Genomic DNA, 115,343 nt, shown 5'->3' with positions numbered 1-115,343 from the left:
CTGCACGCAGCGCTCGAAGCTCGCGCCGGTACGGTCGAGCTTGTTGACATAGCACATGCGGGGCACGCGATACTTGTCAGCCTGACGCCACACGGTTTCCGACTGCGGCTCCACGCCGGCAACGCCGTCGAACGCGGTGATCGCGCCGTCGAGCACGCGCAGCGAACGCTCCACCTCGATGGTGAAATCGACGTGGCCCGGGGTGTCGATGATGTTGATGCGGTGATCGTTCCAGAAGCACGTGGTCGCAGCCGACGTGATCGTGATCCCGCGCTCCTGCTCCTGCTCCATCCAGTCCATCGTCGCCGTGCCTTCATGCACTTCGCCGATCTTGTACGACTTGCCGGTGTAATAAAGGATGCGCTCGGTGGTCGTCGTCTTGCCGGCATCGATGTGCGCCATGATGCCGATATTGCGATATTTCTCGAGCGGATGGCTGCGGGCCATTGTCGTGCTTCCTCAACGATGTGGGGAGCCGGACGATTCCGGCTCCCCACGATATGGTTAGTTTTGCGGCGTTCGCTAGGTTACCAGCGATAATGGCTGAAGGCGCGGTTCGCCTCCGCCATGCGGTGCGTGTCTTCGCGCTTCTTCACCGCGTTGCCGCGGTTGTTCGAAGCGTCGAGCAGCTCGCCGGACAGACGGGCCGCCATGGTGTTCTCGCTGCGCCCGCGCGCCGCCGAGATCAACCAGCGGATCGCCAGCGCCTGCGCGCGCTCGGGACGAACCTCGACCGGCACCTGATAGGTCGCACCACCAACGCGGCGGCTGCGGACTTCGATGCCCGGCTTCACGTTGTTGAGCGCCTCGTGGAACACACCGAGCGGCTCCTTCTTCGCGCGGGTCTCGACGGTTTCGAGCGCACCATAAACAATGCCTTCGGCGACGGACTTCTTGCCGTCCAGCATCACCGAATTCATGAACTTCGACAGAACCTCATCACCAAACTTGGGATCAGGCAGGATTTCCCGCTTTTCGGGACGACGACGACGCGCCATGGCAAAAACCTTTCAAACAGATGGGAAGAGCGACGGGGAACGGCTTACTTCGGCCGCTTCGCGCCGTACTTCGACCGCGACTGCCTGCGGTCCTTGACGCCCTGGGTGTCGAGCACGCCGCGCAGGATGTGATAACGCACACCCGGAAGATCGCGCACACGGCCGCCACGGATCAGCACCACGGAGTGCTCCTGAAGGTTGTGGCCTTCACCCGGGATGTAGCTGATGACTTCGCGCTGGTTGGTCAGGCGAACCTTGGCCACCTTGCGCAATGCCGAGTTCGGCTTCTTCGGGGTCGTGGTGTAGACGCGCGTGCAAACGCCACGCTTCTGCGGGTTCTGTTCCATCGCAGGGACCTTGCTCGCGGCCTTCTGCGGATCGCGGCCCTTGCGGACCAACTGGTTAATCGTCGGCATTGAAGCCTTCACCTTTCATTAGGTTACTTTGCTGGAGCCTTCACAAGCTTACGGAATACGAAAAGGACCATTGGGCGGTCGCGTGCGACCTCCCGGGCCCTTTATGCACCCAGCAATGTTCAAGCGTGTTCGAAGGGCATAAAACCCCACGAACGGGCGCGCCTATACGCTCGGGTCACGTTCCGGTCAATGGCTGGAGGGCGCCGGGCGAGTCCGTCGAAGGAGCGATCCGGGCGCCGTCACCAAATCAGCGCATCGCGACCGGGACGCCGCCTTTCAACACCGCGACGGGATGCTCAAGCGTGCGCACATCGGCGAGCGGATCGCCCTTCACCGCTACGATATCGCCATATCGACCGATCGCGAGCGCGCCCACATCCTCGCTCCGCCCCAATGCCTGCGCGGCGCTGGTCGTGGCGGCGCGAATCGCCTGGATCGGGGTCATCCCCCATTCGACCATCTTGGCAAATTGTTTGGCGTTGTCGCCGTGCGGATAGACGCCCGCGTCGGTGCCGAACAGCAGTGGCACCCCCGCCTTCACCGCGCGCTGGAAGGTCTGGCGCTGTTTCAGGCCGATCGCCTTTTCCTTGTCGAGGCTTTCCTGCTCGGTGCCGTTGGCGGTGCCCGTCGCCAGGATATAATCGTCGTTATAAATATCCATGTCGAACCAGGTCTTGTGCTGGATCGCCAGTTTCATCGCCTCGTCCGAGGCAAGACTGCAATGTTCGATCGTGTCGATCCCCGCGAGGATCGCCGCCTTGATCCCCTCATCGCCATGGGCATGCGCGGCGACACGCATATGGAGCATGTGCGCCTCGTCGGCGATCGCCTTCATCTCCTCATAGGAAAGCTGCTGCCCGCCGACCGAGTCGCCGAGCGAGAAGACGCCGCCGGTTGCGCAGATCTTGATCACCTCCGCGCCATATTTGTGCAGCCAGCGCACCTTGGCGCGCGCCTCTTCCGGTGAGTTGACGACCGATGGTTCCTTGCGGTCATAACTCGGCGGCAGAGCGTTGTTATCGCAATGGCCTCCGGTCGCGCCGAGCGCGTAGCCCGCCGGGGTGATGCGCGGGCCGGGCACCCAGCCGCCATCGATCGCCTCCTTCAGCCCGACGTCCTGAAAATTATCCGCACCGACATTGCGGATCGAAGTGAAACCCGCGCGCAGCGTCTTGAGCGCATTGCCCACGCTCACCGCGCCCCAGAAGCTGTCGGTATATTTCAGCGACTGATAGCCGCCGATTTCGGCCAGTCCGGTGAGGTGAACGTGCATATCGATCAGGCCCGGCAGGATCGTCACGTCGCCGAGATCGACCTTCTTCGCGTCCGCCGGCACCGTCGCGGGCGCCGCACCGCGAATCGCGATCGCGGAGATACGGCCATCGGTCACCACGATCGTCGGGCGATCGACCATAGCCCCCTTTTCCACATCGAGCATCCGCGCGGCGGTGATCACCGTCGTCTCGGCGGCGGCCTGCCCGGCGGCGGCCATCGCCAGCACCGACACGAGCGACGCGCGCAGGATTCCCGATATCGTCATGACATTCCCCCGGTTTGTTATCGGCTCTATCATGGAGCGACCATCACGCGGAGGAAAGCCATGTCGTTGCCCGAACTGCCGATCGAGGGCGGCTGCCGCTGCGGACGGGTGCGCTTTCGCATCAGCGCCCCACCATTGCTGGCGATGGCGTGCCACTGCATCGGCTGCCAGCAAATGACTGGGAGCGCCTTTTCCACCTCGCTCGCGGTGCCGGAGCCAGGCTTCGCGGTGATCGCGGGCGAGCCGGTGATCGGCGGCCTGCACGGCTATCCGCATCATCATCATTGCGACTGGTGCAAGAGCTGGGTCTTCACCCGGCTCGATCCCGCGATGGGCTTCGTCAACGTGCGCGCGACGATGCTGGATGATCCCCGCTGGTTCGCACCGTTCATCGAAAGCTATACGAGCGAGGCGCTGCCCTGGGCGCAGACCGGCGCGCGCCACAGCTTCTCGCGCTTTCCGGAAGCGGGTGAATATCCCGCGCTGATCGCGGAATATCAGGCGCTGATCGCTTAACCGAGCATCCCGGCATAGGTCAGCGGCGGCGCGGGCAGCATGACTCGCGCCGCAATCGCGGGGACGCAGAGCAGCCCAACCAGCGCGACCCCGATCCGCAACCGCCGACGATCGAACGCCGGCCAGCCGATCACCACGCCGATCGCCGCCGCGATCATCATCCACAGATGATAGCGCAGATCGGACGCGATGCTCACCACCGCGAAGCTCGCCTCGCCCACCAGCGCGGAGGCGAACAGCGCGCGCGCCACCTCCGCCTCGCGACTTTGGGTACAGCCGAGCGCGACCAGCCCGGCCAGCGCCAGCCCGAACCATGCGAAGGGCCAGCCGAGCGGCGTTTCGACCGCATATCCGGCGAAGCGTTGCCACGCGCTCGCCACGCGCCCCGGCGAAGCGAGGCCGAGATCGTTGCGTTCGCTCATGATCGTCGGCGCGGCGCCGGGCCAGCGATACGGCACCAGCCAGCGCGCGGTGGAATTGAGGTGTGCGAGCCGATGGGCGGCATAAGCGATCGGATGCGTGATGATCGCCTCGACCCATAACAGTTCGAGCTTTCCCGGCGGCATCTTCGCCAGCGGCGCGATATCGGCGCCGCACGGGCCGGAATCGCTCAGCGGATCCCAGAAATACGGCTTGCTGCAACCGCGCGCGCGTATCTCTGCGGCCGCGGTCGGTGTCAGCCCGGTAGCGGCAATCGGCGCGCGCACCGCGATCGCGGCGAGATCGAAGATCGGCTGGGTCCGCACCACCCCGCTATCCTTCGCCCCGAGAAGGTGGTGGTTGACCAGCGGCGACAGTGCGATCGTCGCCGCGATCCCGCCGAGCGCCACCGCCATTCGCCCACGCCAGCCGAGCGGCAACAGCATCGCCAGCAACGGCGCGACCGCGAACACGGCGTTGGCGCGGACCAGCACGGCATAAAGCAGCAGCAACGCCGCGCCAGTCCAGCCGGCAATGCCGAGTCGCGCACCGCTTAGCCGCGCCGCGCCGATCATGCCCGTCGCCGCAAGCAGCGCGCCGGTCATCTGCGCGTCCTTCAGCACCACCATTTGCCAGCCGAGGAACGGCGGCAGCAGCGCGACCACCCCCAGCGCGATCGCCGCGCGCGTCCGGCCGGCGCGCGCCAACACCCCCACCAGCAATGCGAAGCCAAGCCAATAAAGCGTGACCTGCACCACGAACAGCGGCGCCTGCCCCGGCCCGAACGGCGCGAGCGCCTGCCACGCTCTCGTCATCACGGGCGGATGCCAGTCGTCGAAATGCCCGGAGAGCAACTGGCGGTATTGCACCAGCGTGTCGTACATCGCGAAGCCGGGATGAAAGACGGCCAGCGTCAGCGCCCAGCACGCGAGCATCCCCCCGCCGACCGCGCGCGTGGCGCGATCGCGGGGAGACAAGATAGTCATGAGTGGATCAGATGTGCAGCGCCCGGCCGTAAGCGGCCAGCACGCTTTCGTGCATCATTTCCGACAGCGTGGGATGCGGGAAGACGGTCTCGATCAGTTCCGCCTCCGTCGTCTCCAGCGTCTTGCCCACGGTATAGCCCTGGATCAGCTCGGTGACTTCCGCGCCGATCATGTGCGCACCGAGCAATTCGCCGGTCTTGGCGTCGAACACCGTCTTCACAAAGCCTTCGGCCTCGCCCAGCGCGATCGCCTTGCCGTTGCCGATGAACGGGAAAGTACCGACCTTCACCGCATAGCCCGCTTCCTTCGCCTTGGCTTCCGTCAGCCCGACGCTGGCGATCTGCGGGTGGCAATAAGTGCAGGCGGGGATGTTGAGCGGGTCCATCGCGTGCGGATGCTTGCCCGCGATCGCTTCCGCCGCAATCACGCCCTCATGGCTCGCCTTGTGCGCGAGCCATGGCGGCGCGGTGATGTCGCCGATCGCCCAGATGCCATCGACATTGGTACGGCACGACGCATCGGTCTTGAGGAAACCGCGATCGTCCACCGCGACGCCCAGTTCCTTCAGCCCGATATTCTCGGTGTTCGGCACGATGCCTACCGCGACCATGACATGGCTGAACTCGCTGACAATTTCCTTGCCGGCCTTATCCTTCAGCGTCGCCTTCACGGCGGTCGCGCTCGTCTCGATCTTGCTCACGCCCGCGCCGGTCATGATCTTCATGCCCTGCTTGGTCAGCGCCTTTTCGAGGAAGGCGGACACATCGGCATCCTCGACCGGCACGATGCGATCCAGCATCTCCACCACCGTCACCTCGGCGCCGAGATCGTTGTAGAAGCTCGCGAACTCGATCCCGATCGCGCCGGAACCGATCACCAGCAGCTTCTTCGGCATTTCGGCCGGCGTCATCGCATGACGATAGGTCCAGATGCGTTTGCCGTCCGCCTTGGCAAAAGGCAGGTCGCGCGCGCGCGCGCCGGTGGCGACGATGATGTTCTTCGCGGTCAGCTCGGTCTTCTTGCCGTCCTTGTCGGTGACGGTCAGCCTGCCTTTGCCGGTCAGCTTCCCGTCGCCCATGTGCACGGCGATCTTGTTCTTCTTCATCAGGTGCGTGACGCCCTGATTGAGCTGCTTCGCCACGCCGCGCGAACGCTTCACGACCGCATCGAGATCGGCCGAAATCTTCTCCGCGACCAGCCCGTAATCCTTGGCGTGGCTCATATAATGGAACACCTCGGCCGAGCGCAGCAGCGCCTTGGTCGGGATGCAGCCCCAGTTGAGGCAGATGCCACCGAGCAATTCGCGCTCAACGATCGCGGTCTTCAGGCCGAGCTGCGCGGCGCGGATCGCCGCGACATAGCCGCCGGGCCCCGAACCGAGCACGATAAGGTCGTATGTGTCAGCCATCAATTGTCTCGCATTTCGCCGCGACGCATCCACGTCCGGCGTATTTCATAGAGGCCCATCGTCAGGACGGCGGCCATCGTCGCATAACCGATCGGCCAGATCGTCGCCCCGCCCTGCGGATAGGACCAGGCGCCCGCCCAGAAGATCAGCGCGGTGATCGTCAGCGCGGCGACAAGCCACAGCAACTCGAAGACGAGCGTGCGGCTCATCTCAGGCGAGCATCCCCAGCGGGTTTTCGATCAGCGCCTTGAACGCCTGCATCAGCTCCGCGCCATCGGCGCCGTCGATCGCGCGGTGATCGAAGCTGCCGGTCGCCGACATGACATTGGCGATGCCGAGCGCGTCGTCGATCACATAGGGCCGCTTCTCGCCCGCGCCGATCGCCATGATCATGCCCTGCGGCGGATTGATCACCGCCTCGAACTGCTTGATGCCATACATGCCCATGTTGCTGAGCGAGGCGGTGCCGCCGGTGAATTCCTCCGGCTTCAGCTTCTTGTCCCGCGCGCGTGCGGCGAGATCCTTCATCCGGGTCGAGATTGCGGAGAGCGTTGCCGTATCCGCCTCGGTAATAACCGGGGTGATCAGCCCTTCCGGCGTCGACACCGCGACCGAGATATCCGCGCGGTGGAAGCTGATGAGTTGATCCGGCGTGTACATCACGTTGCACTTGGGCACCTGCACCAGCGCAACGGCCAGCGCCTTGATCATCAGATCGTTGACCGACAGCTTGACGCCACGCGGCTCCAGGCTGGCGTTCAGCTCGCTGCGCAGCTTGAGCAGCTTGTCGAGGCGCACGTCCACCGTGAGGTAGATATGCGGCACCTGCTGCTTCGATTCGGTCAGGCGGCGCGCGATCGTCTTGCGCATGTTGCTGAGCTTGGTCGTATCGTGCGGGATATCCGGCACCTGCGCGGGAGCGAGCGGCGCGATCGCGGCGGGTGCGGCGGCACCGGCGGCAGGCGCCGCGCCGGTCTTCGCGCCATCGAGATCCGCTTTCACGATCCGCCCGTTCGGGCCGGAGCCGGTGATTCCCGCCAGATCGACGCCCTTCTGCGCGGCGATTCGACGCGCGAGCGGGCTGGCCTTCACGCGATCGCCATCGGCTTGCGCAGGAGCGGGAGCGGGCTTGGCCACTTCGGCCTTGGCGGCTGGAGCCGCTACTGGCGCGGCTTCCTTCTTTGGCGCATCCTGCTTCGCGGCGGGCTTCGGCGACGAAACCTCGCCCTCGCCGGACAGGAGCATGATGACCGTGCCTACCTTCACGCCGTCGGCACCCTCGGCGACGAGGATCTTCTCCACCGTGCCTTCGTCCACGGCTTCGAATTCCATGGTGGCCTTGTCGGTCTCGATCTCTGCCATCAGATCGCCGGCCTTGACCGTATCGCCCTCCTTCACCAGCCATTTGGCGAGCGTGCCCTCTTCCATGGTTGGTGAGAGCGCGGGCATCTTGATCTCGATCGGCATTCAATTCCCCGGGGAGCGGTGGGTAGTCCCGACCGTCTCTCGCGCCGCACCCTTGCGCGGTCAAGCCCACAGGCCGATAACCGATCGCATTGGGGGGCATTGGTCATGCGCATTTATCTGACCGTGATCGACGACACACCGGAGGCGGAAATCGCCTTGCGGTTCGCTGCGCGTCGCGCGGTTAAGACCGGCGGCGGCGTTGAGATACTCGCGCTGGTGCCGAAGCAGGAGTTCATCGCCTTCGGCGGCGTGCAGGCGACGATCGAGGAAGAGGCGCGCCTCCACGCGGAGGGGCTGGTGGCGAAGGCCGCCGGGACATTGATCGAGGAATCCGGCCTGCGCCCGTCGATTACGGTGCGGCAGGGTGATGGGCGCAAGATCATCCGTGAGGTGATCGCCGCCAATCCCGATATCTCCGCGCTGGTGCTGGGTGCTGCGAACAACGGCACCCCCGGGCCGCTTGTCGCGCATTTCGCGGCCGATCTCAGCCTGTTGTCCGTCCCGCTGATGATCATTCCCGGGAATCTCGATCAGGCCGCGATCGACCGGCTGAGCTGATCCGCGATGATGCGGCTTGCCTGAAAGCGCACGGCGCGCCACCGTTGGCGGATGCGCATTTTCCTGCCCCTCTCCGCCGCCCTGCTGATCGCCACCCCCGCTGTCGCACGCGACGCGCCGTCGCCGGAGCGGCTGCGCGGTACGGTCGACAGACTGGTCTCGTTCGGAACGCGGCATTCGCTTTCGTCGGCCACCGATCCAAAACGCGGGATCGGCGCGGCGCGCAACTGGGTCGCGGCCGAGTTCGCCGCGCTGTCGAAACAATGCGGGGGATGCATCACGGTCGAGCGGCTGTCGCGGCGATTCGTCGTGCCGCGCGCGCCGAACGGCGTGGTGATCGAGGATGTGCTGGGCATCCAGCGCGGCACCGATCCGAATCGCTTCATCATCGTCGGCGGCCATATCGACAGCCGCGTTACCGATGTGATGAACACCACCGCCGACGCGCCCGGCGCGAACGATGATGCCTCCGGCGTCGCGCTGGTGATGGAGGCGGCGCGCATCCTGTCGAAGGAGAAGTTCGCCGCCAATATCGTCTATGTCGCCTTTTCCGGCGAGGAGCAGGGGCTGTTGGGCGCCACCTTGCTCGCGCAGACCGCGAAGGCCCGCGGCTGGCAGGTCGATGCGATGCTCAACAACGATATCGTCGGCAATTCGATCGGCCAGGGCGGCGTGAAGGTGGCGGATCGGGTCCGCGTCTTCTCCGAAGGCATCCGTTCGAGCGACACCCTCGCCGAGCAGATCGAGCGCCGCGCGATCGGCGGCGAGGATGACGGCCCGAGCCGCGCGCTGGCCAAGGCGATCCGCGGCGTGGCGGGCAATCTGCCGGGCGGCTTCGCCGCATTCCTCGATCGGCGGCCTGACCGCTTCGGGCGCGGCGGCGATCACGAACCGTTCCTGCGCGAAGGCTATCCGGCGGTGCGCTTCACCGTGGGGCTGGAGAATTGGGATCGCCAGCATCAGGATCTGCGCACCGAAAACGGTCGCGTCTATGGCGACACGGTCGAGGGCATGGATTTCGACTATCTCGCGAAAGTGACCGCGATCAACGTCGCCACGCTGGCGCGCCTCGCGGCCGCGCCGGCGGCGCCCGCCAGCGTAGCGATCGCGGGCGCGCTGGGGCTGGACACGACCGTCACCTGGTCGCCGGTGCCGGACGCGCGCGGCTATCGCATCCATTGGCGCCGCGCCGACCAGCAGGACTGGACCGATTCGCGCGACGTGACCGGCGCGACCACCCTCGCGCTGAAGGACGTGCCGGTCGACGATCACTTCATCGGCGTATCGGCAATCGGTGCCGACGGCGCGGAGAGCATCGTCTCCTTCGGCGGCCGCGCGCTGGCCAAGTGATGCCCGCGATCATCCTGAAGCGCACCTGACCAGGCGTTTCAACGATCGTTCAGTTGCGACTCGTCAGAAGGATCGCACGGGAGTGAATGCCTTGTTCGAAAGGAATTCACATGAAGACGTCACGTATCGCCATGATCGCCTGCGCCCTTACCACGGTTGCGGGGCTCAGCACCGCCGCCTCGGCTGAAACGCGCTGGGCGCGCCATCACCCGCGCCAGCATGAGGTGCTGAAGCGCTCGCATCACCAGATCGCCCGCATCAATCGCGAGCGGCGCGAGGGCGAGATCACCGGCGCGCAGGCCCGCGCCGATCGCGCCGCCGATCATGCGATCATGCGGCAGGATCACGCCGATGCGCGCGCCAATGGCGGGTACATCACGCGCGGCGAGCAGCATCAGTTGAATGCCGAGGAAAATGCCCAGAGCCGCACGATCGGTAAATGACGCGATCGCGCCCCGCCCCAAAAATGGGCGGGGCGCGCCTCAGCGCCGGCGCGGCTTGCGCTTGTGCGTCCGCCGATGCGCGGGTTTTGGGGTATAAGTGACTGAATCGCTGGCGATTGCCGCCCCAATTCGTGCCTTCCGGATGGTCACCGTCGTGATCGTGGGGGCCGGATAATAATAGCCATCGGCATAATAGCCCGGCACGGTGCCGGCGGTGCTGGTCGTAACTACGGTGGTTCCATCCGGCGCATGCACCACTCTGGGCGGCGGAAGCGCGCCGGCGCCATAATAGCCCGCGTCCGCGCCCGGATCGTCGAAGCGATCCCAGCTCACGCCCGCGATCGAATCATACACGCGCCCGCGCGTATCGATCAGCACGGCATCATCATAATAGCGCGACCAATTGTAGCCATAAGGCGGCTGCGGCAAGCCATAGCCGCGCCAATCGGCGACATACCAATCCGGCGCGCGCCAATAGGACGGCAGCGCCCGGCCACGTTTCGGCTGGCGATACGCGGCCCAGCCGCCCGGCGCCTCTGCGCCGCCCCACCAGCGGCCATCGACCCGCCGCCCCCACCGATTTTCGCGCGGGGGATGGGTGATTGTCGTCGCCGGCACGTCCTGCCAGTCCCCGGCAGCTCCGCCCGGCCCCGGCACCGCGACGCGCTGCGCGTCCACCGCTCCAGCGGCACCAAGAAGCGCCAGCGCGGCGGCCGACAGAATCAGCGTGCGCATGTCATCTCTCCCTGTTTTCCGGGCCGCGAAGGTCCGCAATTCCTAAACGATTGCTTACCATTGCACCGGGGGAGTCTCCAGCGCGCGCGCTGTCCCGAATCGGATCAGGCGAGACGATTCGCGATCAGCGCCACCAGCGCCTCGCATCCCGCCGCATCCTCGGCATCGAACCGCCCGACATTGGGGCTGTCGAGATCGAGCACCCCGATCAGCCGCCCGTCGACCACGATCGGCACGACCAGCTCGGACGCGCTCGCCGCATCGCACGCGATATGCCCGGCGAAGGCGTGCACATCCTCGACCAATTGCGTCGTCCGCGATTGCGCCGCAGCACCACACACACCCTTGCCGAGTGGAATGCGGATGCACGCGGGTTTGCCCTGAAACGGGCCGAGCACCAGCTCGCCCTCGATCATGCGATAAAAACCCGCCCAGTTGAGATCGGGCAGATATTGCCACAGCAGCGCGGCGGCGTTCGCCATATTGGCGATCGCATCCGGCTCGTTCGCGGTCATCGCATCCAGCGCGCCGGTGAGTTCGCGGTAAAGCTCCGCCTTCGATCCGGCGGCGATATCGAATTGATACATGCGCCTGATCTAGGATCGCGCGGCGATTAGTCCAGCAGTCGCCCGCATCGCCAAGCTGGTATTTATCTCAAACGGCGATATCGGCGGCCCATGCTGCTGCGCGTCAACCAACGACTGGAAATCGAGATCGAGGAATCCACGACTCGCTCCGGCGGGGCTGGCGGCCAGCATGTCAACACGACGGACAGCGCGGTGATCCTGCGGTTCGATCTGGTGGCGGCCCCGCTTCCGGTGAGCGTCAAATACCGGCTCGCGCATCTCGCCGGCTCGCGGATGACGAGTGATGGCGTATTGATCCTGCGCGCGGAAGGGTCTCGATCGCAGCACGAAAATCGCGCGGAGGTGCGCACGCGGCTGATCGAGCTGGTCAATCAGGCGCTGGTCGTCCCCAAGAAACGCCGCCCGACAAAGCCGACCAAGGGCTCGCAAAAACGGCGGGTCGAAGGGAAAAAGGCGCGGGGCGATATCAAGGCCGGACGCGCGAAACCGCGAGAATAAAGCCGCTTCAGGCGGCTGGCGCGTCAAACCCTGCTTTGGCGAAGCGCTCCGGCCAGGGTGCGGTCGCCGCGACATCCGCCTTGCCGGCGCGTGGCACGATCAGTTCGATCGCGTGGAGCATCATCCCGGCCGGGTGGGCGCTACCGTAAAAGGGATCGCCGGTCACGGCATGGCCCAGCCCTTCAAGGGCATGGACGCGAATCTGGTGGGTGCGCCCGGTCGCGGGACGGAATTCGACCAGCGCGCGGCCGTCATGCGTATCGAGCAGCCGCCATGCGGTGCGCGCCGCCTTGCCTTTCGGATCCGCAGTCATCCGCCAGCCATGTTCGCGCGTCGAAACCTTGCCCAGCGGCAGATCGATCTCGCCGCTTTCGCCCTCGGGAATGCCATCGAGCACCGCCAGATAGCGTTTCGTCACCGTGCCCGCCTCGAACGCCTGCTGGAGCCGGGCATGGGCCTTGGGGTTGCGCGAAAGCAACAGGCAGCCGCTGGTATCGCGATCGAGCCGATGCACCGCCTGCGGCCAGCGGCGGAAACCGAAGGTCAAATTGTCGAGATGATTCTCGAGGCTGATCGCCCCGTCGCGCGGTCGATCGACCGGCAAGCCCGCCGGCTTGTCGATTACCAACGCCTCACCGTCGAGGAAGAGCACTCGGTCACCCAGCATGACGCGGCCCTTGCCACCAGTGGGCCGCCGAGGCCAGAGAAAGCAGCATGACGCTACGCTATCTGTTTCTGATCCTGCCGCTCCTCGCCGCACCAGTGGAGGCGCAGGTATGCGGCGGCACGAGCGCCAACGTCGCCGCGGACGGCCGCGCGCTGGGGCATCTGCCCTATGGCGACGTAGCGGATCGCGATCTTGTCGTGGCGCCGCCGGGGGTCGCGATCCTCGGCACCTGCCGCTTGCGGCCGGAAGCGATGGCGGCGCTGCAGCGGCTGCTCGCGGCGGCTGCGGGCGATCCGGCGGTGCAAGGGCAGCTCTACGCGCTCTCCTGCCATCGTTCGATCGAATCGCAGGAGGCCACGTTCTGCAAGCCACGTGCAGAGGCCAATGACGGCGATCGCTCGATCTCAGTCGCCCCGCCGGGGCATAGCGAGCATGGCACCGGCTATGCGCTTGATTTCACGGTGCGCCCTGCCGACGGTTGCCGCGATGCCGAGGCGTGCATGGCGGCCAAGCCCGCCTTCCGCTGGTTGCGGGACAATGCGCCGCGCTTCGGGTTCGAGCTGTCCTTCCCGCCCGGCAACGGCCAGCGCGTGAAATGGGAGCCGTGGCACTGGCGTTGGGTGGGGACGAGCGCGGCCGAGCCCGGCGCGGCGCGCGCGCGCTTCATCTTCGCCCGCGCACGGCGCGAATTTCCGGCCGATCCGGCGCTCGTCGACAAGGTTGCCGCCGCGCCGAATGGCGCCGCGCAGGCTCAGGCGAAGGAATAGGCGTCCATCGCCAGCACGCCATAGGTGTAGCTATGGTGGAGCCGGGTCGCCGTCGCGCCCTCCCCGCCCGCGCCGAGCGCGCCGGGCAGCGGCAGGAAATGATCCGGCGTCGGATGGTTGCGATGCCCGTTCGGGGCAAGCGCGATCGCGTCGAGCACCGCCGGCGTGTCTCCGGCGGCCAGTCGATCGTGCATCCAGTCGGCGAAGTCGCTCACCCATTCGGGCGTCGGCGAATCGACCGTCCGGCGCGCGACGAACACCTCGCGCAGATTGTGCGTCATGCTGCCCGATCCGATCACCAGCACGTTCTCCGCGCGTAGCGGCGCCAGCGCGAGGCCGATGCGATAATGCCAGTCCGCGCTATGGGCGGTGCTGATCGATAGCTGGACGACCGGGATATCCGCCCCCGGCCAGCCGAGCAGCAGCGGCACCCATGCGCCATGATCGAACCCGCGCACCGGATCGGCCCGCACCGGCACGCCCGCGCCCTCCACCAGCGCGGCGACCCGCGCGGCGAGTTCCGGCGCACCGGGCGCGGGATAGCGCAGGCGATAGAGTTCTTCGGGAAAGCCGCCGAAATCGTGGATCGTCCCCGGATGCGCGGCGGTAGTCACCACTGCGCCGGGCATGTCGTAATGCGCGGAGAGGACAAGGATCGCGTCCGGCCGCGCCAGCGTGGCGCCCAGCCCGCTCAGGAAATCACGCGCGGCGCTCGGCTCGGCGACGATCATCGGCGATCCGTGGGAGACGAACAATGCGGGCTGGGCAGTCATGGCGGAATCCTCGAAAATGCGATGCCGGTGCGCTGAACAACGCACCGGCAGACAACATCACCCTTTCAGCTTCGCCGCGGTCTCGGCGATGCGGCGGCCCTGATAGCGCGCGCCATCCAGCTCTTCCGTGCCGGGCTGGCGGCTGCCGTCGCCATTGGCGATCGTCGTCGCGCCATAGGGCGAACCGCCGCGAACCTTGTCCACGCCCATCTGCTCGGTGAAGCCGTAATCGAGCCCGACGATCGTCATCCCCTGATGTAGCAGGTTGGTGATGATCGAGAAGAGCGTCGTCTCCTGCCCGCCATGCTGGCTGGCGGTGGAGGTGAAGGCGCCACCGACCTTGCCGATCAGCCCGCCGCGCATCCAGATGCCGCCGGTCGTATCCCAGAACGCGGCCATCTGGCTGGGCATCCGGCCATAACGAGTGGGCGCGCCGACGACGATCGCATCATAATCGAGCAGCGCATCAGGGCCTTCGATCACGGGATGCGCGGTATCCGTCTTGAAATGAGCGGCTTTCACCACCTCCGGCGGCGCGGTTTCGGGCACGCGGCGGATATGAACCTCCGCACCCGCCGAGCGCGCGCCTTCGGCGACGGCATCGGCCATCTGTTCGATATGGCCGTAGGACGAATAATAGAGAACGAGAACCTTGGTCATCACATTGCTCCCATCAGGAAAGGGGTGCCGCCCGGCGGGGGAAAGACCGGGCGGCGGGGGAAAGAATTATTCGGAATCGACCAGCACCAGCTCCGCATCCTCCTGCGCGGTGATCGCGAAGCTGCGGCCACCAGACAGCGCCGCGCCGTCTCGAGCCTCAAACGCCTCGCCGTTGATCTCGATCCGCCCGGTGGCGGGGACGAGATAGGCATGGCGCCCCTCGCCCAGATCATAGGTGAGCGTTTCGCCCGCCTTCAGCGTCGCGCCCATCACGCGGGCGTCGGCGCGGATCGGCAGCGCGTCCGCATCGTCGGCGAACCCGCTCGCCAGCGTGACGAAGCGGCCCGAACGATCGCCCTTGGGGAAGGGCTTGGCGCCCCAGCTCGGGCTGCCGCCATTGGTGCGCGGCATGATCCAGATCTGGAACAGTGTGGTCGGTTCATTCTCCAGATTATATTCGGCATGGCGAACGCCGGATCCGGCGCTCATCACCTGCACGTCTCCGGCCTCCGTGCGACCGCGATTGCCCATCGAATCCTCGTGGGTGATCGCGCCGGAGCGGACATAGGTGATGATCTCCATGTCGCGATGCGGATGCGGCGGAAAGCCGTTATGCGGCGCGATCAGATCGTCATTCCACACGCGGATCGCGCCCCAGCCCATCCGGGCCGGATCGTAATAATTGGCGAACGAAAAATGGTGGCGGGCGTCGAGCCAGCCGTGGTTGGCGTGGCCCAGGCTTTCGAACGAGCGGCGTTCGATGCCGCTATCGGTCTTGATCAGGGTGTCAGTCATGGCAACCTCCATTGCTTGACTGGAAGATAGGTCGGCGCGATGGTCGCGAAAATGGAAACGTTTGAAACGGATTGTTTCCAAATGTGGAGCGTAAGATGCGGCTACCCGATCTTGAAGGCTGGGCGACCTTCGCCACCGTCGCCGATCACGGCTCGTTCAGCGCGGCTGCGATCGCGATCGGCGTGTCCAAGGCCACCGTCTCCAAAACGGTCGCACGGCTGGAGGCATCGCTCGGCCAGTCGCTGTTTCACCGCACCTCGCGCCGGCTGACGCTGACGGAAGCGGGCAAGCCGCTCGCCGATCGCGCGCGCCAGATGCTGGCGGAGGCGGTGGCGGCAGAGGAAGCGGCGCACGATGCCGCCTCCGCTCCCGCCGGGCGGGTGCGGCTCGCCGCGCCGATGACTTTCGGGGTGACCAATATCGCGCCGTTGATCGCCGAATTTCTCACCGCGCATCCTGCGATCGAGATCGAACTCGCGCTGTCCGATGCGCGAGTCGATATCGTCGCGGAGGGGTTCGACGTCGCGTTGCGCATCGCCGATCTCCCGGACAGTTCGCTCCGCGCGCGGCGGCTATGCTCGATCAGCGCCAGTATCGTCGCCGCGCCCGCTTATCTGGAACGGCACGGCACGCCGCACCATCCGGGCGAACTCGGCGAGCATCGGCTGCTCGGCTATACCAACCTCACCGGCCCGTGGCGCTTTCGCGGGCCGGGCGGCGCGGAGGTGGCGGTGCGCGCGGAAGGGCCGCTTTCCGCCAATAGCGGCGACGCGCTGATGCCCGCATTGGTCGCCGGGCTCGGCATCGCACGGCTGCCGAACTTCATCCTCGGCGATACGCTGGCGCACGGACAGGTGATCGAGATTTTGCCGGATTGGCGCCCGGCCCCGGTCGGCCTGCATCTGCTCACCCCGCCCAGCCCGCTGCGCCCCGCGCGGGTGGAGGCGCTGATCGCCTTCCTTTCGCAGCGGCTGCGCGACTGAGGCGCGCGCAAAGGCGGGTTGATCTGTCATTTTCCGGGAGTATGAGCGCCGCCATCGAGCCAATTTCGACTCGCCACAAGGATCAACGAACCCAATGCCCCGCTCAAGCCCGTTGTCGGGCGACGGAGACAGTAGAAGCACCGCTTCGCTATTCCCGATCGCCCCCGGCCCGGTGGCGGTTCGCAACGGTCAGCGCCAGGCCTGACCGCGCGATCCTCCTCGGGCTCGCTACGAACCCGATGGAAGTCGCAAATGACAAAAATCCCCATTTTCATGGCGGCCGCCGGCTGCCTTGCCGTGCTCGTGCTACCCGCCGCCGCGCAGACAACCGACCAGCCGACGCAGGACTGGGCGATCCACGGACAGGCGACGTTCGTCGTACAGGGCGTGGGCGGCTTCGCCTCGCCCTATTCCGGGGCGAACAGCCTGGCGCCGCGTCAGGTGCGCGAGACCGGCGACGTCACCGCCTTCATTGGCGCGCGGCCGTGGGCGGGCGCGGAAATCTGGGCCAATCCGGAAATGGATCAGGGTTTTGGCCTGTCCGACACGCTCGGCGTCGCCGGTTTCCCAAGCGCGGAGGCATATAAGGTCGGCCGCGCCAACCCGTATTTCCGGCTGCAACGCCTGTTCATTCGCCAGACGATCGGGCTTGGCGGCGGACGCGAGAGCATCGCGCCGACCGCGAACCAGCTCGGCGGGATGCGCGACGCGGACCGCATCGTCATCACCGCCGGCAAGTTCGGCGTCGGCGACGTGTTCGACACCAATGCTTATGCCCATGATCCACGCAGCGATTTCCTCAACTGGGCGGCGGTGGATGCCGGCACGTTCGATTATGCCGCCGACGCCTGGGGCTATTCGACCGGCGCCGCGATCGAACTCTATCGCGCGGCATGGACGGTGCGAATGGGCGCGTTCAACCTGTCCAAAGTGCCCAATGGCGAAACGCTGGAGCGCGATTTCAGCCAATATCAGATCGATGCCGAGATCGAGCATCGCCATTCGATCGCCGGCCACCCCGGCGCGGTGCGTGTCACCCTGTTCCGCAACCACGGGCGCTTCAGCCGCTACGACGACGCGCTGGCGCTCGCCCAGGCGACCGGGGCGGCGATAGATCCGGCGCTGACGCGGCGGCCGATGACGCGGCTGGGCGTGCATTTCAATCTGGAGCAGGAACTGACCAGCGATCTCGGCATGTTCGCGCGCGCCGGCATCGCCGATGGCGCGATCGAGCCGTATGACTTCACCGATATCGACCGCAGCGCGCAGATCGGTGCGGTGCTGCGCGGCGCGCGCTGGCAGCGCAGGGACGATCGCATCGGCCTCGCGCTGATCGTCAACGGCATAGCGGCCGAACATCGCGCTTTCCTGGAAGCCGGCGGGATCGGCGTGCTGGTCGGCGACGGGCGCCTTCCGCATGCCGGGGCGGAGCAGATCGCGGAGTTGTTCTACGCCGCGCGCATAACCCCGGCGCTGGAGGCGACCATCGACGCGCAGCATATCGCCAATCCCGGCTACAATCGCGATCGCGGGCCGGCGAACGTGCTCGCGCTCAGGCTCCACGCCGCGTTCTGACTTGCCATGCGCGCCGCTTTCGGCCGTTATCCGCCGCCATGCGTGAAGATCCCCTGCTCGATCACGAGGAGCCGGTGCCGCCCGGCGTCGCCCACCCCAGCCATCTGATGTTTGGCGCGGGGCTGATCGCGCTCGCCATCATCGTCGCGCTGGTGGCGGGCGCGCTGGTCAGGCGCCATCCCTTCGGCTTCGATCGCACGATCATCCTCGCGCTGCATGAGGCGGGTCCGATGTGGCTGCGCCATGCGGTGATCGACATCACCGCGCTGGGCGGGGTCACCGTGCTGGTGTTCGTCGTCGCCGCGACGACCGGGCTGCTGCTCGTCCGCCGCTTGTGGTTCACCGCCGCGCTGGTGGTGATGGCGACCACGCTCGGCTCGCTGATGGTCGATCTGCTCAAGACGATCTTCAGCCGCCCCCGCCCCGAAATCGTTGATCACGTAGTAGCGGCGAGCGGCTATAGCTTCCCGAGCGGCCATGCCGCGAATAGCGCGATCGTTTATCTCACCATCGCGGCATTGGTGACTCAGGTGACGCGCGGGCACACCACGCGACGCTATATCGCGCTGATTGCGGGCGGGCTGGTTGCCGCGATCGGACTGAGCCGAGTGTATCTCGGCGTCCACTGGCCGTCCGACGTGCTCGCCGGCTGGAGCTTCGGGACATTGTGGGCGCTGGGCTGCTGGACGATCGGCGCGCGGGCGCGGATGAGTTTAGTCCACCAGCGCCAATAGCCGATGGGCCGCCTTCAGGTGCGGCGCGTCGATCATCTTGCCGTCGAGCTGGAGTACCCCCGCCCTCGGATTGGCCGCGAAAGCATCGACCACCGCGCGAGCGTGCGCGACCTCTTCAGGTGCCGGCGTGAAAGCGGCGTTGATCACCGCGATCTGGCTCGGGTGAATCGCCATCATCCCCGTAAAACCGTCGCGCCGCCCGCGCGCGGCATAGGCAGCCAGCCCGTCAAGATCGCGGAAATCGGGATAGACCGTCTCGATCGCCGGTACGCCCGCCGCATGGGCCCCGAACAATGTGAGCGCGCGCACCACCTTGTACGGATCGGTATAACCGCCATCGGCCTCGCGGCTGGTAACCGCGCCGATCGCGGCGGGCAAATCCTCCGCTCCCCAGGTCAAACCCGCGAGCCGATCGCCATCATACGTGCCGAGCGTGAACACCGCGCGCGGCGTTTCGCTCGCGATCGGCAGCACGATATAATCGCCCCGTAAGCGCGCGCGCAGATCATCGACCGACGCGCCGCCCTCCGCCTTGGGCAAGGTGATCCCCGTAACCGGCAGCCCCTCAAGCGCCGCGAGATCGTCCTCGATCAACGCCGAATCGAGCGGGTTGATGCGCACGAACAGCGCCGGCCCACCGGGCGCCCGCCCGACGAACTCCCGCACCGCCGCCCGCGCCGCCGCCTTGTTGGCGAGCGACACCGCATCCTCCAGATCGAGGATCAGTGCATCTGCGCCCAGCCCCAACGCCTTCTCCATCCGCTCCGGCCGGTCGCCGGGGACGAACAACAACGAACGCAACCTCACTTGCCCATCTCCGCCAGCTTGTGTTCCCACGCCAAAGCGTCGCGCACGATACCGTCGAGGTCATCGCGCTTCGGCCGCCATGGCAGGCGCCCGAGGATCGCGCTGTTATCCGCGACCAGCTCGGCCGGATCGCCCGCGCGACGCCCCTCGAAACGGCGCTCGATCGTCACATTGGTTACGCGATCAACCGCGTCGAGCACCTCCAGCACCGAAAAGCCGCGCCCATAACCGCAGTTGAGCGTGTGGCTCTCCGCCGGCCGCTCGATCAGCAGCCCCAGTGCGGCGACATGCGCGTCGGCGAGGTCGGAGACATGGATGTAATCGCGCACGCCCGTGCCATCGCGGGTCGCGAAATCGCTGCCGAACACGCCGACATGGCCCCGCTTGCCTGTGGCCGCCTCGACCGCGATCTTGATGAGATGGGTGGCGCCGATCGTCGATTGCCCGCTGCGGCCGTCCGGGTCGGCACCCGCGACGTTGAAATAACGCAGCGCGCAATAATTGATCGGATGCGCGGCCGCCACGTCGCGCAGCATCGCCTCGGTCATCAGCTTCGACATGCCATAAGGGTTGATCGGCACGGTCGGATCGCCCTCGGCCACCGGCACGCGCTCCGGCGTGCCATAGGTTGCGGCGGTCGAGGAGAAGATGAAATGCGGCACGCCCGCGACCACCGCGCTTTCGATCAGGCTGCGCGAGGCCGCGGTGTTGTTGCGATAATATTTGAGCGGATCGGTCACCGATTCGGGCACCACTACCGATCCGGCGAAATGCATGATCGCGCGGACGCGGTGCTCGCGGATCACGTCGCGGACGCGGGCATCTTCCACCGCCATCTCGACCAGCGTCGCGCGGCGGTCGACCGCCCAGGCGAACCCGGTGACAAGATTGTCGACCACCACCACTTCATAGCCCGCGTCGAGCAGCGCCAACACCGCATGGCTGCCGATATAGCCGGCGCCGCCCGTCACCATCACCTTGCCGTCAAAAGTCATGCGATGCTCCTTTGCGTGGGCGTTAGCGGCTTCCTACATTGGCCGCAAAGGAGACCTCATCCATGACGGAATATGCAACGCTCGCCGGTGGTTGTTTCTGGTGCACCGAAGCGGTGTTCAACGACGTGATCGGGGTGGAATCGGTCGAAAGCGGCTATATCGGCGGCACCGCGCCCAACCCGACCTACAAGCAGGTGTGCAGCGGCGACACCGGCCATGCCGAGGCGATCCGCATCGGCTTCGATCCCGCACAGCTCAACTATGGCGACCTGCTCGACATCTTCTTCGCGACGCATGATCCCACGCAGCTCAATCGGCAGGGCAACGACGTGGGCACGCAATATCGCTCCGCCATCTTCCCCGCGAGCAACATGCAGGAGGAGCAGGCCAACGAGGCGATCGCTCGCGCTCAGGTTGGGCTGGACAAGCCGATCGTCACCACGATCGAATATGCCGACGAATGGTGGCCGGCCGAGGATTATCACCAGAGCTATTGGGAAGGCGAAGGCAAGCGCAATCCATATTGCATCGCCTCCATCCCGCCGAAGCTGCAAAAGCTGCGCAAGAGCTTCGCGGCAAGGGCGAAGGCGGCAGCGACCGCCTGAACCAACCGAACGGGGCCGGCCGGGTTAAACCTCGGCCGCCCCCAATTCCTTGCGCATCCTGACGAGCGGCACGGGCACGCCGCCCACATCGTCGGTCACCGCCTCGATCGGGCGATAGCCGCAGGCGGTATAAAGCGGTTGCCCGCTCATCGTGCCCATCAGCTCAACCGCGCCGAACCCCTCGCCCGCCGCCACGCGCTCGCAATGATCGAGGATCAGCCGCCCGACGCCACGCCGTGCGAAATCGGGGTGGGTGTACATCGCCCTCACCCGCGCCGCGTCACGCGCCGGATCGAGCAATTCAGGCCGGCGCAGCGAGACGCTATGATCCCCGCCATACAGCGTCGCGCGGCGGCTCCATCCACCGCAGCCGGCCAGCGCACCATCCTCCTCGACCACGAAATAGGTGCGGTCGGCGATCAATTGCGTGTCCAGCCCCATCACCGCGCGGCTCGCGATAACCTGTTCGGGCGACAGAAAACCCTGTTGCAACGTGTCGATCGCCAGCGCCATCAACTCGCGCAATGCCGGCAGATCGGCCTCGGTCGCGGTGCGGATCGTGAAACTCATCGACATTCCCTCAGCGATGCGCCGCGCGGCGCAAGCGGTCGTTGATCGCCGCCCCGATCCCGGCAGCAGGCACCGGCGCGATCGCGATTGCCGCGCGGTCGCTCGCATCGGCACGGTGGAGCGCATCGAACAGCCGCGCGGCTGCCTCCACCGGATCGCCCGACGCCGATAGCGTATCATCGCCCGCAACCGCGCCGAAACCGATCAACCACTCCCCATCTCGTGCCGCCGTCGCATCGAGCCGCAACGGCTTGGCCGGCGCATAATGCGTCGCGAGCTGGCCCGGCGCGGTTACCTTTCCCCCGGCTTCAGCCAGCGGCATGCCCAATTCCTCGCTGGAAATCGGGCCGGGCCGCAGGATGCGGCCTTGCATCACGATGGTCGATTCGAGCCCAGCCGCGCACGCACCGTCATCGACGATCAACGGCACACGCGTGCCGAGGCTCGCCGCGACGTGCTCTGCGCGGGTCGGGCTGATCCCGTTGCTGGCGTTGGCGGAGGGCGCCGCGAGCGGCTTGCCCGTCGCCTCCAGCAGCGCACGCATCGCGCGATGTGCCGGCACACGCAGCGCGATCGTGCCCAGCCCCGCGGTGACGAGTGCGGCGATCCCCGCGTCTGGCCGCGCCGGCAGCACCAAAGTCAGCGGCCCAGGCCACCACCGCGCGGCCAGCGCGCGCGCCGCATCGTCGAATATCGCGATCCGCTCCGCCGCCGCGAGATCGGGGACGTGAACGATCAACGGGTTGAAGCTCGGCCGCCCCTTCGCGGCATAGATTTGCGCCACCGCGCGCGAATCCGTCGCATCGGCGGCGAGGCCGTAAACCGTCTCGGTCGGCACCGCGACGATTCCGCCGCGCGCGATCTCCGCCGCCGCTTCCGCGATCGCCGCCTTGCCGTAGCGTCTCAAACCGGGGTGTTGAGCTGTCATCCCGTGGGGCTATAGCGGCGCGCGCAAGGAGATAGAAATGCCCTTCACTGCCCCGACCACCGAACAACGCTTCATCCTCGACCATGTCGTCCGACTTGGTGAGCTTGCCGCGACCGATCGCTTCGCTGCGGCATCCGATGACGTGATCGATGCGGTGCTTGAGGGGATCGGCCAGTTCGCTGCCGGCGAATGGGCGCCGCTCGCCCGCGCCGGCGATACGGTCGGCGCGAAATGGACGCCTGAAGGCGTGGTGATGCCGGCGGGCTATCAGCAAGCGTATCGCGCCTTTGTCGAGGGCGGCTGGGGCACGATCGGCGCACCGGAAGCGTTCGGTGGGCAGGGGCTGCCCTTCACGATCCAGACCGCGGTGCTGGAAACGCTCGGCACCGCCAATATGGGCTTCGCGCTTTGCCCGATCCTGACCGTCGGCGCGATCGAGGCACTGGCGCATCATGGTACGCCCGAGCAGCAAGCCGCCTATCTCCCGCGCCTCACGACGGGCGAGTGGACCGGCACGATGAACCTCACCGAGCCGCAGGCTGGCAGCGACGTGGGCGCGCTCAAGACGATGGCGAAGCCGCGCGGCGACGGCAGCTGGTCGATCAAGGGCACGAAGATCTTCATCTCGTTCGGCGATCACGACATGGCGGAAAATATCGTCCATCTCGTGCTTGCCCGTACCCCGGATGCACCGGCGGGAACGCGTGGCATCTCGCTGTTCCTCGTGCCGAAATACCGGCTCGATGCGGATGGCAATCCGGGCGAGTTCAACGACGTGCGCGTCGTCTCGATCGAGCATAAAATGGGGCTGCACGCCTCGCCCACCTGCGTCCTCTCGTTCGGCGATCACGACGATTGCATCGGCCATCTGATCGGCGCCGAACATGCCGGGATGCGCGCGATGTTCACCATGATGAACAATGCCCGCCTGAACGTGGGCCTGCAGGGTGTGCAGGTGGCCGAAGGCGCGACGCAGAAGGCGGTCGAATATGCCCGCGAACGCATTCAGGGCACGCGGAACGGCCAGCCCACCGCGATCATCGAATTTCCTGACGTGCGCCGCATGCTGATGCGGATGAAGGCGCAGACGCTCGCCGCACGCGCCCTGGTCTATTACGCCGCCGGTCAGGTCGATTACGCCGGTCTCGGCGACGCGGCGGCGAAGGATCGGCTGGAACTGGTGACCCCGCTCGCCAAGGCGCATGCCACCGATATCGGCAACGAAGTCGCGAGCCTCGGCGTGCAGATTCACGGCGGCATGGGCTTCATCGAGGAAACCGGCGCGTCGCAATTCTTTCGCGAGGCGCGGATCACGCCGATCTACGAAGGCACCAACGGCATCCAGGCGGCCGATCTGGTGGGGCGCAAGCTCTCGCTGTCCAACGGTGCCGCCTTCGCGAGCCTGATCGCCGATATCCGTGCCGAAGCGAAGGACGCGGGGCTGATCGCGCTGGTCGATGCGTGCGAACGCGTCGGGCGCCGGCTCCAGACCGCCGATGCCGATGACCGGCTGGCGGCGAGCTATCCGTTCCTCAACATGCTGTCGATCGCCACCGCCAGCTGGCTGGTCGAGCGGCTCGCGCGCGAAAGCGCCGACGATGCGCCGGGGCGCACGCGTCGTGCGATCGCGGCATTCTATCTCGCGCAGATTCTGCCGGAAGCCGCCGGGCAGATCGCCGCCGCCGAGGCCGATGCTAGCGCGCTCTACCAGCTCGACGCGGAGGCCTTCGTCGTCTGACTCACGCGTCGTTCAGCCGATCCGTGCGTTATGGCGCGGTGAACTGGACGATCGCCGCGCCGGAAAACCGCTACCGCCTCGTCGCCGCGCTCGCGGCGGGGGCGGCGCAGATGCTGCTCGTGTGGGTGCTGGTGACCGGGCTGACGGTACGCATCCCGCATGTGATCGAGCGCAGCATGGCGGTGTTCGGCGTCATCCCTGATCCGCCTCCACCGCCGCCCGAACGCATCCCGCCGCCGCCGCGCCATAGCGCCGCCGCCAAGGGCAACCCCTCGCCGCCCAATCTCCGCTCGCAGGCCACCCCGGTCGCCGCGCCCATTCCGGTGATCCCGCTGCCGATCCCTCCGGTGATGGTCACCGCGCCCAAACCCTATATCGGCGCGCAGCCGACAACCGGCGCAAGCGATGTGGCCGGCCCGGGCACCGGCGCGGGCGGCCAGGGCAATGGTTATGGCGGTGGAGGAGACGGCGACGGCGGCACCGGCCCGCGCTGGCGCAGCGGGCGGCTCAAGGATTCCGATTATCCGCCCGACGCGGGGCGCGCTGGCGTCAACGGCACCGTGGCGGTGCGCTATCTGGTCGACACCACCGGGCGGGTAACGGAGTGTGACGTTACCCGCTCCAGCGGCAGCACCGCGCTGGACGACACTACATGCGGCCTGATCCAGAAACGCTTCCGCTTCTCCCCCGCGCGCGATGGCAGCGGGCGCCCGGTGCGGGCATGGATTGTCGAGAACCACACATGGGTGATCGAACACGATCCGACGCCGCCGGATGAGGATGACCGACGGGGAAGGTGAGGCTGGGATTGGCGGGAAGTCGTCGGGCGCTTTCGGGGACAACGATGCATAAAGCCGACATGCCGCAAGGGCCTTTTGCGCCGACCAAACCGCTGATCCTGCAACGGGCCAGCCGACTGCGTGAGTGGTAACCCCCTCACAACATTACACGCTCAGCGCAATTCCGCCTTCACCGAATAAGATATGATCCGATCCGCAATGATGAGGTGCAACGGCGGGGCGAAATCGCATCGCGGCTTGCGTCCGGTGAACTCGATCTGAAGCACGCGCGTCGCTTTGTCATTGGGCAGCGACAGATCCGTTTCCAATTCCGTTCCCGGCCGCGCGGTCAGGATGTGCATGGTCGATGCACGCTCGCCTTCGAAAAAGGCGTTCAGCTCAAACCCGCGAACCCATGCCCCGCTCATCCGCTGCGGCTGGGAGAAAGGCACGCATACCAGCAGCGCGGCCCGCTCCCCTCCGCCCGAATGATTTAGCAGGCATTGCGCGATTTGCCGCTGAGACACTGCGCAGCTTTGCGACGGGCCAACCGAACAGCCCGAAAGAACACTGACGGCCAACACTCCGCCGATCGATTTACCCCATCGCCGCATATGGCGACGTTAGAAGCCGGCACTGACTACGGCAATCAGCTTGCGAAACGGGTGCGTGCGAAAGCAACCCCTTTTGCAACAGCGGCGACGGCTGCTTTCAGGCGCAGTGGGAAGCGGCAATGGACGGCAGTGATTCGGGGCGAACCCCGCGGCTACGCCCGCTCCGCCATCAGATCGGTGAGATCGAGCCCGAGCAGTTCGATATAGCCACGGATGCGGGGCCATTGGTTTTGCACGAATGCCTCGCGCTCTGACTGGCGCAGGCGCTCCGCCGCGCCGGGGAGGACGAACATCCCCACCCCGCGCCGCACCTCGACATAGTCATCGTCCTGAAAGCTTTGATAAGCCTTGGCGACGGTCAGCGGGTTGGCGCCATGTTCGGCAGCGAGCGCGCGAACCGAGGGAAGCTGGTCGCCCGCGCGGAAGTCTCCACGCAATATCCCTGCGGCGATCGTCGCGCGCAGACGGATGTAAACCGGGCTGTCCTCGTTGCTCAAAGCTGTCATGGTGCCTTAATACAGCAAATGAGGCAGAAAGCCAGTCCTAACCACCCCAATGGCTGATTACCGCGGCCGCTTCGGGGCGCGGGCGCTCCTCCAATGGCTTGCCGGGCGTGCCGATGAACACGAAGCCGGCGATACGCTCCGGCGCGGCGCCGAATGCATCGCGCACGCTATCGGAAAAAGCAGCCCAGCCGGTCAGCCAGCCACCCGCGAAGCCCATCGCATGCGCGGCATGAAGCAGGTTCATGCACGCCGCGCCCGCCGACAATTCCTGTTCCCACAAGGGGATCTTGCTGTCGACGCGCGGCGACGACAGCACCACGATCAGCGCAGGCGCCTGCGCGGCGAATTGCTCCAGCGCCTCGATCTCGATCCGTTTCGCCTCGGGCCGCTCGGCGCGATAGGCATCGACGATCACCTGCGCGAGCGCGGCGCGGCGCTCTGCCCCGACGATGACGAAACGCCAGGGCGCGAGCTTGCCGTGATCCGGCGTCCGCGCGGCGAGCGCACACATCTCCTCAAGCTGCGCGGTGCTCGGGCCCGGCCCGGCGAGGTCGCGCGGCTTGCCCGACCGGCGGGTGGCGAGAAGGGATAGCGGCGTGGAGCGATCGTTGAACATCGCGGCCGTCCCTACCCGGCTCGCACACCCATTTACAACGCGCGCGTTAGCGCGGCGCACCACCCTCATCGATCGGCGTGGAAAATGCCAAAGCCAGCGCCGCAATATTTCGTGCAAAAAACGACACGTCGCCAGTGCATTATGATCTCTCTACGGATCGCCCGCGACACAAAAACACGCTCCCCTGCGCACGCGTCCGCCGCGTGATCGCGGCGTTGTGCTGATCGAATTTGCAACGTAGTTTCCGCTGCAACAAAATATTCAGAGAAAGTACCTGCAGATGGTGGACACCCCGACCGCGGACACGCCGCGCGAGCCGGATATCTCCCACATCAATCCGGCTGTCGGAAACACCTGGTTCGGCCATCCCAAGCCGCTGTTCTGGCTGTTCGGCACAGAGATGTGGGAGCGGTTCGGCTATTACGGGATGCGGGCACTCCTGATGCTCTATCTCACCAAGCATTTCGTGCTTGGCGATCGCGCCTCGGCCGGCCTCTATGGCGGCTATACCGCTTTGGTCTATCTGACCCCGCTCGTCGGCGGGCTGCTCGCGGACCAATATCTCGGATCGAAGCGCGCGGTGCGGTTCGGGGCGCTGATGATGGCGATCGGCTATTTCACGCTCGCGTTCGGCGGAACGCCGGCCAAGCCATATCAGGTGATCGACGGCACGCGTTATGAAGTGGTCGTCGAGAATTTCCGCGACGCGCCGACCAGCGACCCGGCGGAAGCGCGCCACCTGCTCTATGACGGGCAGAAACTGGTGATGCACGGCAATGACGACGGCAGCCTGTCTCTGCTCGCCGCCGATGGGCACGTGGTCCGCCGCGTCGCGGCCGGCAGCTTCAGCGAACAGGCCGATCACAACCCGCTGACCATCACGATCCTGCTGCTCGCCTTGTCGCTGGTGTCGGTCGGCAATGGCTTCTTCAAGCCGAACATCTCCACCATGGTCGGCGAGCTTTACACACAGGGCGATCGCCGCCGCGATGCCGGTTTCACGATTTTCTACATGGGGATCAACACCGGCTCGATCCTCGGCCAGTTCCTCTGCGCGATCTTCGCCGACACGATCGGCTGGCCGGCCGGTCTCGGGCTGGCCGGGGTCGCGATGGTGATCTCTTTCCTGATGATAACCTTCCACGGCGGGCGGCTCGAAGCTTATGGCAATCCGCCGCCGCTCAAGGGGCGCGATCCGGCGTTGCTGATCTACCTCCTCGCGATCCTCGCGGTCCCGCTATTCTATCTGCTGTTCATGAATCTGATGACGACCGAAAAGGCGGCGCCCGGCGCGGGCTTCATCGGCTATCTGATGACGCTGCCCCTGATGGGCCAATTGCTGTTCGGCACCTTCCTCGTCTCGGTTCCCGCCATCCTGATCTGGTCGTTCGTCAAGGGCAGCCGGAAAGAGGGCGAGATGATGCTCGCGGCGATGGTGCTGATCGTGTTCAACGTCGTGTTCTGGACATTGTTCGAACAGGCGGGATCGAGCCTCACGCTGTTCGCGGACCGCAACACCGATCGCAGCGTGTTCGGCCTGTTCACGCTTTCCGCGCCTCAGACGCAGAACTTCAACCCAATTTCGATCGTGTTGCTCGCCCCGGTGATGAGCGCGCTGTGGGGCTGGCTCGCCCGGCGCGGGCGTGAGCCTTCCATCCCGATCAAGTTCGCGATCGCGCTGATGGGCGTCGGCGGGGGGTTCCTGTTCCTCGTGTGGGGATCCACCTTCGCTGGGCCGGATTTCAAGGTCGGGCTGTGGTGGCTCGCGGGGCTCTATGTGATCCACTCGCTCGCTGAATTGTGCATCTCGCCGGTGGGCCTGAGCATGATTACCAAATTGTCGATCGCGCGGGTCGTCGGGCTGATGATGGGCGTGTGGTTCCTGTCGATCTCCGTCGCGCAATATGTCGCGGGCGTCGTGGCGCAATTCGCCAGCGTCGAAACGATCGGCGGCCAGGTTACCAACCTGAAGGTGAGCCTGGATACCTATACGCACACCTTCACGATGATCGCCCTGGTGGCGATCGCGCTCGGGGCGCTGCTGTTCGTACTGTCGTGGCCGCTCAAGAAGTGGATGCACGGCGTGCAGTAAAATCAAACCATGAGGGAGAGGGTGCGATGGAAGATGTCGTGGCGGCGGCGGTCGCTTTCGTAGGGACGCATTTCCTGCTGTCGCACCCGTTGCGGGCGCCGATCGCCAATCGGATCGGCGCCCGTGGCTTCCTTGGCCTCTACAGCGTCGTTGCCTTTGCGACGCTGATCTGGCTCGTGATCGCCTATCGCGCCTCGCCGGTGGCGCCATTGCTATGGCCGGTCGGCGGTGCGCTCTGGGCGGTAGCGAGCATCGTCATGCTGGTGGCGAGCGTGCTGCTGATGGGCTCGCTGATCCGCAACCCTGCATTGCCCGAAATGAAGACGGACATAGTGCCCGATGCACGCGGCGTGTTCGCGATCACGCGCCATCCGATGATGTGGGCTTTCGCGCTTTGGGGCGCGGCGCATATTCTGATCTATCCCGAGCCATCGAACATCGTCGTCGCGCTGGCGATCATCCTGCTCGCGCTTGTCGGCGCGGCGCTGCAGGATCGCAAGAAAGAGACGCTCCAGCCAGAATTCTGGCGCGAATGGGAACGACGGACGAGTTACTGGCCGTTCGCCGCCATCGCCGACGGCCGCGCTCGCCTCGGCGGATTCGGCATGCACGCATTGGCCGGTGGACTAATTGTCTGGCTGGTCGCAAGCTGGGCGCATATCCCGCTTTCAGGGTGGCACGCCGGTATCTGGTATTGGTTGAGCTGACGTCGCTGCGCGAATAGACTTCCATAGGAACCTAAGTTTTCCTATGTCGGCAGAAGATAGAGTTGGAGAGGTTACGAATGCTCGGTTTGATGCAGCACGGCGCGCTTACGGTCGACAAGTTCCTCGATCACGCGGCGGCATGGCATAGTGGGCGCGAGATCGTTTCGCGCGATGCAGACGGTATCGTCACCCGCAGCAACTATGGCGCGACCCACACGCTGGCCAAGCAGGTATCGAATGGCCTCGCCCGCGCCGGCATCCGACCCGGCGATCGCGTGGCGACGATGGGGTGGAACTCCGCCCGCCACCTCGCCGTCTGGTATGGCGCGGCGGGCATGGGCGCGGTGCTCCACACGCTCAATCCGCGCCTGTTCCTCGAACAGATCGCCTATATCGCCAATCATGCAGGCGATCGCATCCTGTTCGCCGATCCTGCCTGCGCCGAGCTGGTCGGCCAGTTGCTTCCGCTTGCGCCGACGATCGAGCGCGTGATCTTCCTGTGTGACGCGGCCGCTCTGCCCAAAACCGATTATGCCGCCACCGCGTTCGACGCATGGGCGGCAGGCGAGCCGGCCGAATACACCTGGGGCGGATTCGACGAAAATCTGGCCTGCGGATTGTGCTACACTTCAGGCACGACAGGCAACCCCAAGGGCGTGCTATATGGGCACCGCTCGAACTATATCCATGCGCTGATGACGCTGCAGACGGATGCGCTGGCGCTATCCGGGCGCGATACGGTGTTGGTGGTCGTGCCGATGTATCATGCCAATGCCTGGGGCATGGTCTATTCGGCGCCCGCCGTCGGCGCGAAGATGGTGCTGCCGGGGCAGAAGATGGACGGCGAATCGCTCGTCAATCTGATCGAGGCGGAAGGTGTCACCTTCTCCTCCGCCGTGCCGACGATCTGGCAGGGTGTGCTGCAATATCTGAAGGAGAGTGGGCGCGGGCTTGGCGTATTGCGCCGCGTGGTGGTCGGCGGATCCGCGTTGCCGGAGATGCTGATCCGCACGTTCCGCGACGATTACGGCGTCGACGTGATTCAAGGCTGGGGCATGACGGAAACCTCCCCCCTCGCCACCATCTCGACGCCTTCGGCAGAGGTCGCTGATCTCAGCCCCGACGAGCGATTGCATTACGGCACCAAGCAGGGCCGCCTGCTCTGCGGGCTGGAACTCAAGCTGACTGACGATGAAGGCAATCGCCTGCCGCACGACGGGAAGACGCCAGGCCGGCTGATGATCAAGGGACCAACGATCGTCTCCGGCTATTTCGGTGGCGATGGCGGCAATGTGCTTGACGAGGAAGGCTTCTTTGACACCGGCGACGTTTCGACGATCGACGACAAAGGCTATATGCAGATCACCGATCGCGCCAAGGACGTAGTGAAATCCGGCGGTGAATGGATCAGCTCGATCGAGATCGAGAATATTGCGATCGGGCATCCGGCGGTCGCACTCGCGGCGGTGATCGGCGTCACGCATCCGAAATGGGACGAGCGCCCGATCCTCCTGTGTCAGCTCAAGCCCGGCGCCACGGCCTGCCGCGAGGATCTCACCGCGTTCCTCGACGGCAAGATCGCGCGCTGGTGGATGCCGGATGACGTGCTGTTCGTCGACGAAATCCCGCTAGGTGCGACGGGCAAGATCGACAAGAAGCTGATCCGCCAGCGGATGGTTGGCTATGCATTGCCATTCGAGGTTTCGCGCTGACCGTCGCATTCGGTCGAGGGGTCCATAATTACAGGAGCGAGAGGAAGTTGTTGAACCACTCCACCGGCGATCGTCGCCGGCAGGGCTGGCGGCGCCAGGTCGCCGCCCCGCTTCTCATCGCGCTTTGCGCTACGCTCGTCGCCTCTCCTGCGCTCGCGCAGGATTATGCCGTGCGCGTCGCGCGTATCCTGCGCACGACCCCGCTGATCGACGGGCATAACGACTGGCCGGAGGCCTTGGCCGATCGCGAGGGCGACAAACGCTGGACGATCGACCTGCGTGATCTCTCGCACGTCTCCGGCGAGCCGTATGACACGGACATCGCTCGGCTGCGCAAGGGGATGGTCGGCGGCCAGTTCTGGTCGGTCTATGTCCCCGCCGATCTGCCCGGTAAGGAGCAGGTATTGCTGACGCTGGAACAGATCGATCTCGTGAAGTCGATCGTCGCGCGTTACCCAGAGACGTTCGTGCTGGCGCGCACCGCCGCCGACGTGCGCCGCGCCCATGCCGCCGGCAAGATCGCCTCGATGGTGGGGGTCGAGGGCGGCGGACAGATCGACGGCAACCTCTCCGTGCTGCGCAGCTATGCGGCATTGGGCGCGGGGTATCTTACGCTCACCCATTCCCGCACGATCGATTGGGCGGATTCGGCGACCGACAATCCGAAGCACAACGGGCTCACCGCATTTGGCAAATCGGTGGTGCGCGAGTTGAACCGTCTGGGGATGCTGGTCGATCTGTCGCACGTCAGTGAGGATACGATGCGCGCCGCGCTAGCCGAAACAAAGGCGCCGGTAATCTTTTCCCATTCGGGCGCGCGCGCGGTCAACGATCATCCGCGCAACGTTTCTGATGCTGTGCTGCGGCTGGTGGGCGCAAATGGCGGCGTGGTGATGGTGGATTTTGCACCGGGTTATGTTTCAGACAAGAACCGGCGCTGGTCGGCCGACGCGGCGGCGGAGAAGACCCGGCTGAACTCACCGCCGTTTCGCGGCCTGTATATCGGCCAGCCCGAACGCGCCGCTGCCGCTTATGCCGAATGGCTGAAGGCTCATCCCGAGCCACGAGCCACGCTCGGCGAGGTCGCCGACCATATCGATCATGTCGCGCGCCTCGCGGGCAAGCGCAGCGTCGGCCTAGGATCGGACTTCGACGGGGTCGGTCATCCGTTACCGACCGGGCTGGAGGATGTCTCGACCTATCCCGCGCTGCTCGCCGAGATGATGCGCCGCGGCTGGTCCGACGCGGAGGTGGCAGGGCTGGCCGGGGGCAATGTGTTGCGCGTGATGGAGCGCGCGGAACAGGTCGCCAAAACGATGAGCGCTTCACCCGGCAGCTAGGCCACGCTGAAGACGACGGAACCGTATCCGTCGGCAAGCATTGCCGTATGCCGGGTTAAGCTGGGGCGAGGCAAAGGGGGCTGGGTTGGCGACAAGGGGCGGATTGCGACATATTGCGGGGGCACTGGCGTTCGTCGCGCTTGCCTGCGCCGGGCCGGCCGCCGCACGCGGAGGCGCGGTCGCACTGACCTTCGATGATCTGCCGGCACTCTCCATCCTGCCCGATCAGGCCTATGTCGATGATTTGAACGCAACACTGCTGCGCAAGCTCAAGCAGCACCATTTCCCCGCGATTGGCTTCGTCAACGAAAGCAAGATCAACGATCTCCAGCCCGAGCATCAGATCACCAATCTCAAGCGCTGGCTCGATGCGGGGATGCTGCTCGGCAACCACACTTTCTCGCACGATTCGCCGAATAAGCTGGGTGCCGAGGGCTACATCGCGGACATCGCGCGCGGCGAGCAGATCACGCGGCCGATGATGGAGGAACGCGGGCTGAAGCTTCAGTGGTTCCGCCATCCCTATCTGGAAACCGGCTATCCGGCGGCGGTGCGCAATCAGATCGACGGCTGGCTCGCCACGCACGGCTATCGCATCGCCCCGGTTACAATCGATGCGGAGGACTGGGAGTTCGCCGAACCCTACGACGATGCGATCGCCCGCCATGACGTTGCGCGGCAGCAAAGCATCCGCAAAGCTTATCTCGCTTACACCGCGATCCGCATCCGCTGGTCACAGGCGAGCGCGCGGGTGCTGTTCGGCCGCGATATCGCGCATGTCATGCTGCTCCATTGCACCCGGCTCAACGCGGATACGCTGGACGACCTCGCGAAGCTTCTGCGCGCGGCTCATCTTCGCCCGGTGTCGCTGGAGCAGGCAATGCGCGATCGCGCCTATCGCACGCGGGATGATTATGCCGAAAAGGACGGGATCACCTGGCTCGAACGCTGGGCGATCACTCTGCACAAAACTTTGCCCGAGGAAGGCGACGAAGACCCGCCCGCCGAAATTCAGGCGCAATACGATCGCGTTGACAATGATCGACAAAACAACGCAAATCAGTAATTGTTTCGTAAACGTTCCATTGAACGTTGCCGGTTAGGCTCGAACCTCTTAATCTACACTATAACGACTTATTTCCCGGAGTACACACCTTGACCGAAAAGCGGATCACCCGCCACCCGCCAGAATATTACAAAAACCCCGAGAATAGCATCGGCTATCTCACGCGGATCGTGTTCCGCAATTTTTCGCGATTGCTGGAACGCCATACGTTGCAGCACGAGATCTCCGCTGGACAATGGCGCTTCCTCAGACAGTTGTGGGTCGAGGACGGCATCACCCAACGCGAATTGAGCGAACGCGTCGGCATGCGCGAGCCGACCACCGTTGTCGCGCTCAAAGGGCTGGAGGCGGCGAAGCTTATTCGCCGCGAGAAGAGCAAGATCGATCGGCGCAAGATCTACATCCACCTCACCCCCTTCGCCAAATCGCTGGAGGCCAAGCTCACCCCGCTCAACGCCGAGGTTCATGCGACCGCGACGGCAGGGATGAGCAACGAGGAGGTGGAGACGTTGCGCCTGCTGCTGCGCAAGGTGATCGACAATCTGACGGTGGAAACGCGCGTGGGAGCGCCCCTTCCCGACAGCGACCCCGACGGAAAGGCTTGACCGGAGCGCCATCGCCGTCATTCTTAGGTAGTTAATTTACTAAGGAGTGGGCGATGTCGGTTCGGGTAGCCGTGATTTCAGGAAGCGTGCGCAATGGATCGCACAACAGCGCGCTTGCGGCGCTGGCCACGGCGCGCATCCGGGCGGCAGGTGGCGAGGCCGAGGTGATCGACCTCTCCACCTTCAACCTGCCGGTCTATTCGCAAGACCTCGAACTTCAAGATTGCCCGCCGGACGCGCGACGGCTGAAGGCATTGCTGTCGGCGTGCGATGCCGTGCTGATCGCGACGCCCGAGCATAATGGCTCGATCTCCACCCTGCTCAAGAACGCGATCGATTGGGCATCGCGCCCCAGCGAAGGCGAAACGATGGTCACGCTCTCCGCGTTCCGCGGCAAGACCGCGGGGATCATGGCGGCGTCGATCGGGCCGTTCGGGGGGATGCGCGCGCTCGCCCATCTGCGTCAGATTCTGGGCACGGTGCAGATGGTCGTCGTGCCGGAACAACTCGCGGTGCCGTTCGCCGATCGCGCCTTCACCAGCGAAGGGGCTCTGGCCGAGCCGCTGCCGAACATGATCCTCGATGGCCTGATCGGGCGCGTCCTGGAGGTCGCCGGCCGCCTTCGTCAATAATCCGGACAGGGTTGCGCTAGCCGTCGGTCGAATATACCTTAGCAATCTAAGTTTTGTTGGGGATCGTTGTGGGGCCACTTTCGGACATTCGCGTCGTCGAGCTGGGACAGTTGATCGCCGGGCCGTTCTGCGCCCAGTTGTTCGGCGATCTCGGCGCGAACGTGATCAAGATCGAGCCGCCCAAGGTGGGCGATCCGATGCGTCAATGGGGCGCGGGCGATCCGCCGGTGTGGTGGGAGGTGATCGCGCGCAACAAGCGCTCGGTCGCCGCCGACCTGCGCACCTCGGAGGGGCAGGAGATCGCGCGGCGGCTGATCGCCACCGCCGATGTGCTGATCGAGAATTTCCGCCCCGGCACGCTGGAAAAGTGGAATCTAGCGCCGGCCGATTTGTGTGAGGCCAATCCCCGGCTGATCGTGGTGCGCGTCTCCGGTTACGGGCAGACCGGCCCCTATTCCACCCGCGCCGGCTTCGGCGGGATCGGCGAAGCGATGGGCGGTTGGCGCGCGCTGGTGGGCACGGCCGACCGCCCGCCGTCGCGCCTCGGCGTATCGATCGGCGATAGCCTCGCGGGCACCTATGGCTGCCTTGGCGCGCTCGCCGCGCTGCACGAACGCGAGAAGAGCGGGCGCGGACAAGTCATCGACGTCAGCCTGTTCGAATCGGTGCTGCAGGTGATGGAGGGGCTGGTTCCCGAATATGCCGCCGCCGGCCACGTCCGCGCGCGCTCCGGCTCGATCCTGAAGGGCATCGCCCCGTCGAACGTCTATCCGTGCAGCGATGGCGAATTGCTGATTGCGGGCAATCAGGATGCGATCTTCCGCCGGCTGGCGACCGCCATGGGCCAGCCCGAACTCGGTGACGATCCGCGCTTCGCGACGCATAATGCGCGCGGGTTGAACCAGGATCTGCTCGACGAGATGATCGCCGAGTGGACGCGCGGGCAGACCGTCGCGGCGGTCGAGCAATTGATGGAGGACTATGCGGTCCCGGCTGGCCGGATGTTCGCCGCGCGCGACATGCTGGCCGACCCGCACTTTTCGGCGCGTGAGGCGATCGTCTCGGTCGAGACCGAAAACCACGGCACGCTGCCGATGCAGGGCGTCTTCCCTCGCCTCTCCCGCACCCCCGGCGGCATACGCGCGGCCGCGCCGGTTGCGGTGGGCGCCGATACCGATGCTCTGCTCGGCGAGGTCGGTTACGACGCGGCAACACTGGCGGATCTCAAGCAGCGCGGCATCGTGTGAGCGGCACGCTTTTCGACCGCATCTGGGATCGCCACCGCATCCTGGAGGATGGCGGCGAGACCCTGCTCTACGTCGACCTCCACCTGCTCCACGAAGTCACTTCACCACAAGCCTTCGCGGGTCTTGAGGCGCATGGCCGGGCGGTGCGCCAGCCGGCGCGCGCACTGGCGCTGTTCGATCACAACGTCCCTACCGTCGCGCAGGAGGACGGCATCGACGCCGTCGCGGACCCGCAAGCGCGCGCGCAGCTCGCGCGGCTGGTGGAAAACAGCATCCGCTATGGGATCGAGCGATTCGACATGGGCGATCCGCGCAACGGGATCGTGCATGTCGTGGCGCCGGAGCAGGGCCGCACCCATCCCGGCATGACGATCGTGTGCGGTGACAGCCACACGTCCACCCACGGCGCGTTCGGCGCGCTGGCATTCGGCATCGGCACGACTCAAATCGAGCATGTACTGGCGACGCAGACGCTTCGGCTGCGCAAACCAAAGACGATGCGAGTGAACATCACCGGCGCGCTCCCCGCGCATCTTTCCGCCAAGGATCTCGCGCTCGGCATCCTGCGCGCGATCGGCGTAGATGGCGCGTTGGGGCATGCGATCGAATTCGCCGGACCGGCGGTACGCGCGCTGTCGATGGAAGGCCGGATGACACTGTGCAATCTCGGGGTCGAGATGGGCGGCCGTGCAGCGCTGATCGCGCCGGACGAAACCACCTTTGCCTATCTGCGCGGGCGCCCCGGCGCCTCGCAGGGCGAGGAATGGGAACGGCACGTCACGCATTGGCGCACACTCGCAAGCGCGCCCGACGCGATCTTCGATCGTGAGGTCGAGGTAGCGGCCGCCGGGCTGCGCGCGATGGTCACCTGGGGCACCAATCCTTCGCAGGTGATTGCGGTGGATGAGGCCATTCCCGATCCGAGCGCCACCACCGACCCGCTCGATCGCGCCGCGCAGGAGCGCGCTTTGGCCTATATGGGGCTCGCCCCGGGCCAGCCGATCGCCGGACTGCCGATCGATCGCGTCTTCATCGGATCGTGCACCAACAGCCGGATCGAAGACCTTCGCGCCGTCGCCGAAGTCGTGCACGGCCGCCAGGTTGCGGCGAATGTCGGCGCGATGATCGTGCCCGGATCGGGCCTCGTGCGGCAACAGGCGGAAGAAGAGGGATTGGCGGATATTTTCGCCGCCGCCGGCTTCGACTGGCGCGAGCCGGGTTGTTCGATGTGCGTGGGCATGAACCCGGATCGGCTCGCGCCTGGCCAACGCTGTGCGGCAACCTCGAACCGCAATTTCGAGAACCGGCAGGGCGCCGGCGGCCGCACCCATCTGATGAGCCCCGCCATGGCCGCCGCCGCCGCGATCGCTGGCCGGATCATCGACGTGGCGGCGCTTTAGTTCGAACTCAGGTCGACGCCCGCTCCTCAAAAGCGTCGATCGCATCGGCATGGCGTAGCGTGCGGCCGATATCGTCTAGCCCGGCAAGCAACGCGTCGCGCAGGTCGGGATCGATCGCGAAGGAAATGGTCAGTGGGCCGACGGTGATCGTTCGATCCTGCAGGTTCACCGTGATGGGCGCTTCCGGCGCCCTCGCTAGTTGATCGAGCAGCGCGGCGTAATCATCGGGCGCGGGGGCGACGAGCAACAGCCCGTTAGTCGCGGCATTGCCGCTGAAGATTCCACCGAAGCTCGGCGCGATCACGCAACGGATGCCGTGATCGTCAAGCGCCCACACCGCATGCTCGCGCGACGAACCGGAGCCGAAATTGCGCCCAGCCACCAATATCCGCGCGACGGGATCGATCGCGAAGCGCGGATCGATCTCGCGCATGTCGGTGAACAGATGGCCGCCGAGCCCGCGCCGATCCAATCCCTTCATGAACCGCGCGGGCAGAATTTTGTCCGTGTCGATATCCGCATCCGGCAACAGCGCCGCGCGGGAGGTGACCATGGTCCATGGCTTCATACCGACTTGCCCCAATCCGCCGCCAGCGTTTCGAGCAACATATCGAACCGTTCCTGCCCCACCTTCGCGGTGATCTGCGCGATAAGCTCGCTCATCGCGGCTTGTGCATCACCCCGCATCTGCTCCCCAAACGGGGTGAGCATCAGGCGCTTGTGACGGGCGTCGTCAGGATCGTCCTCGAGCGTGACGACTTCCTTTTCGACCATCTGCGCGATCGTGTTGTGAATCGCCTGTCGCGAAACCCCCATGCGGCGCGCGATCTCCGACGGACGCCTGACACCGCTGACGATGTTGACCATCACCATCGATTGCGCCCGGCTGATATCCGGCCAACCCTTGTCATGAACCCGCGCCTGAAGCCCCTCGTCGAGCCAGCAGAATCGTTGGAACAGATGAATGATCAACTCGATCGACCGCATGAACCCGCTTAAACGGTGTTGCATCGCGCGGCGCAAGCCGTGCCGGCGGCTATGGACCGACTTGCGAACGCGATTTACTTAGCATACTATCTTTTTCGGAAGGAGCAATCGTTGCCTGCTATCGAAATCGTCGAGGTCGCCCCGCGGGACGGATTGCAGAACGAAGCGAGCATCGTTTCGACCGCACAGAAGCTTGAGCTGATCGAGCGCGCGATCATCGCTGGTGCGCGCCGGCTGGAAGTGACCAGCTTCGTCAATCCACGCCGCGTGCCACAGATGGCGGATGCCGACGAGGTGGCGGCGGGCCTGCCGGATCGCGACGATGTGACCTTCATCGCGCTGGTGCTCAATCGGCGCGGCGCAGAACGCGCGCTGGCGACGCGGATCAACGAACTTGGCGCGGTGTGCATCGCCAGCGACAGCTTCGGCATCCGCAACCAGGGACAGACGAGCGCGGAGTCGCTTGAGGTGGCACGTGAGACGGTCGCGCTGGCGCGGGGCGCAGGACGCGGGGCGCAGATCACAATTGCCACCGCTTTCGGCTGCCCGTTCGAGGGCGAAGTGCCGCTCGCGCACGTCGTCGAGATGGCAAAGCGCGCCGCCGACGCCAATCCGCGCGAGGTCGCGCTGGCGGACACGATCGGCGTCGCGGTGCCGGGGCAGGTGAGCGAAGCGGTGGCTCGGGTGGTCGAGGCGATCGCGCCACTCCCGGTGCGGGTCCATTTCCATGATACGCGCAACACCGCGATCGCGAACGTCTGGGCGGCGATCAACGCGGGGGCGACCGTGATCGACGCCGCACTTGGCGGGCTCGGCGGCTGCCCGTTCGCGCCGGGCGCATCGGGCAATGTCGCGACCGAGGATGTGCTATATTTGCTCGATCGTTCCGACATCGCGACCGGCTATGATCGCGCGCTGGCGATCGACGCGGCGAACTGGCTGACCGGCGTAGTTGGACGCGACCTGTCGGGCAAGGTACGCTGCGCCCCCGCTTTTCCGGCCGTTTCCGCATGACCCTGCACGAGGCGATCGCTGCACGGATCGCCGCGGCACGCGCCTCGGGCACGCCGATCGCACCATTTCGCGATACGCACCCGGAGCTGGGCGCGGCCGACGCCTATGCAATTCAGGATATCAACACCGCGCGCCGTCGCGCGGCCGGGGGCTATACGGTCGGTCGCAAGATCGGGCTGACTTCGGCCGCAGTGCAGACACAACTCGGCGTCGATGAGCCGGACAGCGGCTGGTTGTGGGCCGACCGTGCCTTCACCAGCGGCGCGACGATCACCGACACGCGTCTGATGGCGCCACGCGTCGAGGCGGAGATCGCGCTGGTGCTCGCATCCGACCTGAATGACGGCGAGAATCTCGCCGACGCGGTCGCCTATGCCGTGCCAGCGCTTGAGATCGTCGACAGCGCGATCCGCGATTGGGATATCGGGCTGGTCGATACGGTCGGCGACAACGCATCCGGCTGGGGCTTTGTGCTCGGCGGCCCCGAAACCGCGATCACCGGCCTCGCGCTCGCCGAGATGGAGATGACGCTCTCCCGCGATGGCACGATCGAATCGCAGGGACGCGGCAGCGCGACGATGGGCAGCCCGCTCAATGCGCTGGCGTGGCTCGCACGCCATGCCAGCGCGCGAGGTTACCCGCTCAAAGCCGGCGAGGTGATCATGAGCGGCGCGCTCGGCCCGGTCCTCGCTGCCCGGCGCGGCAATCGTTTCGAGGCACGGATCGGCAGCTTCGCGCCGGTCTCGGTAAGTTTTGATACGTCAGACTAGACCTTGCCCGCACACCCCTTTAACCTTCGATATCTAAGCAATTTGAGAGGAGCGGAAATGGACCCGCGCGACACGATCGGACTGGACGTTCAGTTTATCGGCAAGACTTCCCCCACCGCGCCGCGCATTCAGGCGGGCGGCCATCCTTGCCAGGGCATCTATTGGACCCCAGCAGGCAAGAAGCCAAAGACCGCGGTGATCGCGACCCATTACAACGTCGATTTCATGGAACATTACATCGCGCCCTATTTCGCGCGACGCGGAATTGCCTTCCTTGGCTGGAACACGCGCTATCGCGGGTTCGAGGATCAGTTCCTGCTGCATCACGCGGTGCTCGACATCGGCGTGGGCATGCGCTGGCTGAAAGAAGAGGCGGGCGTGGAGCGCATCGTGATCCTCGGCAATTCTGGCGGCGGTTCGCTGATGGGCGCCTATCAGGCGGAAGCGATCAAGCCGACCCTGGGCGCCGAGCTTTCGGGTGCGGGGCTGGATGCGCTCAACAATCTGATCAAGGCCGATCTCTATATCTCGCTCAACGCGCATCAGGGCCGCCCAGAGGTGTTGACCGACTGGCTCGATGCATCGGTGGTGGACGAGAACGATCCGATCGCGACCGATCCATCGCTCGATCCGTTCAGCCCGGACAACGCCCCGCCCTATTCTGAAGAATTCGTCACTCGCTATCGGGCCGCGCAGCGCGCGCGCAACCAGCGCATCACCGATTGGGCAAAGACCGAGCTGAAGCGACTCAACGACGCCGGCACTCCCGACCGCCTGTTCCCGATGTTCCGCGTTTGGGGCGATCTTCGCTGCATGGATCCGTCGCTCGATCCGTCCGATCGCAAGCCCCGCCTGTGCTATCGCGGCGATCCGGCGGTGGCGAACCGCACCCCCTCGATCGGGCGCGTCAACACGATCAAGACCTGGCTCAACATGTGGAGCCTCGAAACCTCGCCGTGCCAGGGCGCGCCGCATCTCGCCAAGTTCGATACGCCTGCGCTGGTGGTGCAGGGCACCGCCGACACCGGCGTGTTCCCGAGCGACGCACGCAAGATCTTCGACAACATCGGCTCGACCGACAAGCAGATCGAGTTGATCCCCGGCGCGCATTACTTCGAGGATTCGGACGCGGAGCGCGATGTGGCGGCCGACCTGATGGTTGCCTGGATCGAAGCCAAGAGCTGAGCGAGGAACGAGCGTGACCGATACAGGCGAAGCCGCCACCATCGATTCCCTGCGCCGCGCCGGCCTAGTCCGCGATGGTCAGTCGGTCACGCTCACCCCGCTTTCCGGCGGCGTATCGTGCGACGTGTGGCTGGCGCGGATCGGCGATGACGCGCCGATCGTCGTCAAGCGCGCGCGGCCGCAATTGCGCGTAGCGGCCGAATGGCTCGCCCCTGTGGAGCGCGCCGAAAATGAGGTGCGCTGGCTGCGGCGCGCGCGCCGGATCGACGCGCGGCTGGCGCCCGAAGTGGTGGCTGCGGTGCCGGACGAGCATTTATTCGCGCTCGCCTATCTGGAGCCGGAATCGCATCCGGTATGGCGCGATGAACTGATCGCCGGCCGGGTCGACGTAGCTTTCGCCGGCGGCTTCGGTCGCGATCTCGCCCGTATCCATGCCGCGACCGCCAACGACGCGGCGATCGCGCGCGACTTCGACAGCATGGACCTGTTCGACGCGCTGCGTATCTCGCCCTTCCTGCGCTATGTCGCAGCGAACCACCCGGAAGTGGCGGCGCGGCTGAACACAATCGCCGACGATCTTCAGGGGCGGCGCATGGCGCTGGTCCATGGCGACGTCAGCCCGAAGAATATCCTATGCGGGCCGGAGGGCGGCTTGTTCCTCGATGCCGAATGCGCCGTCTATGGTGACCCGGCATTCGATCTCGCCTTTTGCACTACGCATCTGTTGCTCAAGACGATCTGGCTCGCCGACTATGCCGCGCCGCTGAAACAATCCGCAAGTGCGTTCGTCACGCACTATCTCGGGGGCGTGACATGGGAGCCGGCCGAGGCGCTCGCCAAGCGAGCCGGTGCGCTGGTGGCGGCGCTGCTGCTCGCGCGGGTCGAGGGCAAATCGCCCGCTCCCTATCTAGACGCGACGGCGCGGGAGGTGGTGCGCGCCCGCGCACTGGCGCTGCTCGCCGCCGACATCCCGACAATCGACCAACTTATCGCCGAATGGCCCATGGAGTTTTGATGACCAACCGTATCGCCAACGTCCTCGCCCGCCAGCTCTGGGATTCACGCGGCCGCCCGACCATCGAGGCCGAAGTGAAGCTGGAAAACGGCGCGATCGGCCGCGCCATCGCGCCGGCCGGCGCTTCGCGCGGTGCGCATGAGGCAGTCGATCTTCGCGACGGCGGCGCGGCGTTTGGCGGGATGGGCGTGGCGAAGGCAGTGGCGAATGTCGCGGCCGAAATCGCCCCGGCGCTGAAGGGAATGGACGCACGCGATCAGGCCGCGATCGACCGGACGCTGGTCACACTCGACGGCACCCCCAATAAGGAGCGGCTCGGCGGTAACGCGCTGGTCGCTGTGTCGATGGCGACGCTCCACGCCGCTGCCGCCGCCGCACGCGCGCCGCTGTGGCGCTATCTCGCCGGCGATCGCAAGGTACGGCTGCCGCTGCCCGAGATCCAGATTTTCGGCGGCGGGGCGCATGCCGGCCGCCGCACCGACATTCAGGATTTCATGGTGATGGCGCCACACGCCGGCAGCTTCCGCCGTGCGCTGGAAATCACCGATGCGGTCTATCGCGCTGCCGGCAAGTTGATGGCGGCGATGGGTCCGCTCTCTGGCGTGGCGGACGAGGGCGGCTGGTGGCCGAACTTCTCCTCCAACGAACAGGCGCTCGACACGCTGACCAAGGCGATCGAGCGCGCCGGGCATCGTCCGGGCGAGGATGTGTTCATCTCGCTCGACATCGCCGCCAACGAACTGGGTGACGGCGATACCTATCGCCTCGCGCTTGACGATCGCCGGATGGACGGCGCGGCGATGGCCGAGGAAGTGATCGGCTGGACGCGACGCTACCCGATCCTGTCGATCGAAGACCCTGCGTCGCAGGACGACTTCGCCACGATGGCGACGGTGATGCACGCGGTGGGCGAGCAGGTGCAGGTGATCGGCGATGACGTGCTCGTCACCAATGCCGCGCGCGTCGCGAAGGCTGCCGAGGCTGGCGCGTGCAACGCCGCACTGATCAAGGTCAATCAGGTCGGCACCGTCACCGAGGCGCATGAGGCGCTGGAGGCGGCGCGCGCGCGGGGTTGGGGCATGATCGTCTCCGCCCGCTCGGGCGAGACCGAGGATGTGACGATCGCCCACCTTGCTACCGGCTGGGACGCGGGGCAGCTCAAGGTCGGTTCGTTCACCCGTTCCGAACGGATGGCGAAGTGGAACGAAGTGCTGCGGATCGAGGAGGAGATGGGCGCGGACGCGTTGTTCGCCGGCCCGTCCGCCTTCGCCGGGCCTGTCGCCGCACGGTTGGGCTGATGCGGCTCGCGATCGACACCATCCCGAGCGCTGGCTTTCAGGCGCAGATCGACGCGACGTTCGGCGTGGGGCAGGTGCGCGCGATCGAACCCGGTTCGCCGCCGGGCGACGCGGAAGTGCTGCTCCATGTCCTCGCCCCCGTTACGGCGGAGGCTATCGCAGCCGCGCCGTCGCTGCGGCTGATCCAGAAGCTCGGCGTGGGCGTGAACACGATCGCGCTCGATGCGGCCAAGGCGCGCTGCATCGCGGTGTGCAACATGCCGGGCGTCAATGCGCAGGCGGTCGCGGAATGCGCGTTGACGCTGTTGCTCGCGGTGCTGCGGCGCACGGTTGCGCTCGACGCCGCGACACGCGCCGGCACATGGGCGGTCCCATCAGATGTGCTCGACAATATGGGTGAGATATCCGGTCGGACAATCGGCCTCGTCGGCATGGGCAATAGCGCGGCGCGTCTGGCGCGCGCGCTGGAGGCGCTGGGCGCCGAGGTGGTGTTCACGGCGCGCAGCCCTCATGCCGACAAACCGTGGCGGCAATTGCCGCTGCCCGAATTGCTCGCAGCGTCGGATGTCGTGTCGCTGCATGTGCCGCTTACCGACGAGACAGCCAATCTGGTCGATCCGCTGGCGATGAAGCGCGGCGCGGTGCTGATCAATGTCGCGCGCGGCGGCCTTGTCGATGAGGCGCGGCTAGCCGAGGCGTTGCATTCAGGCCATTTGCGCGGCGCGGGGCTCGATGTATTCGCGGCAGAGCCGGTCGATCCGGCCGATCCCCTGCTCGCGCTGCCCAATGTCGTCGTCAGCCCGCATGTCGCATGGCAGACACCGGAGACGCTCGCGCGCAGCCTCGCGGCCGCCGCCGAGAACGTCCGTCGGCTGGCGGCGGGCGCCCCCCTTCTCAATCAGGTGATTTGATGACCAGCCTTCCGATCGTCCTCGCGTCAGGCCAATTGCTGACGCAACAGACATGGACACCGCAGATCGCCGCATGGGCGAACCGCGACGTGCGCCATGCCGATCACCAACGTGACGATACGATCGCGGGCATGGCGTCGCGACTGCTCGACGCGGCGCCCGAGCGGTTCGCGCTGGTGGCGCATGCGCTGGGCGGCTTCGTCGCGTTCGAAGTGATGCGTCGCGCGCCTGAGCGTGTAGCGCGGCTCGCGCTGGTCGCTACCCTCGCCTCCGCCGACGGCCCGGCACAGACCGCGCGGCGGCAGGGCTATATCGATCTGGTCGAATCCGGCCGCTTCGATCAGGTGATCGAGGAACGTATCCCGATACTGTTTCCGCCCGAGAAGCGCGACGATGCGGCCCTGCTCGGCCTCGCGCGGCGGATGGCGGCAGATACCGGCGCGGAAACCTTCCTGCGCCAGCAGCGCGCGATCATGGGGCGGATCGACAGCCGTCCAACGCTGGGCGCGATCGCCGCTCCGGTGCTGCTGATCCGTGGCGCTTCGGACGGGATAACCACGGTGGAACAGCAGCAGGAGATGCTCGACGCCATCCCCGGCGCGCGGCTGGAAACGCTGCCCGGTATCGGCCACCTGCCGACGGTGGAGGCGGCGGAACAGACCACCGCGCTCCTTACCGACTGGATCGACCGGGGCTGACGCCCCGCGTTACCGCACCGCGTAAAGCCGATGCCGCGCGCCGAGATCGGTGCGTTCGCCTACGCCGATCGCCAGCGTGCCGTTGAGCCACGCGTAATCGGGGCTGGCAGTCTCGAACACCGGCGCGATGCGCAGATAGTAGCGCGATGGATCGACCTTCGAGGCCAATGCCGGATCGGCGAACTCGCGCCGCACATCGTCCGGGATCACGCTGCGCCCGAAATAATTGACATAGATCAGCGCGCCATCATGCGTGCGCAGCACCGCGCGTGCGTCAAGCGTACCGACCGAGGCATCGGAACCCAGTCGACCGCCGACCGACCAATTGCCGCCTCCCGGAAGCACCTCACCCGACAGGCGGGGGCCTTCGAACTTGCCGCCGGTAATGTAACCGATCCGCCGGTCATTGAACGGCGACACCCCCAGCGGCACGATGCCGCCTCCGACGTGGAAGTCGACCGTGCACAGATAATCACCGAGCACCTGTGTCATTTCTGTCACCATTTTCGCGCACTCCCGCTGGACTAAACCGTAATTACTTCGTACCCTAAGTACGTCAGAAGACAAGGCGCTAGCCCGCGCCACTTGAGGAGAAGGGGGGCCATGTCCCACAATTTCAATCGTTTGTTAGCCGGAATCGCCGTGTCTGCGTTCATCGCCACGCTGGGGGCCGCCTCGCCCGCCGTCGCTCAGTCCGCACCGGCAGCCGATTCAGCACCCGCAGCAGCCCCTGTTGAGAGCGCCGGGACCGATATCGTGGTCACCGCCCAGAAGCGCGAGCAGCGATTGCAGGACGTGCCGATCTCGATGGAGGTCGTTTCCGGGCAGAAGGTCGCCGATTTCTCCGCCGCCGATTTCAAGGCCGTGCAGAATTTCGTGCCGAACATGTTCGTCCAGCAGACCAACGGCAACGACACAATTTACATCCGCGGATTCGGTTCCCCGCCCCAGAACTTCTCGTTCGATCAGGCGGTCAGCGTCTATATGGACGGCGTGTACGCGGGCAAGATGCGCCAGGCGCTCAACCCGTTCTTCGACGTCGCGCGCGTCGAAGTGATGCGCGGGCCGCAGGGCGCGCTCTATGGCAAGAACACGCCAGCAGGCGCGATCAGCGTCGTCTCGGCCGGCCCGACGAAGACGTTCGAGGGCGGGATCACCGGCACCTACAATTTCGATCTCAAGGGCTATGACCTGACGGGTTATGTCTCTGGCCCGGTTACCAACACGCTGTCGCTGCGCGTCGCGACGCGCATTCAGGATCAGGATGGCTACATCAAGAACCTGGCCAATGGTAACGACGAGCCCCGCAACAAGCTGCAATTGTTCCGTGTCAGCGCATTGTGGGAACCGACCGACAATTTCAACATGTCCGCCAAGCTGGAACTGTCGAACTACGAACGCATCGGCGGTTTGGGCGTTTCGACTCCTGAGAACACCGAGCAGCGACCGACGCTGGTCCGCTATGCGGCCAATTATCCGCTCGGTCGGGAAGGCTATACAAACAACTCGGCGCTCGGCTCCGTCACCGCGAACCTGAAGCTGGGCACGCATACACTTACGTCGATCACGGGCTATTCGTGGTTCAACGGCGCCGTGACGAACTATTTCGACCAGCGGGTTCCGGGAACGGGGCAGGTGATCGAAAACTCGGTCGCCAACAAATACCCCGAGGATTTCCATCAATTCTCGCAGGAAGTGCGGCTGTTGTCGCCCACCGGCGGCGTGCTCGAATATGTCGTTGGCGCCTATTACGACAAATCGACGTACAACGTAGATCCGTACCTCTATTACAACATCCTCGCCTTCAATCTGGTCTCGCTCAACCAGACCTATTTCCACCAGAGCGCTCGCACGCTGTCCGGATTCGGGCAGGCAACAGTGCGGCCAGCGGCGGGGCTTCGTGTCATCGGCAGCCTGCGCTATACCAACGTGCAGAAGGATGGGACGTTCAGCGGCAAACTGCTGAGCGGTCAGATTTTCCGGCCGCTGACCAGCGCCAGCGGGTCCATAGACGAGGGCCTCGTCGATCCGTCGGTCACTGTTCAATACGATGTTTCGCGCAATCTGATGGTCTATGCCGTCTATGGCCGCGGTTCGAAATCCGGTGGCTTCGTGTCGAACACGTTGGGCACGACGAACGCGACGTTCATCTACAAGCCCGAGCGCTCGCGCAACTGGGAGGCCGGGTTCAAGTCGACCCTGTGGGATGGCCGGGCAACGCTGAACGTGTCGGCATATGACACCAAGTTCACCGACCTGCAGACATCGTCATACAGCTCGACGCTTCAGACCTATATTACCGGGAACGCGGCCCAAGCGACCTCGCGGGGCGTCGAAGGATCGCTGCGCATCGCGCCAAGCCGTTATTTCGACATCACCGCGTCCGCCGCATATATGGACATTAAATACGACAAGTACCTTGGTGCTCCGTGTCTCGCGACGGCGACGGGCCCGGCGCCAGCCGGCGTCTGCGATCTTTCGGGCCGGCGCCCGCCGTACACGTCGAAGTTCACGGGCAACGTTTCGGTTCACGGACGCGTTGACGTCAGCGACTACAAGCTTGACGGCACGGCGATCCTCGGTGGGCGCTCGGGCTTCTTCAACTCCGACGACCAGAGCCCGAACTACGGCTATCAGAAGGGCTATGCGAAGCTCGATCTGCGCGTCCAGTTCGCGCCGCAGGATGATCGCTGGCACATCGCGCTGATCGGCAAGAACCTGACCAACGAACTGACCTCCGGCAGCGCGTTCCGCCTGCCCGCGCCGATCACCACCGTTTCGCGTGCGATCATGTTCGTGGAACCGCCGCGCAACATCGCGATCGAAGCAGGTGTGAAGTTCTGATCCGCTTCCCCCTCCCCGCACGGGGAGGGGGACGGTTTCACCTTTATAACGGCGTGTCGTGGCCCCATTGGCGGGTCACCACGCCGTTTTCTTTTCTGACCGCGACCCAATCGCCGCCGGCGAGCGTATCATCGCCGATCAGGTCGATCACCGCCGCCGCGATGTCATCGGGCGAGCAGCGCTCGTTGTTCGCCAATACCGGCGCCATCCAGTCCGCGACACGATCGCCACCGGTGGTATGCAGGATCGGCGTGTCGGTCAGCCCCGGCAGCACGCCGGCGACCCGCACCCCCCATTCATCCTTCAGCGACGCGCAGCAGCGGGTGAGCATCATCACCCCCGCCTTTGTCACGGCGTACATCGCATCGCGAAATCCCGGCCCCAATGCCACGGTGGACACAGTGTTGACGATCACGCCCCCGCCCCGCTCCCGCATCCCCTGCGCGATCGTCTGTGTCGCCAGCACGAGCGAGCTGAGATTGACGTCGACGATCCAGCGCAGCCGATCGAGCGGCATTTCGGGGAAAGCCTGCGCGCCCGAAACGACGCCGGCATTGTTGTGGAGGATATCCGGCGCACCTTCAGCGACCACCTGATCAAGCCACGTTGACGTAGCGGTCAGATCGGCAAGATCGAGCCGCACGATCAGCGGCTCAGCACCAGCCCCGCGCACGAGATCGGCCGTTTCGGCCAGCCCGGCCTCATTCACATCGACCAGTGTCACCCGCCCCGCGCCCGCCGCCGCAAGCCTCAGCGCGGTGGCTCGTCCTATTCCCGATGCGCCGCCAGTGATGATCGCGCGTCTGCCCAGAATTTCCACATCGCTCTCCCGTAATTCGCCGCGCCGCCCGTATCGGCGATCGTCAGCCAGTTGACACATATCCTTAAGTATCTAAGCATCGCGTACAAGAGTCGACGCCGATCGATCACAAGGATGGACAAGGACGGGAATGGCAACAGGATCGGCGACAACGATCGGGACGCGCGAAGCTGTCCCCGCGACACGCCGCACGGTCGCTTTGTGGATGCTGTTCGCGATCGGCACGCTCAATTTCGTCGATCGCCAGTTACTGTCTGTGCTGGTCGAGCCGATCCGCGCCGAAATGGCCTTCACCGATACGCAATTCGGGCTGCTCACCGGGCTCAGCTTCGCGCTATTTTACGCGCTGATGGGCATCCCTCTCGCGATGGTTGCGGATCGCTGGCATCGCGTGCGACTGATCGCCGCGGCCTGCGTGGTTTGGAGCTTATTCACCGCCGCCTGTGGGCTGGTGCATAATTTCACCCAGCTTGCGCTCGCCCGTTTCGGGGTGGGCGTTGGCGAGGCAGGCGGCGGCACGCCCTCTTACTCGGTATTGTCGGACTATTATCCGCCGGAGCGTCGCCCTTTGGCGATCGGACTCTATACGCTGTGCGGCCCAATGGGTGTGTTCCTGGGTGCCGGCCTGGGCGGATGGGCGGCCGCCACGATCGGATGGCGAGGCGCGTTCATCGCGATCGGGGTGGTCGGTGCGGTGATCGCTGCCCCGATGCTGCTGCTGCTCGTGCGCGAGCCGCCACGTGGCCAGATGGACACCGGCCGGCCGGCCGATGAAGCCGCACCGTCGATCGGCCAGAGCCTTGCCGCGTTTACCAGCAATCGCTCGCTGCGGATGGTGGCGATCGCCAGCGGGCTGTGTGCTTTCGTCAGTTACGGGATGCTCAATTGGATTCCCGCATTCCTGATGCGCACGCAGGGGATGCCCGTCTCCGCGCTCGCCACCTGGTTTGCGCCGGCCGCCGGCATCACGTTCGGGCTCGGCAATTGGGGCGGCGGAGCGTTGGTCAACCGTTTCGCGCGGCGCTCCGCTGCGGCTTACGGTATGGTACCCTGTGTCGCGATGCTGCTGCTGGTGCCGAGCTTCGCCGCCGCGCTGTTCGTGCAGAGCTGGCAATGGTCGCTGGCGATCATGCTGCTGCCGATGATTGCATGCACCATCTTCGTCGCCCCCGCGATCGCGCTGGTGCAGAACCTCACCCCGCCACGCGCGCGCGCCACCGCGACCGCGGTGCTGATGCTGATGTTCAACCTCGTCGGGCTAGGCTGCGGCCCGCTCGCAGTGGGGATGATCAGCGATGCGCTGGCGCCAGTCCACGGTGCGGCGAGCTTGCGCTTCGCATTGCTGTGTACCTTGCCGATCGCGGCGTTCGCCGCTTACGCGCAATATCGCGTCGGCCGCGTCGTGCAGCGCGATCTCGACGGCCATGGCGGCGGTTATTGAGAAAACAGGAGAGAGCCCATGAATGACACCGAAATGCGCACCTTCGCCAAGGGCTTTTTCGATGCGATCGAACAAGGCGATATTGCCGCTATGCAGGCGTGCTTCACGCCGGATGCGGAAATCTGGCACAACACCGACGAGTTGATCGTCTCGCCGGCGGATACCGCGAAGACGCTCACCGGCATGGTCGCGCGCATCAGCGACCGACGCTACGCCGATCGCCGGGTCGATGTTTTCCCCGGCGGCTTCGTCCAGCAGCATGTGCTTGAGGGCAAACGTGTCCATGATGGGGGCGCGGTGCGCCTGCCCTGCGCGATTATCTGCAAGGTCGAGAATGGGCGGATCACCCGACTCGACGAATATTTCGATTCGGCGCACGTCGCCGAATTCCGCAAATACTCACAAGCTTGAGGAGAGAGACGATGCCGGTTCTGCGCCAGGTTCCACGCAGCGCGGTCAAGGACGAGACCGTGCTCGCATATTATAACCGCTTGTTTGGAGACCGTGACCCGGTCAGCGAACCCGGCACCGCGACCGGCACGCCGGGCGACTGGTGGACGGTCTATGCGCTGGCGCCAGACATCTTCAAGCACGCGGTCGATGGCTTCGCGGTCTATCGTCACCCGAGCCGGCGCATCTCGCCAGTGCTGCGCGAGCTGGGACAGACCCGCGCCGGCTGGGTGAAGGGCAGCCAGTTCGTCTTTTCGCAGCACTGCAAGTCGCTGCGCGGGCTTGGCGTCAGCGAGGAGAAAATCGCTGGCATCCCTTATTGGACCGTCGCCGATTGTTATGACGAGCAGGAACGCGCCGTTCTCGCCTATGCCGATTGCCTGGCGCAGGCCGGTGGACGCGTGCCGGATCAGGTGTTCGACAAGCTCAAGACCTTCTGGGACGATGAGCAGATTTTCGAATTCACCTACATCACCTGCCTTTATGACATGCACGCCGTGATCACCCGCGCGCTACGCATGGAATTCGACAATCGCGAAGACCCGATCGTCGAAGTCGCGGCGCCCGAAGGCTTCGATGCGGCCGACTTCCTCAGCGCGCGCCCGTCGCGATAACCGTCAACTATATTGACGGTTATCGCGATTTGCGTTACACATAGCGTCATAAGGCGGGAACAAGTCGAGTCGCGCCACCCCATGCAGATGGGATCACGCGACAGCTTATTTCCCTTCTGGGCCATGCGCTTGCGTGGCTCGTATCAACTGCGCGGCAGCAAATGCCCGCGATGGATTGTACAAGAGGAGAAGGATGATGCCGGCCCCCAATACTCAGTTCGAATTCAAAGGCGTCAACCACTTGGCGCTGGTCTGCAAGGATATGGCCAAAACGGTCGAATTCTACCGCGACGTGCTCGGCATGCCGCTAGTCAAGACGATCGATCTGCCCGGTAATCGTGGCCAGCATTTCTTCTTCGACATGGGCAATGGCGACAGCCTCGCCTTCTTCTGGTTCAAGGGCGCACCCGAGGCGCATCCCGGCATTTCCGCACCGGAAGCACTGCCGACGCAAGGCAACTTCATGTCCGCGCACGGATCGATGAACCATATCGCGTTCAACGTTCCGGCCGAGAAATTCGACGAATATTATGATCGGCTGCAGTCGAAGGGGATCGCGGTCACCAAAATCCTGAACCACGACAATTCGGATACGCAGACTTCGGATCACATGCACGATGATGTGTTCGTGCGCTCGGTCTATTTCTTCGATCCCGATGGCGTGTGCCTCGAATTCGCAGCGTGGACCAAGGAATTCACCGACGCCGATGTGGCGCATGATCCGGTGACCGCCGACGGCACCAAGGCGGAAGGCATGATCGTCCAGACGGCGCTTGCCCAGAACGACGTCGCGGAAATGGCGCTGGCCAAGTAATCGCGCGGAAAAAGCCGGGGGGTTTCGCGCCTCCCGGCTGCTCCGGCGCTTGCAGTAACTTACATTGCTAAGTATCCTTCGCACTCCTTCCTATTAAGGGGTGACATGGCCAACGATATCCTTCTGCCGACGACGATCGTGGGCAGCTATCCCCAGCCCGACTGGCTGATCGACCGCGAGCGACTGAAGGCGAGCCTGCCGCCGCGCACCCGCGCGCAGGAATTGTGGCGCATTCCCGAACCCTGGCTGGGCGATGCGCAGGAAGCCGCGACGCTCGTTGCTATCCGCGATCAGGAACTGGCCGGCATCGATATCGTCGGCGACGGCGAGATGCGCCGCGAAAGCTATTCCAATCGCCTCGCCAATGCGCTGAGCGGGATCGATATCGACAACCCCGGCGTGGCGATGGACCGCACCGGCAAGCCCAATCCGGCACCGCGCGTCAGCGGCCCGATCCGCCGTGTCGGCGGGATCGAGGTGCAGGACGCCGAATTCCTCAAGCGTCATTCGTCGAAGCCGGTGAAGCTCACCCTCCCCGGCCCGTTCACGATGACCAAGCAGGCGCAGAACGATTATTACAAGACCGACGCCGATCTCGCGATGGATTATGCCGACGCGGTGAATGCGGAGATCAAGGACCTGTTCGCCGCCGGCGTGGACGTCGTGCAGCTCGACGAACCGTATCTCCAGGCGCGCGCCCATGATGCGCGCGATTTCGCGCTCGCCGCGCTCGATCGCGCGCTGGATGGCGTGACCGGCACCACCGCGTTGCACATCTGCTTTGGCTATGCGCTGGTCCACGGCAATCAGGTGACCAAGCCGAAGGCTTATGACTTCCTGACCGAACTCAACCGCTCGCGCATCGACGTGATCTCGGTCGAGGCGGCGCAGCCGGGGCTCGATCCGTCGATCCTCGCCGAGCTTCCCGACAAGATCATCATGTATGGCGTGCTTGATCTGTCGCACAATGAGATCGAGCCGGCCGAGCTGATCGCCGCGCGTATCCGCGAGGCGCTGCGCCATGTGTCGGCGGATCGGCTGTGGATCGCGCCCGATTGCGGCATGAAATATCACTCGCGCGAGGTCGCCTTCGCGAAGCTCGCCGCGATGGTTGAGGGCACGCGGATCGTCCGTAAGGAGCTTGGCGCGGCGTAAGGATCCCCGGCCCGACGCCGCAATGGCGTGGGCCGGCCGCTTTTCCCCGGACCTTGCTTGGTCCGGGGACGGGATTTTAAGGAGAGGCCCATGGCTATTAACGATTTCAGCCGCCGCACTCTGCTGGCGGGTGCCAGCGGCGCGGTTGCTGCCGCTGCGGCGGTTTCGATGACGAAACCGGCCAAAGCAGCCCCCGCACAGATCGAGCGCCCACGCAGCGAGCGTCGGAAGGACGGCCGCTACAATATCCTGCTGATAGTTACTGACCAGCAGCGCGCCTTTGCCGATGTGCCGAAATCACTGCCGATGCCGGGACAGGACATGATCCGCCGCCGTGGCGTCTCCTTCGACAATTACCTGATCAACACCAACCCCTGCGGCCCATCGCGCGCAGTGATGTACACCGGGCAGCATACTCAGCAGAACGGACTGTATCTAAATCCGAACAGCCAGCCCTTCCCGGAATTGCGCAAGGACGTGCCGACGATCGGCCACATGCTGCGCGATGCGGGCTATTACACGGCCTATAAAGGCAAGTGGCATTTGTCCGATATCGAGCTGCCACAGGTTTCCGAGCGCAAGTTGAAATATCCGCGCGGCGACGAATTGCTCGAGCCGTTCGGCTTCTCGGACTATAATTTCGACGGGGAGCGCGTCGGCCTGACCTGGCAGGGGTTCATGGACGACGGAACCACCGCCGCCGAGGCGATCAACATGCTGCGCGACTTCGACGCCGGCAAGGCTGGCGACAAGCCGTGGTTCATGGCGGTGAACTTCGTCAATCCGCACGACATCATGTTCTTCGATGCGCGCGGCGACGGCGAGAAGACCCGCACCATGCCCAATCTGATCGCGCCGCTGTTCCCGGCGCCGGGCGATCCGCTGTACAATGCGGACTGGAAAACACCGCTGCCCAAGAGCTTCTACGCCGACGATCTGTCAACCAAGCCCAGCGCGCACGCGGCGATCCGCGCGGCTTCCTGGGCATTTTATGGCAAGCTCGATCATGCGGACGAGGCGGCATGGCAGCGCTTCCAGAACTATTATTTCAACTGCATCCGCGACGTCGACCGCCATGTCGCGGCGGTGATGACCGCACTGGAGGAAAGCGGCCAGATCGACGACACGATCATCATCTACACCTCCGATCACGGCGAGCGCGGCGGCGCGCACGGGCTGCGGCAGAAGGCGGGCACGGTTTACAAGGAGGATATCGGCGTCCCCTTCGTGATCGCACACCCGAAAGGTGCGAAAGGCCAGCAGAGCGCGGCTCTCGGCACGACGCTGGATATTGCACCGACTTTGCTCAGCATGGCCGGCATCGATGCCGCGAAACGCCCCGCGACGCTCAAGGGGCATGATCTCACCCCCGTCGCCATGCACCCCGAAGCACGCACCGGGCGAGATCAGCAGGGCGCGTTGCTCAATTACGCGGTGGCCTATGGCTGGAACCAGCCAGACGTCGCGCCGGGCGTGGAAAATGTGAAGCCGCTCGCCGCGCCCGATATCGCGCTGCGCCGGCTCTATCGTGGGGTATTCGACGGCCGCTACAAGTTCGCGCGCTACTTCGCGCCGGATCAGCATCATATCCCGACGAGCTGGGAGATGCTGATCAAACTCAACGATCTCGAGCTGTACGACACGCTCCGCGACCCGGACGAGATCGTCAATCTGGCGAGCCCCGCCAACCGCGAGAAGAACCGCGCGCTGCTGCTGCGGCTCAACAAGATGACCAACGCGCTGATCGCGCGCGAAGTCGGCGTGGACGACGGCTCGCTCTACAAGGGCCAGTATCAGGTCACCAACAAGACCGCGTGATGCAAAGCCGCCCGCCCGGGAAATCGGGCGGGCGGCATCGCCGGCAACATGGATAAGAAAAAGGGGCGGCCCGCGCGATGCGAGGGCCGCCCCTTTTGTTTGATCTGCCCGGTCAGAAGTTCTTCGATACCTGCAACGTCACCGTGCGGCCCGGATTGATGAACACCGAGGTCGCGCCCGGAACACCCGAAATGCCGAACCCCTGGCTCCAGCTCACCGCATTGCTGAGATTTCGGCCGACCAGTGCGACCTCCCAGCGTTGCGCCTTGCTGGCGATCGCCAGCCGTGCGTCATAAGTCGTATAGGCCGGCATCATCGTCGCCGGGTTCTGCGTGTCCTGATAATTGGTCAGCCCGGTATAATTGGCGGAGCCTCGCGCGGTGAAGCTCAGATCGTCGCTGATCGGCGCATCGATCTGGGCATAGCCGGTCCATTTCCATTCCGGCGCACGCGTCAGCCGATAACCGGCGAGATTCTGCGACACGCAGGTTGCCGGCGACCCGAACACGCAAGTCGCGCCCGGATAGTCGACGTATTTGGCATCGAGATAGGCGACATTGCCGCCGAAGCTCAGGATCGAAACCGGACGGACATTGCCCTCAAGTTCGATACCGCGTGAACGCACCTTCGCCGCATTGCCCGTGACGAAACTGATGCCATTGAAGGTGGAGACCTGAAGATCATCGAAATTGGTCGTGAAGGCCGCAAGATTGAGATCATAGACGCCGCGCTCGCCGCGCAGCTTGATCCCCGCCTCCCACGAACGCGCGCGTTCCGGGTTGAATTGATATTTGCCGGTGCGGCCGAGCTGGGTGTCGTTCGACACGAAGCCGCCGCCCTTGCTGCCGGTCGCGTAGCTGACATAGATCTGGCCGCGCGAGCTGAATTTGTAGCTGGCCTTGCCCGAATAGTCCCACAGCCCCTCAACCCGCTTGCCGCGGATATCGTAGAGCACGAACGTCGGGGGGCCGCCCGGCAATTGCTGCATCCGCGCCTGTTTGTTCTCATGGCTGTAGCGGAGGCTACCATCGAACGTCAGGCCGGGCAGGATTTCCAGATTCCCCGCGACAAATGGCGAGACGGATTCGCTCGTCTGATCGAACGGGAGGACCGTGGTGCTGGTTGGATAGGCATAGATGGCTACACCGGATGCGTTCCAGAAGACGTTCTGAACGATATGCGATTTCGAATAGTAATATTGCACGCCGCCGAACAGGGATAGCGGGCCGATCGAGCCCGAAAGCCGCGCCTCCTGCGAGATCTGCGTAGTGGTTTCGGTGTGCAGATTGTCGGCAAGGGTCAGGGGGCTATTGTCGATATCGTTTTCGGTGCTCGCCTTCAGGTGCGAATATCCGCCGATCGTCGTCAACTGCACACCGCCGCCGAGATCGGTGTTGGTGGTGAGCGTGACGGAGACATTCTCGGTGCGCGAGAATTCCGGACGAGGCGATGACTGGACGTGAACGAAGCTCGGCGTTTCGGGCGCACCGCCATATTGCGCGTCGGCCTGCCGGATCAGATTGGCGACGGCCGAGCTGCCCAGGCCGTTATAGGCGCGGTTGCCGCCAGTGTAATTGTTCTTGCCATATTCGACCTTCAGCTTCGCCGACATGCCCTTGAAAGGCTCGAACAGAAGCTGCCCGCGCATGCCGAGATAGTTGTTGGCATTGTCTTTCTTGCCGGTCACGCGGTTGTACATATAGCCGCCGGCATGGCCGCCCTGCACGCTGAGACGCGCCGACAGGTTTTCGGTCAGCGGGCCGGAAAGATAGCCGTCGCCATTCCAGCCGTTGTTAGCGAATTCATACCCCGCGCTCACCCGGCCCTCGAAATCTCGGGTCGGCGCGGCGGTAATCACGCTGATCGCGCCCGCATCGGTATTCTTGCCGAACAATGCGCCCTGCGGGCCACGCACGACCTCCACGCGGGCGACGTCCATCATCGCGGTCTGTAACGAGCGCGAGCGCCCGGAATAAACGCCATCGACGAAGAAGCCGACCGACTGCTCGAAGGCCAGATTGCCGCCGCCCGAGCCGAGCCCGCGCATGCTGATGACGAAATTGCCGTTGGTCTGATCGATCTGGAGGTTGGGAACGCCGGACTGGAGATCGTTGAACTGCCGGATCCCCATATTGTCGAGCGCCTCGCCCGAGACCACCGCGACCGACAGCGGCACATCAAGCAGGGTTTGCGGGCGGCGCGTTGCGGTGACGATAACGTCATTCCCCGTGACAGGTGCCGCGCGCTGATCGCCGCTGTTCCCGGCCGCCGCCGATGTTGCATCCTGCGCGAAAGCCGGCGCGCACGGCACCGCGAGAAACGGCAGCGCCGCTCCCACCAACAATGCAACACGGTTGTTTCTGAAACCCTTCATCGCATCCTCCTCCTGCTTTTCGCGGATCGGACGAATCCCGTCCTTATTCCGCCCATTGGTCGGTTCGTTTTCTTCCCGGCTTTTTTGGTTAGTGTTCTAATTAAATCGACGCGTGACCGTCGTCAGAATGTCTGGGCGTTTGGCGGCAAACCGATCAGCGATCGGCCATGGAGCTCTGAGGCGCCGTCCTTGTCGTAAACGATGTGGTTCGACATCACGTTCACGTCGCGCAGATAGCGCTGCATCGGATTGCTCCGCAGATGCGAACTGGCGCCGCTCGCTTCCGCCACCATCATGATCGCGTGGCGGCACAGCTCCATTGCCTGGGCGATCTGCAGCCGCATCCGCGAACGCTGCTCGAAATCGGCGCGCTTCTCCGGCGTGGCGAGCGCGATATTGCTGTTCAGCGCGTCGCGCAGTAGCAACTCCGCCGTCCGCGCCATCACGCTGGCATTGGCGAGGCGCATCTGTGCCGCGGGCTTTTCGGACTGGGTAATATTTGTACCCAGCACCACGCGCTCGGTGAGTTGCTTGCGGAACAGCGATACGGCCGCGCGCGCCGCACCGACACCCGAAATCGCCGCCGTCACGCCAAGCAACGGGAGCATCGGCTGGCGATAAATCGCGTTGTCATACAACCGCGAGCCATGCGCGGTGCCGGCGCGCATCTCCGCCATATCCATCGTGCGATATTCGGGGACGAAGACGTCATCGATCAGCAGATCGTGACTCCCCGTCCCTTCCATGCCGTCGATGTGCCAGGTGTCGAGCACGGTGACCTGTTCGGTCGGCAATGCGCAGAACAGCACGACGTTATCGGGCCCGTCGACGATCATGTTGGTCACCAGCACCCAATCCGAATGCATGACGCCGGTGCCCCATTTCCAGCGTCCGGTGATGCGATAGCCACCGTCGACCTTCACCGCCTTTCCCGGCGGAGCGGTAGCGCCCGGCGCGATGACATAGGGAACGCGATCGCCGTCGAGCGTGCCGAACACCTCGTCCTGAAACCGTTCGGGGAATTGGGTGAGCATCCAATTATGCTCGACACAGAAAGCCGTTACCCAGCCGGTCGACGGGCAACCTTCGCTCAGCGGCAGCATCGCATCGATGAAGCTGTCCGCATCGAATTCCAGACCGCCATATTTCTTCGGGATGAAATGATAGAAGCAGCCGGTCTTGCGGATTTCGTTCCACACCGATTCGATCGGATGGCGAGCGCGTTCGCATTCCGCCGCATGGGCGGCAAGCAGCGGCTTCAGCGCGGTGGTACGGCGGATCAGCTCCTGCGGCGTCAAGCTCGTAAGGTCGTCGCGCGTCAGAAAATCATCATTGGCGGGGATGAAGGGCTGGACCTTCGGAACGGACGCGGCGCTGCTCATCGGGCTCTCCTGACAATATCTCTTTTCGCTCGCCCATTCTTCGGGGCCTAAGGGATATTGTCAGGTTGCCTTCCAAAATACAATTAGCAATCTAAATAATTCGTCGCATCAGGATCACAGCAGCTCGTAAACGTCATATTCCACCGCCCCGCCAACCGAGGCCCCAATGCCCACGGTGACGATATCGTTGAGCCATTGATAATCGGGATGCCCGGTTTCGAAGATCGGCGCGGTGCGGAAATAGACCTCGGCATGATCTTCCGCCGTTTTCGGGCCGCCGCGCCGGATAAGCGCGCGCACCTTGTCCAGCGGGCGCAGCACGCCGCGATAGGAGACATAGATCAACGCACCATCATGCGTTTCGAGCGTGACCCGCGCGTCCAGCCGCAACACGCCGCGATCGTCGATCGTCGCCCAATCCCCACCGCCCGGCACGACCCGGCCGGAAAGGCGATCGCCCTTCACGAGCCCGCCCGTCAGTGCCGCGATCATCCGCGTGCCGAAATGACCGTGGCCAACCATCTGCTGAGGTTCCGAAAACTCCGCGCGATAGGAACAGAGATGCGCAAAACGCGGCTCGAGCATCGGGATGTTACGGGTCACGCACGCCTCTCCTGCCTGTTCGGCTCGGCGGAAGAGCGGCGTTCCCGTTCCGCGACTTTGCGTCGCGTTATGGATACGACCGCAAAAACCATTGGCCGACCGAGTTTGCTTCGAATACTAACTACCTTTGCCGCAACCGATCCGTCAAGCGCGGGCAACCGCGTTGCTACCGTGCGGCCGCTCTCCTACAGGCAGCGGGGCGACGCACGGCGAGGGGGTGACGGACCGATCATGACGGCGGAACAGGATTGTCTCGAAGTACCAGCCGCGCCCGGCGGTGGCGACGGGCCGCCCCCGATGCTGATGATGAATCTAGTGCGCGCGGTCTATTGGTATGATGAAGCCTTGCAGGCCGCGCTGCGCCGCGCCGGCTGGCCGCCCGTTACGCGCATGCAATCCATGTTGTTCGCCAATATCGCCAACGGGGTGACGCGACCGGCGCGGCTCGCCCACAATCTGGGCATGACCCGCCAGTCGATGGGCCAGATGATAGACGAACTGGTGCGGCGCAAGATTCTGCTCGTCACGCCCGATCCGACCGATGGCCGCGCGAGCATCGTGCGGTTCAGTCCCGAAGGGCGCGCACTGACCAGCGCGGCGCGCGCAACGATGCGCGCAATCGAACGCGAACTTGCCGAACGGCTCGGGCCGGCGGCGGCTGAACAACTCGCCACTCTGCTGGCGCGCGACTGGGGGGCGCCGCCGGATGTAACCGCGCCGCCCAATGAACCCACCACGACCGACATTCGCTGACGGCACGCCGTCACCTACTGACAAGGAGAGAATCATATGAGCATCGGAATCGACAAGACGCTGGAGATCGCCGATCGCGTCGAGCATTTTGTGCGCGAGGTGGTCGTGCCCTACGAGCAGGATCCGCGCCGCGATCATCACGATTGCCCGACCGACGAGCTGGTCATGGAAATGCGCGAAAAGGCGCGCGCGGCCGGCGTGCTCACCCCGCACATCCTGTCCGACGGCAGCCATTTGTCTCAGCGCGAAACAGCCATCGTGCTGGAACGCACCGGCCTGTCACCGCTCGGCCCCCTCGCCTGCAACACTGGCGCCCCGGATGAGGGCAATATGTATCTGCTCGGCAAGGTCGGCAGCCCGGAGATCAAGGAACGCTTTCTGAAGCAACTCGTCGAGGGTCGCTCGCGCTCCGCCTTCTTCATGACCGAGCCGGCGGCGGAGGGCGGCGCGGGCTCCGATCCCTCAATGATGCTCACCACCTGCCGCCCCGATGGCAACCATTGGGTGATCGACGGACGCAAGGCGTTCATCACGGGGGCAGCCGGCGCGAAGGTCGGCATCATCATGGCCAAGGCCGACGAGGGCGCGTGCATGTTCCTCGTCGACCTGCCCGATCCCGCGATCACGATCGAGCGCGTGCCCAACACGATCGACAGCTCGATGCCCGGCGGCCATGCGACGATCCGCATCAACCAGCTCCGCGTCCCCGCCGATCAGATGCTCGGGCAAGCCGGCGAGGGCTTCAAATACGCCCAGATCCGCCTTTCGCCGGCGCGCCTGTCGCATTGCATGCGCTGGTATGGCGCGTGCGTCCGCGCGAACGAGATCGCCACCAATTACGCCTGCCGCCGCCAGGCGTTCGGCAAGGCGCTGGTCGATCACGAGGGCGTCGGCTTCATGCTGGCGGAGAATTTGATCGACCTGAAGCAGGCCGAATTGATGATCGACTGGTGCGCCGGCGTCCTCGATACGGGCGCGCTCGGCACGGCGGAAAGCTCGATGGCGAAGGTCGCGGTGTCGGAAGCGCTGATGCGTATCGCCGATCGCTGCGTGCAGGTGATGGGTGGCAGCGGCGTGACCAGCGACACGATCGTCGAGCAGGTGTTCCGCGAAGTCCGCGCCTTCCGCATCTACGACGGCCCGACCGAGGTCCACAAATGGAGCCTCGCCAAGAAGGTGAAGCGCGACTGGAAGGTCGCGCACGGCGGCTGATCCGCGCCGCTTAGCTCAGATCAATTGCAGGTCGCGCGGCTTCGCGTTGGGGAACAGGCTGTTGAGCCGATCCGTCCCCAGCCCGTATTGCCGCGCGACGATCCCGCCGATCAGCGCGCGATAGTCGGTCAGCACGGGCAGATCGCGCGCCTGATTGAGCGTCGCGGGTGATAGCGCGACCTGCTCGCCCGCCAGCCGGCCGCCCGATACGCCGCCGCCGAGCACCCAATAGATGCTGCCATGGCCGTGATCGGTGCCGCGATCGCCATTCTCGCGGAAGGTGCGACCGAATTCGGACACGACCACCACGGTCGTGCTGCGCCATGCATCCGGCCCGATCGCCTCGACGAAGCCGGCCAGCCCGCGCCCCAGTTCACCGATGCGATCGGCGAGATAACCCGTCGCGCCGCCCTGATTGACGTGGGTATCCCACCCGCCGACATCGACGAAGGCGAGGTTGAACTGATCGCGCATCAGCGTGCCGATGCGGCTGGCCGACAGCGCGAAGCCCTTGGCGCTCACCGCCCCCCGGCTCGCCGCCTTCATCTCCTCATCGAGCGTGCGGTACACCGTGTCGCGGACCGCGAATCCCTCCGCCACCGAACGGGAGAGCGCGGCATGCGGGGCATACATGCCCTCGATCAGCTTCGCCTGACGCTGGTCGATCGGCTTGCCGACATTGGCGAGCGCGAGATTGGGCACCGGCGATGCCCCGCCCCGGAAACACAGCGGCAATTGATCGGTGAAGGCGATCGGCTTGTCGCCCCGCCCCAGCATGCCGGCCAGCCGCGCCATGAAGCCCGATCCATAATCGCGATGGCCGCCGATCGGTTGCCCCAGCTCGATCGTATCCTGCGTCTCGAAATGGCTGCGGGTCATATCGTCGGTGCCGGCGAAGGGCACGAAGGCGATCTGACGCTGCTGCCATAGCGGCAGGATGCTGTCTTTGAGCGCGGCGTGCAGGCTCCAATCCGCATCGAGCGGCAGCGGTGCCTTGGGGTCGTTCGGATCAGGCTTGCCCAGCGCGATCGTCGGGCGCGCCTGATGGTAGAAATCGCTGGCCGTTGGCGCGATCACGTTGGTCGCGTCATAAGCGCCGCGCAGGAACACCACGAGCAGCCGGCTCCCAGCCTGCGGCGCGGCGAAGGCGCGCCCGGCGATCACCAGCGGGAGCGTGGCGGCGGCCCCCTTTAACAGATCGCGGCGGTGGACGTGCGGCAACATGGCAGCCTCCTCAGGCGCTAGCGGTGCATGAATTCGGGCGAGGAGAGGAACAGGCCGTTCCATTCCTGCGGCGTATTGGCCTGCGCGAGCGCGGCTCGCGTCGGCTGGGCGAGCGTATCCTGCAGGCCGTTGAAATAGAGCGCGTTCTGTAGCTGCGGGAAGGCGGGCAGATCGGCATTGGCATCGGGCGCGCGGAACAGGCCATAGGCACCACCGCCAATCTGCCGCGCGATATCGAAGCGCGTCGCCATCTGGCCAGGGCCCGACCAGGCGGCCGATTGGAGGTCATAACCGTCCGGTGTCTCGTGATTGTAGAGCCCCTGCCCCATGCGGTTGAGCCAGTTGATCATCGGCTGCGCATTGAGGATCACGCGATCCCCATAAGTGAGCCGCACCGCCGAGATCGCATAATGGATCGGGTCCTTGAAGGTCTTCCCCAGCGACGCGGCGAATTCCGGCGAGCGGATCATCACGCGCATCACCTGCGCGATATCGCCGTGGGTGCGCTGGAATGTCTGCGCCATGCGATCGATCAGCGCGGGCGGCGGGGCATCGCCCATGAAATAGGTCGCGATCCGCGCCGAGACATGATGAGCCGTCGCGGGCGCAGCCGCGATCAGATCAAGTGCCTGCTCCACCTCCGCATAGCCCGAACCACGGATCGTATGGCCGAGGAAATGCTTCTCGCCGAAATCGTGGCGCGCGGGGTTGAACTCGAACAGCCCGGCACGGAGGTAAAGCGGCTGGAGTTGCGGGCGCAGGCGTGGCGCATCCGGCTTCAGATCCACCCCCACGCCGGTCAGAATACGCGCAAGTTCCTGCACATCCTGCTGGCTGTAACCCGCGCCCACGCCCATCGTGTGCAATTCCATGATCTCGCGCGCGTAATTCTCGTTGATCTTGCCCGCCGCGTTCTGATCGTTGTCGAGATAGCGCAGCATCGCGGGATGACGCAGCGTCGCTTCGAGCAGCTCGCGAAAATGCCCGAGCGTGTGGCCACGGATCGTGTCCTCATAATCGCCGACCATCGCGCGGATATCGCGCTTCTGCGCCTGCACGTTGAAATGGTTGAACCAGAACCACGTCATCTGTTCGCGCAACTGATCGGGCGCGTAGAGATCGCGCAGGATCGAGCGCGTGCGTGCTTCGGTCGCCAGCGCGGTCATGCTTTTTTGATAAGCCTCGCGCGCCGCCTTCTTCTGATCGGGATCGGTCAGCGCATTCGCATCACGCTGCATCGCCTGTTGTTCGACGACGATCTGCGCCAGTGGCTCGCTACTGATCCGCATCTGCGCGATCTGCGCGGCGGCCTCGGGCGGGAGTGCTGCGGGCGGGCTATGGAGCTGCGCGTCGAGCCAGCGCTCGCTGCCCGGCCCATCCACGGCCGAGAGGTCGGCGGCGGTCGCGCCCCAGGTCAGCCGGTTGGCCCAGGCGATCCGATCAGCCGCCGGCGCCGCCTGAACCGGCATCGCGGCGCATAATATCGCCACACTCATGATCGAACGGGCAGGCCGCGAGAGTCCGAACCTCATCCCTTGCCTTTCGAGCAGGCGGCGCACGAATCCCGCCACATTGCCCGGCAAGTTGCGCCTGTCGGGCTGAACGCACTCTGACCCGCGCATGAAAAAACCGTCATTGAACCGGCGTTTACCACGATGCGGCGGGACGCCCGCGTTCAGCAGCCGCTCTTGTCGCCCGGTTTGCACTCGTGCCAGCCGCCACCGATCGCCTGCACCAGCGCGATCGCGGCGGTCTGCTGATCGACCACCGCCTGAATCTGCGTCTGCTCCGCGCTCAATGCCGCCGTCTGCGCGACCACGACCGAGGTGAAATCGACAGTGCCGGAACGATATTGATTGTTCGCGATCGCCGCCGCCTTGATCGCCGCCTCGCTCGCCGCCGCCCGGCTGCCCGTGACGTCGGCCAGCACGCGCGTAGCGGCGAGATTGTCCTCGACCTGCTGGAATGCGGTCAACACCGTCTGGCGGTAGGTTGCCACCGCCTGATCATATTGCGCGCGCGCTTGCAGCACCTGCCCGTGCCGCGCGCCGAAATCGAGCAGGGTCATCAATCCATTCAATCCGAACGACCACAGGCTGGTCGCGGCAGAGAACAATTGACCCACTGCACTGCCACTGGTTCCGGCGCTGCCCGATAGCGTGATATCGGGGAAATAGGCCGCGCGCTGAATGCCAATATTGGCGTTGGCCGCCGCCACGCGGCGCTCCGCCGCTGCTACATCCGGGCGTCGTTCCAGCAAGGTCGAGGGCAATACGCCCGGCACGTTGGGCACCGCGGGCTGCCACGCCGCCACCTCGATCGAGAAGGTCGACGGGTTCTCCCCCGCCAGCACCGCGATGGCGTGTTCCAGCAGCGCACGTTGCCGATCGAGATCCTGCCGCGTGGCGATCGCGTTCGATAACGTGGTCTGCGCCTGATAGACATCGGAGCGGGCGACCGTCCCCGCTTTGTACTTGTTGTTCGTGATGGTCAGCGAGCGCTGGTAGTCGGCGATCGTGCGATCGAGCAGCACGCGCTGCGCCTCTATCCCCCGCAACTGAATGTAATTGGTGGCCAGTTCGCCCTGCGCCGAAAGGGTGGCGTTGGCGAGATCGCCGGCGGTCGCCTGTTCGGTGGCCTTCGCCTGCGTCACCGCATTGCCGAGCTTGCCCCACAGATCGGGCTCCCAACTGCCCCCGATGCTGAGTGCGAAGCGCGAGCCCGACGTGGTAACGGTGGTGGTGCCCGTGCTTGCTCCTGTGCCCGTTCCGGTGCCGACACTGGTCGCCGTACCGCCCGCGAACGCACCCGAATGCTGCGCGCTGGCAGAACCGGTGATGGTGGGGAACAGCGCCGATCGCTGCACCATCACCAGCGCGCGCGCCGCCTGATAGGCCGCGCGGGCGGCGGCGACATTCTGGTTTGTGATCACCACCTTGCGCTCCAGCGCGTCGAGCGTGGGATCGTTGAACAGCGCCCACCATTCGCCACGCGCCACCGCGTCGTTCGGATTGGCCACGTCCCAGCCAGGCGCTTCCTTGAACGATGGCGGGATGGCGACCGTCGTCGGCGGACGATAGGCGGGCGCCATGCTGCATCCGGCGAGCAGCAGTGCGGCGGCGACGGACAGGACACGCTTCATGCGACGGCTCCGGGGGAAGAAAGCGGCAGATCGCCGTGACGCGCCAGCGCGCGCTCCTCCGCGCCATGGCGACGGCGGAAGCGATCGAGCGCGAGATAGACGACCGGGGTGGTCAACAGGGTGATGAGCTGGCTGGCGACGAGGCCGCCGAAGATCGCGATGCCGAGCGGCCGACGCAACTCCGCACCATCGCCGAAGCCGATCGCCAGCGGCAATGCGCCGAGCGCGGCGGCCATCGTCGTCATCATGATCGGGCGAAAACGCAGCAACGATGCCTCGCGCACCGCCTCGAGCGGGCTGAGGCCGCCGCCTCGCTCCGCCTCTAGCGCGAAATCGATGATCATGATCGCGTTCTTCTTCACGATCCCGATCAACAGGATGATGCCGATCAGCGCGATGACGTCGAACTGGCCGCCGGTAGCGATCAGCGCGATCATCGCGCCAACACCAGCCGAGGGGATGGTGGATAGCGCGGTCAGCGGGTGGATCGCGCTTTCGTAGAGAATACCCAGCACGATGTAGATCGCGAGAAGCGCGGCGAGGATCAGGATCGGCATCGATCCGGTCGATTGCGCGAACACCTTCGCCGTGCCGCCAAATTCGCCGTGAACGGTCGCGGGCAGCGCCAGGCCGGCCTGTACCTGCGCGATCGTCTGCGACGCCTGCCCGAGCGATACGCCGTTGGGCAGGTTGAACGACACGGTGGCGGAGGGTTCGCCGTCCGAATGGCTGACCGCCGCGTTGGTCGATGCGGTGGACCAGCTCGCGATCGCCGACAGTGGGGTCATGGTCTGCGCGGTCGTGCTGACCGCGCTCCCCGCCGCGACGGCGGAACCGCCCGCTCCCGTTCCGCTGGTGCTGCCGCTCGGCGCATTGTTTCCGGCACCGGTGCTTGCCGTCGTCGTCGCGCTTTTGGTTGGCGCCGTCACGCCGTTCGTAACGGCGTTCGGCGGCGAACTGAGCGGAAGATAGATGTTCGACAGCGACGAGGGGGAGCCGTTGAACTGGCGCGCCGCCTCCATCACCACATGATATTGGTTTAGGCCGGAATAGATGTTCGCCACCTGCCGCTGGCCGAATGCGTCATACAGCGTCGCGTCGATCGCCTGCATCGTCACGCCGAGCCGCGCGGCGGCATCGCGATCGACCTCTACAAAGGCGTTGGCGCCGGCATCCTGTTGATCGATGTCCACGTCCGTCAACGTTTCAGGATGCTTTTTAAGCGCATCGACCAGCTTTTGCCCGGCGGCTTTCAGCACATCCGGATCGTCCGCCTTCAACACATATTGATAGGTGCTGTTGGTCTGCCGCCCACCGACCTGCAGATCCTGCACCGGATTGAGGAACAGGCTCACCCCGCTGACCTTGGCGAGTTTCGGCCGAAGCCGCGCGATCACCTGTTGCACCGGCGGCCGCTGTGATCGCGGCTTCAGCGTCGCGAACATGAAGCCGCCGCCCGCGCGCGATCCGCCGGTGAACGCCACCACCGTCGCCACCGCCGGATCGGCGTCGACGATTTTGGTGATACGGGTGAGCTTTTCCTGCATATCGGTGAACGAGATGCTCTGATCCGCGCGCAGACCGCCGATCAGGCCGCCGGTATCCTGTTGCGGAAAGAAGCCCTTTGGCGCCACCCCGATCAGGAAGATGTTGAGCGCCACCGTTCCCGCAAGCAGCAGCAGCACCGCGCCACGGTTCGCCAGCGCCCAATCCAGCGCGCTTGTGTAGCGCGCCTGCGCCCAATCGAACGCTCGCCCTGCCGCACGCATCACGCGGCCCTCGCTCTCCTCGTTACGCAACACGCGGGAGGCCAGCATCGGCGTGGTGGTGAGCGAAATGACCAGGCTAATCAGCACCGCAATCGACATGGTAAGGGCGAATTCACGGAACAATCGCCCCACGATCCCGCCCATGAAGATCAGCGGCACGAACACAGCGATCAGGCTGAGCGAGATCGACAGCACGGTGAACCCCACCTCACGCGCGCCGTTAAGCGCGGCGTCCAGCGGCTTCATCCCCGCCTCGACATGGCGGCTGATATTTTCCACCACCACGATCGCGTCATCGACGACGAAGCCGGTCGCAACGGTCAGCGCCATCAGCGAGAGGTTGTCGAGGCTGAAACCCGCGAGATACATCACCGCGATCGTGCCGAGCAGCGACGCGATCACCGCCGCCGCCGGGATCAGCGTCGCGCGCCAGCTGCGGAGGAACAGGCTGACCACCAGCACCACGAGCAACGTCGCGATCAGCAACGTCACCTCCACCTCGCGCAATGACGCGCGGATGGTGAGCGTGCGATCGCTTGCGACATCGAGGTGGATATCGGGGGGAACCTCCGCCCGCAATGCGGGTAACTGCGCCTTCAGCGAATCCACCACCTGCACGATATTGGCACCGGGCTGGCGGCTGATGATCACCGGGACCGCGCTTTTTCCGTTGAACAGCCCCATGGTGCGAATGTCTTCCGGACCGTCCACCACATTGGCGATGTCCGACAGGCGTACCGCCGCATTATTGCGCCATGCGATCACCGTGTTGCGATAATCGGCGGCATGCAGCCCAGGCTGATTGGAATAGATCTGCCAGCTGTAGCCGCGCGCATCGAGCACACCGCGCGGCCGGTTCGCGCTTTCGGATTGCAGCGCGGTGCGCACATCCTCCAGCGCAATGCCATATTGCGACAGCGCCAGCGGGTTGACCTCGACCCGCACGGACGGGAGCGCCGCGCCGCCCAGCTCGACATTGCCGACACCCTGCACCTGCAACAATTTCTGCTGCACGACGGTGGAGACTGTATCGTAGATTTCCGACGGGCTGCGTGTCGGCGAGGTGAGCGCGAGGATCAGCACCGGCGCCTCGGCCGGATTGGCCTTGCGGTAACTCGGATTGGTCTTGAGCGTGGCCGGCAGATCGGCGCGCGATGCGTTGATCGCCGCCTGCACGTCGCGCGCGGCACCGTCGATATCGCGCGACAGATCGAATTGCAGCACGATCGACGATGAGCCTACGCCCGAACGCGAGGTCATTTCCGATACGCCCGCGATCGTGCCGAGATGGCGCTCCAGCGGCGCGGCGACGCTCGACGCCATTGTCGACGGGCTGGCACCCGGCAGGTTCGCCTGTACCATGATCGTCGGGAAATCGACCGCTGGCAGCGGCGCCACCGGCAGCATGAAAAACGCGCCCACCCCCGCCAGCATCAAGCCGATCGTCAGCAGGATCGTGCCCACCGGCCGCCGGATGAAGGGCGACGAAATGTTCACGCCGGCGTCGCCTCACCGGACGGATGGCGGCGGCGGCGCACGGACCAGCCGCGCTCGCGCCATTCCTCCAGCCCCAGGAAGATGACCGGCGTGGTGAACAGCGTCAGCACCTGGCTGAAGATCAGGCCGCCCGCGATGGCGATGCCAAGCGGCTGACGCAGTTCATGCCCCATGCCCCCGCCGAAAATCAGCGGCAGCGCGGCGAACAATGCGGCGAAGGTGGTCATCATGATCGGTCGGAAGCGCAACAGCGCCGCCTGCCGGATCGCGTGCGGCGCATCCGCCCCTTCCTCTCGCATCGCGTCCAGCGCGAAGTCGATCATCATGATCGCGTTCTTCTTCACGATGCCGATCAGCAGGACGATGCCGATGATGCCGATCACCCCCAGCCCCGATCCGGTGAGCCACAGACCGAGCAGCGCGCCGATGCCCGCCGACGGCAGCGTGGACAGAATCGTGACCGGATGGACGAAGCTCTCATAGAGAACGCCCAGCACGATATAGACCACGACGATCGCCGCCAGGATCAGCCACAATTCGTTCGCTAGCGACGATTTGAATGCGCTCGCCGCACCGGTGAAATTGGTGGTGAGCGCGGATGGCATCGCGATCTGCTGCTCGGCGCGCTCGATCGCGCTGACCGCGCTGCCCAGCGACACGCCCGGCGCGAGATCGAAGCCGATCGTCGCTGACGGGAATTGCGCCTCCCGCGCGACCACAAGGGGGGCCGCCTCGGTACGGATCGTCGCGACGGCGGAGAGCGGCACGCTGGTCCCGCCGGACAACGGAATCCGCAGATCGCCCAGCGCCTGTGGATCGGTGACGCTACCCGGCATGGCCTCCAGGATCACGCGATTCTGGCTGGATTGGGTATAGATGGTCGAAACGATGCGCTGGCCGAACGCATCATAAAGCGCATTGTCGATCGCCAGCGCGCTCAACCCGAGCCGCCCGGCGGTGTCGCGGTTGATGTCCACCACCACCGATCGCCCGTCCGCCAGCACATCGGTCGTCACGTTGCGCAGATGCCGGTCTTTCTTGAGCACCTCCGTGAGCTTCGCGCCCCATTCCTCCACCTGCGTCTGGTCCGCGCCCTGCAATGAGAAGCGATAGGCGTTCACCCCAGTGGAGGTGTCGATCGTCAGATCCTGTACCGGGCGGAAATAGACCCGCATCCCGGCGATATCGCCTACCGCCTTTTCCAGCCCGGCGAGCACTTCATTGAGGTCTCCGCGCTCGCCATCGGGCTTGAGGTTCACGATCATGCGCCCCTGCGACAGGGTTGCGTTCTGCCCATCGACACCGATCGCCGAACTGAGGCTGGCGACCGCGGGATCCGCAAGCAGCGCCTGCGCCACCTTTTGTTGAAGGCCGGCCATGCGGGCATAGCCGATATCCTGCGCCGCGCTGGTCGTCACGGCGATCTGGCCAGTATCCTGTTCCGGGAATAGGTTCTTGGGGATGACGTAAAACAATATGCCAGTAACGACGAGGGTGGCCGCGAATACCAGCATCGTCAGCGTGCGGCGCAGCATCACCCAGTCCAGCGCGCTGGCATAACGATGCGAGACCCGGTCGAACCAGTCGCGCGTCATTTGCGAAATGCGGTGCTGCCGCTCGTCATGCTCCGCCCGCAGCCAGCGCGCGGACAGCATCGGCACCAATGTCAGCGCCACCACCGCCGAGAGCAGGATCGTCACCGCCAGCGTCACCGCGAATTCGCGGAACAGCCGTCCGACGACATCGCCCATGAACAGCAACGGGATCAGCACCGCAATTAGGCTGACCGTCAGCGAGATGATCGTGAAGCCGATCTCGCTCGCGCCCTTAAGCGCCGCCTCGAACGGGCGCATCCCGGCCTCGATATGGCGGGAGATGTTCTCCAGCACGACGATCGCATCGTCGACCACGAATCCCGACGCGATCGTCAGCGACATCAGGGTTAGGTTGTTGATCGAGAAGCCGAGAAAATACATCGCGGCAAACGCGCCGACCAGCGACAGCGGCACCGAAATGCTGGCGATCACCGTCGCGCGGAGCGAGCCGAGAAACAGGAAGATCACCAGCGTCACCAGCAGCACGGCGAGCACCAGTTCGATCTTCACGTCCGAAACCGATGCGCGAATGCCCGTGGTGCGATCGGTGAGCAGCGTGACATGGACGTCGGCGGGAAGCTGCGCCTCCAGATCGGGCAGCGCGGCCTTGATCGCATCCACCGTGCCGATCACGTTCGCGCCGGGCTGGCGCTGCACGTCGATCACCACGGCGGGCGCGCCGTTCATCCATGAACCGAGCCGCACATTCTCGGTCGCCTCGACGACATTGGCGACATCCGACATGCGCACCGGCGCGCCATTGGCGAAGGCGATGACGAGATTGCGATAGCTGGCGACATCGGCAAGCTGATCGTTGGCGTCGATCGTCCAGCTCTTGGTCGGACCGTCGAAACTGCCCTTGGCGGCGTTGGCGTTGGCGTTGCCGATCGCAGTACGCACCGTTTCCAGCGACAGGCCGCGCGCGGCGAGCGCCGCGACATTGGCCTGAATACGCACCGCCGGACGTTGGCCGCCCGACATGGAGACGAGGCCGACTCCCGAAACCTGCGATATCTTGTTCGAGAATTGCCGCTCGACGATCCCCTGCACCTCGCCCAGCGGGCGAGTGTCGGAGGTGACGCCCAGTGTCAGGATCGGCGCGTCGGCAGGATTGACCTTGGCATAGATCGGCGGCGCGGGAAGATCGGCCGGCAGCAGCGTGTTCGCCGCGTTGATCGCCGCCTGCACCTCCTGCTCCGCCACGTCGAGCGACAGATCGAGCCGGAATTGCAGCGTGATCACCGATGCGCCGGAGGATGAGGCCGAGGTCATCCGCGTCAGCCCCGGCATCTGCCCGAACTGTCGTTCCAGCGGCGACGTGACGGTTAGCGCCATCACATCCGGGCTGGCACCGGGATAGAGCGTGGAAACCTGAATCGTCGGGTAATCGACCTCCGGCAGAGCGGAGAGCGGCAGCGAACGATAAGCAACGAGCCCGGCGAGCAGGATCGCGACCATCAGCAGCGTCGTCGCCACCGGGCGCAGGATGAACGCGCGCGATGGGCCGCCGGGGGTGGACGGCGGCGATGGCGCGTCAGGCGCGGCGGTGTCGGTCATCCGGCCTGATTACCCTGTGCACGGTGATGCTTGCCCTGTCCCTTCTGGCCGCCCTTTCCGCCTGCTCCACCCGCGCCGGGGCCACCCTTGTCACCGGGCAGGCGTACAGTGGATCCGTCCTCCAGCCCGTCGGCGCCCTCGATCACCACCGTTGCGCCGGCCTGCAAGCCGGAAAGGATGGCGACCTGCCCGTTGGTGCTCGGCCCGATCTTCACCGGGGCGAGCTTCACCGTGCGATCCTTTTGCAGGATGAACACGAAATCGCCGGGCGCGCCGTGCCGAACCGCACTGACCGGGACCGTGACGACATTGTGCAGCGTATTCACCAGCATGGAGATGTTGACGAACTGGCTGGGGAACAGCGTGTTGCCGCCGTTATCGAAGCGCGCCTTCGCCTTCACCGTGCCTGTGGTGGTATCGACCTGATTGTCGAAGGTCAGGAAACGTCCTGCCGCGATCTGGCTGTTATCGTCCTGATTGCTCGCCTGCACCGGCAACCCCGCGCCGCTGCCAGCCGCATGGCCGATCGTTGAAAGCTGCGCCTGCGGCAATGAGAAGGCCACATCGATCGGATCGAGCTGCGTCACCACAACGATGCCGTTGGTATCCGAAGGCGTCAGATAATTGCCGATATCGACCTGCCGGATGCCGGCACGCCCAGTGGTGGGGGCCTTGATCGCGGTATAGTTCAGGTTCAATTGTGCGGTGCCGATCGCGGCGCGATCCGCCGCCACGGTGCCGATCAGCTGATTGACGGTAGCGCGCTGGGTATCGACCTGCTGGCTGGCGATCGAATCCTGCTTGAGCAATGTCTGGTAGCGGTTGAGATCCACCTGCGCGGCGGCGAGCTGCGCCTCATCGCGCGCGAGATTGGCTTTCGCCTGCGCCAGCGCGAGTTGATATGGACGGGGATCGATCTGCGCGAGCACCTGCCCCTCGCGCACCATCTGCCCCTCCTTGAAAAACAGTTTGAACAAGGTGCCGGCGAGCTGGGTGCGCACCGTGGCGGTGACGATCGGCTGGACGGTGCCGAGCGCCGTCACGCTAACCGGCATATCAGCCAGCGTAGCCTTGCCGACGGAAACCGCCGCTGGCGGGCGCCGATTGTTGCGATCCCCACCGCTTTTCGAGATGCGGTAGGCGCCGAACGCGATCAGCGCGAGAACCGCGACGATGATGACAACGATCTTCCACGATCGGCGGCGCGGCGGCGTTTCATCGGCCGCTGCGGCAGGAGGGAGGGGCTGATCGTGATCGTCGGTCATGCGCTTCCTTCATCCTATGCTTCGATCGCGATCTAGGTGTCGCACAAACACCTGCGGTCATTCTTTTGTGCCGTCGCCTTTCGTGATCCTTACGACGACCCCGTTCCGTCAAGTCGCAATTCGTCGATCACGTCGCGAAATGCTTGCGCGGTGGGGGAAAGCGCCGTGCCGTGGATCAACCACAGCCGGCTGGCGATCGGAGACATGAAACGGCGATAAATAACATTTTCGAGATGCAGCCGCTCCAGCGAGCGCGCAAGGATCGTAGCACCGAAACCGGCGGCAACAAGGCCCAGCAAGGTCGCGAAACTGCTCGCTTCATGCGCGATATCTGGCTCGAATCCGGCTTCGCGGCACAGGCTGAAGAAATGCTCGTTGAACCCGGCACCGAGCGGCGGTGCGTAAAGCACCAGCGGCACCCCTGCGAGATCGGCGATCGTCGGGTCCGCCGGCTGCTCCGCGAGCCAATGCCCGGCGCGGATCGCCACCACCATATCCTCCTCGATGATGCAGCGCGCGACGATATCCGGCGGCAGGACGGGCGGTTCGGCGCCGCGCACCAGCGCGATATCCAGGCCGCCGCGGCGCAGTTCTTCCATCTGCTCCTCACGCCCCAGTTCCCGCAGCGTCAGCTCAACGTCGCGATGGCTTTCCCGAAAACGATAAAGCGCGGAGGCGATGAGCGGCACGAACGGACCGGAAGAGGTGAAGCCGACTCGCAGCCGGCCCAATTCACCGCGCCGCGCCAGCCGAACGGTTTCGATCGCGCGCTCGGCCTGCAACAGCGTCTGCCGCGCCTCGGGCACGAACAACTCCCCCGCCTCGGTCAACCGCACCCGCCTGCTGGTGCGATCGAACAGGCGCACGCCCAGTTCATCCTCCAGCGCGCGGATCTGCTGGCTGAGCGGCGGCTGCGAGATGCCAAGCCGCTGGGCCGCGCGGCCAAAATGCATTTCCTCCGCCACGCACAGGAAATAGCGCAAATGACGAAGATCCATCGATCAAGTCCTCTAACCTATCAATCGAACCGTATTATATATTAGACGCGACCCGACCAAGGGCGCATTGGCGCGCTCCGGCAGTGGGCGCCGCTTGGCCGCACATTGCCTGAACGAATAGAACGTGCCTCTTGACCGGGCGGGAAGGCACGACGATTCGCCAGAATACCTTGGAGAGGCCTTTCAGCCCGCCGGCATCATGCCGACGCGGCGTAATTGAGGGTAATGGATGATCGGAATCGTCAGGATCGCGCTTACCCGGCCGCTGACCTTCATCGTCATGGCCATCCTGATCGCGATTATCGGCACCATGGCCGCAGTGCGTACTCCGGTGGATATCTTTCCCAATATCCGCATCCCGGTTATCGCAGTCGCGTGGACCTATGCCGGGCTGCCGCCGGAGGACATGTCCAGCCGCGTCATCACCCCCTACGAGCGCGTGCTGACCACCACGGTCAACGATATCGACCACATCGAAAGCCAGTCGTTGCAGGGCATCGGCGTCGTGAAGATCTTCTTCCAGCCGGGCGTCGACATCCGCACCGCGACGGCGCAGGTCACCTCGGTCTCGCAGACGATGCTGCGACAGCTTCCGCCCGGCACCAACCCGCCGCTGATCCTGAACTACAGCGCCTCCACGGTGCCGATCATCCAGCTCGCGCTGTCGGGCAAGGGGCTGTCCGAGCAGCAATCTGTTCGATATCGGCCAGAACCAGATCCGCCCGCAGCTCGTCACCGTGCCGGGCTCGCCATGCCCTATCCGTCGGGCGGCAAGCAGCGCCAGGTGCAGATCGATCTCGATCCGCGTGCGCTGCAGGCCAAGGGGCTTTCGGCGCAGGACGTCGGCAACGCGGTCGCCGCGCAGAACCAGATCAACCCGGCCGGCTTCGTCGAAGATCGGCCCGACGCAATACAGCGTCCGGCTCAACAACGCGCCGAGCTCGATCGAGGCGCTGAACGACCTTCCGGTGAAGGTGGTCAACGGCGCGACAATCTATATGCGCGACGTGGCGCATCGTGCGCGACGGCAACGGCCCGCAGACCAACGTCGTCCACGTCGAGCGGCAATCGCTCGGTGCTGCTCACGTGCTGAAGAACGGCGCCACCTCCACGCTGGCGATCGTCGACGGCGCGAAGAACGCATTGCCGCGCATCGCCGCAACGACTGCCGGACACGCTGAAGATTCTGCCGATCGGCGACCAGTCGCTGTTCGTGACAGCGTCGGTCAAAGGCGTGGTCCATGAAGGCGCGATCGCCGGCGGCGCTGACCAGCGTGATGATCCTGCTGTTCCTCGGCTCATGGCGCTCGACCGTGATCATCGCCATCTCGATCCCGCTGGCGATCCTGGCGGCGATCGCGGCTCTGGCCGCGTTCGGGCAGACGCTCAACGTGATGACGCTCGGCGGGCTCGCGCTCGCGGTGGGCATCCTCGTCGACGATGCGACCGTCACGATCGAGAACATCAATTGGCATCTCGAACAGGGCAAGGGCGTAACGGAGGCGATCCTCGATGGCGCCGCGCAGATCGTGACGCCCGCCTTCGTTTCGCTGCTCTGCATCTGCATCGTGTTCGTGCCGATGTTCTTCCTGCCCGGGATCGCCGGTTTCCTGTTCGTGCCGATGGCATTGTCGGTGGTGTTCGCCATGATCGCGTCGTTCGTCCTGTCGCGCACGCTGGTGCCGACGATGGCGATGTATCCTGCTGAAGCCGCACAGATGGCGAGGACGAGCATCCGCGGGGACCGCGGATCGCGCAACCCGCTGGTCCGCTTCCAGCGCGGTTCGAGCGCGATTCGAGAAACCGCGCGGGCTATGGCGGCATGCTGGAACGTGCGCTGGGCGCGCGCAAGCCGTTCCTGATCGGCTTCCTCGCGGTGGTGCTGCTTTCGTTCGGGCTGGTGCCGTTCCTGGGCAGCAACTTCTTCCCGCAGCGTCGATTCCGGCGCAATCCTGATGCATGTCCGCGCGCCGGTGGGCACCAGGATCGAGGATACCGCCGCACGCTTCGAGCGTATCAGCCGCACGGTGCGCGAAATCGTGCCGGCGAGCGAACTGGCGTCGATCACCGACAATATCGGCCTGCCCGTCAGCTCGATCAACACGATCTACAACAACAGCGGCACGATCGGCCCGCAGGACGGCGACATCATGATCTCGCTGAAGGAGGGGCATCGCCCCACCGACGAGATCGTCGCGACGCTGCGTCGCGAGCTGCCGCGCCGCTTCCCCGGCACGACCTTCTCGTTCCTGCCCGCCGACATCACCAGCCAGATCCTGAATTTCGGCGCGCCGGCCCCGATCGACGTGCAGATTTCCGGGCAAGGATCAGGCCGCCAACCGCGTCTATGCCGCGAAGCTGCTGGCGAAAATGGCGGCGATCCCCGGCCTCGCCGATGCGCGCATCCAGCAGCCCGGCCGCTCGCCGCAGCTCGATGTGGACGTCAACCGCTCGCGCGTCAGCCAATATGGCCTCAACGAGCGCGATGTGACCAACAGCCTGTGGCACTCGCTTGCCGGCACCGCGCAGATCGGCGCCGGTGTTCTTCGTCGAATCCCGTCAACGGCGTTTCCTATCCGGTTATCGCGCAAACCCCGGAATATCGGTCGGCTCGATGAGCGAGTCTGAGCAACGTGCCGATATCGGGCGCGGCGGGCAGCGCGATCCAGCCGCTTGGCGGCCTGGCCGAAATCACGCCGCTCCAATACGTGCCGGTCGTCTCGCATTACAATATCCAGCCGGTCATCGAGTTCTATGCCGACGACCAGGGCCGCGATCTCGGCGCGGTCGGCGGGACGATGCAGCACGCGATCGATTCACTGAAACAAGGATCTGCCGAAGGGCTCCACCGTCACGTCCTGCGCGGCAGTATGCCACCATGAACACCGCCTTCTCGGGCCTACGCTGCGGGCTCGCTGGGGCCGATCGTGCTGATCTACCTGCTGATCGTCGTGAATTTCCAGAGCTGGCTCGATCCGTTCGTGATCATCACCGCGCTCCCCGCCGCGCTCGCCGGGATCGTATGGATGCTGTTCACCACCGGCACCACATTGTCCGTACCCGCGCTGACCGGGGCGATCATGTGCATGGGCGTGGCGACCGCCAATCGATCCGTGCTGGTGATCGCTTCGCGCGCGAGCGCTCGCGGAGCTTGGGGATGCGACAAAGGCGGCGCTGGAAGCCGGCATGGTTCGTTTCCGCCCGGTGCTGATGACCGCGCTGGCCATGATCATCGGCATGGCCCCGATGGCGCTGGGGCTGGGTGACGGCGGCGAACAGAACGCGCCGCTCGGTCGCGCCGTGATCGGCGGCCTGATCTGCGCAACGATCGCCACCTTGTTCTTCGTTCCCACCGTTTTCGCGCTCGCCCATCGCAAGCGCGATTCCGCCGCCGCGCGGCAACCCACCGTCGAGATGCACCCCGCCCATGGCTGACGTATCCGTTATGAACCACCCGAACGCCGATCGTGACGCGCTTGACGATCTCCGGCCGCGAACCCCGGTCGCCGCCGAGGCCCCCGGCCCCAGCCCGCGCACGTTGAAGCGTGTCGGGATCGCCGCCGGGATCGTGGCACTGGCCATCGCCGGCGCAGGGATCGCGACCCGGATCACCGCTACCGGCGATCTGAAACAGGTCGCAACCGAGGCCGCGACGCCGACCGTGGCGGTGGTGCGGCCGACCAGCGCATCGGCCAGCGACGCGCTGGTGCTGCCGGGCAATGTGCAGGCGCTGAACAGCGCTGCGATCTACGCGCGGACCAACGGCTATGTCCGGCGCTGGCTGGCGGACATCGGCGATCATGTGCGTACCGGCCAGCCGCTCGCCATCCTCGACGCGCCGGAGGTGGATCAGCAGCTTGCACAGGCCAGCGCCGATTATCAGACTGCGCTCGCCAACCAGAAGCTCGCCGCCACTACCGCCCAGCGCTGGAGCACGATGCTGGCAAAGGATGCGGTATCGCGGCAGGAAACCGACGAAAAGGCCGGCGATCTCGCCGCCAAGTCAGCACTTGCCAATGCCGCGCTCGCCAATGTGCGGCGGCTGCGCGCGTTGCAGGGCTTCACGCGTCTCTACGCCCCGTTCAACGGCGTGGTGACGAGCCGCTCTGCGCAGATCGGCCAGCTCGTCGTCGCCGGCAATGCCGCGTCGCAACCATTGTTCACCGTATCCGACGCCAGCCGGGTGCGCGTGTTCGTCCGCGTGCCGCAGGGTGCTTCGGCCGACGTCCATCCGGGCATGACCGCGACGCTGTCGCTCCCCGAATATCCGCAACGCACCTTCCCCGCGACGATGACGCGCAGCGCGCAAGCCGTCGATGCGCAATCCGGCGCGGTGCTGGTGGAGCTTCAGGCCGCCAATCCGGATGGCGCGCTGAAACCCGGCGCGTTCGCGCAGGTGACGTTCAAGGTCGGCGCGGGCTCTGGCAATGCCCTGAGCCTCGCCGGCAGCACGATCATCTACGCCAACGATGGCCCGAGCGTGGCGGTGGTGGACGGCAATGGCCGCGTGACGGTCAAGCGCGTCACCATCGCGCGCGATGAAGGCAAGACGGTCACCATCTCACAAGGTGTGGCGATGAACGATCGCGTGATTGACAGCCCACCCGATGCGATCCGCACCGGCGATCACGTGCGCGTACAGAGCGCGTCGAAGAGCGCCGCCAATGCGGAATAAGGCGGCGCGCGCGCGGATGATCGCGCTGTCGCTGCTGCCGCTCGCCGGTTGCTCGATGGCGCCCGCTTACCGGCCACCGGCGATCGCGACGCCAGCGGCGTATAAGGAGATTCCGGGCTGGACGGCGGCGACTCCGCTCGATGCCGCGCCGCGCGGCGATTGGTGGGCCGCCTTCAACGATCCCACGCTCGACGATCTCGAAAAACGCGCGCAACAGGCGAGCCCCACGCTCGCCGCCGCACTGGCGCGTTATGACGCGGCACGCGCAGCCGCACGGGTGAGCCAGGCCGATCTGTTCCCGCAGATCGATGCCGGCGCACAGGCGGGCCGCCAGCGACTATCCGCCAACCGCCCGCTCGGCGGCGGAGTGGCGCAGACCTACAATAATTACGTCGTCGGCGCTTCGCTCGATTATGAGATCGATCTGTGGGGCCGCGTCCGCAACAGCGTGACGGCGGCGCGCGCCGACGCGCAGGCCAGCGCCGGCGACCTGACCTCCGCGCAGCTCAGCCTGCAAGCGGCGGTGGCGGACGCATATGCGCGGCTGCGCGGGCTGGATACCGAGGCAGACCTGCTGCGCCGCTCGGTCGATGCCTTCACCCGCGCATATGATCTCACCGCGACGCGGCATGACGGCGGCATCGCCTCCGGCGTCGACGTCAATCGTGCGCGCACCATATTGGCCAATGCCCGCGCCCAGATTTCCGCCGTCGCCAACCAACGCGCGGCGACCGAGCATGAGATTGCGGCGCTGGTCGGCGCGGTTGCATCCGATTTCGCGATCGCGCCCCGCATCCTTCAGCCGGGAACGCTCGCACTGCCCGGCACCGCGCCATCCACATTGCTCCAGCGCCGCCCCGATATCGCGGCGGCGGAGCGGCGGATGTATGCCACAAACGCACGCATCGGCGTGGCGCGCGCGGCTTTCTTTCCGTCGCTCTCGCTCGGTCTGGCGGGCGGGTGGCAGACGACCGGCGGATCGCTGCTGACCACGCCGAACAGCTTCTGGGGGCTCGGGCCGCTCGCCGCGGCGCTGTCGCTGTTCGATGGCGGGCGGCGCAGCGCTCAGGTCCATGTATCGCGCGCGCAATATGACGAAGCGGCGGCGGACTATCGGGAAACCGTGCTCGGCGCGTTCCGGCAGGTGGAGGATGCGCTCGCCGCCACGCGCCACCTCGCGACACAGGCGGTCGAGCAGCGCGATGCCGCCACTGCGGCGACGCGTACCAGCGATCTGGCGCTCACCCGCTACCATGACGGCGCGGCGGATTATCTGGAAGTGGTTACCGCGCAGACCGAAGCGCTCGATTCCGAACGCGCGCTGATCGCGGTCGAGACCAGCCGGATGCGCGCAAGCATCGCGCTGGTAAAGGCACTAGGCGGCACACCGACCGCCTGATGGGATGGGGAAGGCGCGGCCGCGCCCTCCCCTGATCGCCCGTTCAGCTCAGAGCGGGGCGCCGCCCATCTTATAGGTCAATTGCAGGTAGAAGCTCCGGCCCACCCCGTCGAACCACGAAATGTCGTAATAGGGATAAGAGGCATAGGTCCGGTCGAAGATCGGCGCCTGATCGAACAGATTGTTGATCGCGCCCGTTACGCGGAATCGCTCGGTGATGTCGTATTTGGCGGTCAGATTGAAGATGTAGCTCGCCTTGATATAGCCATCCTGATCGTAATTCGGCAGCTTGCCGAGCCGCTGGCCGGTGAGCGTCGTGGAGAAACGATCCAGGCTCCATGTCAGGCTGGCCGTGCCCTTTTCGCGCGGGATATCGTAATTGCTGTCATAGCGCAGCTTGTTGACGATCGGATCGCCCGGATATTGCCGGATCGTGTGATTGAAGACGTAGGTATAGCCCGCCGACAGGGCGAACTCGCCGATCGCGGCGGTCGGCAACCTCATATGCGCCGCCACGTCGATGCCGTCGGTGGTTTCCTCCGCGACGTTGATCGGATTGATGTGGACGCCTTGAATCTGCCCCTGCAACGCACCGCTGGAATAGCGCTGCACGCGCCCGATCGCGTCGACGCAGGTGGGCGTCGCGGGATCGGCGCCACCACCGGCCCGGCATGCCGATTCGGCGCGGAGCAGGCTGTCGATATTGATATCGAGCACCTGATTTTTCATCTTCACGCGGAAATAATCGACCGACACGTCGAAGCGATGTGACGGCTGCCATACCACGCCACCGTTGAACGAGGTGGAGGTTTCGGGCCGCAACTGCCGGTTGCCGGTCTTGTAGGCGATAATCCCCTCGTCGGCGAAGCTGCAATCGCCGATCGGCGTCCCCGGCTCCTCGGTGCGGCACAGATAGTAATCGGTGCCCGAGGGGTGCGTGTTGCCCGGCCCACGGAAGACATAATTCAGGTCCGGCGCGCGGAACCCGGTGCCATAGGCGCTGCGCAGCAACAGGCGCGACGTCGGCCGCAGCTCACCGCCGACGTTGTAGGTGAACCGGCCGTAGCCGGTGCCGTCCGAGTGATAACGGTCATAGCGGCCGGCAGCGCTGACGTTCAGGAACGACAGAACGGGCACGCGGAATTCAACGCCCGCACCCCAATGGCGGCGCGTCCCCTCTCCGTCAGAATCAACCAGTCCGACGTAATATTGCGTCAGCGCTAACGGATCCGGGTGCAGGTTGAAGCCCTGATTGCCGGCCTCCAGCACCGCCGCGAAGCCAACCGGCCCGGCCGGCAGGTTGAACAGCTGCGTCGTGTTCACCGTAGCGGAGAAATTGTTCACCCCACGATTTCGGCCGATAAACCGCATCGGCAGTGATCGAACGATATTGGGCCGGGGTCAGTGGCGTGTAGAGCTTGGCCGGATCGGCGTTGAAGATCGGATAGCCGCTATCTTCGTCCACCCCCTGTTGCGGGCCGAGATAGAAAGCATTGGCCTTGTCGATCACGACGCGCGGGAACCACATTTTCGAACGATATTCGGCGTGGTTAAACGACACTTCGTAACGCCATTTGTCGTCCGCGCCGAACGTGCCCTTGATCCCCGGCGTGATATTGAAGGCAAGCGAGTTATTGCGCGTGAAGCCGGGGCCAAAGCCGCCCATCTCCTCCGGAGTGAACTGCCGCGTCCAGTTATCGAGCTTCGCGCCGCTATACGTCGCATCCGGCGAGAGATTGGGGTTGAAGAAGGTGCCTTCCTCATTCCCGTCCGGCGCGACATAATACCAGCTCAGCACATCGCGAAACAGCTTGAGCTTGGAATAGCTGAACTGGATGTCCGCGAACAATTCCGTTTTGTCGCCAAGCGAATAGCCGAGCGAGCTATAGGCGTTGAGCGACTTCCGCTCGGAAATCATCGTGCCATAGGCGACCGATTTGTTGCTGCCGCAGAAATAGCCGGGGCCGTCAATCGTATCGTAATTGCGGCGCGACGCGTAATAGGTCGATCCCATGTTGAGCGAAGAAAGCTTGTCGCAGGTCGACTGACCCGGATTGATATAGCCGCCATATTCGTCGGTGCGCAGGAAGGTGCGGCGCGCCAGCGGTGTGGCCGTGGTGGGGTTGTCCGCGGTCGAATCCTGCCGTGACCGCTGATATTGCCAGAGCGGGCGCTGATTGAGCAACTCGACGCCGAGCACGCCATGGAACGCGCCGGTATCCCAGCCGGTCACGCCGGTCAGGCGATAGGAGGCGCCGCCGCCGTGCTGCGTGTCGCCGTAGCGGAAATCGAGCAGGGTGCCGTCGATCTTCTTCTTGAGCTGGAAATTGATGACACCGGCGACCGCATCCGATCCATAGATCGCCGAGGCGCTGCCGCTCAACACTTCGACGCGCTCGATCAGCCCGACCGGAATGTTCGAAATATCGGTGAAGTTGCTGTTGCCCTGAAACGGCAGCGGGAAATCGGCAACGCGGCGGCCGTTGACGAGCACAAGGGTATGGTTCGGCCCAAGACCGCGCAGATCGACCTGCTGCGCACCGGGGGTGAAGGAAGCGCCGGACGCGCTCTGCTGCCCCTGCGTATCGCCACCGTTCTGGGTCAATGAACGCAGCACGTCGGGCACGCTCTGAAAGCCTGCCCTCGCGATGTCATCGGCGGTGACCATCGTAACGGGTGCCGGCCCCTCCTGCTGCACGCGCGGAATGCGCGAACCGAGAACGACGACATCGCCGTCCGGCGCGGAAGCGTCGGCCGATGTTTGTGCCAAAGCCGCGGTGGCGGCGCTCAACAGGCTCGCACCGCCCAACGCGACAGCGGCGAATTTCGACAGACGCATTTTATTCCCCCCGAGCTTTTGCCCATTGACATAGTGAAACGCCTATGTCGCAATTTGGGATATCAAAATTTCATATTGCGACAAATATTAGACATTTTGCGTCGGAGATTAATTCAAAATGGGGAGAATACAACAATTTTTCATGAGCTTGTTCGCGCTTGCCAGTATGATGGCGCCAGTCGCGGCGAATGCAGATCCTTCCGCCGGCTATAAATATTATTCGATCGGCAATACCGCGGCCTCTCTCCACGCGAGAACGAGCCCCGGGCTTATGCTGCTCGGTGGCGGAGACTGGAGCAAGGACGCCTTCCGCTGGTTCTTCGCGAAAGCCGGGCAGCGGGCATATCGTGGTGCTGCGCGCGTCCGGCGCCGGGGACGCCGGAGAGGAAATGTTCCGCGATATCGGCGGCGTGGCGTCGGTCGAAACATTGGTGTTCACCGATCGAAAGGCCGCGAGCGACCGGCGCGTGCTGGCAACAATCGCCCGCGCCGATGGCATCTTCATCGCCGGCGGTGATCAATCGCGCTACGTCCGCTTCTGGAAGGATACCCCGGTCGCCCGCGCGCTCGATGCGCATGTCAGGAAAGGCCGCCCGATCGGCGGCACCAGCGCCGGCCTCGCGATCCTCGGTGGGATTGCCTATGGCGCTCTGGACGGGGGGAGCGTTGATTCAATCACCGCGCTCGGCGATCCCGCCGGCCCGGCGATGACGATGGTGCGGGGCTTCCTGCGCATGCCTCATTTGGCGCACATCGTGACCGACACGCATTTCAACAAGCGCGATCGCCTCGGCCGCTTGATCGCCTTCGTCGCCAACGCGCGGAGCACCGGCGACCGCCAGGCGATCGGGCTGGGCATCGATGAGCGCGGGGCGCTATGCGTGGAAAAGAACGGCAGCGCCCGCTTTTATGGTCCCGACGGGACGTTCGCGTGGCTTGTCGAGCCACGAGGCGTGCCCACATTGATACGCGGCGAAGCGCTCGATTGGGGCGGCGTCCGCGTGACGGGCGTCGCACCGGGCCACACTATCGATCTGCGCACGCTGAAAGTGCCCACCCCCGCCTTCGCCAGTACCGCCGCGGTGAGTAACGGCAAGCTGAGCGGCGTGCCCGTGCTGCCGGATCGGCGCTGGGCGCTCGCGATCCACGGCGGCGCCGGCGTGAATCCACGCGGCACACTGACGCCCGAACAGGAGCGTGACTATCGTGACGGGCTGTCGGCAGCGCTTGCCGCCGGGGCGACCGTGCTGAAGGCCGGCGGCAGCGGGCTCGACGCAGTGGAAGCGGCAGTGAAGGTGCTGGAGGATAATCCGCTGTTCAACGCCGGACGCGGCGCCGTGTTCGATGCCGATGGCAAGAACCAGCTCGACGCCGCGATCATGGATGGCGCGTCGCGACGGGCCGGCGCGGTGGCTGGCGTCAGCGCGACCAAGAACCCGATCACGCTTGCGCGCGCGGTGATGGAACACAGCCGCTATGTATTGCTCGCTGGTCCGGGCGCGGACGAGTTCGCGCGTGAACAGGAGGTCGAACAGGTCGACCCATCCCATTTCCGCACCGACAAGCGTTGGGCGGAGCGGACAGCAAGCGCTGACGGCGCGTCACGACCAGCCGGCGCGGTGGGCGCGATTGCGCTCGATATGCACGGCCATCTTGCGGCGGCCACCTCCACCGGCGGGCTGGCGGGCAAGAAATCGGGGCGGATCGGCGACACGCCGATTATCGGTGCCGGCACCTATGCCTTCGATCGCGACTGCGCGGTCTCCGCCACCGGCATCGGCGAATATTTCATTCGCGAAAGCGCCGGCCGGCAATTGTGCGATCGGATCGCATGGCGCGGGCAGAAGGTTGGCGACGCCGCGCGCGACGTGATCTCGGCGATCGACGAACTGGGCGGCGACGGGGGCTTGATCGCAATGGATGGCGACGGAAAGATCGCCTTCGCGATGAACACTGATGGCATGTATCGTGGCAGCGTGACCTCTCAGGAGGGGCCGCGCGTCGCAATTTACGCCGATGAGGTGATCGATGCCCGATAGCCCCGGTCGGACGGTGCACGCCGCGCTCGACGCTCAATTGCTCGCGCTCCTTCGGCAGGATTCGCGAAAGCCTGTATCCGAGCTGGCCGCGATGCTCGGCGTGTCACGCGCGTTGGTCTATGCCGGGATCGCGCGGCTGGAGCAGGACGGCACCATAGACGGCTACACGGTGCGGATCGGCGCCGCCTACGACCAGCGGATGATTCGGGCTCATGTTATGCTGAAGCTGTATCCAAAGCTGGCGCAGATGGCGGTGGATCAACTGGCCGCGATGCCGGAACTCACCGCGCTCTACGCGATCGCCGGCGCGTTCGACATGATCGCGATGATCGAGGCGGTCAGCCCCAGCCGGCTCAACGACGTGATCGACCGCATCGGCATGATCGAGGGGGTTGAGCGGACCACCTCCTCGATCATCCTCGCGACCAAATTGCTGCGTTAGGGGTTCGCCTTCGCGGGAATCCGTGCGGGCGGGGGCGGCACCACCGAGGTCGCCTCGTCCGCGCCCCAGCCGCCGCCGAGCGCGAGGAACAATTGCGCCTGCGTATCCGCCACCCCGGCCTGCGCGGCGGCAAGCGACACCTCCGCATTGGCGAGCGTCGCCTGCGCGCTCAGCAGATTGAGGAATTCGCCGCGCCCGAAGCGAAACAGCTTCTCCGCCTGCGCGGTGGCCGTGGCCGCGCTGTCGCGCGCGCGGCTGAGCGCCGCCACCTGCTCGCGCCCGCGAGCGTAAGCGGACAACGCCGTCTCCACATCGCGCAGCGCCCCGAGCACGGTGCCATCGAACGCCGCGAGCGCCGCATCGGCATTGGCACCGGCCTGCGTGATCTGCGCGCGCACGACGCGGCGGTTGGGGAAAGTCCAGCTCATCAACGGGCCGAGGCTGAAATTGAAATCGTCGCGCTCGCCCAGCGCCGATACCGGCCCGGTATAACCGATCGACCCACCGAAGCTTACTTGCGGATAAAGGCTCGCGGTCACCACGCCGATCCGCGCCGTCGAGGCCGCCAGCCGGCGTTCGGCGGCGCGGATATCGGGGCGGCGACGCAACAGCGCCGCGCCGTCACCGACCGGGAGCGGCCCCGCGAGCGCGGGCAGCGCGGCACAGCTCGCCACGGCACGCGGATAATCCGCCGGAGGATGCCCCGCGAGCGTCGCGAGCTGGTAAAGCGCCGCCTGGCGCTGCGCGACAAGCGTGGGCACCAGCGCCTCGCTCTGCTGAACGGCGGCACGCGCGCGCGTCGTATCGAACGCGGTGCCGCGCCCGCCCCGCTCCAGCCGCCGCGTTACGTCATAGGTCTGCCGCTCGACGCCGAGCACGCGATCAGCCGCCGCGATGCGCAAATTGGCCGCGCAGGCCGCGAGATAGGCCCGCGTCGTCGTCGCCGCGACCGTCACGCGCACCTCGTCACGCACTGCTTCGACGGCAGCCGCATCGGCCTGCGATGCCTCGATCGCGCGGCGGATGCGCCCCGACAGATCGAGCGGGAGCGCCGCACTCAGCCCCGCACTGTACGACAACTCTCCGGTCCACGGCAGCGGGGTGGCATTCGGGCGCACCGGCCCCGCGCTGGCATCGACCGAGGTCTGTACCGTTCGCCCCGCCTCCGTCTGAAGCACCACCGCCGCCGCCGCGCGCAGGTTCGCATCGGCGGCACGCAGATCGGTGTTGGCCGCCAGCGCCTCCGTCACCAGCCCGTCCAGCAGCGGATCGTGATAAAGCCGCCACCAGCGATCCGGAAGCGGCGCATCGGCGAAGGCGGGATCGTGCGCCGCATCGAACTTGCCCTGCGCGGATGGCGCATTGGCGGCCGCGCGATCAGGCCGTTCGTAATTCGGACCGGCGACGCAGCCCGCGAGCAGCGCGGCGCTCGCCAATACGGCTCGCCTCACTTCTTCGGCTCCGTATCCGGCAGGATTGTCACCGTCGCGGTGCGGCCGGACACCAGCCGCAGATCGGCGGGCACGCGATCGAGCTTGATCCGCACGGGAATGCGCTGCGCGAGGCGGACCCAGTTGAAGGTGGGGTTCACATTGGGAAGCAGATTGCCGGTATTGGTCAATTCGCTGTCGCTGATCCCGGCGGAAATGCTTTCGACATGCCCCGCGATCACGCGATCATCGCCCATCAGCTTGATATGCGCCTTGTCGCCGAGGCGGATGCTGCCGAGCTTGGTTTCCTCGAAATAGGCCTCGACGCGCAGGCTGTCGCGATCGACCAGCGCCATCGCCTGCTGCCCCGCCGCGACATAATCGCCGCGATGCAGATCGAGATTGGTGACCGTGCCCGCGACGGATGCCTTTATATTGGTGCGCGACAGATTGAGCCGCGCGGCATCAGCCTGCGCCTCGGCCTGGGCGAGCGTCGCCTCGGCGGTGGCGACCCGCGCGACATTCTGCTCATGCGATTCCGCTGCGACGAGGTTGCCGAGCGCGAGATCGCGCTTCGCCTCGCGCCGCGCCTGCCCCAGCGTGGCGCGGGCGGACTGGATCGCGGCATTCGCCTGCTCCAGCGCGAGCGCGTAACGCGGTCGATCGACGACGAACAGCAGATCGCCGGGATTTACCTGCTGATTGTCGCGCACGCGCACATCGGTGATCAGCCCGCCGACATCGGGCGTGACGCGCACCACATCGGCGCGCACCCGGCCGTCACGCGTCCATGGATCGACCTCGTAGCGGCGCCACAACCATATCGCGATGAGCACGGCCACCGCGACCAGCAACAAGGTGACGGCGATACGGCCAATCGGGGCGAGATAACGATTCATGGCAGCGTAACGTCCGATACGAAAAGAAGCACCAGCAAGCCGAGCACAATGACGAACAGCGCGACATCGACGAGCGGGCGATAGGTGATGAGGCGATAGGCGCCGACCATGCCGAGCATGCGCGTCAAAACGCCGGTGATGACCAGCGCGACGATCGCCAGCACGAGCAAGCCGGGCATATAGACGCCGGCGATATTGACCTCGCCGTTCACGCGGTCACCGGGACGCCATAGGGCGCCGCCATCGGGAACAGATTACGTCGCAACCCGGTCAGCGCGAGCACCGCGCGCCGCCGCACATCAATATCTTCATCATGCGAAAAGGCCTGCATCGCCTGATCGATTCCTTCCAGCAACGCCGCGTCGTCGGGCGGCGGCCGATCGAGTCGCCGCGCGGCATAATAACGCCCTACCCCACGAAGAACCGGGGTGATCAACTCCTCCGCCGGGGCGCCCGCGTCAACCCGCAGATCGCGCAACTGACCGACCGTCACCCCGACGCGCAAATCCTGAAGCGCGTCGAGCATCGGGCGGCCCGGATCGTCGCCCATCGCCGCCAGCCGCGGCGCGAGCAACCCGATCCGATCGAGCATCTTGCTGACCCAGGCGGTGACATCGGACCGACCGGGCAAGTTGCTGCGCCGCGCGATCTCGCGCCAGCCCGCCCGGATGATCCGCGCCACGCTGCGATCCGCGCCGACCACCTGGAACAGCCCCACCGTCACCGCCGCGAACGCGGTGCCGACGATCTGTGCCAGCGCGCCGTTGAGGAAGGCGGCGAAATCGGCGGAATAATGATCGTTCAGTCCGACGATATTGATGAACCCCATCACCGTGCCCGTCGTGATCAGCGCCGCGCGGGGGAGGGTCAACAGGCTGCCGATCACCAGCAGCACCGGCGCGAGCACGACGACGAGCGTGACGAAATCGGTAACGCGCGGCATGATCGCGAAGGCGTAGATCGCCGCCAGCGTGACACCGATGATCGTGCCCCACAGGAAAGACAGGATCATCGGGCGCGGATCGTCGCTCGCGCCGAACAATGCGCAGGCCACGCCGGAGATCAGCACCGCGCCGGCGCCGTCCGCCCAGCCCGATCCGATCCAGAAGGCGCAACCGAGCAGAATCGTCATGGTCGTGCCAAGCGCGGCGCGCAACGCGGCGGGGCGATCACGGTGGAAGGCGCGGCGGGAGGTCTGCGCCAGCGCCGCGGCGACGACCGGGCTCACCGCGCGCCGGCTCGGCGAGCGCATCTGCTCGCGCAGATCACGCACGGCATGATGCGCCGCGATGAGATCGGCCAGCCGCGCGGCGAGACTGAGCAGCAGCGCGTCGCTCCACGCGAGCGGCGCCGCGGCGGTGGGCTCCAGCGCGCGCGCGTCGGCCAGCAACTCGTCGGTCAGCGCCGCCCGTGCCGCGACATCCTGTGGCGGCATGGCAAGCCAGTCCCGAACCCGCGCGATCAACGCCTCCGCCGGCGGGGGCAGCGCATCGATCGCGCGAAGCTGGGCGATGCGATCCTCAGCCGCGCTCGCCAGCGGCAGGATCAACGACAATTGATCCTGAAAAGCGCGCACCGTGCGCACCCGCGGCAGGAAACGCGCGGTATCGAACGGCAGGTGGATGGAAAGCTGATGCAGCTCGTTGATATCGAGCGCCAGCCGCCGCCGATCGCGATCGAGCATTTCATCGCGCGCTTCGCCCAACGCGTCACGCGTCCAGCGCTCCACGTCGCCCAGGATCGCCTCGATCCGGGTCAGCAACTGGCTGGTCACGGATTGCGGGAGGATCACCGCCTGCACCAAACTGCCGCACAGGATGCCGAGCGAGATCTCCTGCACACGCAACAGCGCGGTGGTGAACACCGCCCCCGGTGCCTCGACGCTCGGGAAACCGATGATGCTCGCGGTATAACCCGCAAGCAGGAAGATGTAGCTGCGCGGGGTGCGGTCCTGCAGCGAGATATAGAGGCACAGCCCGAGCCACAGCCCCAGCCCCAGCGACAACAGTTCGGGCGCGTTGACCAGATTGGGCACCAGCAGCACCGCCGCGGTGGCGCCGAGCGCGGTGCCGATCAGGCGGAAGATCGCCTTGGAAACGGCGGCCCCGGCCAGCGGCTGCGCCACGATATAGGAGGTGGCGACCGCCCAATAAGGCCGCGTCAATCCGATCCGCAACGCGATCCAATAGGCCAGCATCGCGCCGATGAAACACTTCACCGAGAAGAGCGCGGCGTTGACGGCCCAACGCCGCGTCAAGCCCCGTCTCCCCGCAAGCGGGGCGAGACAATGGCGACTGGATCGGGAACGGAGAACAAACGCAACCTCGAACGACTCTGCGTGAATCGTGCCTAGGACTGTGGACGCTCCAGAACAACATAATCCGGAAAATCATATGGCGCATGTCGCACCGACACCGCGCCCCCTTGCGCCGCCTCGCGCAAAGTCTCACCCCTGCCGCCATGCCCCACAGCGGGCGACTCCATCGAAGGAATTGCTTGATGGCATTTCGTTTTCTCATCTCGTCCGCCCTGTTAGCGGGCACCGCGTGCCTGGCCTTGCCCGCAGCGGCGCAATCCGGGCGCGCCAATCCGTTCGCCGCGCCGAGCACGCTGCCGTTCCAGGCGCCGCGCTTCGATCAGATCAACGACAGCGATTATCAGCCGGCGTTCGACACGGCGATGCAGCAACAGCTCGCCGAAGTGGCGAAGATCGCCGATAATCCGGCCGCACCAACCTTCGACAACACGATCGTCGCGCTGGAACGATCGGGCCGGATGCTGGAGCGGGTAAACCTCGCCTTCTTCGGTGTGGTGCAGGCCAACACCAACGACACGCTGGACAAGGTGCAGGAAGCCGTCGCGCCCAAATTGTCGCAGCATCAGGACGCGATCAACCTCAACCCGAAACTGTTCCGCCGCGTGAAGGCCGTGTGGGACAAGCGCGCCGCGCTGAAGCTGACGCCGGAACAGGCGCAGGTGCTGAAGGTCTATTATGACGGCTTCGTCCATGCCGGCGCGGAGCTTTCCGCCGCCGATCAGGTGAAGCTCAAGGAATACAACACCAAGCTCGCCGGGCTGGAAACGAGCTTCCAGCAGAAGCTGCTCGCCGCCGCCAAGGCCGGTGCGCTCGTGGTCGACGACAAGGCGAAGCTCGCCGGGCTGGACGATGGCCAGATCGCCGCCGCCGGGAGCGCGGCGCACGATCGCAAGCTCGACGGCAAATGGGTGATTCCGCTTCAGAACACCACCCAGCAGCCCAGCCTGGAAGACATGACCGATCGCACGACGCGCGAGGCATTGTTCAACAGCGGCTGGACCCGCGCCGAAAAGGGCGATGCCAACGACACGCGCACCGCGATCCAGCAGATCGCGCAACTCCGCGCCGAAAAGGCCAAGCTGCTCGGCTATCCGAACTGGGCAGCCTACACGCTGTACGATCAGATGGCCCGCACGCCGGAAGCCGCTTCCGGCTTCATGCGCCAGCTCGCCGCCGCGACCGCCCCGGCGCAGAAGCAGGAAGCGGCCGAGCTTCAGGCCCAGATCGACGCGACCGGCGGCAAATTCCAGCTCAAGCCATGGGATTGGGATCATTATTCCGCGCAGGTGCGCAAGGCGAAATACGATCTCGATCAAAATGAGATCAAACCGTATTTCGAACTGAAGACGGTGCTGGAGGATGGCGTATTCTATGCCGCCAACCAGCTTTACGGGATCACGTTCAAGAAACGCACCGACATCCCGGTCTATCAACCGGACGTTACGGTCTACACCGTTTACGACAAGGACGGATCAGAACTCGGCCTGATGTATTTCGACTATTTCAAGCGCGACAACAAAAACGGCGGCGCGTGGATGTCGAACTTCGTCAACCAATCCAAACTGCTGGGCACCAAGCCGGTGGTTTACAACGTCGCCAATTTCACCAAGCCCGCCACGGGCCAGCCCGCGCTGATCAGCTCGGATGACGTGACGACGATGTTCCACGAATTCGGCCACGCGCTGCACGGGCTGTTCGCGAGCCAGACCTATCCGGCGGTATCCGGCACGAATGTCGCGCGCGATTTCGTGGAATTCCCGTCGCAGTTCAACGAGCATTGGGCGTGGGATCCGAAGGTGCTGGCGCATTACGCCAAGGATTATCGTACCGGCGCGCCAATGCCCGCCACATTGGTCGACAAGATCAAGAAGGCCGCGAAGTTCAACCAGGGTTATGCGCTGGGCGAGGTCGTCGCGGCCGCGATGCTCGACATGGACTGGCATTCGCTGCCCGCCGGATCGCCGAAACAGGATGTCGACGCGTTCGAGGCGAAGTCGCTCGCCGCGACCGGGCTGGACGTGACGGACGTGCCGCCGCGTTATCGCAGCAGCTATTTCCTGCACATCTGGTCGAACGGCTATTCGGCCGGTTACTACGCCTATCTATGGACGCAGATGCTGGAGCATGACGCTTATCACTGGTTCATGGCCAATGGCGGGATGAACCGCGAGAACGGCCAGCGTTTCCGCGACATGATCCTGAGCAAGGGCCATACCGAGGATTACGCGCCGATGTTCAAGGCGTTCTACGGCAAGGATCCGGATGTCGGCCCGATGCTGGAAGAGCATGGCCTGACGGCGCCGACGAAATAGCGCGACGGAACCGGGCGGCCGCATCACGCGACCGCCCGGCCCGCCCATATCTTACTTTGCGAGGCCGGCCGCACCGATGACGGTGGCGAGGCTCATCGTCATGTAACGCACGGTATCCTCGCGATCGAGCTTCAGCCGCTCGTCGGGGGAGTGCGAACGCTCGGAGGCGAAGCCCGATCCGATCGTGACCGCCGGAATGCCGAGGCTCATCGCCATATTGGCATCGGTCGAGCTGCTCTCCAGCGCGGGCTGGCCACCGCCCAGCGCGATCGCGGCATAAGCGGTCTGCACCAGCGCATTATCGTCGGCGGTATGGCCGACCGGGCGATCGCCGATCAGCTTCGCCTCATAGCTGATCTTGCCGCGCGCCGTGGAGCGGGCGGCGTTCTCGCGATCCACCGCGCCGGGCAGGATCGAATGGAGATAGGCGTCCGCCTTCGCCAGTTCGTCCTTGCTCTCGGAGCGCATGTCCACCGTCATCGCGGTTTCGAACGGGATCGAGTTGACCGAGGTGCCCCCCTCGACCACGCCGACGTTGAACGTGGTGCGCGGCTTCGCCGGCACCTTCATCTTGCCGAATTCGACCATCGCGTCGCCCATCGCGAAGGCCGGGCTGACCAGCCCGAACGCGCCATAGCTGTGCCCGCCCGGCCCCTTGAAGGTGACCTTGTACCGCTTCGACCCGACGCCGCCGTTGGTCACGCGATCGCGGCCCGGCTCGACCGAGATGAACTGCGCGATGCGGTCCTTGTATTTGCCCTTGGTGAACAGGTGCCGCATCCCGCGCAGGTCGCCCGGCCCTTCCTCGCCGACATCGCCCATGAACAGGATGTCGCTCTTGGTGCGGATGCCCGCCTTGTCGAGCGCGCGGATGAAGGCCAGCAGCACCGGCAGGCTGCTGGTATCGTCGCCGATGCCCGGCGCGAGGAGGTAATCGCCCTCGCGGCGCACCTTGATCGGCGTGCCTTCGGGGAAAACCGTATCGAGGTGCGCCGCGACGACCAGCAGCGGGCCGCCGCCGGTGCCCTTGCGCAGCCCCATCACATTGCCCTCGGCATCCATCTCCACGTCCTGAAGACCGGCGGCGCGCAGCATCTCCAGATAAGCGGCGGCGCGCGTCGCTTCCTTGAACGGCGGTGCGGGGATTTCGGTCAGCGTGGTGATCTCGCTGACCATGCGATCATAATCCGCCGCGAGCGACTTGCGCGCGACATCGAACGGACGGCTGGCATAAAGCGCGCGCATCGCGCTTTCGGCGCCCGCCGCGGGCTTGGCGGCCACGGGCGTCGCGCCGAGCATGGCGAAAACCGGCAGGCACGTGGAAAAGGCAAGCTGGAAACGATTCATCTGGTCCCCCAATTATCTCTGCGAGCTTACCTAGCTCATTTTCCCGCGCTGGAAACGCGAATGACGCCGATGCCCTTTTCGATAGCGATCTTCGTGCCGAACGGCGCGGAAAGCCGCGCAAGACGGGCGAGAATGCGCGCGCCGACGGTCGCGTCCGCCAGATGCGGCACGCCACGCTCCGCGCCCGTCGCGCTCACCCCGAGATCGACCGGATAGAGGCGGATCTCCGCGATCTGCCCATCGACGTAACGGCTTTCGGCGATCACCGATTCATAGAGATTGGGATCGCCGAAGATCGCCGAGCCGCGCGCCTGAAGGAATTCCGGCGCGGTCACGTCGGACGGATTGACGCCGAACTGCTCGTACATGTCGGCCGGCAGGTGATCGAGCGAGTTGTTCATCATCGCGAAGTTGCCGAGCGAATAGAAGATCGGCTTGCCCTTGTAGATCTCGATCCCGCGCAGCTGGTGCGGGCCATGGGCGATGAACGAATCCGCGCCCTCTTCGATCGCGCGATGCGCGAAATCGACGGTGAAAGCGGGCGGCTCCTGCGTCGCTTCATTGGGCTCGTGATTGTGGAACGAGAAGACGACGAAATTTCCGTTCTGCTTCGCCTGACGGATCGAGCGCAGATTGCCCGCCTCGTCCTTCTTGTTCGGCTCATATTCGATCGTCACCGGCGCCTGCGGCGACGGCGTGGCGCGATAAATGCGTTCGCCGAGCTTCACCGCCGCATCCAGCTTCGTGCCCGCGATGCGCGCCAGCACGGCGAGATCGGCATCGGAAACCAACCCGATCTCCGTCGTGCGGATCACATTGGCGCCCGGCCGCCCCGGCACCATGCCGAGCGGATCCGCCGCCGGCGTCATCGGCGTAAAGGTGGACGTGGCGGAGACCAGCCCGATGCGACCATGCGGCGCATCGAGGAATTTCGGCGCGCGCGCTTCGGCCATGGTGCGCCCGGTGCCGGCGTGGACCAGCTTCGCCGCGTCGAGCCGCTTGTTCGTCTCGATCAGCCCTTCCGCGCCCCAATCGGTCGCATGGTTGTTCGCGGTGCTGACGATATCGAAGCCCATCGACACGAGATCGTCGACCACCTTCGGATCGCCGAGCATCCAGGTGCCGCCGGATTCCGCCTGCGGCGCGCCCTTGAAGGTGGGCAGATCGAAGACGACTTCCTCGAAATTGCCGAAAGTCACGTCCGCGCGACGCAGGATGCGGAGCATTTCCGGCGACTTCTTCTCGATCGTCGCGAGCATCGGGCGAAGATAGATCAGATCACCGACGGCGGTGAGCGTGAACTGGCCCGCGATCGGCGTGCTCGGCACCGGCGTGATCGTCAGCGCGTCGCGCTCCTTCGCCATCGCCGGCGTGACGATCGTGGTCATCGCCACCGCCGCCGCCGCGAGCGCGACACGCGAAGCCGCCATCCATCCCAAACGCCCAGCCGCCATCTGCCATTCTCCCGTTTTTCGATGCGACGCAGGAAATCCTGCGCAAACTACGAAGCCGGTCTAGGCGGAATCACTGTCATCAACCTGTCACGCCAATGAGGCGGTTCGGCTATCGCGCCGCGCGAAAATCCACGACGACGCGCAGACCCGTGCCGTTTTCGGGCGACGCGAGCACGACGCTGGCCCCCATCCGTTCCGCCAGCGCGCGAACGATCGGCAGGCCCAGCCCGCTGCCGGGCGGGGCATCCTCCCGCGCGACGCGATAGAAGCGTTCCCACACCTTTTCCCGCTCGCTTTCGGGAATGCCGGGGCCGTCATCCTCCACGACGAGGCGCGCGCTGCCGGGCTGCCGCTCGATCGCGACCCGCACCGTCCCGCCGGGTCGATTATAGCGGATCGCATTGTCGATCAGATTGCCGGCAAGCTCTGCCGCAAGGCCAGGATCTCCCAGCGCCTGAACCGGCCCATCGGCGGCGAACAGGATGTCGATCCCGTCATCCTCCCCTTGCGCGGCGCGATCCGTGGTTACCCGCCCGGCAAGCGCGGTGAGATCGAACCGCTGGTGCGGCGCGATCGACTGCTCCTCGGTACGCGCCAGCGCGATCAGCTGGAGCAGCAGCCGTTCGAGCGATTCCACAGCATAGGTGATGTCGCAGATCGCGGCACTTGCCGTCGGCGCATGTGGCCCCGCGCGGCGCAGCACATCGAGATGCACGCGCGCCACCGCCAGCGGCGTGCGCATCTGGTGCGAGGCGCTGGAGGTGAATTGCCGCAGCGACTCATTCACTTTCTCCAGCCGCGTCATCAGCCCGTTGAAGGATTCGACGAAGGGCACCGTCTCGCGCGGCATGTCCGGCTGAAGCGTCAGGCGAAACTGCGGCGCGGGATCGGTCTGCGCGGCACGCACCTGCCGCGTCAGCGCAGCGAACGGACGCAGCCCCCAGCCGATCGCCAGCCACACCAGCAGCCCCGCGACGAACAGCACCAGCACGCCTTCCGCCGCGATCTGCGCGAAATAGCCGTAATTGTAGATGCGCTGATCATCGACATAATCGGCGATCTGAATCACGACGAGTTCGCCATTATCCTGCAACCGGCGTGTTTCGGTGGCAATCCGCGCCGGGCGGCCGTGCAACATGCCATCGCGCAGATAGGCGGCCTGCCGCACATTATCGGCATCCTCGGCATCGATATAGCCGCGCACCATCGGCGTATCGCGCGCCTGTTTCGCGAATTCGGCGGGCGGATGGCGATCGACCACGCCGTCGTCCGTCACGTGATAATCCGCCGGCGGGCGCAGCGCGGGATCGCCCATCAGCACCTGTTGCCCGTGATAGACGCTGAAATTCACCACCGGCCGCGCGCGTCGCTTGAGCAGGTGGATGATCAGCGGGGCGATCTTCTGCCGCACTTCCGGCGGCTGGTCATATGCGAGGCTGAGCGTGCGGACCGAGCCCACGAGCACGCGATCGAGCGTATCCAGATCGGTGTTCCGCACCGCCCAGCCGGTGATCCCGGTAAGCAGCGTGACGAGCAGGGTCAGCGGCAGCATCACCGCGACGATCAGCCGCCCCTGCAAGGATTTGTAACGGCGCTGCATCCCGTTCACGCCGCCTCGATCATATAGCCGAGGCCGCGCACGGTGCGGATCGCGGGGCCCTTGTCGCCGAGCTTGCGCCGCAGCCGGCCGACATAAACCTCCAGCGCGTTGATCCCGACATTATCGTCGAAGCTGAACACCTCGGCGGAAAGCTGTTCCTTGCCGACCAGCCGGCCGGGGCGCGTCATCAGCGTTTCGAGCACCGCCAGCTCGCGCGGACGCAGCGGCACCGCCACCCCCTCCAGCAATACGCTACGGCTCGAACGATCGAACTCCAGCGCGCCCAGACGCAGCACGGGCGCCGGCGTGCCGTGCGCGCGGCGCATCAGCGCACGGACGCGGGAATGCAGCTCGCGCGGATCGAACGGCTTGACCATGTAATCATCCGCGCCACGGTCGAGCCCGAGGATACGATCGTCGATCCGATCGCGCGCCGTCAGGATCAGGATCGGTGTCGCCACCCCGATCTGACGCAGCCGATGCAACAGGTCGATTCCGTCCATTCCCGGCAGCCCCAGATCGAGCACGATCGCGGCATAAGGCTCGCTCGGCGCGATCATCAGCGCATCCTCGCCCGTGCCGAAGATGTCGACCGACAGCCCCTCGGACTCCAGCGACGATGCGATGCCGCGCGCCAGCGCGGCGTCATCCTCGACCAGCATGATGCGCATTTCCGCCTCCATCGGGCGCAATCGCCCGGCCATTGTCCCGCCCCTTTGTGTGGATTTTCTGATTCCGGCCCGCACATGGCGGCGCCTCCAGCCTTGCGTTCTCATCCCCGCTCGGCCCCGTCAACCCACGGGCCCACTCACCTCGTCGCCATATGCGAAAAGGGGCGACCGCATCGCGACCGCCCCTTTTCTTCATTCAGTCATCGGCATGTGGCTCAGAAATGAACCTTCGCACCGACGTTCAGATAACGACCGATCGAATCGTAGAAGACCGAGCCGTAGGTGGTGAGCGGCGGCTTGCGATCGAACACGTTGTTCACGCTCGCGAACAGCGTGAAGCCACCGATCGTCGTCTGGCCGCCCAGATCGAAATAGGTGCGGCTGGTGATCTTGTTGTTCGCCAGATCGAGCGTGTGATCATAATCGCCACCGCCGACATAGCGCACGCGCGCGTCGATCGAGAAGTCGCTGTTCGCATAGCTGATCGAGCCATTGCCGCGCCACTTCGGCGTGCCGAAGTTGACGCCATCGCCCACATCGCCGGCGCGCTGGATCACCGCCACGCCATTGTTGATCTCCACCTTCGGCACATAAGTCGCCAGCACCCGGAAGCGCAGCGCGCCCGGCAGGTTGCTGACGCGGCTCATCGGCAGCGTGTACGACGCTTCCATGTCGAGCCCGCGCGTCTTGTATTCGGCGAGGTTGATGTAGGTCGAACGGATCGTGGTCGGCGCGCCGTTCGCGTCACGCGTGATCTGCGCGCAGGCATTGGCGTTGCCCAGGCCGCAGCTCGTGATGATGTCCTGCGCGCTGAGCGAAACGATCGCGTCCTTGATGTCGATCTGATAATAATCGACCGACAGGTTGAGGCCCGGCACCATGGTCGGCGTGAACACCGCGCCGAGCGTCAGCGTGCTGCCGATTTCCGGGCGCAGGTTCGGGTTGCCGCCGGTAAAGCGGGCGACGTTGTTGTAGGTGTTGCCGTTCTCCGCGACCGAGAAGAAGCTCGTCGCCTGCGTGGTGAACAGCTCCGTCAGGCTGCCCGAGCGGATGTCACGCGAACGCGATGCGCGCAACAGCAGGTTGTTGAAGATGCGATCGGTGACGCCGAGCTTCCACGACCAGATGCCGCCGGACGTGCTATAATGGCTGTAGCGCGCCGCGCCGTTGATATCGAGCTTGCTGAACGACTGATCGAGCAGCGGGATCGCGATTTCGCCGAAACCTTCCTGCACGTTGAACCCGCCGTTGAGCGGCGAGAAGTTGAAACGGCTGAACCCCTTCGCCGCCGACACCGGATCGAGCGAGTTGGTCGTCATGCTTTCCCAGCGCGCCTCGCCACCGACGGCGACCGATACCGGCCCCGCCCAGGTGTTGAACGCATCGCCACGCAGGCTGAAGCCGGTCGTGTCGAGCTTGGTGGTGTAAACCACGCTCGCCTGGTTGCCGAACACATAGCTCACCGCCGCCGGATCGGCGCGGCCCGCGCCGAGGATGTTGAGCGGGCGGCAGGCGGTGTTCGGATCGCTCAGCGCGACCGAGCAGACGATCTTGCCATTGCCGTCATACACCGCGTCGAGCGCATTGGTGAGGTTCGCGCCGGTGATCTGGTTGTCATAGCTTTGCGCGTTGCGCATTTCGCCATGCGCATAATAGGCGCTGTACTTCCAGTTGCCGTCGCCGATCGTGCCGTCGACACCGATCGCGCCCTCAACGTTGCGGCGGCTGAACCCGAAGGTCCGCATGCCGTAATCCTCGAACACGCGGCCGACCGAGATCGTGTCAGTCGCGCCGATCTGACCGCCCAGCGCCTGCTGCACGAACGGGTTGCTGCCCTTCAGCGTGTAGGTGCCGGTTTCGGCATAGAACGGATATTTCGCCCAGATGCGGCTGAACGTCGCATCGGCCCAGAACTTCGCCTGACCAACGTCAAAGCTGACGCGGGCATAGGAATTGTAACGCTGATACGGGTTGGTCAGCGTGTGCTCGCTGTTCGACGAAACGCCCTCGCCGCCGACCATCGACGTGCCGCTGACCTGACCGAACCGGAACGGACGCATCGAACCATCGGCGTTGAAGGTCTGCCCGATCAGCCCGTTCGGCGCACCGTTGACGCCGGTGATCAGGCCGTTCGTGCCGTAGTTCGAATAGAAAACGTCGTGCGACAGGATCAGCTTGTGGCCGTTCACGCCGCCGACCGGCGCGAACAGATCGGTGCTGCCGACGTTCGGGCGCGAGAAGCGATCGAAGATGCCCTCGTCCTGCTGGTATTCGCCGCCGATCATGAAGTGACCGCGGCCGCCGGCGAAGCTGGTGCCGAACGAGCCGTTGAAGCTGTAGCGATGGCCGTCGCCGCGCGAGGAGATGCCGTTCTGCGCGCCGACCGTCAGGCCCTGGAGCTTGTCGTCGAGGATCAGGTTGACCACGCCGCCGACCGCGCCCGAGCCCCAGGCCGCGCTCGCGCCGCCGGTTACGACTTCAACGCGCTTCACCATGTTCTGCGGGATCGTGTTCAGATCGGCCGAGCCGGTGAAGCGACGGTTGTTGAGCAGCGTCAGGGTGCGCGTCACGCCAAGGCCGCGAAGATCCATCGCGGACGCCGAGGAATTGGTGTTCGCAACGGTGCTCGTCGGGCTCTGCGTCGCACGGAACTGCGGCAGATCGTTGAGCGCCTGCGCGATGCTCGGACGGGCGCCAATCTGCAGCTCGGCCTCACCCACCACGGTGGTCGGCGTCGGCGCGTCGAAGCCGGCCTTGTCGATGCGCGACCCGGTCACGACGATATCGGCGGACGCGTCGGCGGACGCATCGGCCGCCACCGGCGCCGGCGCCGGCACTGTTTGCGCCAGTGCCACGCCGCCGAGCAGCGACGAGATGATCAGGGTGGTTCCAGCGGTACCCCGCAGAAGCGCATGGCGCAGGCTGTCACGACGGATCGACATAAGCATATCCCTTTAGTCAGTTTGATCTGGCCAGCTCGCCGGGGCTCCGGGGCTGGCTTTGTTGTTGGTTTCTCGGGCGGTCGGCTCAGCCGGTTCGCCGAAACAGAAGGTTGAAGGCGCGGGTTTCGCCGACGCGCAGCGTGTCGACGCCGCCAGCGGCATCGCGATGGAATTTGAGCACGATGCTGGTCTCCAGCGGCTTGGCCTCGCCGGTGAAGACATCGCGATACGCAGGCTCAAGCGGCTGACCGCTCCAGCGCGGGCCGCTGAACACGAGGCGATCGCCATCGACCGTGACGGTGATGCACGACGCGATCTCGCTCGAACAATAGCGCCCGGCATAAGCCGCCAGATCCGCGACGGGTGCATCGACGCGATCGAACGACTGACGCTCGCCCTCGCGCGTTTCACGCACCAGCGCCTTGCCGGAGAAAGCGAACACGTCCTCGCGCAGCAGCCAGCGCCCAGCCCCGACCGGAACGAGCGCGCGGCCGTTCACCGTCAGGCCGCCCTTGCCGTCGGCCGCGAAACGATAGGGGAAGCCGGTCAGCCGATCGGCCCAAACGCCCGTCGGCAATGGCGCGCGCGGGGCATAGGGCTTGGCGCGATAAGCGGGCAGATACAGGTCCGCCACCTGACGGCCGAGCACCGGCGTATCCGCCTCGCCGGTGTTGCACAGCAACGACACCGCGAGCTTCTGCGCCGGGTAGCGCGCCATCCATGCGCGATAGCCGCCGGTGGAGCCGGAATGGCTCACCTCGAACACACCGTTGTGATCGCCGCCGACCAGCGCCAGACCATAAGCCATTCTGGCCCCGCCGGTCAGCACGAATGGCTGCTCCATCTCCGCGACGAAGCCCTTGCCGAAGAAGTCGCTATCGAGCGCAGCCTGCCATTTGACGAGATCGCCGACCGTGGTCAGCAAGCCGCCATTGCCATAAGCGTCCTCGATCACCTGCTCGTTACGATAGCCCGCCGCCGACGCCTCGTAAGCGCCGGTGCGCCCGATAACGACGCGGCCGTGATCGTCACGCCAGCTCGTCTGCGTCATGCCTAGCGGCTTGAAGATGCGATCGCGCGTGAAATCCGCCAGCGACTGGCCGCCGACCCGCGCGACGACGATCGCGGCGAGGTTATAATTGCTGTTGCTGTAGAGATAATGCGAGCCGGGCGCGAAGTTCAGTTCCTTCTGCTGCGCGACCAGCTTCAGCACGTCATCATTGTCCGCGGTGCGGCTGTTGCGCGGCCAGCCCTCCAGCGCCGCCAGCGAGCCCCAGTCGCGCAACCCGCTGACATGGTGGAGCATGTGGCGCAGCGTGATCGTCGCGCCGTATTCGGGCAGCTCGGGGAGGAACTTGCGCACGTCATCGTCGAGCGACAGCTTGCCGTCACGCGCCAGCATCAACAGCGCGGCGGCGGTGAACTGCTTCGAATCCGATCCTGCCTCGTAGATCGAATCGACTGTGGCGGGGATGCCGCTTTCCAGATCGGCCATGCCATAAGCACGCGCGGCGACCGGCTTGCCATCGCGCGACACGGCCACCGCACAACCCGGCGCAGCCTTGTTGCTCGCCCAGCGCGAGAAGATGGCATCGACTTGAGCGAGCGCGGGATCGGCGGAGGCGGGCGCACCGGCGGCAAGCGCGACGACGCCAACGGTCGCTGCGGTCATGCGACGCGCGATCGATGCCAATAGTGTCCCTCGTGCAGCAGCGCGCACCCTGTTCTCCGATTCCTGAGCCTTTCTCCGTCGTCGCGGCGCGCGCGGAGATGTTTTGACGGACGCCCGATAACCGGCGTCGCTGTCATCAACCTGTCATCAATCGAAAAAGTGCGGCGGCTCTCGGAAAATGCCGCCGAGCGCGGCGCTGCACCGGCGTCAGGCGGTGGGTCAGGCGGTCGTCAAACGGGCAGCGCGACGGTGATGATCGCCCCGCCGGCACGCCGCGAGACGCAGCGGGATACTCCGTCGCCGGATGAGGCACGGATCACCTCTCCCGACAGATCGATCTCGATCGCGCGCGGATCGGCGGCGTCGGCGCGGGCGAAGCGCTTGGCATGGGCTTCCTTCGCGGTCCAGCGCAACAGGCGGTCGCCGCCAGCGCGCAGCTCGCGCGGGGTGAACAGGTCGTCGGGCAGCACGGGCTGGCCGAGCGGCTCGATATCCACGCCGATCGGCACACGCGCCAGCGCGATCGCGCAGTGCGCGCCCTGCCCCGCGACGCTCAGCCACCATCCGGCGGGGGCGAGCACCTCCAGGGCACCGAACGGTGAGCGCGCCAGCACGATCGTATCCGGATGCACCCCCACCAGCGTCGCGAGCAAAGCGCGCGTCGCCCGCCGCCGCTCCGCGCGCCACGCCGCCTGCGGGCGGGCGGCGAGATCGGCGAGATCGGCGAGATCGTCCGAGGTCAGCGCCGCACGCTTCAGCAGCGCGCCCGCGTCATCGAGCCGACCGTACCACACGAAAGCCGCGTCGCGGGCGAGCGGCGGGACTACCTCTCCCGCCGTCACCCATTGGATGCGCATCATCCGCCGCGCGTGAGGCGGGCGGGCGATCCTTCCCATGAGGTTCCGTCAGGCAGGGATTCGCCCTTCATCACCACGGACAGATCGCCGAGCTGCGCATCCTCACCAATCTCCGCATCGTAGAGTACGATCGCATAGGAGCCGATCGTCGCGCGATCCTTCACGGTGACACCGCTCACCTTCATCACGCGATCCTCGAACAGATGCGTCTGGAGGCCCGCCAGATCGTTCAGCGCCACATCGTCGCCGATCGTCACCAGATCGTGCTCGGTCAGATCGGTGGTGTCGAGATAGCAACGCTTGCCGATCTTGCAGCCGAGCAGCCGGAAATAGGCCGGCAGCCACGGCGTTCCGCGCAATGGCTCCAGCAAATTGGGCACCGCGAGATTCTCATAGGTCGCCGTCACCAGCTCGGTGCGCCAGACGAAGGTGCTCCACAATGGCTGCGTAGTGGGCTTGTAGCGCCCCATCACCAGCCATTTGAGCGCCACAACCGCCAGCCCGCACGCCAGCGCGAACCCGACATAGAGGAACGGGAACGCGACCAGCACGAGATAGCCGCCGTTGCGCATGTCATCCAGCTCGCCCACCGCCGACAGCAACAGGCTGAAGAAGACGATGAACGCGGTCAGTGACAAGGTGACGCGAACCGCCTCGATCGACAGCCGCTTGGCGACCAGTTTCGGCCCCGGATTGAAGCGCGCGCCCTCATCGAACAGCGCGACCTTCTGGCGCACGGGCAGCGAGATCGGCGGGGAGCCGAACCAGGTGCCGTCCGCGCGTGCCGCCTCGCCGCTTTCGGGCGGCTTGGAAAGCACGCCGATCAGCACGCCGTCGCCGATCGTCGCGCCGGTCGGCAGCAAGGCGGAATTGCCGATGAAGCTGCGCCGCCCGATCCGCGTATGCGCCAGCCGGATCGCGCCCGGCTCGACCCGCGCCGCGCCGAACAGCACGGCATCGGCGATGAAGCTCTCCGGCCCGATATCGACCAGATCGGGGACGATCGCCGCCGCCGTGGATATCTCCGCGCGCCGCCCGACCTTCACACCGAGCGCGCGATACCAGGGGATGACGTAAAGCGTCGCATAGATCGGATGGAGCAGCCGGAGCGCGAGATCGTTGACCTGCTGGACGAACCAGAAACGGACGTAGAACCAGCTATCCATGCGATAGCGCCCCGGCCGGACGCGGCCCAGGAACAGCCGCTTGGCGACCACCGTCAGCACGCACATCAGGATGACATAGGTGGTGGCGAGCACCGGCGCGATCAGCAGATAGGTGTAGGTCTCGCTGCGCCAGTCGATCTCGATCATCGAGATCAGGCCCGGCGCGATCGGCACGATGGCGACCAGCGGCAGGATCAGCGCGGCGAGCGTCAGCGCGAGGCCGACCGTGAAGCGCCGCGCGAAGCCGCCGCGCGGGCGCGGCTCCCATGCGATGCCGTGTTCGACGCAGGCGGCGGGCGATCCGCTCCAGCGTTCGCGCGGCGGGATGCGCTCACCGACCGGCAGCGCGGAAAGGTCCTCCAGCGCCGCGCCCGCGCCGATCGAGCAATCGCGACCGACCACCGCCATCGAACCGACGAATGCGCCGGGCCCGATATCCGCCCGGCCTAGCCGGAGCAGCCCGCGCTCCACCGAGCTGGTCGCGAGCATCGCATAATCGCTGACGATCGCGCCGTCGCCGATCGTCACCAGATCGGCGACATCGATATTGCCGCGCCCGATAAAGGCATCGCGGCCAACCTTCGCCCCGAGCAGCCGGTAATAAGTGCGGATCAGCGGCGTGCCCGCCAGATAGGGCGTCGCGATCACCTCCGAGAAGCGCCGCACGAACCACCAGCGGAAATAATAGCTGCCCCACAAGGGATAATCGCCCGCGCGGAACCGCCCGATCACCAGCCATTTGACGAGTATCGACGCCAGCATCGCGAGCGGCGGGATGAAAATGAAACTCAGCCCGCTCATCAGCAGCGCGGTGACGCGATCGACCTGATCGGCAAGCCGCGTATAGGCGACATAAGGGAAGAACCATTGCAGCCCGGCGATGGTGAAGATCGGGATCAGCGCGATCGTCTGCGCGAAACCGCACAGCCAGCGTTTCCACGCGGCGATGCGATGAAACGGCAGCGCCTCCGCGACATGCTCCGGCGCCGCGCTGCCCAGCCGGGCGGCGAGCGCGCGGATGTTCGGCGCCGCATAAAGATCCTGGATCGACACCCCCGCCAGCCCCGGCGCCTTGCGGATCGCCGATACCAGCCGCGCCGCCTTGAGCGAGTGGCCGCCGAGATCCTCGAACAGATCGTCGAGCACCGATACCTTCTGCGGCGCGAATGCCTCGGCCCAGATTTCGTGAAGCGTCTCCTCCAGCGGCGTTGCCGGCGCGACGGTCTCGCGATCGGCGGCCGGGGCGAGCACGGGGCGCTGCAACGCCTTGCGATCTACCTTGCCCGATGCCGGCAGGGTCGGCAGCGCATCGAGCAGCTGATAACCCGCCGGTCGCATGTAATTGGGCAGGCGATCGCGCACCCGCGCGCGCACCGCCTCCAGATCGACCGCCGCGCCGCCGCGCGGAACGATGAAACCGGCGAGGAACTCCGCGCCGTCATCATCGCGAAACAGCTGGACCACCGCCTGCGCCACCGTCGGATCGTCGGCGATCACCGCCTCGATCTCGCCCAGTTCGACGCGGAAGCCGCGAATCTTCACCTGCGTGTCGATCCGCCCGACGAAATCGATATCGCCCACCGCATCGAGCCGCACGAGATCGCCGGAACGATAGATCAGCACGGTTTCGCCATCCGGCCCCTCAAACGGGGTCTGGACGAATTTCTCCGCCGTCAGGTCCGGCCGGTTGACATAACCCGCGCCAACGCCAGGGCCACCGATCACCAGCTCGCCTTCCGCGCCCGCCGGCACCGGCCATAATTCCTCGTCGACGATCCACGCGGTATAGCCGGGCAGCGGCCGCCCGATCGTGACACGCCGGCCGGGCTGCACCTCCGTCCAGGTTGCCGTCACGGTGGTTTCGGTGGGGCCATAGGTATTGAGGATGCGCAGGCCCGGCCGCGCCCAGCGATCGACCAGATCGGGCGGGCACGCCTCCCCACCCAGATTGAGCAGCCGCAGCGTCGGCATTTCCGTCTCGACCAGCGTGAGCAGCGACGGGACGACATGCCATACCGTCACCCCCTCGGCCGCGAGCACGATCGCCATGTCCGGCCCCGCCGTGGCCAGCGCCTCTGACGCGACGAGCAGCTTGGCGCCGACGAAGAATGCGCTCCACATCGTCTCGACAGACATGTCGAACGCGAGGCTGAAGCCGCCGAACACCCGGTCCGTCGCATCGAGCGCGAGAATCGCGCATTCCGAACGAACGAGGTGGCAGACGTTGCGATGGGTGATCATCACCCCCTTCGGCCGCCCGGTCGTGCCCGAGGTGTAGATGATATAGGCGAGATCGTCGGGCGTCGCGCCGGTCTGCGCGCGCTCGAGCGGCTCGGCCGGCCGCGCGGCGAGATCGCCCAGCGCCGCGTCCACCGCGAGCGCGCGTACCGGCATCGCATCGGCCCGCTGGCTTTCGGTGACGACGAGCACCGCCGCGCTATCCTCGACGATATAGTCGATCCGATCCTGCGGATAACTCCAGTCAACCGGCACATAACACGCGCCGCACCAGAGCGTGCCGAGGATCGCCATATATTGATCGAGCCCGCGCGGCAGACAGATCACCACGCGATCGCCGCGCTTCACGCCAAGTTCGCGTAAACGATGGGCGAAGCGCCACGCACGATCGCGCAGCTCGACATAGGTCAGTTCGGTACGGCGACTGCTTTCGGGATCGACATCGATCTGCTGCACCGCCTGATGCGTCGCATAGGCCTGACACGCCGCATCGAAAATCTCGTGGAGCAGCTCGTCACGCGCATAGGGTTCGTCATCCCGCAGCGCCGGTGACGGCGCGATCGGGGCGAAGATGGTGGGAGCGATTTCCGTTGCGGTGGCCATCGGCTCAACCTGCGCGATTGCGGGGCGATTTGCCACCCGTCGCGATCGGGCTTCAGATGAAATCTGCCTCGCGTTCGCCAATCGTCACCTCAAGCGGCGAAAGGCCCGCGATCGAGACGATCAGCCGATCGCCCGGCGCCACCGCGCCGACACCGGCCGGCGTGCCGGTATAGATCAGATCGCCCGGCAACAGCCGCTCCAGCCGCGAGAGATGCGCGATCACCTCGGCCACGTTCCAGATCATGTCGCCGATGTCGCCACGCTGGCGGACATCGCCGTTGAGCGTCAGCGTGATCGCGCCCGAACTGGCATGGCCGGCATCCGCCACCCGCCGCAACGAACCGATCGGCGCGGAGAAAGCGAAATTCTTCGCAATATCCCACGGGCGTCCCTTGTCCTTCGCCTGCGCCTGAAGATCGCGCCGCGTCATGTCGAGCCCGGCGGCATAGCCATAGACGAGATCGAGCGCGCGCTCGGGGGCCACCGCCGCGCCTTCGCGCCCGATCGCGACGACCAGCTCGGCCTCGTAGTGAAGATCGCCCGTCACCGGCGGATAGGGGATCAACCCGCCGCCCGGCACCGCATCTTGCGCGAACTTGTAGAAAAAGAAGGGCGGCTCGCGATCGGGATTGCTCCCCATCTCTCGCGCGTGATCGGCATAATTGCGCCCGACGCAGAAAATCCGCCCGACCGGAAAGCGTTCCTCGCTGCCATGGATGGCAACCGTCGGCGAAGCGGGCAGATCGAAGACATTGGGCATGAAGATTTGCTCCGGACGCGGGCGCGATGATTGCGCCGACAATTGCGCGCTCTGACCCATTGGACGGCCGCGTGGCAAGAGGGCGGTCAGGCGGGCAGCAAGGCCGCGCGCAGCCGCGTCAGTTCGCCCGCCAGCGCCACGATTTCCGCTTCCCCGCGCGATCCGGCGAAGATCGACGCCGACAGGCAGAAGCCCGGCGCGATTTCGGTGATCGGCACCGCGACGGTGCAGATGCCGCGATGCGTGAAGCCATCGTCCACGGCGAAGCCGCGATCGCGCGCACGCCGCACCTGCGCCGCATAATCCTCGAACGACAGCGCGGTCTGCCAGCGGACCGCCGCGTAGCGCCTCGCCAGCTCGCCGCCGCTCACCTCCTGCGCCGCCGCGAGCGCGCGCCCCACCGCGCCGCCACCGAGCGGCTGGCGCTGGCCGTCGGCCATCGCGACGCGGACCCCGGCGTCGCTCTCGGCGCGGAGGATGAGCCGCACGCGTTCGCGCGAGATCACTTTCCACAAAGCGATCGCAGCGTCGTTCGCCTGCGCGAGCTTCGCCATCGCCGGGCGCGCGCGCTCCGCCAGCCCCTGCGCCGCATCGTCGCGCAATGCCTCCGCCGCCGCCCAGACGCGCGTGAGGCGATAATATTTGGTGCGCGCATCCCGCTCGATTGCGCCTTCGTCGAGCAGCGTTTTCAGCAGGTTGAAACAGCTCGACGGGCTGAGGCCCACGATGCGCGCGATATCGGAGAGCGACATTGGGCTGCTCTCGCCAAGCAGACGAAGGATCGCGAAGGCTTGCGCGACGGAGCGGATCGGGCCGGTCATCGCGGCACGATAGTTTTCATATATATGAAATTCAATTCTCAATGTTGAAGAACTTCGGGCCAGGGTTTATCGCCCCACAAGTCGACTCGAAGGAGAAAATGCCATGGGCCGCATTCTGGAGGGGAAGGTCGTCGCGATCACCGGCGCGGGCCGTGGGATCGGGCGCGAGATCGCCCTGCTGTGCGCGCGTGAAGGTGCGGCGGTGGTCGTCAACGATCCCGGCGTCGCGCAAGGCGGCGACGGTGGAGACGCCGGGCCCGCGGAAACGACCGTCGCCGATATCGTCGCGGCCGGCGGCAAGGCGATCGCCAACCTTGCCGACGTTTCCGATCCCAAGGCGGCAACCTCGATCGTCGAGGATGCGGTGCAACGCTTCGGCCGGATCGACGCGGTCGTGAACAACGCCGGCATCCTGCGCGACACGATCTGGCACAAGATGAGCTATGAGGACTGGACGAGCGTCATCGACGTCAATCTGACCGGCGCGTTCAATGTCTCCAAGGCCGCAACCCCCTATTTCCGCGAGCAGCAATCGGGCAGCTTCATCCACTTCACCTCCACCAGCGGGCTGATCGGCAATCTGGGGCAGGCGAATTATTCCGCCGCCAAATTGGGGCTGGCGGCAATGTCGCAATCGATCGCGCTCGACATGGCGCGGGTGGGCGTGCGATCCAATTGCATCGCCCCTTTCGCGTGGAGTCGTATGACCGCCTCCATCCCCGCCGAGACGCCCGAGCAGAAGCAGCGCGTCGAACGGATGCAATCGATGAGCGCGGAGAAGATCGCGCCGCTCGTCGCCTATCTCGCGTCCGATCGGTCGGTGGACGTGACCAACCAGATTTTCGCGGTGCGCCGCAACGAAATCCTGCTGTTCTCAAAACCGCGCCCGATCCGCTCGATGGTGAAGGTAGAGGGTTGGACGGCGGAGAGCATCGCCGACGAGCTGATCCCTGCGTTCCGCCCCAGCTTCGCCCGCGCCGACGAGGTGTCGGCGCATGTCTTCCCGTACGATCCGGTCTGAGGAAATCCCCATGAGCACCACCAACCCCTGCATGGATGCGGACGTGTTCGAGCAGTTCATCGAACAGCTTGACCGTTTTGTTCGCGAGCGGCTGATCCCGGCGGAACGCGCGATCGTCGAGACCGACCAGATCCCGGCCGATATCCTGGCCGAGATGCGCGACATGGGACTGTTCGGCCTCACCATGCCCGAGGAGTTCGGCGGCGCGGGGATGAACGTCAGCCAATATGTGCGGACGATCTACACGCTGAGCTACGCCATGCCGGCGTTCCGATCGATCATCTCGATCAACATCGGCATGTTCTGTTCGGCGTTGAAGAATGGCGGGACGGACGCGCAGAAGGCGGCATGGCTGCCGCGCGTCGCGGGTGGCGAGATCGCCTGTTTCGGGCTGACCGAGCCGGGATCGGGATCGGACTCCGCCGGGCTGCAAACGACTGCCGTGAAAACCGATAACGGCTGGGTGCTCAACGGCACCAAGCGCTACATCACCAACGCCCCCTTCGCGAACGTCGCGCTGATCATGGCGCGGACCTCGAAGGAAAATCTGCCCAAGAACGCGCACGTCTCCGCCTTTATCGTGCCGATGGATGCGCCGGGCGTTTCGGTCGGCAAATCCGATAAGAAGATGGGCCAATCCGGCAGCCATATCGCCGATATCATCATGGAAGACGTTCACGTCCCCGCCGATGCCTTGCTCGGCGGCGAGCTGGGCAAGGGCTTCGTCTATGCGATGATGAGCCTCGATAACGGCCGCATGTCGGTCGGTGCGGCGGCGGCGGCTTATGCCCGGCGCGCGCTCGATTCAGCGGTGCGTTACGCCACCGAGCGCAAGGCGTTCGGTGAGCCGATCGCCAATTTCCAGCTGATCCAGCAGATGCTGGCCGACAGCGAGATCGAAATCTACGCCGCCGAATGCATGATGGAGGACGTGATGCGCCGCGCCGACGCGGGCGAGAACGTGTTGCGCAAGGCGGCCGCGTTCAAGGTCTTCGCATCCGAGATGTGCGGCCGCGTGGTCGATCGGTGCGTGCAGGTTTATGGCGGCGCGGGCTATCTTGCCGAATATGACGCGGAACGCTTCTTCCGCGATGCGCGCATCTATCGCATCTACGAGGGCACGACGCAGATCCTGCAGCTCCAGATCGCCAAGCATATGCTGCGCGAATTCGCGCAACACGGCTGATCGGCGATGTACGACATGCTTTCCGGCCTGTCGGTGATCGAGGCGTCGTCGTTCGTCGCCTCACCCACCGCCGGCCTCTATTGCGCGCAGATGGGCGCGGAAGTGATCCGCGTCGATCAGATCGGCGGCGGCCCGGATTTCCGCCGCTGGCCGGTGACGGCGGGGAATGACTCGCTTTATTGGGAGAACCTCAACCGCGCGAAGAAATCGGTCGCGCTCGATCTTGGGCGGCCCGAGGGGCGCGAATTGTTGCAGGCGCTGGTCCGCGCGACGGGACAGGTGATCACCAATTTCCCGGCAAAGGGCTTCATGGCGCATGACGCGCTGGCGGCAGGACGCGCCGATCTGATCACCGTGCGCGTGATGGGCTGGGCGGACGGCAGCCCGGCACTCGATTATACGGTCAACAATGCGGTCGGCTATCCGATGCTGACCGGCGCGGGGCCCGAGCCGATCAACCATGTGCTGCCGGCCTGGGATTTGCTGAGCGGGGCCTATGCGGCCTTCGCGCTGCTCGCGGCACTGCGCCGCCGGGCGGAGACCGGCAATGGTGGCGAGGTGCGCATCCCGCTGTCCGATGTGGCAATCGGCACGGTCGCCAATCTCGGCAGCGTGGCGGAGGTGCTCTACACCGGCGCGGATCGGCCACGGCTCGGCAATACGGTGTATGGGTTGTTCGGGCGCGACTTCGTCACCGCTGACGGCGTGCGGACGATGATCGTCGTCGTCACGCCGCGCCAATGGGCGAACCTGCTCGCCGCGCTCGATCTGGGCGACGCGGTGGCCGCGGCGGAAGCGCGACTGGGCGTATCCTTCGCGAAGGATGACGGGCTGCGCTTCGATCACCGCGATACGCTGTTTCCGCTGTTCGAACAGGCAATCGCGCGGCGCGACCATGCCGATCTCGCCACCGCGCTGGACGCGGGCGGCGTGGTCCATTCGGCCTATCGCGCAATGTCCGACGCGATCCGCGATCCCGCGCTGGTGCGCGACAATCCGATCTTCGGCGCGGCGGAGAATCCCAGCGGCTTCGCCTATCCCGCCGCCGGCGCCTTCGCGACCGTGCCGCAGCTCGAGCGCCAGCCGCCCCTCCCCGCCCCCCGCAACGGCCAGCATTCCGAACAGATACTCGCCGAGCGCCTGTCGCTTTCCTCGGGCGAGATCGCCCGTCTCATCGACTCAAACATCGTAGGAATTGCCCAATGACCCTGCGCCGCGCCGCCATCGTCGCCCCGCTCCGCACCCCTGTCGGCAAGTTCGGCGGCGCGCTCGCCAGCATGAACGCCGGGCAGCTTGGTGCGGTGATCCTGAAAGCGCTGATCGAGCGGACCGGGATCAATCCGTCGCGCGTCGACGACGTGGTGTTCAGCCAGGGTTATGGCAATGCCGAGGCGCCGGCGATCGGCCATTGGTCATGGCTCGCCGCCGGGCTGCCGATCGAGGTGCCGGGCTATCAGCTCGATCGGCGCTGTGGCTCCGGGCTTCAGGCGGTCGTCAACGCCGCGATGATGATCCAGACCGGCATGTCAGACGTGGTGGTCGCGGGCGGCGTGGAGAGCATGTCGAACGTCGAATATTATACGACCGAGGGGCGGCGCGGCACGCGTGCGGGCGGGCTGATGCTGCACGATCGCCTGACGCGCGGGCGACTGATGTCGCAGCCGATCGAGCGGTTCGGCGTGATCTCAGGCATGATCGAGACGGCGGAAAACCTCGCGCGCGATTATGACATTACCCGCGAGCAGGCCGATGCCTATGCCGTCCGCTCGCACCAGCGCGCGGCGGCGGCGTGGGAAAAGGGCCTGTTCGACGACGAACTCGTCCCCGTGCCCGTGCCGCAGCGCAAGGGCGACGCGGTGATCTTCGCGAAGGACGAGGGCTATCGCGCCGACGCCAGCATGGAGACGCTCGGCGCGCTGAAGCCGCTGGAGGCCAAGGCCATCCCCGGCGCGATCGTTACCGCCGGCAACGCCAGCCAGCAGAATGACGCCGCCGCCGCCTGCCTGGTCGTCGCGGAGGACAAGCTCGAGGAACTCGGGCTGGAGCCGATCGCCTGGTTCCACAGCGCCGCTTCCGCCGGCTGTGATCCCGCACGCATGGGGATCGGCCCGGTCCCGGCGGTCGAGCGGCTATTCGCGCGCAACGGGCTTGGCTGGGGCGATATCGACCTGGTCGAGCTGAACGAGGCGTTCGCCCCGCAGGTGCTCGCGGTGCTCAAGGGCTGGGGCTGGAGCGCCGGCGACAGCCGCAACGACATCCTCAATGTCAACGGATCGGGCATCTCGCTCGGCCACCCGATCGGCGCGACCGGTGGACGCATCCTTGCCAATCTGACCCGCGAGCTGCAACGACGCGGCGGGCGCTATGGTCTCGAGACCATGTGCATCGGCGGTGGGCAGGGGATCGCAGCGATCTTCGAGCGCGCCGCATAATAATAATTGGGGGGCGGGATGGACGATTGGAGCGCATGGACCGGGCGGACGGAGACGCAAGCCGACCGGGTTGATCCCGGCGCGCTTGCGCGCTGGTGCGCGACGCTCGATCGCTCCGCGCCGCTGGACGGCACCGCCCCGCTCGGCTTCCACTGGTGCCTGTGCCTGCCAGATGCGCCGACCGCGATGCTGAGCCCCGACGGCCATCCCCGCCGCGATCTCGGCCCGCGCAGCTTCCTGCCGCCGATCCCGCTGCCGCGCCGCATGTGGGCATCGAGCCGGATGGAATTCCTCCAGCCGTTGCGCGCAAACGATGCGATCGAGCGGCGATCGCGCATCATGTCGATCACGCATAAACATGGCGCGTCGGGCGAATTGGTGTTCGTCGATCTGGCGCATGATGTGTACGCGGCGGGCGAACTTGCGGTGCGCGAGGTGCAGTCCATCGTCTATCGCGAGGCCGCGCCGAAGAACGCGCCGCCTTCGCCGCCACCGCCGGGCGTCGGCAATTTCGATACCGCCGCATGGGATGCGGTGCGCACGATCGCGCCGGCCGCGCCGTTGCTGTTCCGCTATTCGGCGCTGACCTTCAACAGCCACCGCATCCACTACGACCTGGCCTATGCCACCGCGAAAGAGGGGTATCGCGGGCTGGTGGTTCACGCCCCGCTCACCGCGACGCTACTGCTCGAACTGGCGCGGCGCGAATTGGGCGAGCAGGCGCTCAAGGCCTTTTCCTTCCGTGGCATCTCCCCCGCTATCGCCGGCGAGACGCTGCATCTGGCGATGAAGCACGACGGCGAGGCGATCGAGCTGGGCGCATTCGCCGCGGATGGACGGCGGGTGATGCAGGCGCGCGCCGAACGCTGACGGTTCAGGGCGGGGCTGGCGTGCCTTTGCGGACGATACGGCGATAGAGGCCGCGCAACAGCATCAGCACGGTAATCGCCACCGCGAGCACCAGCAGCGCGACCGCCGCCGCCGCCCATGGGCTGGCGAAGGCGGCGAGCAGCAGCCCGGTCGTGGCGAGATCGCCCCCGGTCGACAGCACCGCATTAGACATCGGCTCCGGGCTGGCGTTCACCAGCACGCGCGTCCCCGCTTTGGCGCCATGAGTGAGCATCGCCGCGCCGCCGCCGAGCAACAGTGCCACGACCTGCCATTTCGGATCGCTCGGATCG

General features: G+C 65.5%; 105 protein-coding genes (2 of these 105 only partly in view). 53 read left to right on the top strand and 52 right to left on the bottom strand.

Features of this window, described 5'->3' with window-relative positions; genetic code table 11:
* The 4 genes from fusA to P0Y64_08900 form a co-directional block, all read right to left on the bottom strand.
* Nucleotides 1-447, bottom strand: partial view of an elongation factor G gene (gene fusA, locus P0Y64_08915; GenBank protein ID WEK44877.1) — the 5' portion only. 1,626 nt of this gene lie to the left of the window's left edge; 447 of the gene's 2,073 nt are visible here — the first part of the coding sequence; it begins with the start codon at nt 445-447; its stop codon lies off the left edge, out of view.
* A gap of 80 nt (nt 448-527) precedes the next feature.
* Nucleotides 528-998, bottom strand: a complete 471-nt coding sequence (gene rpsG / locus P0Y64_08910) for a 30S ribosomal protein S7 (GenBank protein ID WEK44876.1) — start codon at nt 996-998, stop codon at nt 528-530.
* A gap of 44 nt (nt 999-1,042) precedes the next feature.
* Nucleotides 1,043-1,414: a 30S ribosomal protein S12 gene (rpsL, locus tag P0Y64_08905; protein ID WEK44875.1), complete on the bottom strand. Its 372-nt coding sequence runs from the start codon at nt 1,412-1,414 to the stop codon at nt 1,043-1,045.
* 247 nt (nt 1,415-1,661) lie between these two features.
* Nucleotides 1,662-2,954, bottom strand: a complete 1,293-nt coding sequence (locus P0Y64_08900) for an amidohydrolase family protein (protein ID WEK44874.1) — start codon at nt 2,952-2,954, stop codon at nt 1,662-1,664.
* 60 nt (nt 2,955-3,014) lie between these two features.
* Between P0Y64_08900 and P0Y64_08895 the strand changes: the two genes are divergently transcribed.
* Entirely contained in the window at nt 3,015-3,470 is a 456-nt protein-coding gene (locus tag P0Y64_08895; GenBank protein ID WEK44873.1) for a GFA family protein, read from the top strand.
* On the opposite strand, the gene P0Y64_08890 is transcribed toward P0Y64_08895, so the two are convergent.
* Genes P0Y64_08890 through P0Y64_08875 form a run of 4 tightly spaced genes read right to left on the bottom strand, consistent with a single transcriptional unit; the run spans nt 3,467 to nt 7,751 of the window.
* Entirely contained in the window at nt 3,467-4,876 is a 1,410-nt protein-coding gene (locus P0Y64_08890; protein ID WEK44872.1) for a hypothetical protein, read from the bottom strand. The genes P0Y64_08895 and P0Y64_08890 overlap by 4 nt on opposite strands.
* A gap of 7 nt (nt 4,877-4,883) precedes the next feature.
* Complete coding sequence (gene lpdA / locus P0Y64_08885) at nt 4,884-6,284, bottom strand: dihydrolipoyl dehydrogenase (protein WEK44871.1); 1,401 nt, start codon at nt 6,282-6,284, stop codon at nt 4,884-4,886.
* A complete protein-coding gene (locus P0Y64_08880) occupies nt 6,284-6,493 on the bottom strand; it encodes a hypothetical protein (protein ID WEK44870.1) in 210 nt (69 codons plus the stop codon). Before P0Y64_08880 ends, lpdA begins: the two co-directional genes overlap by 1 nt.
* Before the next feature lies 1 nt (nt 6,494).
* The gene (locus P0Y64_08875) at nt 6,495-7,751 is read right to left on the bottom strand and encodes a pyruvate dehydrogenase complex dihydrolipoamide acetyltransferase (protein WEK44869.1); all 1,257 of its coding nucleotides are present in this window, start codon (nt 7,749-7,751) and stop codon (nt 6,495-6,497) included.
* A 105-nt stretch (nt 7,752-7,856) separates the two neighbouring features.
* Between P0Y64_08875 and P0Y64_08870 the strand changes: the two genes are divergently transcribed.
* The 3 genes from P0Y64_08870 to P0Y64_08860 all read left to right on the top strand — a co-directional run bounded on the left by P0Y64_08870 (nt 7,857) and on the right by P0Y64_08860 (nt 10,102).
* Nucleotides 7,857-8,309 carry a universal stress protein gene (locus P0Y64_08870; protein ID WEK44868.1) on the top strand — a complete coding sequence of 151 codons (453 nt, stop codon included), beginning with the start codon at nt 7,857-7,859 and terminating at the stop codon, nt 8,307-8,309.
* Between the two features lie 51 nt (nt 8,310-8,360).
* Nucleotides 8,361-9,659, top strand: coding sequence for a M20/M25/M40 family metallo-hydrolase (locus P0Y64_08865; protein ID WEK44867.1), 1,299 nt, complete (start codon nt 8,361-8,363; stop codon nt 9,657-9,659).
* A 110-nt stretch (nt 9,660-9,769) separates the two neighbouring features.
* Nucleotides 9,770-10,102 (top strand): hypothetical protein, encoded by a 333-nt coding sequence (locus tag P0Y64_08860; GenBank protein ID WEK44866.1) that lies wholly within the window; start codon nt 9,770-9,772, stop codon nt 10,100-10,102.
* 39 nt (nt 10,103-10,141) lie between these two features.
* Here the strand turns inward: P0Y64_08860 and P0Y64_08855 are convergent, their stop codons facing one another.
* Both P0Y64_08855 and P0Y64_08850 read right to left on the bottom strand, forming a co-directional pair.
* The gene (locus P0Y64_08855) at nt 10,142-10,837 is read right to left on the bottom strand and encodes an RcnB family protein (GenBank protein ID WEK44865.1); all 696 of its coding nucleotides are present in this window, start codon (nt 10,835-10,837) and stop codon (nt 10,142-10,144) included.
* A gap of 104 nt (nt 10,838-10,941) precedes the next feature.
* The gene (locus tag P0Y64_08850; GenBank protein ID WEK44864.1) at nt 10,942-11,424 is read right to left on the bottom strand and encodes a GAF domain-containing protein; all 483 of its coding nucleotides are present in this window, start codon (nt 11,422-11,424) and stop codon (nt 10,942-10,944) included.
* A gap of 90 nt (nt 11,425-11,514) precedes the next feature.
* Between P0Y64_08850 and arfB the strand changes: the two genes are divergently transcribed.
* Nucleotides 11,515-11,922, top strand: coding sequence for an alternative ribosome rescue aminoacyl-tRNA hydrolase ArfB (gene arfB / locus P0Y64_08845; protein ID WEK44863.1), 408 nt, complete (start codon nt 11,515-11,517; stop codon nt 11,920-11,922).
* A gap of 7 nt (nt 11,923-11,929) precedes the next feature.
* Here arfB and P0Y64_08840 read toward each other — a convergent pair whose 3' ends face one another.
* Complete coding sequence (locus P0Y64_08840) at nt 11,930-12,589, bottom strand: RNA pseudouridine synthase (protein WEK44862.1); 660 nt, start codon at nt 12,587-12,589, stop codon at nt 11,930-11,932.
* A gap of 47 nt (nt 12,590-12,636) precedes the next feature.
* Here P0Y64_08840 and P0Y64_08835 point away from each other — a divergent pair, with 47 nt between their 5' ends.
* Nucleotides 12,637-13,356, top strand: a complete 720-nt coding sequence (locus P0Y64_08835) for a M15 family metallopeptidase (protein ID WEK44861.1) — start codon at nt 12,637-12,639, stop codon at nt 13,354-13,356.
* Here the strand turns inward: P0Y64_08835 and P0Y64_08830 are convergent.
* The 3 genes from P0Y64_08830 to P0Y64_08820 all read right to left on the bottom strand — a co-directional run bounded on the left by P0Y64_08830 (nt 13,341) and on the right by P0Y64_08820 (nt 15,584).
* Nucleotides 13,341-14,129, bottom strand: coding sequence for a class III extradiol ring-cleavage dioxygenase (locus tag P0Y64_08830; protein ID WEK44860.1), 789 nt, complete (start codon nt 14,127-14,129; stop codon nt 13,341-13,343). The two genes, P0Y64_08835 and P0Y64_08830, sit on opposite strands and share 16 nt — an antisense overlap.
* Before the next feature lie 57 nt (nt 14,130-14,186).
* Nucleotides 14,187-14,789: an NAD(P)H:quinone oxidoreductase gene (gene wrbA, locus P0Y64_08825; protein ID WEK44859.1), complete on the bottom strand. Its 603-nt coding sequence runs from the start codon at nt 14,787-14,789 to the stop codon at nt 14,187-14,189.
* A gap of 66 nt (nt 14,790-14,855) precedes the next feature.
* Entirely contained in the window at nt 14,856-15,584 is a 729-nt protein-coding gene (locus P0Y64_08820) for a pirin family protein (protein WEK44858.1), read from the bottom strand.
* A gap of 95 nt (nt 15,585-15,679) precedes the next feature.
* Here P0Y64_08820 and P0Y64_08815 point away from each other — a divergent pair, with 95 nt between their 5' ends.
* The 3 genes from P0Y64_08815 to P0Y64_08805 all read left to right on the top strand — a co-directional run bounded on the left by P0Y64_08815 (nt 15,680) and on the right by P0Y64_08805 (nt 18,876).
* Nucleotides 15,680-16,567 carry a LysR family transcriptional regulator gene (locus P0Y64_08815; protein ID WEK44857.1) on the top strand — a complete coding sequence of 296 codons (888 nt, stop codon included), beginning with the start codon at nt 15,680-15,682 and terminating at the stop codon, nt 16,565-16,567.
* 252 nt (nt 16,568-16,819) lie between these two features.
* Nucleotides 16,820-18,142 carry a carbohydrate porin gene (locus tag P0Y64_08810; protein ID WEK44856.1) on the top strand — a complete coding sequence of 441 codons (1,323 nt, stop codon included), beginning with the start codon at nt 16,820-16,822 and terminating at the stop codon, nt 18,140-18,142.
* A gap of 38 nt (nt 18,143-18,180) precedes the next feature.
* On the top strand, nt 18,181-18,876 hold the full coding sequence (locus tag P0Y64_08805; protein ID WEK44855.1) for a phosphatase PAP2 family protein: 696 nt from the start codon (nt 18,181-18,183) through the stop codon (nt 18,874-18,876).
* On the opposite strand, the gene P0Y64_08800 is transcribed toward P0Y64_08805, so the two are convergent.
* Nucleotides 18,856-19,683: a CoA ester lyase gene (locus P0Y64_08800; GenBank protein ID WEK44854.1), complete on the bottom strand. Its 828-nt coding sequence runs from the start codon at nt 19,681-19,683 to the stop codon at nt 18,856-18,858. The two genes, P0Y64_08805 and P0Y64_08800, sit on opposite strands and share 21 nt — an antisense overlap.
* Nucleotides 19,680-20,678, bottom strand: coding sequence for a UDP-glucose 4-epimerase GalE (galE, locus tag P0Y64_08795; protein ID WEK44853.1), 999 nt, complete (start codon nt 20,676-20,678; stop codon nt 19,680-19,682). The genes P0Y64_08800 and galE overlap by 4 nt, the downstream gene beginning before the upstream one ends.
* Nucleotides 20,679-20,740: 62 nt before the next feature.
* On the opposite strand from galE, the gene msrA reads away from it, so the two are divergent.
* Entirely contained in the window at nt 20,741-21,283 is a 543-nt protein-coding gene (gene msrA, locus P0Y64_08790) for a peptide-methionine (S)-S-oxide reductase MsrA (GenBank protein WEK44852.1), read from the top strand.
* Between the two features lie 24 nt (nt 21,284-21,307).
* Here msrA and P0Y64_08785 read toward each other — a convergent pair whose 3' ends face one another.
* Nucleotides 21,308-21,859, bottom strand: a complete 552-nt coding sequence (locus P0Y64_08785) for a GNAT family N-acetyltransferase (GenBank protein WEK44851.1) — start codon at nt 21,857-21,859, stop codon at nt 21,308-21,310.
* Between the two features lie 4 nt (nt 21,860-21,863).
* Entirely contained in the window at nt 21,864-22,781 is a 918-nt protein-coding gene (locus tag P0Y64_08780) for an L-threonylcarbamoyladenylate synthase (protein WEK44850.1), read from the bottom strand.
* A gap of 37 nt (nt 22,782-22,818) precedes the next feature.
* Here P0Y64_08780 and P0Y64_08775 point away from each other — a divergent pair, with 37 nt between their 5' ends.
* Together P0Y64_08775 and P0Y64_08770 are read left to right on the top strand one after the other, a co-directional pair.
* Nucleotides 22,819-24,519, top strand: coding sequence for an acyl-CoA dehydrogenase (locus P0Y64_08775; protein WEK44849.1), 1,701 nt, complete (start codon nt 22,819-22,821; stop codon nt 24,517-24,519).
* Nucleotides 24,520-24,542: 23 nt separating this feature from the next.
* On the top strand, nt 24,543-25,319 hold the full coding sequence (locus P0Y64_08770) for an energy transducer TonB (GenBank protein WEK44848.1): 777 nt from the start codon (nt 24,543-24,545) through the stop codon (nt 25,317-25,319).
* 152 nt (nt 25,320-25,471) lie between these two features.
* Here the strand turns inward: P0Y64_08770 and P0Y64_08765 are convergent, their stop codons facing one another.
* The 3 genes from P0Y64_08765 to P0Y64_08755 form a co-directional block, all read right to left on the bottom strand.
* Complete coding sequence (locus tag P0Y64_08765) at nt 25,472-25,825, bottom strand: hypothetical protein (GenBank protein WEK44847.1); 354 nt, start codon at nt 25,823-25,825, stop codon at nt 25,472-25,474.
* A gap of 239 nt (nt 25,826-26,064) precedes the next feature.
* Nucleotides 26,065-26,418 carry a GntR family transcriptional regulator gene (locus P0Y64_08760; protein ID WEK44846.1) on the bottom strand — a complete coding sequence of 118 codons (354 nt, stop codon included), beginning with the start codon at nt 26,416-26,418 and terminating at the stop codon, nt 26,065-26,067.
* Nucleotides 26,419-26,455: 37 nt separating this feature from the next.
* Nucleotides 26,456-27,034, bottom strand: coding sequence for a nitroreductase (locus P0Y64_08755; protein ID WEK44845.1), 579 nt, complete (start codon nt 27,032-27,034; stop codon nt 26,456-26,458).
* 280 nt (nt 27,035-27,314) lie between these two features.
* Between P0Y64_08755 and P0Y64_08750 the strand changes: the two genes are divergently transcribed.
* From P0Y64_08750 to leuC, 9 genes are all read left to right on the top strand, one after another.
* Nucleotides 27,315-29,126, top strand: a complete 1,812-nt coding sequence (locus tag P0Y64_08750) for a peptide MFS transporter (GenBank protein ID WEK44844.1) — start codon at nt 27,315-27,317, stop codon at nt 29,124-29,126.
* A gap of 26 nt (nt 29,127-29,152) precedes the next feature.
* Entirely contained in the window at nt 29,153-29,833 is a 681-nt protein-coding gene (locus P0Y64_08745; GenBank protein ID WEK44843.1) for an NnrU family protein, read from the top strand.
* A 77-nt stretch (nt 29,834-29,910) separates the two neighbouring features.
* Nucleotides 29,911-31,545: a long-chain-fatty-acid--CoA ligase gene (locus P0Y64_08740; GenBank protein WEK44842.1), complete on the top strand. Its 1,635-nt coding sequence runs from the start codon at nt 29,911-29,913 to the stop codon at nt 31,543-31,545.
* Between the two features lie 116 nt (nt 31,546-31,661).
* On the top strand, nt 31,662-32,885 hold the full coding sequence (locus tag P0Y64_08735) for a dipeptidase (GenBank protein ID WEK45017.1): 1,224 nt from the start codon (nt 31,662-31,664) through the stop codon (nt 32,883-32,885).
* Between the two features lie 103 nt (nt 32,886-32,988).
* On the top strand, nt 32,989-33,951 hold the full coding sequence (locus P0Y64_08730) for a polysaccharide deacetylase family protein (GenBank protein ID WEK44841.1): 963 nt from the start codon (nt 32,989-32,991) through the stop codon (nt 33,949-33,951).
* An 89-nt stretch (nt 33,952-34,040) separates the two neighbouring features.
* Entirely contained in the window at nt 34,041-34,556 is a 516-nt protein-coding gene (locus P0Y64_08725; protein WEK44840.1) for a MarR family winged helix-turn-helix transcriptional regulator, read from the top strand.
* 53 nt (nt 34,557-34,609) lie between these two features.
* Complete coding sequence (locus P0Y64_08720) at nt 34,610-35,188, top strand: NAD(P)H-dependent oxidoreductase (GenBank protein ID WEK44839.1); 579 nt, start codon at nt 34,610-34,612, stop codon at nt 35,186-35,188.
* Nucleotides 35,189-35,256: 68 nt separating this feature from the next.
* On the top strand, nt 35,257-36,435 hold the full coding sequence (locus P0Y64_08715) for a CoA transferase (GenBank protein WEK44838.1): 1,179 nt from the start codon (nt 35,257-35,259) through the stop codon (nt 36,433-36,435).
* Nucleotides 36,432-37,835, top strand: coding sequence for a 3-isopropylmalate dehydratase large subunit (gene leuC, locus P0Y64_08710; protein WEK44837.1), 1,404 nt, complete (start codon nt 36,432-36,434; stop codon nt 37,833-37,835). The genes P0Y64_08715 and leuC overlap by 4 nt, the downstream gene beginning before the upstream one ends.
* A 7-nt stretch (nt 37,836-37,842) precedes the next feature.
* Here leuC and leuD read toward each other — a convergent pair whose 3' ends face one another.
* Both leuD and P0Y64_08700 read right to left on the bottom strand, forming a co-directional pair.
* Complete coding sequence (gene leuD, locus P0Y64_08705; protein ID WEK44836.1) at nt 37,843-38,403, bottom strand: 3-isopropylmalate dehydratase small subunit; 561 nt, start codon at nt 38,401-38,403, stop codon at nt 37,843-37,845.
* On the bottom strand, nt 38,400-38,822 hold the full coding sequence (locus tag P0Y64_08700; GenBank protein WEK44835.1) for a MarR family winged helix-turn-helix transcriptional regulator: 423 nt from the start codon (nt 38,820-38,822) through the stop codon (nt 38,400-38,402). The genes leuD and P0Y64_08700 overlap by 4 nt, the downstream gene beginning before the upstream one ends.
* Before the next feature lie 111 nt (nt 38,823-38,933).
* Here P0Y64_08700 and P0Y64_08695 point away from each other — a divergent pair, with 111 nt between their 5' ends.
* From P0Y64_08695 to P0Y64_08665, 7 genes are read left to right on the top strand one after another with little or no spacing between them, the layout of a single operon-like run.
* On the top strand, nt 38,934-39,836 hold the full coding sequence (locus P0Y64_08695; protein WEK44834.1) for a hydroxymethylglutaryl-CoA lyase: 903 nt from the start codon (nt 38,934-38,936) through the stop codon (nt 39,834-39,836).
* Complete coding sequence (locus P0Y64_08690) at nt 39,833-40,606, top strand: fumarylacetoacetate hydrolase family protein (GenBank protein ID WEK44833.1); 774 nt, start codon at nt 39,833-39,835, stop codon at nt 40,604-40,606. Before P0Y64_08695 ends, P0Y64_08690 begins: the two co-directional genes overlap by 4 nt.
* 57 nt (nt 40,607-40,663) lie before the next feature.
* Nucleotides 40,664-41,791, top strand: coding sequence for an alpha/beta hydrolase (locus P0Y64_08685; protein ID WEK44832.1), 1,128 nt, complete (start codon nt 40,664-40,666; stop codon nt 41,789-41,791).
* A gap of 13 nt (nt 41,792-41,804) precedes the next feature.
* The gene (locus tag P0Y64_08680) at nt 41,805-42,806 is read left to right on the top strand and encodes an aminoglycoside phosphotransferase family protein (GenBank protein ID WEK44831.1); all 1,002 of its coding nucleotides are present in this window, start codon (nt 41,805-41,807) and stop codon (nt 42,804-42,806) included.
* Complete coding sequence (eno, locus tag P0Y64_08675) at nt 42,806-44,104, top strand: phosphopyruvate hydratase (GenBank protein WEK44830.1); 1,299 nt, start codon at nt 42,806-42,808, stop codon at nt 44,102-44,104. Before P0Y64_08680 ends, eno begins: the two co-directional genes overlap by 1 nt.
* Nucleotides 44,104-45,015 (top strand): NAD(P)-dependent oxidoreductase, encoded by a 912-nt coding sequence (locus P0Y64_08670; GenBank protein ID WEK44829.1) that lies wholly within the window; start codon nt 44,104-44,106, stop codon nt 45,013-45,015. The genes eno and P0Y64_08670 overlap by 1 nt, the downstream gene beginning before the upstream one ends.
* Nucleotides 45,015-45,713, top strand: coding sequence for an alpha/beta fold hydrolase (locus P0Y64_08665; protein ID WEK44828.1), 699 nt, complete (start codon nt 45,015-45,017; stop codon nt 45,711-45,713). The genes P0Y64_08670 and P0Y64_08665 overlap by 1 nt, the downstream gene beginning before the upstream one ends.
* Before the next feature lie 9 nt (nt 45,714-45,722).
* On the opposite strand, the gene P0Y64_08660 is transcribed toward P0Y64_08665, so the two are convergent.
* Complete coding sequence (locus P0Y64_08660; protein WEK44827.1) at nt 45,723-46,205, bottom strand: DUF3237 domain-containing protein; 483 nt, start codon at nt 46,203-46,205, stop codon at nt 45,723-45,725.
* A 150-nt stretch (nt 46,206-46,355) separates the two neighbouring features.
* Here P0Y64_08660 and P0Y64_08655 point away from each other — a divergent pair, with 150 nt between their 5' ends.
* Nucleotides 46,356-48,557 (top strand): TonB-dependent receptor, encoded by a 2,202-nt coding sequence (locus P0Y64_08655; GenBank protein ID WEK44826.1) that lies wholly within the window; start codon nt 46,356-46,358, stop codon nt 48,555-48,557.
* 43 nt (nt 48,558-48,600) lie between these two features.
* On the opposite strand, the gene P0Y64_08650 is transcribed toward P0Y64_08655, so the two are convergent.
* A complete protein-coding gene (locus P0Y64_08650) occupies nt 48,601-49,377 on the bottom strand; it encodes an SDR family NAD(P)-dependent oxidoreductase (GenBank protein ID WEK44825.1) in 777 nt (258 codons plus the stop codon).
* A 130-nt stretch (nt 49,378-49,507) separates the two neighbouring features.
* On the opposite strand from P0Y64_08650, the gene P0Y64_08645 reads away from it, so the two are divergent.
* The 6 genes from P0Y64_08645 (at nt 49,508) to P0Y64_08620 (ending at nt 55,669) form a co-directional block, all read left to right on the top strand.
* Nucleotides 49,508-50,818: an MFS transporter gene (locus P0Y64_08645; GenBank protein WEK44824.1), complete on the top strand. Its 1,311-nt coding sequence runs from the start codon at nt 49,508-49,510 to the stop codon at nt 50,816-50,818.
* Nucleotides 50,819-50,836: 18 nt separating this feature from the next.
* A complete protein-coding gene (locus P0Y64_08640) occupies nt 50,837-51,229 on the top strand; it encodes a nuclear transport factor 2 family protein (GenBank protein WEK44823.1) in 393 nt (130 codons plus the stop codon).
* Nucleotides 51,230-51,240: 11 nt separating this feature from the next.
* A complete protein-coding gene (locus P0Y64_08635) occupies nt 51,241-51,882 on the top strand; it encodes a carboxymuconolactone decarboxylase family protein (protein WEK44822.1) in 642 nt (213 codons plus the stop codon).
* A 196-nt stretch (nt 51,883-52,078) separates the two neighbouring features.
* Complete coding sequence (locus P0Y64_08630; GenBank protein ID WEK44821.1) at nt 52,079-52,696, top strand: VOC family protein; 618 nt, start codon at nt 52,079-52,081, stop codon at nt 52,694-52,696.
* Between the two features lie 105 nt (nt 52,697-52,801).
* Nucleotides 52,802-53,851, top strand: coding sequence for a 5-methyltetrahydropteroyltriglutamate--homocysteine methyltransferase (locus P0Y64_08625; GenBank protein WEK44820.1), 1,050 nt, complete (start codon nt 52,802-52,804; stop codon nt 53,849-53,851).
* Nucleotides 53,852-53,941: 90 nt separating this feature from the next.
* Nucleotides 53,942-55,669: a sulfatase-like hydrolase/transferase gene (locus P0Y64_08620; GenBank protein ID WEK44819.1), complete on the top strand. Its 1,728-nt coding sequence runs from the start codon at nt 53,942-53,944 to the stop codon at nt 55,667-55,669.
* A 112-nt stretch (nt 55,670-55,781) separates the two neighbouring features.
* Here the strand turns inward: P0Y64_08620 and P0Y64_08615 are convergent, their stop codons facing one another.
* The 3 genes from P0Y64_08615 to P0Y64_08605 all read right to left on the bottom strand — a co-directional run bounded on the left by P0Y64_08615 (nt 55,782) and on the right by P0Y64_08605 (nt 60,028).
* Nucleotides 55,782-58,043, bottom strand: a complete 2,262-nt coding sequence (locus P0Y64_08615; protein ID WEK44818.1) for a TonB-dependent receptor — start codon at nt 58,041-58,043, stop codon at nt 55,782-55,784.
* Between the two features lie 122 nt (nt 58,044-58,165).
* Nucleotides 58,166-59,425, bottom strand: coding sequence for a hypothetical protein (locus P0Y64_08610; GenBank protein WEK44817.1), 1,260 nt, complete (start codon nt 59,423-59,425; stop codon nt 58,166-58,168).
* A gap of 114 nt (nt 59,426-59,539) precedes the next feature.
* Nucleotides 59,540-60,028 (bottom strand): DUF3237 domain-containing protein, encoded by a 489-nt coding sequence (locus P0Y64_08605; GenBank protein ID WEK44816.1) that lies wholly within the window; start codon nt 60,026-60,028, stop codon nt 59,540-59,542.
* Between the two features lie 231 nt (nt 60,029-60,259).
* Here P0Y64_08605 and P0Y64_08600 point away from each other — a divergent pair, with 231 nt between their 5' ends.
* Together P0Y64_08600 and P0Y64_08595 are read left to right on the top strand one after the other, a co-directional pair.
* Nucleotides 60,260-60,781, top strand: coding sequence for a MarR family winged helix-turn-helix transcriptional regulator (locus P0Y64_08600; protein WEK44815.1), 522 nt, complete (start codon nt 60,260-60,262; stop codon nt 60,779-60,781).
* A gap of 36 nt (nt 60,782-60,817) precedes the next feature.
* Nucleotides 60,818-61,993 carry an acyl-CoA dehydrogenase family protein gene (locus P0Y64_08595; GenBank protein ID WEK44814.1) on the top strand — a complete coding sequence of 392 codons (1,176 nt, stop codon included), beginning with the start codon at nt 60,818-60,820 and terminating at the stop codon, nt 61,991-61,993.
* Between the two features lie 15 nt (nt 61,994-62,008).
* Here P0Y64_08595 and P0Y64_08590 read toward each other — a convergent pair whose 3' ends face one another.
* The 7 genes from P0Y64_08590 to P0Y64_08560 form a co-directional block, all read right to left on the bottom strand.
* The gene (locus tag P0Y64_08590; GenBank protein WEK44813.1) at nt 62,009-63,217 is read right to left on the bottom strand and encodes a DUF1501 domain-containing protein; all 1,209 of its coding nucleotides are present in this window, start codon (nt 63,215-63,217) and stop codon (nt 62,009-62,011) included.
* Nucleotides 63,218-63,234: 17 nt separating this feature from the next.
* Nucleotides 63,235-64,686, bottom strand: coding sequence for a DUF1800 domain-containing protein (locus P0Y64_08585; GenBank protein ID WEK44812.1), 1,452 nt, complete (start codon nt 64,684-64,686; stop codon nt 63,235-63,237).
* 206 nt (nt 64,687-64,892) lie between these two features.
* Nucleotides 64,893-66,359, bottom strand: coding sequence for an efflux transporter outer membrane subunit (locus P0Y64_08580; GenBank protein WEK44811.1), 1,467 nt, complete (start codon nt 66,357-66,359; stop codon nt 64,893-64,895).
* Complete coding sequence (locus P0Y64_08575; GenBank protein ID WEK44810.1) at nt 66,356-69,625, bottom strand: efflux RND transporter permease subunit; 3,270 nt, start codon at nt 69,623-69,625, stop codon at nt 66,356-66,358. Before P0Y64_08575 ends, P0Y64_08580 begins: the two co-directional genes overlap by 4 nt.
* Nucleotides 69,622-72,777 (bottom strand): efflux RND transporter permease subunit, encoded by a 3,156-nt coding sequence (locus tag P0Y64_08570; GenBank protein WEK44809.1) that lies wholly within the window; start codon nt 72,775-72,777, stop codon nt 69,622-69,624. The genes P0Y64_08575 and P0Y64_08570 overlap by 4 nt, the downstream gene beginning before the upstream one ends.
* On the bottom strand, nt 72,774-74,042 hold the full coding sequence (locus tag P0Y64_08565; GenBank protein ID WEK44808.1) for an efflux RND transporter periplasmic adaptor subunit: 1,269 nt from the start codon (nt 74,040-74,042) through the stop codon (nt 72,774-72,776). The genes P0Y64_08570 and P0Y64_08565 overlap by 4 nt, the downstream gene beginning before the upstream one ends.
* Nucleotides 74,043-74,131: 89 nt before the next feature.
* Nucleotides 74,132-75,040, bottom strand: a complete 909-nt coding sequence (locus tag P0Y64_08560; GenBank protein WEK44807.1) for a LysR substrate-binding domain-containing protein — start codon at nt 75,038-75,040, stop codon at nt 74,132-74,134.
* A 229-nt stretch (nt 75,041-75,269) separates the two neighbouring features.
* On the opposite strand from P0Y64_08560, the gene P0Y64_08555 reads away from it, so the two are divergent.
* The 8 genes from P0Y64_08555 (at nt 75,270) to P0Y64_08520 (ending at nt 81,114) form a co-directional block, all read left to right on the top strand.
* A complete protein-coding gene (locus P0Y64_08555) occupies nt 75,270-76,133 on the top strand; it encodes an efflux RND transporter permease subunit (GenBank protein WEK44806.1) in 864 nt (287 codons plus the stop codon).
* Nucleotides 76,134-76,281: 148 nt separating this feature from the next.
* Nucleotides 76,282-76,902, top strand: a complete 621-nt coding sequence (locus P0Y64_08550) for an efflux RND transporter permease subunit (protein ID WEK44805.1) — start codon at nt 76,282-76,284, stop codon at nt 76,900-76,902.
* Nucleotides 76,903-76,995: 93 nt separating this feature from the next.
* A complete protein-coding gene (locus P0Y64_08545; GenBank protein ID WEK44804.1) occupies nt 76,996-77,658 on the top strand; it encodes a hypothetical protein in 663 nt (220 codons plus the stop codon).
* 15 nt (nt 77,659-77,673) lie between these two features.
* Nucleotides 77,674-77,922, top strand: a complete 249-nt coding sequence (locus tag P0Y64_08540; protein WEK44803.1) for a hypothetical protein — start codon at nt 77,674-77,676, stop codon at nt 77,920-77,922.
* 99 nt (nt 77,923-78,021) lie between these two features.
* Nucleotides 78,022-78,306 carry a hypothetical protein gene (locus tag P0Y64_08535; protein ID WEK45016.1) on the top strand — a complete coding sequence of 95 codons (285 nt, stop codon included), beginning with the start codon at nt 78,022-78,024 and terminating at the stop codon, nt 78,304-78,306.
* The gene (locus P0Y64_08530; GenBank protein WEK44802.1) at nt 78,227-78,475 is read left to right on the top strand and encodes an efflux RND transporter permease subunit; all 249 of its coding nucleotides are present in this window, start codon (nt 78,227-78,229) and stop codon (nt 78,473-78,475) included. Before P0Y64_08535 ends, P0Y64_08530 begins: the two co-directional genes overlap by 80 nt.
* Nucleotides 78,468-79,715 (top strand): efflux RND transporter periplasmic adaptor subunit, encoded by a 1,248-nt coding sequence (locus P0Y64_08525; GenBank protein WEK44801.1) that lies wholly within the window; start codon nt 78,468-78,470, stop codon nt 79,713-79,715. Before P0Y64_08530 ends, P0Y64_08525 begins: the two co-directional genes overlap by 8 nt.
* Complete coding sequence (locus P0Y64_08520) at nt 79,705-81,114, top strand: efflux transporter outer membrane subunit (protein ID WEK44800.1); 1,410 nt, start codon at nt 79,705-79,707, stop codon at nt 81,112-81,114. Before P0Y64_08525 ends, P0Y64_08520 begins: the two co-directional genes overlap by 11 nt.
* Before the next feature lie 48 nt (nt 81,115-81,162).
* On the opposite strand, the gene P0Y64_08515 is transcribed toward P0Y64_08520, so the two are convergent.
* Both P0Y64_08515 and P0Y64_08510 read right to left on the bottom strand, forming a co-directional pair.
* Nucleotides 81,163-82,413 (bottom strand): TonB-dependent receptor, encoded by a 1,251-nt coding sequence (locus tag P0Y64_08515; GenBank protein WEK45015.1) that lies wholly within the window; start codon nt 82,411-82,413, stop codon nt 81,163-81,165.
* Nucleotides 82,304-83,953, bottom strand: coding sequence for a TonB-dependent receptor plug domain-containing protein (locus P0Y64_08510; GenBank protein WEK44799.1), 1,650 nt, complete (start codon nt 83,951-83,953; stop codon nt 82,304-82,306). Before P0Y64_08510 ends, P0Y64_08515 begins: the two co-directional genes overlap by 110 nt.
* A 389-nt stretch (nt 83,954-84,342) precedes the next feature.
* On the opposite strand from P0Y64_08510, the gene P0Y64_08505 reads away from it, so the two are divergent.
* Nucleotides 84,343-85,992 (top strand): isoaspartyl peptidase/L-asparaginase, encoded by a 1,650-nt coding sequence (locus tag P0Y64_08505; protein WEK44798.1) that lies wholly within the window; start codon nt 84,343-84,345, stop codon nt 85,990-85,992.
* Nucleotides 85,982-86,434 (top strand): Lrp/AsnC family transcriptional regulator, encoded by a 453-nt coding sequence (locus P0Y64_08500; GenBank protein WEK44797.1) that lies wholly within the window; start codon nt 85,982-85,984, stop codon nt 86,432-86,434. Before P0Y64_08505 ends, P0Y64_08500 begins: the two co-directional genes overlap by 11 nt.
* Here P0Y64_08500 and P0Y64_08495 read toward each other — a convergent pair.
* From P0Y64_08495 to P0Y64_08480, 4 genes are read right to left on the bottom strand one after another with little or no spacing between them, the layout of a single operon-like run.
* Nucleotides 86,431-87,885: a TolC family protein gene (locus P0Y64_08495; GenBank protein ID WEK44796.1), complete on the bottom strand. Its 1,455-nt coding sequence runs from the start codon at nt 87,883-87,885 to the stop codon at nt 86,431-86,433. The genes P0Y64_08500 and P0Y64_08495 overlap by 4 nt on opposite strands.
* On the bottom strand, nt 87,882-88,763 hold the full coding sequence (locus P0Y64_08490) for an efflux RND transporter periplasmic adaptor subunit (protein ID WEK44795.1): 882 nt from the start codon (nt 88,761-88,763) through the stop codon (nt 87,882-87,884). The genes P0Y64_08495 and P0Y64_08490 overlap by 4 nt, the downstream gene beginning before the upstream one ends.
* Complete coding sequence (locus P0Y64_08485; GenBank protein WEK44794.1) at nt 88,760-88,975, bottom strand: DUF1656 domain-containing protein; 216 nt, start codon at nt 88,973-88,975, stop codon at nt 88,760-88,762. Before P0Y64_08485 ends, P0Y64_08490 begins: the two co-directional genes overlap by 4 nt.
* Nucleotides 88,972-91,020 carry an FUSC family protein gene (locus P0Y64_08480; GenBank protein ID WEK44793.1) on the bottom strand — a complete coding sequence of 683 codons (2,049 nt, stop codon included), beginning with the start codon at nt 91,018-91,020 and terminating at the stop codon, nt 88,972-88,974. Before P0Y64_08480 ends, P0Y64_08485 begins: the two co-directional genes overlap by 4 nt.
* 242 nt (nt 91,021-91,262) lie before the next feature.
* Here P0Y64_08480 and P0Y64_08475 point away from each other — a divergent pair, with 242 nt between their 5' ends.
* Nucleotides 91,263-93,392: a M3 family metallopeptidase gene (locus tag P0Y64_08475; protein WEK44792.1), complete on the top strand. Its 2,130-nt coding sequence runs from the start codon at nt 91,263-91,265 to the stop codon at nt 93,390-93,392.
* Between the two features lie 51 nt (nt 93,393-93,443).
* Here P0Y64_08475 and P0Y64_08470 read toward each other — a convergent pair whose 3' ends face one another.
* From P0Y64_08470 to P0Y64_08425, 10 genes are all read right to left on the bottom strand, one after another.
* Complete coding sequence (locus tag P0Y64_08470) at nt 93,444-94,739, bottom strand: M20/M25/M40 family metallo-hydrolase (GenBank protein ID WEK44791.1); 1,296 nt, start codon at nt 94,737-94,739, stop codon at nt 93,444-93,446.
* Nucleotides 94,740-94,774: 35 nt separating this feature from the next.
* Nucleotides 94,775-96,193, bottom strand: coding sequence for a CapA family protein (locus P0Y64_08465; GenBank protein ID WEK44790.1), 1,419 nt, complete (start codon nt 96,191-96,193; stop codon nt 94,775-94,777).
* Nucleotides 96,194-96,302: 109 nt separating this feature from the next.
* Nucleotides 96,303-97,793: a HAMP domain-containing sensor histidine kinase gene (locus tag P0Y64_08460; GenBank protein ID WEK45014.1), complete on the bottom strand. Its 1,491-nt coding sequence runs from the start codon at nt 97,791-97,793 to the stop codon at nt 96,303-96,305.
* A gap of 5 nt (nt 97,794-97,798) precedes the next feature.
* A complete protein-coding gene (locus P0Y64_08455; GenBank protein WEK45013.1) occupies nt 97,799-98,464 on the bottom strand; it encodes a response regulator in 666 nt (221 codons plus the stop codon).
* A gap of 215 nt (nt 98,465-98,679) precedes the next feature.
* Nucleotides 98,680-101,406 carry a TonB-dependent receptor gene (locus P0Y64_08450; GenBank protein WEK44789.1) on the bottom strand — a complete coding sequence of 909 codons (2,727 nt, stop codon included), beginning with the start codon at nt 101,404-101,406 and terminating at the stop codon, nt 98,680-98,682.
* A gap of 85 nt (nt 101,407-101,491) precedes the next feature.
* Nucleotides 101,492-103,078 carry a serine hydrolase gene (locus tag P0Y64_08445; GenBank protein ID WEK44788.1) on the bottom strand — a complete coding sequence of 529 codons (1,587 nt, stop codon included), beginning with the start codon at nt 103,076-103,078 and terminating at the stop codon, nt 101,492-101,494.
* 230 nt (nt 103,079-103,308) lie between these two features.
* The gene (locus P0Y64_08440; GenBank protein WEK44787.1) at nt 103,309-103,938 is read right to left on the bottom strand and encodes a 4'-phosphopantetheinyl transferase superfamily protein; all 630 of its coding nucleotides are present in this window, start codon (nt 103,936-103,938) and stop codon (nt 103,309-103,311) included.
* A complete protein-coding gene (locus P0Y64_08435; protein ID WEK44786.1) occupies nt 103,935-107,942 on the bottom strand; it encodes an amino acid adenylation domain-containing protein in 4,008 nt (1,335 codons plus the stop codon). Before P0Y64_08435 ends, P0Y64_08440 begins: the two co-directional genes overlap by 4 nt.
* Before the next feature lie 52 nt (nt 107,943-107,994).
* The gene (locus P0Y64_08430) at nt 107,995-108,702 is read right to left on the bottom strand and encodes a fumarylacetoacetate hydrolase family protein (GenBank protein WEK44785.1); all 708 of its coding nucleotides are present in this window, start codon (nt 108,700-108,702) and stop codon (nt 107,995-107,997) included.
* 86 nt (nt 108,703-108,788) lie between these two features.
* Nucleotides 108,789-109,523 (bottom strand): helix-turn-helix domain-containing protein, encoded by a 735-nt coding sequence (locus P0Y64_08425; GenBank protein ID WEK44784.1) that lies wholly within the window; start codon nt 109,521-109,523, stop codon nt 108,789-108,791.
* A 103-nt stretch (nt 109,524-109,626) separates the two neighbouring features.
* Between P0Y64_08425 and P0Y64_08420 the strand changes: the two genes are divergently transcribed.
* Genes P0Y64_08420 through P0Y64_08400 form a run of 5 tightly spaced genes read left to right on the top strand, consistent with a single transcriptional unit; the run spans nt 109,627 to nt 115,032 of the window.
* Nucleotides 109,627-110,544, top strand: a complete 918-nt coding sequence (locus tag P0Y64_08420) for an SDR family oxidoreductase (protein WEK44783.1) — start codon at nt 109,627-109,629, stop codon at nt 110,542-110,544.
* 10 nt (nt 110,545-110,554) lie between these two features.
* Entirely contained in the window at nt 110,555-111,730 is a 1,176-nt protein-coding gene (locus P0Y64_08415) for an acyl-CoA dehydrogenase family protein (GenBank protein WEK44782.1), read from the top strand.
* A 6-nt stretch (nt 111,731-111,736) separates the two neighbouring features.
* Nucleotides 111,737-112,936, top strand: coding sequence for a CoA transferase (locus tag P0Y64_08410; protein ID WEK44781.1), 1,200 nt, complete (start codon nt 111,737-111,739; stop codon nt 112,934-112,936).
* On the top strand, nt 112,933-114,162 hold the full coding sequence (locus tag P0Y64_08405) for an acetyl-CoA C-acetyltransferase (GenBank protein ID WEK44780.1): 1,230 nt from the start codon (nt 112,933-112,935) through the stop codon (nt 114,160-114,162). Before P0Y64_08410 ends, P0Y64_08405 begins: the two co-directional genes overlap by 4 nt.
* 18 nt (nt 114,163-114,180) lie before the next feature.
* On the top strand, nt 114,181-115,032 hold the full coding sequence (locus P0Y64_08400) for a MaoC family dehydratase N-terminal domain-containing protein (protein ID WEK44779.1): 852 nt from the start codon (nt 114,181-114,183) through the stop codon (nt 115,030-115,032).
* Between the two features lie 4 nt (nt 115,033-115,036).
* Here P0Y64_08400 and P0Y64_08395 read toward each other — a convergent pair whose 3' ends face one another.
* Nucleotides 115,037-115,343, bottom strand: the 3' portion of a protein-coding gene (locus P0Y64_08395) for a DUF4126 domain-containing protein (protein ID WEK44778.1). 293 nt of this gene lie beyond the right edge of the window; only the last 307 of its 600 coding nucleotides appear in the window; its start codon lies off the right edge, out of view; its stop codon occupies nt 115,037-115,039.

Source organism: Candidatus Sphingomonas colombiensis (assembly GCA_029202845.1).
Taxonomy (GTDB): Bacteria; Pseudomonadota; Alphaproteobacteria; order Sphingomonadales; family Sphingomonadaceae; genus Sphingomonas; species Sphingomonas colombiensis.
The sequence above is the reverse complement of the archived record's forward strand: the minus strand, read 5'-3'. Positions and strand labels throughout refer to the sequence as shown.

What these genes read in the sequence shown, in the direction of transcription:
- rpsG (WEK44876.1), bottom strand. Translation starts at nt 998, where the DNA reads ATGGCGCGTCGTCGTCGTCCCGAAAAGCGGGAAATCCTGCCTGATCCC.
- rpsL (WEK44875.1), bottom strand. Translation starts at nt 1,414, where the DNA reads ATGCCGACGATTAACCAGTTGGTCCGCAAGGGCCGCGATCCGCAGAAG.
- P0Y64_08900 (WEK44874.1), bottom strand. Translation starts at nt 2,954, where the DNA reads ATGACGATATCGGGAATCCTGCGCGCGTCGCTCGTGTCGGTGCTGGCG.
- P0Y64_08895 (WEK44873.1), top strand. Translation starts at nt 3,015, where the DNA reads ATGTCGTTGCCCGAACTGCCGATCGAGGGCGGCTGCCGCTGCGGACGG.
- P0Y64_08890 (WEK44872.1), bottom strand. Translation starts at nt 4,876, where the DNA reads ATGACTATCTTGTCTCCCCGCGATCGCGCCACGCGCGCGGTCGGCGGG.
- lpdA (WEK44871.1), bottom strand. Translation starts at nt 6,284, where the DNA reads ATGGCTGACACATACGACCTTATCGTGCTCGGTTCGGGGCCCGGCGGC.
- P0Y64_08880 (WEK44870.1), bottom strand. Translation starts at nt 6,493, where the DNA reads ATGAGCCGCACGCTCGTCTTCGAGTTGCTGTGGCTTGTCGCCGCGCTG.
- P0Y64_08875 (WEK44869.1), bottom strand. Translation starts at nt 7,751, where the DNA reads ATGCCGATCGAGATCAAGATGCCCGCGCTCTCACCAACCATGGAAGAG.
- P0Y64_08870 (WEK44868.1), top strand. Translation starts at nt 7,857, where the DNA reads ATGCGCATTTATCTGACCGTGATCGACGACACACCGGAGGCGGAAATC.
- P0Y64_08865 (WEK44867.1), top strand. Translation starts at nt 8,361, where the DNA reads ATGCGCATTTTCCTGCCCCTCTCCGCCGCCCTGCTGATCGCCACCCCC.
- P0Y64_08860 (WEK44866.1), top strand. Translation starts at nt 9,770, where the DNA reads ATGAAGACGTCACGTATCGCCATGATCGCCTGCGCCCTTACCACGGTT.
- P0Y64_08855 (WEK44865.1), bottom strand. Translation starts at nt 10,837, where the DNA reads ATGCGCACGCTGATTCTGTCGGCCGCCGCGCTGGCGCTTCTTGGTGCC.
- P0Y64_08850 (WEK44864.1), bottom strand. Translation starts at nt 11,424, where the DNA reads ATGTATCAATTCGATATCGCCGCCGGATCGAAGGCGGAGCTTTACCGC.
- arfB (WEK44863.1), top strand. Translation starts at nt 11,515, where the DNA reads ATGCTGCTGCGCGTCAACCAACGACTGGAAATCGAGATCGAGGAATCC.
- P0Y64_08840 (WEK44862.1), bottom strand. Translation starts at nt 12,589, where the DNA reads ATGCTGGGTGACCGAGTGCTCTTCCTCGACGGTGAGGCGTTGGTAATC.
- P0Y64_08835 (WEK44861.1), top strand. Translation starts at nt 12,637, where the DNA reads ATGACGCTACGCTATCTGTTTCTGATCCTGCCGCTCCTCGCCGCACCA.
- P0Y64_08830 (WEK44860.1), bottom strand. Translation starts at nt 14,129, where the DNA reads ATGACTGCCCAGCCCGCATTGTTCGTCTCCCACGGATCGCCGATGATC.
- wrbA (WEK44859.1), bottom strand. Translation starts at nt 14,789, where the DNA reads ATGACCAAGGTTCTCGTTCTCTATTATTCGTCCTACGGCCATATCGAA.
- P0Y64_08820 (WEK44858.1), bottom strand. Translation starts at nt 15,584, where the DNA reads ATGACTGACACCCTGATCAAGACCGATAGCGGCATCGAACGCCGCTCG.
- P0Y64_08815 (WEK44857.1), top strand. Translation starts at nt 15,680, where the DNA reads ATGCGGCTACCCGATCTTGAAGGCTGGGCGACCTTCGCCACCGTCGCC.
- P0Y64_08810 (WEK44856.1), top strand. Translation starts at nt 16,820, where the DNA reads ATGACAAAAATCCCCATTTTCATGGCGGCCGCCGGCTGCCTTGCCGTG.
- P0Y64_08805 (WEK44855.1), top strand. Translation starts at nt 18,181, where the DNA reads ATGCGTGAAGATCCCCTGCTCGATCACGAGGAGCCGGTGCCGCCCGGC.
- galE (WEK44853.1), bottom strand. Translation starts at nt 20,678, where the DNA reads ATGACTTTTGACGGCAAGGTGATGGTGACGGGCGGCGCCGGCTATATC.
- msrA (WEK44852.1), top strand. Translation starts at nt 20,741, where the DNA reads ATGACGGAATATGCAACGCTCGCCGGTGGTTGTTTCTGGTGCACCGAA.
- P0Y64_08785 (WEK44851.1), bottom strand. Translation starts at nt 21,859, where the DNA reads ATGTCGATGAGTTTCACGATCCGCACCGCGACCGAGGCCGATCTGCCG.
- P0Y64_08780 (WEK44850.1), bottom strand. Translation starts at nt 22,781, where the DNA reads ATGACAGCTCAACACCCCGGTTTGAGACGCTACGGCAAGGCGGCGATC.
- P0Y64_08775 (WEK44849.1), top strand. Translation starts at nt 22,819, where the DNA reads ATGCCCTTCACTGCCCCGACCACCGAACAACGCTTCATCCTCGACCAT.
- P0Y64_08760 (WEK44846.1), bottom strand. Translation starts at nt 26,418, where the DNA reads ATGACAGCTTTGAGCAACGAGGACAGCCCGGTTTACATCCGTCTGCGC.
- P0Y64_08755 (WEK44845.1), bottom strand. Translation starts at nt 27,034, where the DNA reads ATGTTCAACGATCGCTCCACGCCGCTATCCCTTCTCGCCACCCGCCGG.
- P0Y64_08750 (WEK44844.1), top strand. Translation starts at nt 27,315, where the DNA reads ATGGTGGACACCCCGACCGCGGACACGCCGCGCGAGCCGGATATCTCC.
- P0Y64_08745 (WEK44843.1), top strand. Translation starts at nt 29,153, where the DNA reads ATGGAAGATGTCGTGGCGGCGGCGGTCGCTTTCGTAGGGACGCATTTC.
- P0Y64_08740 (WEK44842.1), top strand. Translation starts at nt 29,911, where the DNA reads ATGCTCGGTTTGATGCAGCACGGCGCGCTTACGGTCGACAAGTTCCTC.
- P0Y64_08720 (WEK44839.1), top strand. Translation starts at nt 34,610, where the DNA reads ATGTCGGTTCGGGTAGCCGTGATTTCAGGAAGCGTGCGCAATGGATCG.
- leuD (WEK44836.1), bottom strand. Translation starts at nt 38,403, where the DNA reads ATGAAGCCATGGACCATGGTCACCTCCCGCGCGGCGCTGTTGCCGGAT.
- P0Y64_08700 (WEK44835.1), bottom strand. Translation starts at nt 38,822, where the DNA reads ATGCGGTCGATCGAGTTGATCATTCATCTGTTCCAACGATTCTGCTGG.
- P0Y64_08690 (WEK44833.1), top strand. Translation starts at nt 39,833, where the DNA reads ATGACCCTGCACGAGGCGATCGCTGCACGGATCGCCGCGGCACGCGCC.
- P0Y64_08685 (WEK44832.1), top strand. Translation starts at nt 40,664, where the DNA reads ATGGACCCGCGCGACACGATCGGACTGGACGTTCAGTTTATCGGCAAG.
- eno (WEK44830.1), top strand. Translation starts at nt 42,806, where the DNA reads ATGACCAACCGTATCGCCAACGTCCTCGCCCGCCAGCTCTGGGATTCA.
- P0Y64_08670 (WEK44829.1), top strand. Translation starts at nt 44,104, where the DNA reads ATGCGGCTCGCGATCGACACCATCCCGAGCGCTGGCTTTCAGGCGCAG.
- P0Y64_08665 (WEK44828.1), top strand. Translation starts at nt 45,015, where the DNA reads ATGACCAGCCTTCCGATCGTCCTCGCGTCAGGCCAATTGCTGACGCAA.
- P0Y64_08660 (WEK44827.1), bottom strand. Translation starts at nt 46,205, where the DNA reads ATGACACAGGTGCTCGGTGATTATCTGTGCACGGTCGACTTCCACGTC.
- P0Y64_08645 (WEK44824.1), top strand. Translation starts at nt 49,508, where the DNA reads ATGGCAACAGGATCGGCGACAACGATCGGGACGCGCGAAGCTGTCCCC.
- P0Y64_08640 (WEK44823.1), top strand. Translation starts at nt 50,837, where the DNA reads ATGAATGACACCGAAATGCGCACCTTCGCCAAGGGCTTTTTCGATGCG.
- P0Y64_08635 (WEK44822.1), top strand. Translation starts at nt 51,241, where the DNA reads ATGCCGGTTCTGCGCCAGGTTCCACGCAGCGCGGTCAAGGACGAGACC.
- P0Y64_08630 (WEK44821.1), top strand. Translation starts at nt 52,079, where the DNA reads ATGCCGGCCCCCAATACTCAGTTCGAATTCAAAGGCGTCAACCACTTG.
- P0Y64_08625 (WEK44820.1), top strand. Translation starts at nt 52,802, where the DNA reads ATGGCCAACGATATCCTTCTGCCGACGACGATCGTGGGCAGCTATCCC.
- P0Y64_08620 (WEK44819.1), top strand. Translation starts at nt 53,942, where the DNA reads ATGGCTATTAACGATTTCAGCCGCCGCACTCTGCTGGCGGGTGCCAGC.
- P0Y64_08615 (WEK44818.1), bottom strand. Translation starts at nt 58,043, where the DNA reads ATGAAGGGTTTCAGAAACAACCGTGTTGCATTGTTGGTGGGAGCGGCG.
- P0Y64_08610 (WEK44817.1), bottom strand. Translation starts at nt 59,425, where the DNA reads ATGAGCAGCGCCGCGTCCGTTCCGAAGGTCCAGCCCTTCATCCCCGCC.
- P0Y64_08600 (WEK44815.1), top strand. Translation starts at nt 60,260, where the DNA reads ATGACGGCGGAACAGGATTGTCTCGAAGTACCAGCCGCGCCCGGCGGT.
- P0Y64_08595 (WEK44814.1), top strand. Translation starts at nt 60,818, where the DNA reads ATGAGCATCGGAATCGACAAGACGCTGGAGATCGCCGATCGCGTCGAG.
- P0Y64_08590 (WEK44813.1), bottom strand. Translation starts at nt 63,217, where the DNA reads ATGTTGCCGCACGTCCACCGCCGCGATCTGTTAAAGGGGGCCGCCGCC.
- P0Y64_08585 (WEK44812.1), bottom strand. Translation starts at nt 64,686, where the DNA reads ATGCCGGTTCAGGCGGCGCCGGCGGCTGATCGGATCGCCTGGGCCAAC.
- P0Y64_08580 (WEK44811.1), bottom strand. Translation starts at nt 66,359, where the DNA reads ATGAAGCGTGTCCTGTCCGTCGCCGCCGCACTGCTGCTCGCCGGATGC.
- P0Y64_08570 (WEK44809.1), bottom strand. Translation starts at nt 72,777, where the DNA reads ATGACCGACACCGCCGCGCCTGACGCGCCATCGCCGCCGTCCACCCCC.
- P0Y64_08565 (WEK44808.1), bottom strand. Translation starts at nt 74,042, where the DNA reads ATGACCGACGATCACGATCAGCCCCTCCCTCCTGCCGCAGCGGCCGAT.
- P0Y64_08560 (WEK44807.1), bottom strand. Translation starts at nt 75,040, where the DNA reads ATGGATCTTCGTCATTTGCGCTATTTCCTGTGCGTGGCGGAGGAAATG.
- P0Y64_08555 (WEK44806.1), top strand. Translation starts at nt 75,270, where the DNA reads ATGATCGGAATCGTCAGGATCGCGCTTACCCGGCCGCTGACCTTCATC.
- P0Y64_08550 (WEK44805.1), top strand. Translation starts at nt 76,282, where the DNA reads ATGAAGGCGCGATCGCCGGCGGCGCTGACCAGCGTGATGATCCTGCTG.
- P0Y64_08545 (WEK44804.1), top strand. Translation starts at nt 76,996, where the DNA reads ATGCATGTCCGCGCGCCGGTGGGCACCAGGATCGAGGATACCGCCGCA.
- P0Y64_08530 (WEK44802.1), top strand. Translation starts at nt 78,227, where the DNA reads ATGGTTCGTTTCCGCCCGGTGCTGATGACCGCGCTGGCCATGATCATC.
- P0Y64_08525 (WEK44801.1), top strand. Translation starts at nt 78,468, where the DNA reads ATGGCTGACGTATCCGTTATGAACCACCCGAACGCCGATCGTGACGCG.
- P0Y64_08520 (WEK44800.1), top strand. Translation starts at nt 79,705, where the DNA reads ATGCGGAATAAGGCGGCGCGCGCGCGGATGATCGCGCTGTCGCTGCTG.
- P0Y64_08510 (WEK44799.1), bottom strand. Translation starts at nt 83,953, where the DNA reads ATGCGTCTGTCGAAATTCGCCGCTGTCGCGTTGGGCGGTGCGAGCCTG.
- P0Y64_08505 (WEK44798.1), top strand. Translation starts at nt 84,343, where the DNA reads ATGTTCCGCGATATCGGCGGCGTGGCGTCGGTCGAAACATTGGTGTTC.
- P0Y64_08500 (WEK44797.1), top strand. Translation starts at nt 85,982, where the DNA reads ATGCCCGATAGCCCCGGTCGGACGGTGCACGCCGCGCTCGACGCTCAA.
- P0Y64_08490 (WEK44795.1), bottom strand. Translation starts at nt 88,763, where the DNA reads ATGAATCGTTATCTCGCCCCGATTGGCCGTATCGCCGTCACCTTGTTG.
- P0Y64_08475 (WEK44792.1), top strand. Translation starts at nt 91,263, where the DNA reads ATGGCATTTCGTTTTCTCATCTCGTCCGCCCTGTTAGCGGGCACCGCG.
- P0Y64_08470 (WEK44791.1), bottom strand. Translation starts at nt 94,739, where the DNA reads ATGAATCGTTTCCAGCTTGCCTTTTCCACGTGCCTGCCGGTTTTCGCC.
- P0Y64_08465 (WEK44790.1), bottom strand. Translation starts at nt 96,193, where the DNA reads ATGGCGGCTGGGCGTTTGGGATGGATGGCGGCTTCGCGTGTCGCGCTC.
- P0Y64_08460 (WEK45014.1), bottom strand. Translation starts at nt 97,793, where the DNA reads ATGCAGCGCCGTTACAAATCCTTGCAGGGGCGGCTGATCGTCGCGGTG.
- P0Y64_08455 (WEK45013.1), bottom strand. Translation starts at nt 98,464, where the DNA reads ATGCGCATCATGCTGGTCGAGGATGACGCCGCGCTGGCGCGCGGCATC.
- P0Y64_08450 (WEK44789.1), bottom strand. Translation starts at nt 101,406, where the DNA reads ATGTCGATCCGTCGTGACAGCCTGCGCCATGCGCTTCTGCGGGGTACC.
- P0Y64_08445 (WEK44788.1), bottom strand. Translation starts at nt 103,078, where the DNA reads ATGACCGCAGCGACCGTTGGCGTCGTCGCGCTTGCCGCCGGTGCGCCC.
- P0Y64_08440 (WEK44787.1), bottom strand. Translation starts at nt 103,938, where the DNA reads ATGATGCGCATCCAATGGGTGACGGCGGGAGAGGTAGTCCCGCCGCTC.
- P0Y64_08435 (WEK44786.1), bottom strand. Translation starts at nt 107,942, where the DNA reads ATGGCCACCGCAACGGAAATCGCTCCCACCATCTTCGCCCCGATCGCG.
- P0Y64_08430 (WEK44785.1), bottom strand. Translation starts at nt 108,702, where the DNA reads ATGCCCAATGTCTTCGATCTGCCCGCTTCGCCGACGGTTGCCATCCAT.
- P0Y64_08425 (WEK44784.1), bottom strand. Translation starts at nt 109,523, where the DNA reads ATGACCGGCCCGATCCGCTCCGTCGCGCAAGCCTTCGCGATCCTTCGT.
- P0Y64_08420 (WEK44783.1), top strand. Translation starts at nt 109,627, where the DNA reads ATGGGCCGCATTCTGGAGGGGAAGGTCGTCGCGATCACCGGCGCGGGC.
- P0Y64_08415 (WEK44782.1), top strand. Translation starts at nt 110,555, where the DNA reads ATGAGCACCACCAACCCCTGCATGGATGCGGACGTGTTCGAGCAGTTC.
- P0Y64_08410 (WEK44781.1), top strand. Translation starts at nt 111,737, where the DNA reads ATGTACGACATGCTTTCCGGCCTGTCGGTGATCGAGGCGTCGTCGTTC.
- P0Y64_08405 (WEK44780.1), top strand. Translation starts at nt 112,933, where the DNA reads ATGACCCTGCGCCGCGCCGCCATCGTCGCCCCGCTCCGCACCCCTGTC.
- P0Y64_08400 (WEK44779.1), top strand. Translation starts at nt 114,181, where the DNA reads ATGGACGATTGGAGCGCATGGACCGGGCGGACGGAGACGCAAGCCGAC.